The sequence below is a fragment of the Nannocystis pusilla genome, assembly GCF_026626665.1.
GTDB classification, from domain to species: Bacteria; Myxococcota_A; Polyangia; order Nannocystales; family Nannocystaceae; genus Nannocystis; species Nannocystis pusilla.
In genome coordinates this window covers 4,574,989-4,689,581 of record NZ_JAPNKE010000002.1, presented here as the reverse complement: position 1 = coordinate 4,689,581, position 114,593 = coordinate 4,574,989, and the positions used below count along the sequence as shown (strand labels likewise).

The window sequence follows — 114,593 nt, the reverse complement described above, 5'->3', positions numbered from 1 at the left end:
CGGGCACGGGCTCGGGCGAGGTGGAGCGGCGCGGGGCGACTGCTGCGGGTGGAGCGGCGGGCACGGGTTCGGGCGGCGGGGTGGAGTGGCGCGGGGCCGAGGTCGATGGTTCGGGCGCGCCCGTCGGCGGCGAGGCGGCCCAGCCTGCGAGCGGCGGCGAGTCGTTGTGGGTGCCCGTGGCGCAGGCCGACGGCGAGGCGGCCGAGCGGCGGCGCAAGATCGCCGCGCAGGCGCGGGCGCTGATGCGCGAGCCGCGGCTTTTGGCCTGTCTTTTGGGGCATGTCACGATCGGCGTCGGCCGGCGCACCGCGCTGACCGGCAGCCTGGTGGTGGCCGGCGACGGCGAGGTCGTGCGCGCGAGCGTGCGCGGCGGCGACCGGGCGGTGCCGGCGGGGGCCAGGGCCTGCGTGGCGGCGGAGCTCGAGAAGTCGCGGTTCGTGCCGGGGCCGCAGGCGCAGCTGGTGGTGCCGCTGCGGCTGGAGATCCATTGAGCGGCATCGGCCTGGCGTTGTGGATGGTCCTGGTGCCGGCGCCCGACTGCGTGCGCGCGGCCGGCGAGGCGCTGGCGCACGGCCAGGTCGAGGGGGCGGCGCGGCGCGGCGAGGCCTGCTTCCGCGCGGGCGGGCACCCGCAAGGGCTGCTGCTGGCCAGCCAGGCGTGGCTGCAGGCCGGGCGGATGGCGCACGCGCGCCTGGCGGCGCAGCGGTACCTGGCCTTGCGGACAGCTCAGGACAAGACCGCGCGCAACGTGGCCGAGCTGGTGAGCGCGTCGGCGGTGCGCGAGTCGGGGACGGTGCACCTGGCGGTCGACCCGACGGTGGCGCCCGACGAGCCGCTGACGGTGACCGCGACCCGCGAGGGCGAGGGCGAGGCGCTGACGTTGCGGGCGCGCTGGGACGAGCTGCGGGAGGGCGGCGCCGCCACCCTGGTGCTCGATCCGGGGCGCTGGGTCGTGACCATCGCCAGGCCCGGCTTCGTCGACGCCCGGCTCGAGGTGACCAGCGCGAAGGGACAGGTGACGACCCTGGCGGCCGACATGACGCGCACGCCGCGGACCGCCGGGGTGACTCTGGACGAGCGCCGACGGCGGCGCTCGTGGGCGATCGCGGCGCCGCTGATCGGCGGGGCGGGGATCGTCAGCGGGGCGGCGGTCACGGCGGTCAGCCTGCGCGGGTGCGGCAGTGTTCTCAAGGACATGTCCTGCGGGTCAGATGCGAGCGTGGCCGGCTGCCGGCGGCCGATGGCGATCTGGACCGAGCGGGGCGGCGGTGGGGCGGCGGCTCTGGGGCTCGGCGCGGGCGTGCTGGTGGCGGGGCTGACGGGGCTGGCGCGCGACGAGGGGGTGCGCCGGCGGCTGTGGACGGCGGAGGCGATCGCCGGCGGGGCGGTGGCCGGGGCGGGCGTGGCGACGCTGGCCTACGGCACGACCTACTTCGTGACGGTGAACGCGGCCGAGGCATGGGTCGGCGAGGCGGTCGAGCGCGGCGAGGTGCTGTACATGACCGGCTTCGGGCTGGTCGGCGCGGGCCTCGGGCTGGCGGCGACGGCCGCGGGTGGGCTGGTGGCCGACGCGCTGCAGCACCGCCGGGGCCGCCGCGCGGCGGCGTGGCAGTTCGTCGGCGGGGCGCTGCGCTTCTGAGGGCGAGATAGGTCCGAGAGGACATGCGCGAAAGGGCATGTTCTGGAGAACATGCCCGTTCGGACATCTATGCCGGCGTCCGCTCAGCGGCCGGCTTGGAGGCGCAGGCGGAGGCCGAGCTCGCCGTCGACGGTGAGGAGGTCGACGGCCTCGCCGGGGGCGAGGGCCGGCGGCGGGTGGACGGTGTTGTTGAGGATCCGGCCGCCGAGGCGGAAGTGGCCGATGTGGCCGGTGTGCTGGACCTCGACGCGGTCGTCGTCGCGGCGGACGAGGACGTAGGCGGTCTGACCGCCGAGCAGGGCCTCGCGGGTGTGCGGGAGGTGGATGTGGTCGGCGGGGCGCAGGCCGACGGTCAGCCGGGTGCCGGGCGCGACCGGCCAGCGCGAGCCGGGGCCGAGGCCGCGCTGGCGCAGGGCCGGGTGGGCGTCGTCGAGGACGAGCCACAGGTCCGGGGCCTGGAGGTCGGGCGTCGCGGCGTCCATGGGGCTAGGCGATCGGGCCGATGACCCAGGTCAGCAGGTCGAGGATGAAGAACACCAGCATGCCGGCGGCGAGGCTCGAGAGGACGGCCTGGCCGAGCGGGGTGCGCCTCCCGGCGGGGTCGAGGCGCTCCAGCAGCGGCAGGCTGACGAGGAAGTAGCAGGCGTAGAACAGCGAGCCGTACTTGAGCATCCGCGCCTTGTCGACGTAGCGGAAGTAGTCGCTGATGGCGTCGCTGGCCATGAACCAGGTCTCGGCGAACGAGACGGCGTAGGCCAGGCCGCACACGACGCAGGCGAGCGCGAGCCGGCGCACGAACCGGGTGGCCCGCGGCGACCTGTCCTCGGCGCCAGGTTCGGCGAGGCCGAGCAGGCCGCGGACGCGGCGGATGCAGACCAACATGACCACGTGGTAGGTCACGAAGTAGGCCTGCGTCAGCGGGTACATGAACAGCGGGATCTCGGCGCGCGAGCGGCCGACCAGCGCGGCGCCGCCGTTCCACTCGGTCGGGAAGGCGTAGCGCATGCCGAGCACGTCGAAGAAGTAGTGGGTCAGGAAGTACGTGCCGACGAAGACGAACAGGAAGATCCAGGCGTTGAACTTGAACCAGTAGCTGTCGTACCACGGGGTGCCGCGCAGGGCCGGGTGGCGGCCGTGCAGCAGCGCCGGCACCAGCACGGGCGGGAGGCCGACGAGCAGGCCGAAGCCGATGAAGGCGGGGTCGTCCCAGGCGAGCACGGCCCGACTGAGCAGGGCCCAGGCGACCAGGGCGATCCAGATCGGGCTGTAGAGCAGGATGAACCGCTCGGTCCAGGCCTTGCCCGGGTCGGCGGCGAACCACTTGGATGGCGCTTGGGACATGGTGTTCAGGTCAGGTGGGAAGGGGTGGCGAGACGGGTGACGGAGAGGACATGTCCGAAAGGCCTCGCCAGGTCGGAGGCGAACCGTTGGATGGCGCTTGGGACATGATGTTCAGGTCAGGTGGGAAGGGGTGAGCGAGAGCGCGGGGGCGGGCGGCGAGTCAGCGGTGCGCTCGCGGTCACGGCCGCGTCGCTCGGGCGAGGCGCGGCTGCGGGCAGCGATGTGTTTTAAAGGACATGTTCAATCGCGCAGCTTGCGGGCGAGCATGATGCCGTCGCGGACCGAGAGGAGGACGTGCTCGACGCGCGGGTCGGCGGCGACGTGGGTGTTGAAGGCGACGATGGCGCGGTCGCTGTCTTCCCTGGGGGCGACGACCTTGCCGCTCCACAGGGTGTTGTCGGCGACGACGAGGCCGCCGACGGGGACCAGCGGGAGCACGGCGTTCCAGTAGTTGACGTAGTTGTGCTTGTCGGCGTCGATGAAGACGAGGTCGAAGCGGCGGCCCGCGGCGGCCAGCTCGGCGATGGTGTCGAGCGCGGGCGCGAGGCGGAGGTCGATCTTGTGGCCGTGGCCCGACTCGGCGAAGTAGCGGCGGGCGACGGCGGTGGCGACGGGGTCGATGTCGCAGGTGACGAGCTTGCCGTCGTCGGGCAGGGCGCTGGCCATGGCGAGGCCGGAGTAGCCGCTGTAGGTGCCGATCTCGAGGACGTTGCGGGCGCGGCTGACGGCGACGAGGATCCGCAGGAGCGCGCCCTCGACGTGGCCGACCTGCATCTGCGGGGAGGCGAGGTCGGCCTGGGTCTCGGCGCGCAGGCGGGCGAACAGCGGCGACTCGGCGGTGGTGTGAGCGTCGACGTAGGCGGCGAGGTCGGGGCCGATCAGCGAGAGCATGGGCCGGAGGCTAGCACGTGCGCGACGTGCTCCGTGACGCGCTCGAGGCCGTCCGCGAACTCGGGCTCGGGCGTGATGAGGGACAGGGCGAGGTGGGCCGGGGGCATCTCGTAGAGCTCGCCGGGCTGGGTCAGGACACCGGCGTGCAACAGCTCGCGCGCCCAGCCGCGGCCGCCGTCGTCGAACAGGTGCGGCAGACGGACGAGCCCGGTCCAGCCGGCCTCGACGTCGAGGACGCCGAGCGAGGTGCCGACGCAGGCGCGGCGCAGACGGTCGAGGTTGGCGCGGACGCGGGCGCGGATCGCCGCCTGCAGGGCCGGGGCGGCGGCGAGGAGGCTACCGGCGGCCCGCTGCACCGGGGTGGCGGCGCTGAGGTAGGTGTCGGCGACGAGCTCGAGCCGGCGCATGGCCTCGCGCACGAGCGGGCCCGGGCCGCGCGCAACGGCCCAGGCGAGCTTGAGCTGCGGCAGGGCGGCGACCTTCGACAGGCCGGACAGGACGAAGGTGAGGGCCTGCCGCGGGCCTGCGATCGGGCTGACCTTCGGGACATGGCCGATGGGATAGTCGAAGAAGACCTCGTCGACGAGCACCGCGAGGCCGCGCGCGGCGGCGAGGACGTCGATCGCGGCGAGCTCCTCGGCGGCGAGGTAGTTGCCGGTCGGGTTGTTGGGGGCGACGAGGACGATGGCGCGGGTGCGCGGGCAGACCGCCGCTTCGAGGGCGGGGAGGTCGATCGACCAGGTGCCGTCGTAGAACAGCGGGTAAGGCCGCAGCTCGACGTGGGCGAGGTCGGCGATCATCGGCAGCAGGGGGTAGCCGGGCTGGGGGACGAGGACGACGTCGCCGGGGTCGCAGAGGAGCGCGAGGAGGTGGGCGTAGGCCTCGCTGGTGCCGGCCAGCAGGCAGATGTCGGCGAGGTCGAGGTCGAGGTCGGGGACGCGGGCGCGGTAGTAGTCGGCGACGGCGGCCCGCGCCGGGAGGATGCCGAGCGGGTCGGGATCGTAGGCCGCGCTGCCGGGATCTCCGAGGCTGGCCCAAAGGTCATGTGAGTGGCGGAGGCCGACGGCGGTGGGGTTGGAGATCGTGAGGTCGAGGACGCCGGGGCCGGCGACGAGCGGGGGCTCGTCGACAGGCGGCCAGGCGGTGCGGCGCGAGAACACGGGGCGCACGATGCCGCGGGCGCGAGGGCGAGGGCAAGCGGTCGCGGTGAGCATCACGACCCGTCGAGGACGCAGGTGACGGGACGAGGAGTCGCGCGGGACCGCTGCGCCGGCGACGGCGCGCGGCGATACGGAGGAGCGGCGCGAGGCGGGCGGTTCGTGGGAACGAGAGGGCGACGAGGCGCGGCCGTAAGAAGAAGCCGCGCGTGACCGCCTGATCAGGCGGACGGGCCGCGGTTTCGAGGGAACGAGAGGGCGACGAGGGCGCGACCGCAAAAGAAGCCGCGCGCGACCGCCTGATCAGGCGACCGCGCGCGGTGAGGAGGAAGAAAGGGTGATGCGGGCCGCGGGTCACTGGCAGGCGAGGTAGACGTCGACGACCTCGCCGCTGCGGATCTCGCCGGCCACGTTTTTGAACTCGAAGCGGGCGCGCTCGCGGCCGCAGTTGCCGCGGTCGTCGCACTCGGCGCGGACGGCGACGTCGAGGTGGATGGCGACGAGTTCGGCCTGGGTGACGGGGACGAGCTCGGACAGCTCGCCGCGGCGGTCGCGGTCGCCGTCGGACCAGAGCACGAGCTCGGCGAACACGGGGTCGGCGCGGTCGATCTTGCCGTCGCGGTTGAGGTCGTGCTCGGCCAGGGCCTCGAAGCCGTGGCTGGCCCGCCGACCGCTGCGCAGGACGGTGCCGCTGCCGAACAGCTCGCGGCCGCTGTCGATGGCACCGTCGCGGTCGCGGTCGAGCGCGAGCCAGGGGAGGGTCGGCCAGTCGGTGCTCAGGCACTGGCCGGCGCCGGAGATGTCGAACGAGGCGGCGGCGGCGGCCTCGAAGCGCAGCGGGGCGCCGTCGAAGTTGACGACGAGCGGGGTGTCGCACTGATCCTCGGCCCACGAGTAGAGGTACAGGTCGGTGCCGTCGAAGGCGCAGATCTGGCCGACGCAGCCCATGTCCCAGTTGTAGTTCGGGTCGCAGACGGGCTCCTCGGTGCTGCACTCGGTCCAGTGCTCCTCGCCCTGGTACAGGAAGCACATGCTGGTGCCGGCCTCGCCGCCCTCGGTCGTACACTCTTGGGTCTGCGGCCAGTCGAGCTCGGGGCAGATTTGCACGGCCTGGGGGCGCGGCTCCGGGGGCGGGGGCTGCGGCTCGTCGTCGCCCTCGCTGTCGGTCTCGTCCTCGCTGTCGACCGGCTCGTCAGGGCTCTGGCTGCTGGTGGCACCCTCGCCGTCGGTGGTGTCGGGCTCGGGCGGGCCGTCGGGGCCGTCGCCGGAACCGTCCGTGGTGGTGTCGTCCGCGATGTCGCCGGTGTTCGGGCCTTGCTTCTCGTCACAGCCGGGCGCGAGGACGAGGGCGGGGAGGAGAGCGAGGCTGAGGACGATCCGCGGGCTGAGCATGATGCCTGCCCCCAAAGCAGGAGGCGTGCCAAGCGTGCTGCAGGGCCGCCGGCGGCCGATCTGGGCCGGGCGCGCGGAACGGGCCGGAGACGCTGCGACATCACTGTCAGAGACCGGGCGGCGGTGTCGGGGCGCGCCGCCGGTGCGGGTGCACGACGGCGCTCGCGGACATGATTGAAGGGACGTGTCGCCTCGGGGCGCGCCGCGGCGCGCGGAGGACGAGGGCAAGGCGCGGGCGACAGGCGCACGCGGCTTCGGGGTTGAGCCGCGGGCCCGGGCCGGGCGGCGACCGGCAGGGATGCTCCCTGGGACATGCTCTCGAGGACATGGCCTCGAGAGCATGGCTCATCCGACATGTCCGAGGGGGCGGAACCATCGTCGCGGCCGGGCGGCAGCGACAGGGCGCGGCTCAGCCGTCGCGGCCGCGCGGGAGCGACAGGGCGCGGCTCAGTCGTCGCGGCCGCGCGGGAGCGACAGGCCGCGGCTCAGTCGTCGCGGCCGCGCGGGAGCGACAGGCCGCGGCTCTGGTGCTCGCGGACCGGCTTGTTCAAGTGAGGCCCTCGCCGGCGGCGCGGCCGGCCGCGTGGGCGCGGCCGCGGTTGACGGCGGAGGAGCCCATGCTGCGGATGTAGGGGTGACGGCCGCGGAGGAAGCGGTCGAGGTCGGCGTCGCCGAGCCACACGAGGCCCTGCTCCTCGTTGCGCTGGCGCTCGCCGCGGAGCTTGTCGCGGAAGCCGGTGAGGAGGCCCGCGCTGAACTCGCGGCGGCGGTTGGCGGGCAGGTCCATGTCCCGCTTGGCCTGCTCCCACAGGCGCTTGGTGGACGCGTGCAGGAAGTCGTGGACGTAGGCGGCCATCTCGAGGTTCTCCGAGGTGCCGAGGACCTCGAGCACGCGCTCGTGGCGGAGGCGGCGGGCGTTGTAGGTGGTGACCCAGATGCACTCGACGAAGAAGAACTCGCTGAGGATCGAGCTCACCAGCTTGGCCTCGAGGGCGATCGCGGCGGCGCTGTCGCCGAGGCGGCGGGCCTCGTAGTCGCGCGGCGGACCGTCCTGCGGCAGGTCGAGGTTGTAGCGCAGCAGCAAGGTGTTGGCGGCGGCCATGGCCGCCTCGGCCTCGTGGCGGTTGGCGCTGGTGGCCAGGGCGAGCAGCTTGCACGCGCTTCAGCACGCGCGCGGCCGGGTCGTCGCTGGCCCGCGGGCTGCCGGTGGCGTCGGGGCGGATCTCGAGCAAGGCGCAGGCGCGGGCGAACTGCGGGCCGTGCGGGCGCACGTCGCCGCCGAGGACCTCGTCGACGTACTGGTGCGCCATCTCGTGCTTGAGGGTGTCGAGCACGTCCTCCCAGCGGTGCGACAGCAGGTGCTCGTGGGCCAGGCCGAGCGTCCGCGTGTCGCGCTGCCAGTGCCCGAGGCGCGCGGTCGACAGATCGATCTGCAGCACCGGCGGCTTGAGGGCGCCGCCCAGGTGGCGCTTGTTGAACTCGTGCCAGCTGCGCAAGAGCTCGGTCAGCCAGGGCCGGTGGAGTGTCTCGTGCAAGGAGACCATGCGGCGGAGGATCGCGGAGGCGGACGCGGTCGACAACGAGAATCTGAGCGGTTAGGCTCGTCCGGTGCCGCTCCGCGCACCGCTGCGCTCTCGGGCCCGTGCGGGCGCGGCGGCGCCGATCCGCGGGGCTCGGCGGTGGAGGGCCCTCGCGGCGGCGCTGGCGGGCGCGAGCTGCTTGCCCGACGAGCGCCCCTATTGGGTGATCGATCACACCGACGCGCTGGCGATGCGCTTCGAGGTGATCGAGCGCGGGCCGTGGGGCGCGGACCCGCCGCCCGGGGGCGGGCCGGTGGCCGAGGCGATGCCCGGCGATCGCGTGCGCGCGACGCCGTTCGTGGCCGGGCCCGACGGGCCGGTCGACGTCGCGGCGCTGCAGCCGCGATGGTTCGTGTGCGGCGGGACCGGCTGCACCGGCGGGCAATTGGTCAATCTGGCCGAGGCGCCGCCGTGCGGGCCGATCGAGCTGCCGCAGGCGGAGACGTGCGCGCTGCCGCCGGGGCCGGCGGCGACGCTCGAGCTCGGGCCGCTGCGCGACGTGGTCGGCGCGGCGAGCCTCGGCGTGATCGTGATGATGGTGGCGGGCTCGCCCGAGGGGCCGAGCACGGGCGAGTGCATGCGCCGCGCGGAGGGGCTGGCGCAGGCGTCGTCGTCGCTGCGCGACTGCCTGTTCTTCGTGCGCACGCTGCGGATCGGGCCGACGTGGCGCGCGGTGGTGGCCGGGGCGGCGATGGGGGCGACGTCGCCGGTGCAGCCCGAGAATCTGCCGTGGCAGATCACGCAGATCGAGCCCGACGTGGCGCCGAAGATCGCCCACTTCGCGGCGTGGGTGCCGGCGCCCGGCGGCGGCGAGTACTTCCTCGAGGCCCAGTCCGGGGCGACCCTGTCCGCACGGACAGGCGACGCGCTGGCGCTGTCGCTGGTCGAGGCCGCGCCGCCGCAGACGTACTACGCGGTGTCGATCGACGAGACGACGCTGATGCCGTCGGTGTCGCCGATCGTCGAGGTCCGCGGGGCGGCGTGGTTCTCGACCACGACGGCGCCGTTCGAGCCGACCGCCGGGCCCGGCTTCGAGATCGAGTGGCGCGCGCCCGAGGAGCCGGGCACGCACCACGTGTACGTGGTCCTCGCCGACAACCGCAGCGCCACGACGGCCTGGCTGCGCGTCGAGGTCGCGGCGAGATGACGCGCCGGCGCTGCGGACAGGTGGCCCGACCTCGGCGCGACGATCGCCTGGCTGCGCGTCGCGGTCGCGGCGAGGGGATGCGCTGGTGCTTCGGACATGTCGCTGCGGCCATGTACTTCGGAGCATGTTTCAATGCGCAGGCTGCTCCGTCGCCGCGGCCGCCGCGGCCGCCGCCGCAGGTCAGCGAGCCGTGCGCGGGGCGCGACGACTGCGGCACGCTGCGGGCGCGGGTGCGGGCGGCGGGGCTGCGCACGGCGCTGGCGGAGGTGCGGGTGGTGATCGTCGGCGCCGACGGGCACACGACGGCGATCGAGACCGACGCCGCCGGGCGCCTGGCGGTCGACCTGCCGCCGGGGAAGGTGCGGGTGGTGATCGCGGCGCCGGGCTTCGAGCGGCTCGAGGAGACGGTGGAGATCCGCCGGCGGGCGACGACGGAGCGACAGCTGTTCCCGCGGCCGACCGAGTGGAACCCGTACCGCACGGTGGTCCGCAACACCACGGAGAAGCGGCCCGAGGCGGGGGCGCGGTCGCTGTCGCGCGAGGAGATCGCGACGATGCCGGGGAGCCAGGGCGACCCGCTGCGGGCGCTGCAGAACATGCCGGGGGTGGCGCGCACGCCGGGCGGGCTGGGGCTCCTGGTGCTGCGCGGGGCGAGCCCGCTGCAGTCGGGGGTGTTCGTCGGCGAGCACCCGGTGCCGCGGGCCTTCCACGCGCTGGCGCTGGCGAGCGTGGTGCCGGCCGACGTCATCGAGCGCCTCGACTTCGTGCCGGGCAACTTCGACAGCCGCTACGGCAACGCGTCGGGCGGGATGGTGGTGATCGAGCCGCGCCGCGGGCGACGCGACGGGGTCCACGGGCACCTCGGGGTCGACCTGCGGGCCGCGAGCGCGCTGGTCGAGGGGCCGCTCGGCAAGCGCGGGTCGTTCATCATCGGGGCCCAGCGCGGCTACGTGGACGCGGGCCTGCGTGCGTTCATGTCGGTGACCGATTCGAACGGGACGGTGCTGCCGACTTATTATGATTACCAGGCGATGGTCGACTTCCCGCTGAAGCGCGGGGCGTCGATCTCGGCCCGCGTGCTCGGGGCGGGCGACCGCATCCGCTTCCGCTTCCGCGACTACGAGAAGGAGGGCGGGTTCACCGACGCGATCGACTACCGCTCGAGCTTCCACCGCGTCGACTTCACGTACCGGCAGAAGGTGGGGGCGTGGTCGGCGATGGTGTCGCCGGCGCTGCGCTTCGACGTCGGTCGCCAGCTGATCGCGGTGGAGGAGCGCGAGCAATTCCGCCGCGACTACGTCGGATCGCTGCGGGCCGAGCTGCAGCGGTCGATGTCGAAGCGGTTCGACGTGATCGTCGGCGCCGACCTGATCGTCGACCACTACCGCGCCCGCGGCCAGGTGCCCGACGGGAGCAGCTGGCCGCCGCCGGAGCAGTCGGCCCGCGGCGAGCAGACGTGGCTCGGGCTGTACTCGTCGGGGCGGCTGCGCCTGGGGTCGCTGCTGCTGGTGCCGGGGTTCCGCGCGTCGGCGTTCGCGGTCGGGTCGGAGCGGGCGTTCGCGCTCGATCCGCGGCTCAACGGGCTGTGGGAGGTGAGCGACCGCTGGCGCCTGCGCTTCGGCGCGGGCCTGTACTCGCAGTCGCGGCTGTCGGAGTTCGGGGTCGACGCGCGCATCGTGCCGAGCTCGGGCCAGATCGGGACCAACCAGGTGGTGCTGCCGGCGTACTTCGCCAACTTCGAGCCGGCGTTCGCGGTGTTCCCGGGACAGAACTCGCTGCGCGTGATCCGGGCGCTGCAGCTGTCGGCCGGGGCGTCGCACGACCTGCCGGCCGACATGACGATCGACGCGACGGGGTTCTACCGCGACCAGGACAACGCGGTGCCGCCGCTGTCGCTCGGCGGGTTCCCGACGCGGATCTCGTACGGGCGCACGTACGGGCTCGAGCTGCTGCTGCGCAAGCCGCTGACGAAGCGGCTGTACGGCTGGATGGCGTACACGCTGATGCACAGCGAGCTGCTGTTCGCGCAGCAGCACGGCGACCCCGGCGGGCGGCGGCCGGGTGACTTCGATCAGCGGCACAACTTGACGATCGTGGCGTCGGTGAAGCTCGGCCGCGGCTGGCAGATCGGCGGCCGCTTCCGCCTGGTGTCGGGGCAGCCGTACACGCCGGTGGTCGGATCGATCGAGTACGAGGGCGGGTACCTGCCGATCCGCGGGCTGCAGAACTCGGCCCGCTTCCCGCCCTTCCACCAGCTCGACCTCCGCGTCGACCGGCGTTGGATCTACAAGCGCGTCAGCTTCCTCGCGTACCTCGACGTGCTCAACGTCTACAATCACCAGAACGTCGAGATGTACGTGTACAGCTACGACTTCCGCGACACCGTCGGCGGGTTCGGCCTGCCGATCTTCCCGTCGCTGGGGCTGCGGCTCGATTATTGAGGCGCGTCAGTGGCGGGCGGCGAGCGCTCGCAGGCGCTGCCGCGCTTCGGCGTAGCGGGCGAGGTCGCCGGTGGTCGGCGCGTCGTCGTCGTCGGGGCCGCGGATCAGCGCGAACAGGGCCGGGTAGTCGCTGACCTGGCGCCGACGGGCGCGCCAGCGGTGCAGCAGCGACTCGCAGGCGTGGCAGCGGACGAGGTAGCTGGGATCGCTGACGGCCCGCAGGAGCGCGGCCTCGTCGGCCTCGCCGGCGAAGGCGCGCAGGGCGACGGCGGCGTCGACCCGCGGCGACCATGGCTGTCCTTTGGACCAGGTCTCGTCGAGGATGGCGACGAGGTGATCGGCGAGCCGCGGGTCGGGGGCGAGGGCGTGGAGGACGCGGACGAAGCGTACGCGGGTGGCCGGGGAAGCGGTGGGTCGCCGGCGTCGAGGCGGGCCCGCACGGCGGCGATCGTGGGCGCGTCGCCCATGGCGGCCAGCGCCTCGGAGGCGTGGTCGTCGCCGAGAGAGCGACCGAGCCGCAGCATGGCGAGGGCCCGCTCGCGCGCCTGTCCTTGAGCCCGGTGACCGCGTCGACGTCGAGGCCCTCGTGCCAGATGTGATAGCCGGAGCCGAAGGTCTCCTCTTTCCAGCGGCTCCAGGTCGCGGCGAGGTCGGTCATCAGGGGGCTCGTAAGGGGCAGCATAGAGGTCGGAGGTCAGGGAGGAAGCGGCCGGCGTAGATGTCGAGCTGGCCGGCCGAGACGAGCTGCACCGGGTCGTGCGCGAGCTCGGGGTCGAAGGCGCCGGCGATCGCAATCTCGCCCGCAGGCCCGACGCCGAGGCCGGGGCCGGCGGTCGCGACCTGACCGACGAGGTGACGACCCCACACGAAGTTGCCGGCGCTGGTGAGCTTGACGAGCAGGGCGCCGGGGGCGTCGCCGAGCGGGCCGCCGCCGAGGTCGATGGGCTCGTCGCCGAGCGGCAAGTAGGCGACGACGCGGCCGGTGCCGTCGACGGCGACGCCGGGCGGCTCGGCGCCGAGGTTGAAGCCGCTGCGGGCCCAGCGGAGGCCGCCCTTGCCGTCGAAGGCGGCGACGTAGCCGCCGAGCTCGCCCTGGCCCGGGGCGGGCAGCGAACCCTCGCCGAAGTCGAGGCCGCCGCCGTGGACGCCGGCGACGACGAAGCTGCCGTCGGGCGCGGCCGCGAGGGCACGCACGCGATCGTCGCCGGGTCCGCCGAGCTGGGTGCCCCACTGCGGGACGCCCTCGAGGTCGAGGCCGGCGATGAAGCCGTCGAGGCCCTGACCGAGCAGGTTGATGTCGGCGATCTGCAGGCCGCTCTCGAGCTCGCCGCCGACGAAGACGTCGCCGGTCGGCGCGACGGCGACCGCGTGCGCGGTCTGGTCGGCGGCCGAGTGCGGCAGCCAGCTCCACGCCGGCCCGGCGACCGGGTCGAGGCCGACCGCGAACAGGTCGCGCGCGAAGCTGATCGAGTGGTCGGCGCCGAGCACGAGTTCGCCCGCGTAGCCGCCGACGACCACGAGGTCGTCGCCCGGGGTGACCGCGAGGTCGAGGGCGGCGACGTCGTCGCCGCCGAACACGTGGAGGATCGAGGAGGCGCCGTCGGGGTCGAGGACGGCGACGAAGCCGGGCTGCTTGCCGAGGCCGTCGGCCTGGTGCGGATCGAAGAGCAGCTGGCCGCCGAAGTGACCGGCGACGGCGATCCGATCGTCGGTCAGGGCGACGACGGCGTCGAGCGCCTGCAGGCCGACGCCGGAGAGTTGACGGATCCACACCTGCTCGCCGCTCGGATCGAGGCGCAGGACGAAGGCGTCGCCCTCGAGCGGATCGGCGGTGGCGGTGATCACGTCCGGGGCGGTGCCGAGCTCGCCGGTGAAGTTGCCGACGACGACCACGCTGCCGTCGGACAGCACGGCGACGTCGGTGGCCTGCTGGATCGCGGCGTCGCCGCTGCGGCGCAACCATTCGAGCTTGCCCGAGCACTCGAGGCCGCCGAGGCACTCGTCGTCGACGTCGGGGCAATCGCTGGTGCAGGTATCATTGCCGTCGGTCAGCGCCGCGGTCGTCGAGCTCGTGCTGTCGGGGTCCGGCAGCCCCTCGGTCGGATCGGCGGGACCCTCGGTCGGATCGACGCTGCCGGTGCTCGCGGACCCTTGGGTGCTGACGCCGCCGCCGCTGGTCGGAACGCCGGTGCCGGCGGTTTCGTCCGCAGAACCACTCGCCGGCGCGTCGTCGTCGTCGTCCACCGCGGTCGACGGATCGCCCTCCGAGAGCGCGAACAGAGGGTTGGGCCTGGTGCACGAGACGGAGGCGGCGACCAGCAAGACGACGCGACGCGACATGCAAGCGAAGATACGAATGAACCACCGGCCGGCGAATGACGGCAGACCGCGGCGAGGCGACAGACGGGCGGCCAGGCCGGCTGCGAGGGGGCGCGCGGCGATCTCGGAGGTGTCCTTCGGGACATGCGAGTCCGGCGGGGCGTCCGCGCCGCGGGGGAAGCGCCCGCGAACGGCGGCGTTTCACGGCGCTGATTCTGCGATCCGGATCACACGATCGGCGAATGCGAGTCCAGCGGGCCCGCGCCTCGATGCGACTCGCGGGCCGGCGCGAGGCGACAGTGCATCCGCGAGCGGCGGGCGATGTCACGCGAGCGTGGTGCGGCCGCGATGCCTGTCCCAGAGGACAGGTGTATGCGTGAGGGCTGGCGACTCGCCGTCTTGAGAGATGCCTCGCAGTCGCGCGCCCGGCGGAGGCGAAGCGGCCGTCGTGAGCGCGGGAGGCCGAGTCACGCGAGCGGTGTGACGCCGATCGCGGCGCTACTCGCCGGCGCGCTCGCGCGGGGTGGTGGCGGCGAGCAGGAACGCGGCGACGAGGGTGACGTGGACCGCGAGGCCGAACGGGCGGTGGCCGAAGGTCTGGAAGTGCAGCCAGAAGGTGGCGCCGGTCAACACGACGCCGCCCCAGCGGGTCAGCCAGCGCGGGCCGAGCGGGCGGTCGGCGGCCTCGGCCTCGGCCTTGGCGTAGAGGTAATAGATGCAGGCGACCGCGGTGAAGCCGATGAACGACAGGCGCAGCGGGATGTCGGGCGCCTGCAGGAGCGCGCCGGCGTGGAGCACCAGCACCGCGTGGATGATCGAGAGCGGGACCTGGATCACCTGGGCGGCTCGCCCGCGGTCGTGCAGGACGCTGGCGATCGCCACGGCGAGGCCGAACAGGAACGGCGCGCCGAAGATGAACAGGCCGAACAACGCGGCGATCGGGTCGCGCGCGCCGATCGCCAGCAGCCAGTCGAGCACGCTGGCGTCGCCGACGATCGGGAGGGCGATGGCGGCGAACAGGGTGAGGCCGAGGGCGGCGCTGTGGCGCGGGAGGACGGGCGAGCCGGGTTCGACCATGCTCTCAGGATAGCAGGATCGGCGGGAGGCGGCGACCTGTCCCATGGAGCAGGTCACAAGAGACAGGCGAGAGCGTCGACCGACGGCGCCGCGGTCACGCGGCGAGAGCGTCGGCCGACGGCGCCGCGGGTCACGAGAGAGCGTCAGCCGACGGCGCCGCGCGAGCGCAGCAGCTCGACCAGCGCGTCGACGCAGGCGGCCTCGCCGAGCTCGTGCGTCGGCAGGACCAGGTCGGGGGCGACGGGGGCCTCGTAGGCGGCGCTGACCCCGGGGAAGGCCTTGATCTCGCCGGCGTCGGCGCGAGCGTACAGGCCGGTGCGGTCGCGCGCGCGGCGGACGTCGAGCGGGGCGGAGAGGTGGACCTCGAGCGCGCGGCCGGGGCCGATGACCTGCCGGGCCCGGGCGCGCACGGCCTCGTGCGGGGCCACGAAGGCGCAGATGCAGATAAGGCCCGACTCGTTGAACAGGCGGGCGACCTCGGCGGCGCGGCGCAGGTTCTCGCTGCGGTCGTCGGCGCCGTAGCCGAGGTCGCGCGCGAGGCCGCGGCGCATGGCCGGGCCGTAGAGGACGGTGACCGCGCGGCCGGCGGCGAACAGCCGCTGCTCGAGGGCGTAGGCCAGGGTGGCCTTGCCGGAGCCGGGCAGGCCGGTGAGCAGGAGGGTGACGGCGCGCTGGCCGAAGCGCTCCTCGCGGGCCTCGCGGGTGACGGCGCTGCGATGGTCGCGGCCGCCCTCGTCGACCCCGGGCGCGGCCCACGGATCGGCGCCGCCGCTGCGGTCGCCGCGGTCGCACAGCATGCCGGCGCCGACGGTGCCGTTGGTGGTGCGGTCGATGATGATGAAGCCGCCGGTGGCCTGGTTGACGGCGTACGGGTCGAAGTTGAGCGGCCGGTGCAGGGCCAATGCGCAGCGCCCGATCTCGTTCATCGCCAGGCCGTCGGCCGGGCGCCGCTCGAGGGTGGCGACGTCGACGCGGTGCAGCACGGCCTCGAGCTCGCCGGGGACGGTGCGCGTGTTGTGCTTGATCAGGTAGCTGCGCCCGCGCACCAGCGGCCGCTCGTCCATCCACACGACCATCGCCTCGACCTCGCTGGCCTGCTGCGGCTCGCCGCCGGGGCGGACGATGACGTCGCCGCGGCTGACGTCGACCTCGTCGGCGAGGACGACGGTGACGGCCATCGGCGCGTGGGCCTCCTCGAGGTCGCCGTCGAAGGTGACGAGCCGCTTGACGGTCGAGCGCGCCCGCGAGGGCAGGACGACGACCTCGTCGCCGACGCGCAGGACGCCGGAGGCGATCGAGCCGGCGAAGCCGCGGAAGTCGTGGCTCGGCCGCAGGACCAGCTGGACGGGCAGGCGCAGGTCGCTGAGGTTGCGGTCGCTGGCGATGTGGACGGTCTCGAGGTGGGCGAGCAGCGGCGGGCCCTGGTACCACGGCATGCGCCCGCCGGCCTCGACGACGTTGTCGCCGTCGCGCGCGGAGATCGGGATGAAGGTGATGTCGTGGATCTGCAGGCCGGCGGCGAAGTCGGTGTAGGCGCGCCGGATGTCCTCGAAGACAGCCTCGTCGAAGCCGACGAGGTCCATCTTGTTGATGGCGACCACGAGGTGCTTGATGCCGAGGAGGCTGCAGATGTAGCTGTGCCGCCGCGTCTGCGGCATGACGCCGTGGCGGGCGTCGATCAGGATGATGGCGAGCTGGCAGGTGCTGGCGCCGGTCGCCATGTTGCGGGTGTACTGCTCGTGCCCGGGGCAGTCGGCGATGATGAACTTGCGCCGGTCGGTGCTGAAGTAGCGGTAGGCGACGTCGATGGTGATGCCCTGCTCGCGCTCGGCTCGCAGGCCGTCGGTCAAGAGCGCCAGGTCGAGCTCGCCGCCGGTGGTCCCCTGGCGCACGCTGTCGCGCCGGATCGCCGCCAGCTGGTCCTCGTAGATCGCCCGCGTGTCGTGCATGAGCCGACCGATCAGGGTCGACTTGCCGTCGTCGACGCTGCCGCAGGTCAAGAGACGCAGGAGCTCCTTCTGCTGGTGGCGCTCGAGATAAGCGTGGATGTCGGTCATGGCGGCGGCGGGCACGAGCTTGCGCGGCAACCGGGCCCCGTGGCAACGGGCCGGGCCCGTCGCGCCGGCGGCGCTCGCAGGGCTCGACGGCACCGGCGTCGCTGGGTGCGCGTCGGTGCCGCGGGGCCGCTGCGGTTGAGTTCGCGCACGCGGCTGCGGCCGCGGACGTGGGGTCCGATCGCGGTGGTAGACCTGCCGGGGCGCCTGGGGCGGGCGTCGCCGTTCGGGGGAGGCGACGCCCCCGGATGACTTCATGGACATGTGCGAGAGGACATGTCTTGAAGAACATGAGCGATAGGGCATGTCTCGAGAGACATGGCGATCAGCGCGGGCAGGCCAGGGAGTGGGTGGCGACGCCCTCGCCGTAGATCTTGTGCTCGGGGAAGCGCTCGCGCAGCTGTTCTTCCAGTTTGCGGGCGACCCGCCAGGTGGCGCGCTCGTTCTGGCGCACGATCGTCATCGCGTTGCCGCCGCGGGTGCGGCGGAGGGCGTCCACGAGGCCGGCGCCGCCCTCGGCGAGCCAGTCCTGCAGCTCGGCGCCGGCGGCGAGCAGGGCGCCGCACGGGCGCCAGGCGCCGGCGAGCGGCTCGGTGCGGTAGCAGCAATGGTTGACGACGACGTCGCCGGCGAGCTCGCCGTCGATCTCGATCTCGAACACCGAGAAGTGATCGAGCAGGCGGGCCAGGACCTCCTGGCGGCGCAGGACCTCGGCGCCGGAGGTCGTCGCGGTCGCGGCGGCCTGCTCGGTGGCGGTGCGCAGCTGCTCGAGGGCGGCGCGCAGCTCGGTCTGGGCCTCGGTCGCGCGCGCCAGCTCGGCGCGGGCCGCCTCGGCCTCGGCGGTGGCGGTGGCGTGGGCCTGGCGCGTTCGTGCCAGCTCGGCGGGGTCGACCTGCTGCGCGCGCAGCTGCTGCAGCTCGCGCTCCATGGCGGCGGCGGTGTGCGCCGAGGCGTCGAGCTGGCCCTCCTGGATGGTGGCGAACACGAACAGCACGACCATGAAGACGTCGAGGAGCGGCAGCAGATCGAGCGCGTGACGGCGGCGGCGCTTCACGGGGCGGTCCCCTCGGGCTTGTGTTCGAGGCCCTCGAGCAGGGCCTCGCGGACGTGCTGCGAGGCGCGCCCCAGCAAGCTCTCGCAGGCGCCGGCGACGAGCGACAGGGCGATCGCGCCGACGAGGCCCCAGAAGGTGGTGCCGAGGGCCATGGGCAGGCGGGCGCGGAAGCCCTCGAGGTCGGTCGGGTCGGCGCTGACGAGGGCGAACACGGTGCCGAGGATCCCGAGGTGGACCGACAGCTGGGCGAAGCGCTCGACCCAGCCGATGCGCTCGCCGAGGCGGATCAGGGTGCGCGCGGCCGGCTCGACCTGCTGGCCGCTGAGCAGGCGCGCGAGCTCCTCGAACGACAGATCGACCACGGGCGCCGACTCGAGGCGGCGGCGGATCGGGTGGTTTTCGGCCAGCTGGGCGCCGATCTTGCGCAAGACGACGAGGCCGCCGGCGAGCACGTCGCGCTGGCGGGCCGCGCCGCGCAGCCAGCCGAGCGAGAGGGCGATCATCGCCAGGGTCGCGGCGAGGACGACGATGCTGAAGGGGTCGAACAGCGCCTGCCAGAACACGCGCTACTCCGATACGACCTGGGCCTTGGCGCCGCGGCCCTGCACGCAGGCGCGGAGGGCGTCGACGGCCCGCTGGGCCCCGGCGGTGGCCTCGATCTCGACGGTGGTGCCGGCGGCCTGCTCGGCGCACACGGCGTCGCAGGGCCGCAGCGGGCTGCCCTCGCCGACGCGGCACTGCTCGCCCTGGACGACCACGCGGACCCGGCCCTCGGCCTTCGCGGCCGGCTTCGCCGGCTCCGCGGCGGCGGGCACGGCCTGGCCCGCGTTCGGGGACAAGCCGAGGCCGGAGAAGCAGTCGTTGAGGTAGCCGGCGACGAGGGCGACGAGCACCCCGAGAAAGGCGACGAAACCGGCGCGGGAGGGACGGGGACGGTCGCTCACGTCTGCGACGATGACCGACTGCGCCGCGTCGCGCAACCGCGGCGGGCTCGGGCCTCGGCGTCAGCGGGCCGAGCGGTGGGTGGTGGAAGGGCCCGCAGGGCGGCTCGCTGTCATTGTCGTCACGGTCGAGCGAGCCATCGGCTCGCGCGTGCGGCCCGGGGGACCCATCGCGGGCGATCCCCCGTGCGAGCGCATGCGCAGGCCCGCGGTGCTTGCGATCGCCGCCGCGATCTCCGCTACAGTGCGCCCATGTTGCGTGACTGCATTCGTGTTTCGTGCGGCCTGCTCGCGCTGGCGGCCTGCGGCGACAGCGGTGGCCGCGGCGTCGGCGGGTCGGCGTCGGCGACGGTGACGATCACGGGCTTGCCGCCGGTCGGGACGTCGACCTCGACCGGTGATTCGGGGACCGGCACGACCGCGCCGACGACGAGCGGCACGACCACCACGGCGACCACCACCAGCGACACCGGGTCCGCCGATTCGGTCACCTCGATCGGCCTCTGCACGCCCGGCGAGCTGCAGTGCGACGGGCCGAGCGCGGTGCAGGTGTGCGCCGACGACGGGCAATCGTGGCTGCCGCCGACGCCGTGCGCGGCCGACCAGGTGTGCGACTTCGGGGTGTGCAAGTCGCTGTGCAACAAGGCGCAGACCGACGCGTCGTCGGTCGGCTGCGAGTACTTCGCGGTCGACAACAACAACGACCCGGCCGAGGCCTATGATTCGCAGCCGTACGCGGTGGTGGTGTCGAACGTCGACCCGGCCAAGACCGCGAACGTGCAGGTGCAGACGCACGACGGGGCGGCGTGGACGACGATCCAGCAGGCGCAGATCGGCCCCAACACCCTGTTTCAATTCGACCTGCCGGACCGGCACATCGACTACACCGGGGTCAACCCGCGCGGCGCCTACAAGGTCGTCAGCGACGTGCCGATCATCGCCTATCAATTCCAGCCGATCAACGGCGAGACCTCGTACACCAGCGACGCCTCGCTGCTGCTGCCGGTCAACGTCTACGACCAATATTATTACGTGGTCGGCTGGGGCGAGAGCAGCTACGGCAACGCCCAGCTCGACATCGTCGCGGCGAAGGACGCGACCACGGTGACGATCACCCCGGCGGCGCCGACCGACGGCGGCGGGCCGCTGCCGGCGCTGCCGCCCGGTCAGCCGTACACCCTGCCGCCGATGAACGAGGGCGACGTGATCCAGATCGAGTCGTCGGTCAACATGCTGTCGGGCACGTACATCTCCTCGGACAAGCCGATCGGGGTGTTCTCCAATCACTGGTGCGCCAACGTCCCGAGCGCCGACACCTGCTGCTGCGACCACCTCGAGGAGCAGGTCTACGGGCTGCAGACGTGGGGCGACACCTACGTGGCGAGCCGCTTCCCGGTGCGCAACGTCGGCACGCCGGAGCCCTCGTACTGGCACCTGTTCGCGGCCGAGGACGGCACGCAGGTCCACGTCGACCGCCACCCCGAGGTCACCGGGATCCCCGCCGACGACTTCACCATGACGAAGGGGCAGCTCGTCACCATGGCCGTCGGCGGCACCGAGGCCAACCCCGGCGACTTCGTGGTCACCGCCGACAAGCCGATCTATTTGATGCAGTACATGTCGTCGTCGTTCAACACCAACGTCCCGGCGCTGCAGGCCGGCGACCCGGCGATGGCGCAGGCGGTGCCGCTGGCGCAGTACCGCTCGAGCTACGTGATCCTGATCCCCAGCAACTGGCTGTTCGACCGCATCGTCCTGACCAAAAGACAGGTGCGAACATCACCCTCGACGGCGCGCCGGTGGCCCAGAACACGTTTACCAAGGTCGGCGCGTCGGAGTGGGAGGTCGCGCGGGTGCCGGCCGACGACGGCGTCCACGTGCTGACCGGGGACCAGCCGTTCGGGGTGATCGTGATCGGCTACGACGAATACGACTCGTACGCGTACCCGGGCGGGCTCGACCAGAAGCAGATCAACCCGCAGGGGTAGGGCTCAGGGGACATGTCTGCCGAGACATGTCCCGACAGGCATGCTCTCGCGGACATGCCCGTGAGGGCAGCTTTAGAAGTAGCCCTCTTTCTTCTTCTGCTCCATGCTGCCGGCCTCGTCGTAGTCGATGAGGCGGCCCTGGCGCTCGGAGTGGGTGGCGACCAGCATCTCCTCGATGATCTCGGGGACGGTGGCGGCCGGGCTCTCGATCGCGCCGGTGAGGGGGTAGCAGCCGAGGGTGCGGAAGCGGACCTTGCGGAGCTGCGGGACCTCGCCGGGGAGCAGGCGCATGCGGTCGTCGTCGACGGCGATGAGGGCCCCGTTGCGCTCGATGCAGGGGCGGTCGGTGGCGAAGTAGAGCGGGGTCAGCGGGATCTGCTCGAGGTGGATGTACAGCCACACGTCGAGCTCGGTCCAGTTCGACAGCGGGAACACGCGGATGCTCTCGCCCGGGTTGACCTTGCCGTTATAGGTGTTCCACAGCTCGGGCCGCTGGTTCTTCGGGTCCCACTGCATCTGCTTGTTGCGGAACGAGTAGACCCGCTCCTTGGCGCGGGCCTTCTCCTCGTCGCGGCGGGCCCCGCCGAAGGCCGCGTCGTAGCCGCCCTGGCGCAGCGCCTGGACCAGCGCCTGCGTCTGCATGGCGGCGCTGTACTTGGGCGTCGGCGTGTCGAACGGATTGATGCCGTCGGCCAGCGCCGCCTCGTTGGTGTAGACGATGAGGTGCATGCCGTGGGTGGCGGCGAACCAATCGCGGTACTCGAGCAGCTCGCGGAAGTCCCACGTGGTGTTGATGTGCAGCAGCGGGAACGGCAGCGGCGCCGGGTGGAACGCCTTGCGCGCCACGTGCAGCATGCAGGCCGAGTCCTTGCCGCCGCTGAACAGGAGGACCGGGCGCTCGAACTCGGCGGCGACCTCCCGAATGATGTGGATGCTCTCGGCCTCGAGCTGGCGCAGGTGGGTCAGCGTTTGCGACATGGCTTTTCGGTCAGGGCTGAAGGACCAGGTGCGCGGTCGCCTCGGCGCAGCCCCACGAGAGGGTGACGCCGGCGCCGCCGTGGCCGTAGTTGTGGACGACGAGGCCGCCCGGGCGCGCCTCGGCCTCGAGACGGACGGCCGGGCGCGCGGGGCGGAGGCCGACGACCACCGACAGGACCTCGGCGTCGGCCAGCGCCGGCTCGAGGCGGGCGCAGCGGGCGATGATGCCGGGCGTGCGGGCGGGGTCGGGCGTGGTGTCCTCCTCGCGCTCGTCGGCGGTCCCGCCGAGGACGACGTCGTGGCTGCGCGGGACGATGTAAGTGATCCCGCCGCCGCTGTACTCGTCGATCCACACGCGAGAAATGCCGGGGTTACGCACCCTCACGACCTGACCTCGCACGGCGTAGAGCGAGGGATCGGGGACGAGCTCGCGGGCGCCGAGGCCGGTGCAGTCGACCACGCGCGGGCAGTCGCGCACGGCCTCGTCGAGGCTCGAATAGGCGTGGACGGTCAGCTCGCCGCCGGCCGCCTCGACCTGGCGCATGAGCCAGGGCAGGTAGATGCCGGTCTCGATCACGAACGAGGTGAATCGATGGCCCGCGCCGTAGCCGAGCGGGAGGTCGGCCGTGGGCACGAAGCGGAAGTCGGGCAGCTCGCTGGCCCAGGCGGGCGGCGGGGCGAACTGCGGGAACACCTCGACGGTCTCGCGGCGCAGCACGCCGGACTCGGGGGCGGTGCGCGTCAGCTCGGCGAAGCGCGCGTAGCTGGTGCGCGCCCACGGAGCCACCATGTCCTCGGGATAGGCGCGATACGGGTACCAGAAGGCGGCGGCGACGGCCGAGGTGGTGCCGGCGACGTAGGCCCGGGCGGCCACGCGGACGCGCTTGCCGGCCCGCAGCAGGCAGAGGGCCGTGGTCAGGCCCGCGACGCCGCCGCCGAGCACGAGGACCTCGGCGGGGGTGGATAACGCGCTCGGGCGGGCAGCCATGCGGGCGGTGAATGTAGCCGACGCGCGCGACTGCGGGCAGTGGCGGACGGGGTGCGTCAGGCCGCGACGCGCAGGCGCATGCGCAGCGTCACGCCTCGCGCGAGGTTCGTGGGGTCTCCCGGCCGCTGCCCGGGCGTCTGCGGGCGCAGATTCTCTGCTGCCGTCCGTCGAAATTAGCGCTTGAAGGCCGGGGGAGGGATTGCCTAGGGTGGAACTTGGACAAACCCCATGATCCTGCCGTTCGCTGTCCCTCGATCGCAGTCCGTGGCATTCGCCATCGGGGTGTGCCTGTTGAGTTCGAGCGCGGTCGCCGCTCCGTTCGTGCAGCCATCGGCTGCGCCGGAAGCGCCAGAGCCGCAGGCGTGGCGGGCGGCGCCGATGATTCCACCGGCGCAGGAGGGCTTCGACCTGACCGCGCGGGTGCGCGCCAGCGAGGCCGGGCACGCCCAGGCCAACGTGTTCTTCCTGAACTACGACGGCGTGACCCTGAACCAGGGCGGGCAGGACAATTCGGCCACCAACACGACGGTGTTCAACGAGTTCGCCACCACGTACCAGCCCTACGGCGCCGGCAACAAGCGCGCGGCGTCGCTGCAGGCGGTCAAGTCGGACTGGGCCAAGTACGACGTGTCGGTCACCGACGTGCGCCCGAACGGCGGGCTCTACACGATGTGCGTCAATTCGCCGACGAACGTGTTCGGCGGCGGCGTGCTCGGGGTGGCGCCGCTCGATTGCAACGACAACATGGCGGCCAACATCGTGCTGGCGTTCCACAGCGCGAACGATCAGTTCTCGGCGGCGACCCAGGCGACGACGATGAGCCAGGAGATCGCCCACGCGTACGGGCTCGAGCACGTCAACGAGCCGAACGACATCATGAACCCGTACAACGCGGGCGGCGATCCGAGCTTCCTCGACAATTGCCTGACCCTCGACGGCGGCGGCAACCCCATCCAGTGCGGCGCGCAGCACAGCCAGTTCTGCGGCAACAACCAACAGAACTCGCACCAGGAGCTGCTGTGGCTGTTCGGCAGCGCGACGCCGGACCCGACGCCGCCGACCGTGGCGATCACGAACCCGAAGAACGGCGACCAATTCGTCGCGCCGGCGACGATCACGATCGTCGCCGAGGCGAGCGACAACGTCGGGGTCGCCGAGGTCAATCTCTACATCGACGGCATGAATCAAGGCGCGCCCGACGTGACGCCGCCCTATCAATGGGCCGACGCGACCTTCCCCGAGGGCACCTATTGCGTGGCGGCCCAGGCGATCGACGACGAGCCCAATTCGGCGATGTCGCCCGAGGTCTGTTTCACCGTGGTGCAGCAGAACGAGGGCACCACGACCGGGCCGTCGACCACCAGCGGGAGCCCGATCCGACCACCGGGGAGCTTCCGACCACCGGCGGCGAGACGGGCAACCTCGAGACCGGTGAGCCGGTGCCCGAGCCCGAGGGCAGCGACAGCGGTGACGACGGCGGCCTGCCGCCGTCCGACACCGCCGCGCTGCCGCCCGGGTTCGGCCAGGACGGCGGCGACGAGGGCTGCGGCTGCGCCCAGCCTGCCCGGCCAGGGGCCGCGGGGCTGGTCGTCCTGGTGGCGCTCGGGCTGGTCCGCCGGCGCCGGCGGGGCTGAGGAGACGGGCGAGCGACGAGGGGCCTGCTGCGCGCGGCGCGGCGGGCCCTTTTCGTTGCGGTCGGGCGTGAAAACGCGCTGAGTGCGCCTGGAACGTTGTCAACGCGCGTAGGGCGCGTTGACTGTGCGTGAAATGCCGGTGCGCGGCGGGCGGTGCGCAAGACTTGCGCAGTCTCACGTGGCGCGGCCAATTCCCTCCAAGACGGTTCGGGGACCCGCCGAGGGCCGGCGGAATGTCCGCACCACGCGAATCGTCGTTGTGCCGGCGAAAATAAGGCTTGAAGGCGGTGGCATGGATTGCCTATTGGAAATGTCGTACCGGAGTGAGGCACATGACATTGACCACCGACCGCCGTGCGCGCATTGTCGTCCTGTCGCTTGCGACCTGTCTCTTGAGCAATGCTGCGGGTGCGGCGCCGTATGTGCAATCCCCCGCGGCGGAGGCCTCGCCGGATCCGGAGCCGACGGGCGTGCGCGCCGCCCCGCTGGCGCCGCCGGCGACGCAGGACATCACGCGGATCAAGGCGAACGTGCCGCCGAGCGCCGCCGGCCAGGCGCAGACGAACGTGTTCTACCTGAACTACGACGGGGTGACGCTGAAGCACACCGGCAAGGACGACGCCAAGAAGGACGAGACGGCGTTCGCGGAGTTCGAGGAGACGTTCAAGCCGTACGGCGAGGGCAGCAAGCGCGCCGCCTCGCTGCAGGCGGTCAAGGCCGACTGGGCCAAGTACAAGGTGGTGATCACCGACGAGCGGCCGCAGGAGGGTGAATACACGATGTGCGTCAATTCGCCGACCAATGTGATCGGCGCCGGCGTGCTCGGGGTGGCGATGCTCGACTGCGAGGACGCGAAGGTCGCGTCGAACATCGTCCTGGCGTTCCACAGCGCCAAGGACAAGTACTCGGCGTCGACCCAGGCGACGACGATGAGCCAGGAGATCGCCCACGCGTACGGGCTCGAGCACGTCAACGAGCCCGACGACATCATGAACCCCTACAACGCCGGCGGCGACCCGAGCTTCCGCGACGAGTGCCTCAAGCTCGACACCAACGTGCCGGTCCACTGCGGCGACCAGCACAAGATGTTCTGCGACAAGGGCCAGAACTCGCACGCGAAGCTGATGTGGCTGTTCGGCAGCAACGAGCCCGATCCGGAGCCGCCGACGGTGGCGATCACGAGCCCGCAGGACGGCCAGGAGTTCTCCGCGCCGGCGCAGGTGACGGTCACGGTGGAGGCCAGCGACAACGTCGGCGTGGCCCAGGTCGACCTCTACGTCGACGGCGTCAACCAGGACGCGCCGGTGACGGTGCCGCCGTACGAGTGGAAGGACGCGACGTTCCCGGAGGGCTCGTACTGCCTGACCGCGGAGGCGCGCGACGACGAGCCCAATGTGGTGATGTCCGACCCGGTGTGCTTCACCGTGGTGGCCCAGAGCGAGCCGGGCGAGGGCGAGACCGGCGAGGCTCCGAATGGCAGCACCGGCGGGCCGATGCCCGGGCCGGGCGAGACCGGCGGATCGACCGGCGAGGGCGACCCGCAGGGCGGCGAGTCCTCCGGCGCGCCGGGGACGTCCGGCGATTCGGACGGCGAGGGCGACAGCGACTCCGGTGATTCGACGGGCGACGAGGGCTCGACCGACAGCGGCACCGGCGGAGGTCCCGTCACTCCGCCGGGCCCGCTGTACCCGCCCGGGTGGGGCCAGCAGGACAGCGACGACGGCTGCGGCTGCGCGCAGCAGCCGGGCCCCGGCGCGGCCGGGCTGGTGATGCTGCTGGGGATGTGCGCGCTCGGGCGCCGGCGCCGGCGCTGAGCTGTCTGAAGGGACAGGCGAGAATTTCAGCCGTCCTGAAGGGTCTGTCCGGCGAGCGGGCTGCATCGACGGACCGACCCTTCAGGACGGTATCTTCGAGCCATCGGTCTCGAGGGACAGGTGACAGGTTTTGCCGCCCTGAAGGGTAGGCCCGGCGAGCGGGCTGCATCGACGAGCCCACCCTTCAGGACGGTCGTCTTGCGATCGGGCTTTGCTGCCCCGAAGATCAGGTCCGCCGCGCGCACGGCGGACCTGGGCTTCGGGGCGGCCGTTTGCCGTCCGGGCAGGCAGACCGATCTCGAGAGCCGGTCGCCGGAACCGGCCATGGGCGGGCATGTCGCGACAAGGAGGTCGGTGGCCGCGCTGCCGCCGGACGCGGGTGGAGAGGGCGTCCGGCGGGGGAGAGCGGCCCCTGAGAGGCAGTTCGTCGGCGGCGTTGCCCCTGGAGCGGGGGTGGTGCATCGTGTCGCGACATGCCCGGCAAGAGCAGTCCGCGGCCGAGCCGGCCGTTGCGCGAGTTCCACGGCATCTACACCGTCTCGCCGCAGATGTTCGCGCTGTTCGAGCAGCTGTCGCGGGTCGCGCGCTCGGACGCGAGCGTGCTCATCCGCGGCGAGACGGGCACGGGCAAGGAGCTGGTGGCGCGCGCGCTCCATCAGCGAGCGCGCGCGGCAAGGGGCCGTTCCAGGCCGTCAACTGCGCGACGCTGACGGGCGAGTTGCTGGCGTCGGAGCTGTTCGGGCACGTCCGCGGCGCGTTCACGGGGGCGATCCGCGACCGCCCGGGGCTGTTCCGCCAGGCCCACCGCGGTTCGATCTTCCTCGACGAGATCGCCGAGATGCCGCTCGAGATCCAGGCCCGCCTGCTGCGGGTGCTGCAGGAGCGCAACTTCGTGCCGGTCGGCGGGACGCAGACGGTCGAGGTCGATGTCCGGCTGATCTCGGCGACCCACCGCTCGCTGCGCGAGGAGTCGCGCCAGCACCGGTTCCGCGAGGACCTGATGTACCGGGTCCGCGTGGTGCCGCTGTTCCTGCCGCCGCTGGCCGAGCGCGTCGGCGACGTCGAGGCGCTGGCCTGGCACTTCATCGACCGGTTCGCGGCCCAGGGAGGGCGGCGGATCGAGCGGATCGATCGGCCGGTGATGGAGGCGTTGCTGGCCTACCCGTGGCCAGGTAACGTCCGCGAGCTGCGCAACGCGATCGAGTACGCGTGTGCGATCGGCGAGGGCCCGAACTACGAGCTCGCCGACCTGACGCCGGAGCTGCGCGGGGAGCCGCCGCCGCGGGTGCTGCCGCAGGGATACCCGCCCGTCGCGCCCGCCGGCGAGGCCGAGGCGGTCGAACGGGCCCGCCTGCTCGAGGCGCTGCGGCGCACCGGCGGCCGCAAGGGCGAGGCCGCCCGCTTGCTCGGGGTCGATCGCTCGACGCTGTGGCGCAAGCTGCGAGAGCACCGATTGTCCTGAGCCCGCGATCGAGTCAGCCTCGGCGAGCGTGCAGGGCCATGCCGGCGAACATCGCGGCGACGAACAGCCCCACCAGCGGGTCGCCGCCGGCCAGGGCGGTGAGGGCCGGGCCAGGGCACAGACCCACGAGCCCCCAGCCGAGGCCGAACAGCGCGGCCCCGACGAGCAACTTGCGGTCGATGTCGCTGCGCGTCGGCAGCCAGAAGCGCCAGGCGAACACGGGGCGCTCGCGCCGGAGCACCCGCGGAAAGCCGAGCAAGGTGACCGCCGTGGCGCCGCCCATGGTGAGCAGCAAGGCGGGGTCGCGGAACTCGAGGAAGCCGAGGACGCGCGCCGGCTGGGTCATGCCGGCGAGGCCGAGGCCGAGCGCGAAGAGGAGACCGACGAGGGCGGCGACGACGAGGTTCACGAGGCACCTCCGAGCAGCAGCGGGCGCAGGACCTGGGCCGCGAGCGCGCCGGTCGTCATGAACACGAGCACCGCGGCGAGTGAGCGCGGCGAGCGGCGACCGAGCCCGCACACGCCGTGGCCGCTGGTGCAGCCGTTGCCCGCGCGCGCGCCGTAGCCGACGAGGAGGCCGGCCGCGACGACGAGGGCCACGGCGCCGGCAAGCCGTGCGGCAGGGCCGAAGGAGCGAAGCGCAGCAGGAGGAGGCCGCCGAGGAGGAGGCCGCCGAGGAAGGCGAGTCGCCAGCCGCGATCGCCGGCGGGCGCGTTCACGAGGCCGCCGACGATGCCGCTGACGCCGGCGATCCGGCCGCTCAACCCGAGCAAGAGCAGGGCGCTCACACCGATGAGGACGCCGCCCAGCAGCGGCGAAAGGAGAGGCGAGACGAGCATGGCCGGGACTTAGCACGCGGCGTGCCAGCGAGAAGCCGAGCGCAGGAGCAGAGGGTGGGCGTCGAGGTTGCAACGTGGTCGCGACGGTCGCTCCGGGGATCGAAGCGAGGTTCGCGGCCGCGATCGCTGAGGAGCGAGCGGGCGCTGCCTCGACCCGCCGGAGCGAGCGGAGGAGCGGAGCGCAGGGTGCTCGTGCGACGAGGCCCGACGCCCACGGGGGATCGTCGGGCGCGAGCGCGGTGACTTCAGGGTCAGGCGCGCCCGCGCAGCATGCCGTGCCAGTACATCTGCGGCAGCGCGTACTTCTTGAGCAGGTACATGCTGCGCCGCTCCTTGGCCTGGTCGAAGGGGAAGGTCTCGGCCGGGTTGCCGTCGTAGTCGAACTCGGCGAGCACGAGGCGGCCGTAGCCGGTGACCAGCGGGCACGAGGTGTAGCCGTCGTAGGCGGCTTCGCCCGGGCGGCCCGCCATCGCGGCCAGCAGGTTGGCGACCAGCACCGGCGCCTGCTTGCGGATCGCCGCGCCCGTCTTCGAGGTCGGCAGGTTGCTGGCGTCACCGAGCGCGAACACGTCAGAGAAGCGGCGGTGCTGCAGCGAGTGCTTGTCGACGTCGACCCACCCGTTGGCGTCGGCGAGGGGCTCGCGCGCACGAAGTCGGGCGGACCCATCGGCGGGGTGACGTGCAACAGGTCGTACTTGAGGACGACCTCCTCGGCGGCCTGACCGGGGACCGCGCGGGTGAACACCGCCTCGCGGCTGGCCGGGCGCACGGCGATCAGGTTGTGGTGGAAGCGGGTGACGACGTCGCGCTCGCGGACCAGGCGCTCGAGGGTGTCGGCGTATTTCTTGACGGCGAAGATCTTGGCGCCCGCGCTGGCGAACACGACCTCGATCGCGTCACGCACGCCGGTGCGGCGGAAGTGGTGCTCGGCGAGCCACATGATCTTCTGCGGGGCGCCGCCGCACTTCACCGGGGTGTTCGGCATGGTGAAGATCGCCCGGCCCTGGCGCAGCCCGCGGATGAAGTCCCAGGTGCGATCGACGAACTCGAAGCTGTAGTTGCTGCACACGCCGTCGCGGCCGAGCGCGGCGGTCAGCCCGTCGATCTTGTGCCAGTCGAGCTGGATCCCGGGCGCCACCACCAGCCAGTCGTAGCTGATGCGGCGGCCGTCGCGGGTGACGAGGCGCCGCTGCTCCGGCTGAAACTCGACGACGGCGTCGCGGATCCACGTGGCCCCGCGCGGGATGAGGCCGGCCTCGGGCCGCACGGTGGACTCCCGGGTCGCAGCTCCGCCGCCGACGAGGGTCCACAGCGGCTGGTAGTAGTGCCGATCCGAGGGCTCGACGATGGCGATGTCGGGCTGGGCGAGCGCGCGAGCCAGGCGAGACGCGACGGTGATGCCGCCGGTGCCGCCGCCGACGATGACGATCTTGTGGTGGTTCGACATGACGCCGGCAGAGGTTGCAGGTCCCGTACCAGGCCTCGGCTCGGTCCAGAAGCGAAGACGCGAGGCAGGCGAGAGAAAGGGTTGCGCGAGGGTGCAGCGTTTGCGCGGGTGCGGCTGTAGCGGTGTGGCAACATGTCGCGACATGGCATGTTTTCGTCGTTCAGGTGAAGCCATATGGAGGAATTCAGGAGAATTGTGTGTCGCGACGATCGGTGAATGGTCACGATTCGTGACCTCGCAGGCGTCACGGGGTCGATCGTGACGGTGTGAGAGAGGTGGCGCGTGTGCGCGGCCTTCGTGCGCCTGCTGCCACACGCCGGGCGGTCGTGACGCGAGCGAGAGCGGCGGCCGTGTCCTCGACGTCCTTGCACCTTCGCTGCGCCGCGGAGGTCGAGCGCGCCGCGTGCGGAGAGGTCCTCGGCGTTCATGCACGCTCGCTGCGTTCGCGCGCCGAGACGGGGTGGACGTGTCCGCACGGGTTCGAGGGTGGCCTGGCGCGTGCAGAGGCGGGGCGGTGGACCGACTGCGACGCCTCGTGCCCCTCCTCGTTTGGCTGCCTCGCTATCGCCGGAGCGACCTCCCCGGCGACCTCACCGCGGGGTTGACGACGGCGGTGATGTTGATCCCGCAGGCGATGGCCTACGCGATGCTGGCCGGGCTGCCGCCGATCGTCGGGCTCTACGCGGCGATCGCCCCGCTCGTCGTGTACGCGGTGTTCGGCGGCTCGGCGAAGCTGGCCGTAGGTCCGGTGGCGATGGACTCGCTGCTGGTGGCGGCGGCGCTGAGCGGCGTGACGCTGGCGGCCGGAGAGTCGCAGGTCACGGTCGCGGCCGCGCTGGCGGTGATGGTCGGGGCGGTGCAGCTGACGATGGGCGCGCTGAGGCTCGGCTTCGTCGTCAACTTCCTGTCGCAGCCGGTGCTCGCGGCGTTCACGTCGGCGGCGGCGGTCGTCATCGCGGCCAGCCAGCTCGGCGCGCTGTTCGGGGTCAAGCTGCCGGCGAGCACCGGCATCCACGCGATCGCGGCCGACCTGTGGGCGGCGCGCGCCGGGCTGCACGCGCCGACGTTGCTGGTCGGACTGGCGGCGATGGCCCTGCTGCTCGCGCTGCGGCGCTTCCGGGGTCGAGCGCTGGTGGTGGTGGCGCTGGCGCTCGCGGGCTCGTGGGGGCTCGACCTGCCGGCGCACGGGGTCGCGGTCCTCGGCCCGGTGCCGGCGGGTCTGCCGACGCCGGCGCTGCCGGTCGCGTCGTGGGCCACGATCGTGGCGCTGGCGCCGGCGGCGGTGACGATCGCGCTGCTGTCGTTCGTGGAGGCGCTGTCCTCGAGCCTGGCGGTGGCGGACGCCGACGACCGCCCCGCGCCCGACCGCGAGCTGGCGGCGCTCGGCCTCAGCAACATCGCCACCGGGTTCATGCGCGGCTACCCGATCGCCGGCGGGCTGTCGCGCACGGCCGTCAACGCGCAGGCCGGGGCGCGCACGGGCCTGGCCGGCCTGTTCACGGCGGGGCTGGTGGCGCTGGCGCTGGTGGTGCTGGCGCCGCTGCTGCGCGACCTGCCGCGGGCGGCGCTGGCGGCGATCATCCTCGTGTCGGTGGCGGGGCTCGTCGATCTCGAGCTGCCCCGCGCGCTGTGGCGGCTGCGGCGGCGCGAGTCGATGACGTACGGGGTGACTCTGGCGGCGACGCTGATGCTGGGGATCACGCTCGGGCTGGCGCTGGGGGTGCTGCTGTCGCTGGCGCTGTTCGTGCTGCGGACGACGCGGCCGCACACGGCGGAGCTCGGGCGGCTGCCGGGCACGGAGGTGTATCGCAACCGGGCCCGCTTCGCCGACGCGCTGCCGGTGCCCGGGCTGCTGCTGTTGCGCCTCGACGCCCAGCTTTACTTCGCCAACGCGGCCTTCCTGCGCGAGGCGGTGCTGCGTCGGCTCGAGTCGACGACGGCCCCGATCCGCGCGGTGATCCTCGACTGCAGCGGGATCCACGACGTCGACGTGTCGGCGCTGGCGACCCTGCGCGAGCTCCGGCGCACGTTGACGGCGCGAGGCGTGGAGCTCCACTTCGCGGCGGTGACCGGCCCGGTGCGCGACGTGTTCGCGCGCTCGCGCTTCGCCGCGGAGGTCGGCGCGCAGCGCTTCAGCTTCACGGTGCACGAGGCCGTCCGCCGCGCGCTGGGCGAGCCGGTGGCGCTCGACCCACGCGCGCTGCAGGCGATGGTGTGACGGCCGCTCGCGCGGCGGAGGTCCGCGGCGCATGCAGGTAGCGACGGGTCGGTCGAGCCTCGGTGAACGCGAGGCGCGATCGGTCCGTGACGATCGCTATCACGACGGTCGCAAGACTCAGCCGAGGCCGTCGATCGGCGAGCGGAGGCGCAGCGGGATTCAAGAAGGAGGTCTTGTCGGGCGACGAGGGGTCGGGCAAGTGCCCCGCGCGGATGTTGACCTGCAGGCTGGGGTAGAGCAGCTTGGGCGCGTCGAGCTTGGCGTCGCGGGCGCGGCGGAAGGCGACGAAGTCCTCCTCGCTGCGGTCGGCGGGCAGCTGGACGTTGTGCCGACGCTCTTCGCCGATGGTCGACTCGAACGCCAGCGGGCGGCCGTTCGGCTGGTAGTCGTGGCCGACGAACACGCGGGTCTCGTCGGGGAGGGCGTAGAGGCGGGCGGTGACCGAGTGGTACATCGCCTCGGCGCTGCCGCGCGGGAAGTCGCAGCGGCCGGTGCCGTAGTCGGGCATGAACAGGGCGTCGCCGGTGAACACGGCGTCGCCGATGTGATAGCTGACGCACGCGGGCGTGTGCCCCGGGGTGGCGATCACGCCGACCACGAGGCTGCCGGCCGCGAACCTCTCGCCGTCGGTGAGCAGGCGATCGAACTGCCGCCCGTCGACGGCGAACTCGTCGCCGAGCTCGAAGATCTGGCGAAACACGCTCTGGACCTCCCGGATCCGCTCGCCGATCGCCACGAACGCGCCGGGGAAGCGCGCCCGCAGCACCTGCGAGCCGGTCAAGTGATCGGCGTGCGCGTGGGTCTCGAGGATCGCCCGCAGCGTGAGGCCCTCGCGCCGCAGGTACGCGCTGACCTGATCGACCGACTCGGTGGAGACGATGGCGCCGCCCGCCTCGTAGTCGAGGACGGGATCGATGACGAGAGCGTCGCGGGTGTCCGGGTCGACGACGACGTAGGTGAGGGTGAAGGTCCGGGGATCGAAGAAGGGCTCGACGTGCATGAGGACTCCTGCCGGGCCCGCGGGACGCGCCGCGCAATCGGTGCGTCGGTCGCCGATCGTTGCGCGGCCGAACGCCGCGGTCGCAATGTCGGCTGGGCTTCGCGGGCCATGCCCAACAACGCTGCATCGTCCATGCCAGCCGGCCGGACCGCGGCAGGGCGCGGAGCGGCGACCCGCTCGCGCCGGCAAAGCAGGACCCCCGGCGCGCAGGGCTCGGCGTGCGTGAATGTCTTGAAGGACAGGTCCTTCAAGACATTATAGATAGACAGGCTCGGAGGGCGACGCGGTCAGGGCGACGCCTGCGCCGGCGCTGCGGGCGGCGGGACGGCCCACTGGGGCTCTCCGCCGACCACGAAGGCGGCCCGCTCGCTGCCGTCGACGGCGAAGAAGCGGATCCGGTCGCTCTCGACCGTCACCGCGCCGACGCCCTCTCGCTGCATGCGGAGCTCGTGGCCGACGATGTGCACGGCGGCTCGCGCGTCGCCGACCCGGATCTCCCGCGCCATCAACAGGCCGAGCTGCTCCTGCGTGCTGCTCTGGCTGTACTCGCCGCTGCCGCAAGTGACGAGCGCGAGCAGCAGGGCGACCAGGCCGAGCGTCGTCAGGCGCAGGCGGTGGACCGTGGCTTCGAGGGCGAGGAGGCGGGCTTCGAGCGCGGCAGTGGGCGGGTTCATGGCAGCGCCCAGACATAGCGGGCGCCGCGGTCGCCGGGCAAGGCGTGACCCCGGCTCGTTCGCGCGCGGCGGACGGCGCCGCGCATCGACAAAATGTCCCGAGGGACAGATCAGTCGCCGAGGGCGACGGGCAGGGTGCTGACCACGCCGTGGGCGCCGGGGCCGAGGCCGAGGGCGCGCAGCTCGGCGGCCACGGGGCGCAGCTCGTCGACCAGGCCGACGGTGAGCTGGACCTGGGCGGCGACCGACTCGCTGTTGTCGTTGCCGCCGCCGAGCAGGGAGCCGAGCAGGCCCTTGTCTTCCGGATAGACCTTGAGCTCGATGTCGGCGTCGGCGTCGAGGCCGGCGGCCTCGCGGGCCAGGCGGAGGGCGACCGGCCAGCCGCCGAGCTCGTCGACGAGGCCGAGCTCCTTGGCGTCGGCGCCGGTCCAGATCCGGCCCTTGGCGACCTCGCGGACCTTCTCGATCGGCAGGCCGCGACCCTCGGCGACCTTGGTGGTGAAGTCGACGTAGACGCGGTCGAGCCAGGCCTGGAAGCGCTGCCAGCCCTGGGCGCTGTAGTCGTGGGTGTCGCTGAAGAAGTCGCTGTTGGCCGAGCTGCCGATCGCGTCGTAGGTGACGCCGAGGCGCTCGAACAGCTGACGCGTGAGCATCTTGCCGCCGAGCACGCCGATCGAGCCGGTGATGGTGCCGGGCTGGGCGACGATCTTGGTCGCGTGCATGGCGACGAAGTAGCCGCCCGAGCCGGCGACGTTGCCCATGCTGACGATGACCGGCTTGCCGGCCTGCTTGGCCCGGACCGTCTCGCGCCAGATCGCGTCGGAGGCGACGTACGAGCCGCCGGGGCTGTCGACGCGGAACACGATCGCCTTGACCTCGGGGTCGTCGATGGCGGCGCGCAGGGCCGCGCCGACGGTGTCGGAGCCCATGGTGGCTTCGCGGAACAGCGGGTCGAAGCTGCTCTCGCCGCGCTGGACCGGGCCGAGGCCGTAGACGACGGCGATCCGGGCGCCGCGGGTCCACGGGCTGCCGGCGCGGTCGAGGTAGCGGTCGTGCCACAGCAGCTCGGCGCCGTCGCCGGCGCGCGCCTTGACGGCGGCCATGACCTCGTCGCGGTAGCCGAGCTTGTCGACCAGGCCCTCCTTCAGGGCCTCGGGGCCGAGGAACGGGCCGCGGTCGATCAGCGCGCGCACGGCCTCGGGCGCCAGCTGGCGGCGCTCGGCGATGCCGCTGACGAGCTGATCGAACATGCTCCCCAGGACAGCCTGGCTGGCCTCCTTGTGCGCCGGGGTGAAGGCGCGCTCGGTGTACTGGTTGAGCGCGTTCTTGTACTCGTAGCGGTGGTCCATGCGGACCGCGACGTCGAGCTTGTCGAGCGCGCCGCGGTAGAACGTGGGCTGCATCATCAGGCCGTTGAGGCCGACGTCCCCGGACGGCTGCAGCCAGATCTCGTCGAACGCGGTGGCGAGGTAGTAGCCCTGGTTGCCGGGCCCGAACTCGCCGAAGGTCTCGGAGAAGGCGACCGCGAACTTGCCGCTGGCGCGGAAGCCGGCGATCGCGTCGCGCAGCTCCTGGGTGCGGGCGAGGCCGGAGCCGGCGCCGCCGATGTGCGCGACCAGGCCGGCCACGCGGTCGTCGGTGCGGGCCCGCTCGAGCGCGGCGACGAGGTCGTCGACGGTCGGGCCGCCGCCGCCGAGCGCGCGCGCGATCGGGTCGGCCGCCGCGTGCTCGGCGAAGGGCCGCTCGAAGTCGATCTCCAGCACCGTCTTGACCGGGACGCCGGGCCCGCCGCAGGCGCAGCGGACCGACACGGTGAAGAGCGCCAGCAGGGCGACGGCGGTGGACAGGACGCCGATGACGGCGAAGAACCGGAGGCTGCGGGACGGTCGAGTCATGCCGATGTCGCTACGAAGTGCCGGACGCTGCGGCCCGCGCGGTGAAAACAGCGCCGGGGGCGCCGAGCTCATCAGGTGGCCGCGGCGGCCCCGGACGGCGATTCGTCGTCGTTGTCGTCCTTGGCCGTCATGCGTGAGACCGCAGCGCCCTCGCGCAGGGTTTCACCGAGCTGCTTGGCCCAGCCGTCGAGGTCGCCCATGGTGCTCTCGAGCTGGGTCTTGCTGAGCGTGATCGACTCCATGATCTCGCGCAGCATCTCCTTGGCCCGCCGCAGCCGGCTCTTGACCGTGCCGCTCGGGATCTCCAGCACCGTGGCGACCTCGGTGGCCGACATGTTCTCCCAGTAGTGCAGCTCGAGCGCGATCTGCAGGTCGATCGGCAGCCGGCGCAGCGCCTCGTGCAGCAGCTTCTGCTCGTTGTGCTTGGCGACGACGGTGCTCGGCGACGGGTCGAGGTCGAAGAAGGACTTCGACTCGATGTCCAGCTCGTTGTTGAGCTTGCGCCGGCGCCGGTAGTGGGCCAGCAGCTCGAGCCGGGCGACGCCGAACAGGTACGTGCGGAAGGTCGAGGCGCCGCGGAAGCGGTCGCGGGTCTCGACGCACGCGAGCAGGGTCCGCTGCATGACCTCGTCGGTGTCGTCGCCGACCTTGTTGCGCAAGAACCGATGGATGCTCTCGAAGTGGCGGTCGAACAGCTTGCTGCCGGCCTGCAGGTCGCCGCCCCGCCAGGCGTCGAGGAGCTCGAAGTCGTCGGACATCCCTGCGACGGTAGCACGGGGAGGCCGGAGCTTCGGCGGAGCGGGCGCGTAGAGCCGGATCACGCGCGGCCCACGGGGAAGAAGCCGGCGCAGGCGTGCGTGTCCGCAGGTCGCCGGGGCCGCGAGGCGAGCGGAGACGTGAGGTCTGCGGCATCGGCAAGTCCGCGGTCTGCAGCGTCGGAGGGCCGGACCGGCCGCGCAGGGCGTTCGCGTCGAGCGATCGCGGGCTTCGGTGCGGATGCAACGGCCGCGGCTCGCCGCCCTGCGAGCGCCGCGGCGGCTCACGCGGGCAGCGCCGGGGCGAGCAGGGCGGCGAAGCAGTCGGGGTGCTCGACGCCGAGCGCTCGCAGGGCGCCGCGCGGGACCTCGCCGCTGCGACCGGCCAGTCGGGCCAGGCGCAGCTCGGCGGCGGCCTGGTGCGCGGCCATGCCGGCGGCCGCGAACGCGTCGGCGGCGGTGTGCAGCAGGGTCTGCGCGCCGCCCGAGTCGCCGGCGAGGTGGCGCAGGCCGGCGCGCAGGAGGGCGGCGTGGCCGACGGCGCCGTCGCGCTGCAGGCTGTCGGCGGCGCGCTCGATCGCCCGCCGCAGGCCCTCGCGGGTCGACGTGGCCGGGCCGGCGGCGAGAGCGGCGAGGGCGACACGGCCGGTCAACTCGGTGGCCTGGACGCGCAGCGGCAGCAGGTGCGCCAGGCCGCTGCGGGCCAGCGCCGGCCCGGCCGCCTCGACCTGGGCCCAGGCGCCCGCGGGGTCGCCGGCGGCCAGCAAGGCGTGGGCCTCGGCGCCGAGGATCTGGAGGTGCTGCATGTGGAAGGCGCGCGGGTCGGCGGCCGGCCAGGCGGCGGCGCTCTCGACCGCCAGGGCCTGCGCGCCGACCGGGTCGCCGTCGACCGCGGCCAGCCAGGCCGCCAGGGAGGCGCAGGCGACGTGCGCGGCCCGGTCGTCGGCGAAGCGCGCGGCGGTCAGCAGGGCCGGGACCTCCTCCAGCAGCACGTCGTAGCGGCCGAGGTGGAGGAGCGCGCGGAATTGGCACAGGCGGGCCAGGGTCGACAGGCCGGGCAGCTCGGGCGCGTGCAGGGTGCCGGCGCGCAGCAGCGGCCCGGCGAGCGCCAGCGCGCGCGTCGGCGAGCCGCCGGCTGTCTCGGCCAGCAGGTCGACCAGGTCGCACAGGTCGGCGATGCCGGCGGCGCCGCTGGAGCGGGCGAGGGCGCGCGCGGAGGCGAGGAGCGGGTCGATCTGGGCGCGCGACCGCGCCCTCCGGGCCCGAGCAGGCAGGCCTCGAGCGCGAAGGCGCGCGCGACCCGGCGCGTCTCGCCGGTCCGCAGGGCCAGCAGGAGGTGGCGCGCCTGGGCGTCGGCGGCGGCGCCGGGGTCGACGACGAGGGTCGAGAGCGCGGCGGCGAAGCAGAGGTCGACCCGCGCCAGCTCCATGGGGCCTATGTCGGCCTCGGCGCGGGCGGTGAAGTCGAGGCCGCGGACCATCTTCTGGCCGCGCCGCCACAGCGCGCCGAGCTTGTCGCGCATCGAGGCGTCGCCCGAGGACAGGCCGGCGGCGACGAGGGCGGCGGCGAGAATCTCGTGGCCGCGGGCGAGGTGGCCGGCGGTGATGAACTGGGCCGCGGCGGCGCCGACGAGGGCGAGGTCGCCGGCCGGGTCGCCGCCGCTGCGGGCCGAGAGGTAGGCCTCGGCGGCCTCGCGGCTGTGGCCGGCGCGCGCGAGGGTGTCGCCGAGCTCGCGCGCGAGCCCCGGGGCGGCGCCGGGCGGGGCGAGGTCGCGGGCGACGCGGAGGAAGGCGGCGGCGCGCAGGAAGTCGTCGGCCTCGCGGTAAAAGGTGGCGGCGCGGCGGGCCAGGGCGAGCGCGCGGGCGGTGTCGCCGGCGGCGCGCAGGTGCTCGATGAGGGCGAACGGGTCGGTCTGCGGCTCGCGCTCGAGCGCGGCGGCGAGGCGGCCGTGGAGCTCGCGCAGCGCCGGGCCGTCGAGGCGGATCAGCACCGCCTCGCGGGTGCGCTCGTGCTGCACGTCGAGCACGAGCTCGCCCTGCTCGCCGAGCAGGTCGGAGCCGGCGGCGGTGAAGCTGCGGACCAGGCCCGCGGCCTGGAGCTGATGGAGGTCGGCGAGCCCGGCGTTGCCGGCGTTGCCGGTGAAGCCGGCGACCGCGAACGCGACCGCCTGGGCCAGCGGGCGCCCGGCCACCGCGAGCACCTCGAGCAGGCGCCGCTGGGTCGAGGTGAGGCGGGAGATCCGGATCTCGATCAGCTCGTCGAGGGTGACCTCGGGCGCGCTGCCGGCCCCGTGGGCGACGAAGCGCGCCAGCTCGTGGAGCAGCTGCGGGCTGCCCCCGGCCTCGGCGGCGACGCGGCGCAGCCGCTGCGGCGGGGTGTCGGGCCCGAGCAGGATCTCGGCCAGCGCGTCGGTCTCGTCGGCCGACAGCGGCAGCAGCTCGAGCACCTGCACCGAAGACCCTGCCTGTTCGACCATGTCCTTGAGGACATCCAGAGCGCGCAGCGCCGGGCTGTCGCTGTCCTCGCTGCGGTAGCTGGCGATCAGCAGGGCGCGCGGGGCCTGCGGCGGGCGCAGCAGCTCGGCCAGCGCGCGCACGCTGTCGGCGTCGCCCCACTGCAGGTCGTCGATCCACAGCACCAGCGGGCGGCGGGCGCCGAGGCCGAGCAGCAGCCGCCGCAGGGCGCGGAAGGCCGGGGCGTCGGGGCGGAGGGCGGCCCGGAGATCGCGCCGCGTGGGGATGGCCGAAGGGACAGGTGTGACGGCGGCCACGGCCGGGGCCTGGTGGAGCACCGGGAACAGGGCGACCAGCGAATCGACCTCGGGCGGCAGGACGGCGGCGACCTCGGCCTCGTCGCGCTGGCGCAGCTGGCGGGCCAGGGCGTCGACCAGGCTGTCGAGCGCCTTGTACGGGACGGTGTCGCGCTCGTAACAGCGCGCGCGCAGCAGGGCGGCGCGGTGGCGCAGGCCGTCGGTGACGTGGCGGATCAGCGCGCTCTTGCCGAGGCCCGCGCGGCCGTGGACGAGGACGACGGCCGGGCCGGACTCGACCGGTCCGGCGATCGCGGGCGCGGCGCCGGCCGGCTCGGCGACCGCGGGCGCGGCTTCGGCCGGCGCGGGGATCGCGGTCCGCTCGAAGCCGTCGAAGGCCAGCCGGAGCGCGCGCACCTGGGCCGCCCGGCCGACGAAGCTGCGCGCGCCGACGTGGGTGGCCGCCGGCGACAGGTAGGCGGCCGCCTGGACCCGCTGCAGGTGGCTGCGGTCGCTGTGGAACAGGGCCAGCAGCTCGGGGGCGCCGGGCCTGACCTTCGGGTCAGGTTGGAGCAGGCGCAGGCAGACGACGTCGAGTTCGTCGGGGATGCCGGCGACCAGGGTGCGCGGGGGCGGCGGGGGGCCCTGCTGCTTGCGCTCCATCATGCGCGCCAGGTTCTCCCCGGAGTAGGGGACGCGGCCGGTGAGCGCCATGTAGAGGGTGGCGCCGACGCTGTACCAGTCGCTCGCGGGCGTGCGCGCGCCGCCGACGGCCTGCTCGGGGGCCATGTACGCCGGCGTGCCGACCACGAGGCTGCCGGCGGTCGACTCGAGGGTGCCGACCGTCTCTTCACCGACGAAGCCGAAGTCCATGAGGACGACGCGCCCCTCGGGGGTGACCATGACGTTGGTCGGCTTGATGTCGCGGTGGAGCTTGTGGCTCTGGTGGAGCGCGAACACCCCGTCGACGAGCTGGGCGAACACCGCTCGCAGGCGGGCGAAGTCGGTGACGGGAGTGGCGGTCGGCGCCTCGGGGGCGGTCTCCACGCCCCACAGATACGTGAGCAGCGGGGAGCCCCGGATGAGCTCCATCGTGAAGAAGTACTGCTCGTGGTCGCGATACATCTTGTGCAGCTCGACCAGGTTCGGGTGCGACAGCCGCGACAGCGCCCGGAACTCGCGCTTGAAGAGCGCCAGTGCGCGCGCGCTCGGGGCCCGCAGCGTCTTGAGCGCCACGTTCTCGCCGCGACGGGGGTCGAAGGCCTCATACACGATGCCCATCGCCCCGGAGCCGAGCACCTTGATGATCTCGAAGTTGCCGAGGAGCACCGGCTGGTGCGGCTGCTTGAACACCGCGGCGCGCATCAAGGCGCGCAGTCTGTCCGCCTCGAGGTCGGCCACGCCTGCACCGGGCACCTTAGCACGGGACCGCAAACGCCGGGGCGGGGAGTTGCCGAGGTCTCCAGCGAGGCCGCGTCGAGGGGTTTCCCGCCTGTGCGCGCGATAGGTCTGTGATACGGCTGGTCGAACAGATTTCTTGGAAAGGCAGGCGACGATGAAAAGCCGCGACAAGGCGACGAGGCCGTGGCGGGGATTACTTCTGGTGAGTGCGTGCGCGGCCGTCCCGGCCGCGTGCGGCGATGACGGCACGCGTGGCACCGCGAGCGCGGGCCCGACCTCGGCGCCGACCGGGATCGCGTCGACGATGGCGTCGGACTCGGAGTCGGACGGGACCGCGACCGACGCGCCCACCACCACCGAGGGCACCGACGGCGGGACCGCGACCACCGGCACGCCGACGACCACCGAAGCGCCCGTCGGGTGCAACACCCTGACGGTCGATCCACCCGAGGCGACGATCGTCATCGACAACGGCGTCCACGCGCCGGTGCAGCTGAACGCGCTGTGCGACGGCCAGCCGGTGACCGCGACCTGGTCGGCCGACGCCAGCTACATCGCGTCGATCGACGAGAAGGGCCTCGTCGAGGCCGGCGGCCAGTACGGCGGCCAGCTCGTCGTCGAGGCGCTGCACGGCAACAAGACCGCCGAGGCGACGGTCAGCGTGTTCCTCAAGCTCGACCTCGTGCCGCCCGAGATCACCGAGGCCGACAAGTCGATCCTCGACGGCGCGACGCAGCCCGACACCGCGATCCTGTCGTACCCGTACGACGGCACGGTGTTCCCCAAGGGCCTGCAGCCGGCCGAGCTGATGTGGCACGGCTCGACCCCGGGCGACAAGTACCTGGTCCGCTACAGCGGCCAGTTCGTCGACGCCAAGTTCTACACGCTGGCCGAGCCGCCCTCGCGGCACACGATCAGCAAGGCGCAGTGGGTCCAGATCTCGGAGTCGAGCTCGGGCCTGCCGCTGTACCTCGACGTGCACCGCATGCCGGCCGGGCAGCAGGCCGCGTACGTGCTCGCCGACGACACGTGGACGATCGCGTCGCAGCCGCTGATCGGCTCGGTGTACTACTGGGCCAACAGCCTCGGCCGCGTGCTCCGCATCAACCCCGGCGCCGACGCCCCCGAGGACTTCCTGCTGGCCGGCGGCCAGGACGGCTGCAGCACCTGTCACTCGGCCTCGGCCGACGGCACGCGCCTCATCATCGGCGGCGACATCACGCCGTCGACGTGGGACCTCGTCAACAACACGCCGGTGTTCTCCACCACCAGCGTCGGGGTGCCGGTGCGCAACTGGGCGATGTCGGCGATCTCGCCCGACGGCACGGTGGTGATCGAGAACGGCGAGATGAACCTCCGGGCCCGCCGGGCGGCCAGCCGGGCATGTGGGACGCGACCACCGGCGCCAAGCTGATGGGCACCGGCATCGACGACCTCGTCCTCAACATGCCGGCGTTCTCGTCGGACGGGCGCAAGATCGCCTACGTCGATCACGCCAACCTGTCGCTGATGGCGCTCGACTACGACGCCGTCACGCGCACGGCGGCCAACCCGGTCAAGCTGGTCGACCCCGGCGCCGACCCGACGCTGAACGGCATCATCTTCCCGAGCGTGACGCCCGACGGGCGCTACGTCATCTACCACCGCGGCGCCTACCCGGCGATGCTCGACACCCGCAACGGGACGTCGGACATGTTCCTCGCCAGCATCGAGCAGCCGGGCGTCGAGGTCCGGCTGCGCGCCGGCAACGGCGACGACCACCCGTTCTACGCCGGCGACCGCGACCGCCACTGGAACTACGAGCCGACGTTCGCGCCGCGCAGCTCCGGCGGCTACAACTGGGCCGTGTTCACGTCGCGCCGCACCTTCGGCAACAAGCTCGAGGGCGGCAAGGACGCGGTCAAGCAGCTGTGGGTGGTCGCCATCGACGAGAACCCGCAGCCCGGCGTCGACCCGAGCCACCCCGCGTTCTGGCTGCACGGCCAGGACGTGAACACGCTGAACATGCGCGGCTTCTGGGTCCACAAGAACGACGACCCGGGCGGCTGAGTTCGCGCCCCTCGGGCTCGTGCCCGCCGGGCCGGCGGCGTATGCTGCCGGCCATGGACGAGCGGGCGCTGTCCGACCTGTGTGACGGCCTCGAGGCGCTGCTCCGGCGCCTCCACCCCGACGGCCCGCGCCTCGACCTCACGTCGGCGCGGGCCGAGTTCGTGGCGGCGCTGGCGAGCGTCGACGACGAGCACAGCCACGACCTGGAGCCCACCTCGCAGGGCAGCCTGACCCGCGCCGACGCGCTGCGGATCCGCAGCGCCAAGTTCGTCGCCTCGCTGCTGCCGCCGGGCATGTTCGCCGACCCGGGCGTGCGCCGCGAGATCGGCCGCACGGTGCGAACCCTCGCCGAGGCCGCGCTCGGGCCGCTGGCCGCGAGCCGCTATCTCGATCGGGCTTGAAGGACATGTTCGAAGAGCATGTTTTTCGAACATGTGCAAAGAGGCAGCGCCTCGAGAGCATGACCTGCGGGACATGTCACGGGCGATCGCCGTCCAATCACGCGAGCGGGCGGCGTGCAGGCGCGTCGCGTGCGGGAGGGGGCGGCGGGCCATGCCGGGCCGCGCCGTCGCTCGTGCCCGCCGGGGTGTCTCGCCCTGCAGGTCGCCGGAGGGGTCCGCCGGGATGTCCCGGCCGCAGGTCGCCGGAGGGTCCGCCGGCCTGCGGGTGGCCGGGCGGGTCCGCCGGGATCTCCGTCTGCAGGTCGCCGGACGGGCCCGCCGGGGGCTCAGAACGCGCCGGTGGCGATCTTCAGCGAGCAGGGGACGGCGGGATCGCCATTGGCGCCGCCGACGAATTTGCCCGAGTGGCCGATGCCGCTGGTGGTCACGCCGCCGCCGCTCACGTCGTAGATGACGGTCTGCGACGGGTCGTCGCCGGGGTAGGGCACGTCGGCCTTGGGGCTCTGGGCGGTGTCGCCGGCGACGACGCAGCCGCCGGTGATCGACGAGGCGGTGAACTCGCCGCCCTCGCCCTTCACGATCGTCACGCCGGCGTACATGCTGACGCCGAAGACCTGACTGACGTGGACCTCGTCGCTGTGGCTTGTGTGCGGCGAGAAGCTGACCACGCCGTTGCCGTTCTGGCCGAAGATGTACTCGGCGGTCACGCGGTGGTTGCCCGGGGTGTCGAGGCTCGACTCGAAGCGCAGGGCGGTGCCGCCGTCGGTCCAGATCCGGCCGATGTAGGAATCGGCGAGCGCGGCGATCTGGTTGGGACCCCAGCCGGCCGCGGAGGCCTCGTTCGAGTGGTTGCGGTAGACGCCGAAGCGCGGGGTGGTCGCCTCGGTGAGGCCGCGGAACAGCACGACCGGACCGCCGGTGCCGCCGCCGGGCTCGCCCGGGGTCTTGTCGACGTGCTCGGGGTGGTCCAGGGTGTGGACCGACTCGAGCAGCCAGCGCTCGGCGTTCTCGACCCACACGAAGCGGGTCGAGAGGTCCTTGTCGAGCTCGCTCTGGCGGTCGACCACGAACTTGCCCTTGCGCCGGCCCTCGCCGCGGCAAGCGTCGCCGACCGTCAAGGTGACGTTGCGCAGCGGCTTGTCGGCGGCGCCGCGCCAGTCGACGAGGGAGCCGTTGCTGGTCTGGGCGTCGACGAGGGTGACGCCGGCGTCGATCTCGAGCCGCACGCCGTCGACGAAGGTGATAGGTCCGGTCAGGCGGATCCGGTTGACGCCCGCGTCGGGCAGATCCTGCGGGTCGTAGGCGATCCGCACCACGCCCTGCTCGGCCGTGGGCCCGAACCCGAGCGGGTAGGCCGGCGGGCTGTAGATCGGCTGCTTCGCGGCGTCGGCGAGCATCGCCGAGATCCGCGCCTGCGGGGTCTTCTGCGGGTAGCCGGGCGCGGTGTAGAGGATCGTGCCGGGCTTCGGCGGGGCGGCGCAGCCGCGCGGGTCCTCGTCCTCCTCGGGGTCCACGCCGCCGGTGTCGTCGGCCGTGTCGGCGCCCGTGGTGCTCGTGCCGGTGTCCGGGCCGTCGCCGGGGTCGGCTCCGGTGGTCGAGGACGTGACAGAGGCGGAGGTGGTGACGGCCCCGGGCTCGCTCTCGCCGGTCGTCGTGTCGGGCTCGCCGGTCGGGTCCGCGCCGGTGACCGTCGCGCTCGAGCCGTCCGTGAGGCTCGCGTCCCCCGCGTCCTGCTGGCAGCCGCCGAGGCCGCAAACGCCCATCCACAACACCGTCTGCATTGCTACGCGCATCGTCCACCTCCGGGTCGGCCGGCAGCATAGGCGCAGGCCGCAGCGGGGCCGGCATACTTTGTTCGCCGGGGTGATACGCTCGAAGTATCACCCATGGACCTGCGCCAGCTCCGGTATTTCCTCGCGGTCGTCGACGAGCAGGGCTTTCGCGCCGCGTCGCGGGCGCTGCACGTGTCGCAGCCGCCGCTGACGCGGGCGGTCCACGAGCTCGAGGAGGAGCTCGGCGTGACGCTGCTGGCCCGCGGCCACGAGGGGGCCGAACCGACGCCGGCCGGCAAGCGGCTGGTCCGTCACGCGCGCAAGATCCTGGCGGCGCTCGAGCAGGCGCGCGTCGACGTCCGCGCGATGGGCCGGCCGCGCGACGTGCTGCGGGTCGGTCACGTGCTGCCGGAGTACCTGTCGCATCCGCGGGCGGCGCGGGTGCTGGCGTCGCTGCGGCGCCGCGTCTCGCTCGAGGTGACGCCGGTGCTGCCGCGCAAGGCGGGTCAGGCGATCCGCAGCGGCGCCCTCGACCTCGCGCTGGTGTTCCTGCCGTTCGAGCACGACGAGGGCCCGCTGATCGCGTTGCCGGTGCTGACCGACGAGCTGGTCGCCGCGGTCCCGGCCGGGCACGCGCTGGCGCAGGAGACCCGCGTGTCGCTGGCGGCGCTGGCGGCGGAGCGGCTGGTGCTGTTCCCGCGGCGGGCGATGCCCGAGCGCCACGACGAGATCCTCGGGCACTTCGCGCGCGGGCGGCTGATGCCGCGGATCGAGACGGTCGGCCCGAGCCTGCGCGAGGCGCTGAGCCAGGTCGCCGCGGGCCGCGGGATCTCGCTGGTCCCGCGCCGCGCCAGCGAGGCCCACGCGGACCTCGCGGTGGCCCTGCGCCCGGTGCGGCAGCTCAGCGCGGCCTGGACGCTGGCGGCGGTGGTCCGCCCCGATCCGCCGCCGCAGGTGCTGGCGGTGATCCGGGCGCTGCGACGGACCGACCCGCGCGCGGCGTGACGGCTGCGCGCGTGAGGCCGAGCGGTGCTCCGCGCGGGCCGGAGGCGGGCGGGGGCCCGCGCGGGCTCAGGCGTGGGCGGCGACTCGAAGGGCTCAGGCGGTGTCCGCCTGGTTCAGGGGGGCCGCGGGTCGCACGAGCTCAGGCGCGGGCGTTGTCCGCCTGTTTCGAGGAACATGTTCGGGAGAACATGCCCGTCCGGCCATGTTCTGTGGGACATGCCCGAATGCACCTGCCGGCCGCGCCGCCGTCACTCGGACGCGGCGACGCGGGCGGCCGCGCGGGCGCGGGCCTCGGCGGCCAGGCGGGTCTTGACGCCGGCCCACGAGCAGATCGGGCACACCTTGGGGTCGTGGCCGCGGGCGGGGCAGTACTCGCGGCCGAAGTAGATGATCTGCAGGTGGAGCTTGGCCCACGCGTCGGCCGGCCACAGCGCCTTGAGGTCGGCCTCGGTCCTCTCGACGGTGGTGCCGTCGGACAGGCCCCAGCGGGCGGCCAGGCGGTGGATGTGGGTGTCGACCGGGAAGGCCGGCACGCCGAACGCCTGGATCATGACGACGCTGGCGGTCTTGTGGCCGACGCCCGGCAAGGCCTCGAGCGCGGCCATGTCCTTCGGGACATGTCCTCCGTGGCGCTCGAGCAGCAGCTGCGACAGCCGGCGGATGTTCTTGGCCTTGGCCGGCGCGAGGCCGCAGGTGCGGATGAGTCCGAGGATCTCGGCCTCGCTCAGGCCCGCCATCGCCTCGGGCGTCGGCGCGCGGCGGAACAGCTCCGGGGTGACGAGGTTGACCCGCGCGTCGGTGGTCTGCGCCGACAGGACGACCGCGACCAACAAGGTGAAAGGATCGCCGTGCAGCAGCGGGACCGCGGGCTGCGGGTAGAGGCGGTCGAGGACGGCCTGGATCTTGAGGGCCTTTTCGCTGCGCTTCATGAGGACGCTGTCCGACCAGCGTACTCGAAGAGGGGCGAAATCGAACATGATCGCGAAAAGCCGCGGCGAGACGGCCCCACCCGGGCCCGCAGCTCCGGCCGGTCCGGCGAATTCTCGCCGTGGACGGGCCGTTTTCGTACAATCGAGGCCATGCTCTCGACCCCCCGCCTCGCCCTCGTCCTCGCCGCCGTGAGCCTGGGTTGCAGCCCGACCACGTCGGGCAGCACGACCCCGCCCCCGACAACACCGCCGGCGGCGGCACCGGCCCGACGATCGGCGGCCCGCCCCCGCCCGACGGGGGGACCACCCCGGGCGACGCGCAGAGCGGCGGCGCGGCTGGCGGCACCACGGACCCGGCGAGCGGCCAGAACGGCGCGGGCACCGGCGTGGCCGCGGGTTCGCCGAACGACACGCGCTTCCTGGCCCCCGAGATCTCGCACTCGAAGGGGGTGGCCGGCGGGGTGGTGGTGCTGTTCCCCCGCATCATCCCCAGCGCGATCGCGGCCGAGAACCAGGCCTACGGCCAGCAGATCCAGCAGAAGATGAAGCAGCTGGTCGAGAAGGCGCTGCCCGGGCGGCCGGTCGACGTGCGCCCGTCGCCCGAGCGCGTGTGCCCCAAGGCCGGCTGCGACGCGATGTCGATCGGGGTGCTGTTCACGCGCCAGAACAACTCGTGCGTGGCGGTCGCGCTGGTCAACGCGCCCGGCGTGTCGACCACCAAGCTGGTGCCGTGGGGCGGCGAGGTCACGCTCAAGGCCGACCCGATCCAGTTCCGCGACCCGCCCGAGAACTTCGTGACGATCAAGGACTACGCCAACTGCGACCAACTCGTGACCGAGATGGGCAAGGCGGACAGCTTCGTCGAGGCGGCCCTGCGCGCGGCCGCAGGTCCGGCCACCGGCTCGCCCAGCGCCGCGGCCCCGGCCGCGCCGGCCGCCGGCGCAGTCACTGCCAAGCCCAGCGGGAAGTGAACCGTGCGGATCCTTCACACCATGCTTCGCGTCGGCGACCTCGAGAAGTCGCTGGCGTTCTACACCGAGGTCCTCGGCATGCGCCTGCTGCGGCGCCGCGACTACCCCGACGGCCGCTTCACCCTGGCGTTCGTCGGCTACGGCGAGGAGTCCGAGGCCGCGGTGCTCGAGCTGACGCACAACTGGGACACGCCGAAGTACGAGCTCGGCACCGGCTACGGCCACGTCGCGCTCGAGGTCGAGGACGCGAAGGCCGCCTGTGACGCGATCCGCGCCCGCGGCGGCAAGGTCGTCCGCGAGGCCGGGCCGATGAAGCACGGCACCACGGTGATCGCCTTCGTCGAAGACCCCGACGGCTACAAGATCGAGCTGATCGAGCGCAAGGACCGGGTGGACTGAAAGGGCATGTCCGCTCGGACATGTCTTGAAGGTCCTGGCTCTTGCGACGTGTCCCCGGGCGCAGGTCGGTCCTGACGCGGACCGTGCGCGAGGCCGGCCCGGTCCGCGCGCTGGCGCCAGGTCGGTCGCGCGTCTGCAGGTCGGCGAGCGCGGGCGGGGGCCGCGTGGTATGGTCCCGGCGATGGTCGCCCGCGCGAGGAGGGACCCCGCCGCCTTCAGGGCGCAGGCCGTGACGACGGCCGCGCGGCGGCGAGCGCTCGCGGGGCTGCTGGCGGCGACCTGGGCGCTGGCGCCCGCGCGCGCCGGGGCGGCCGAGCCGGTCCTGGTCGAGTTCCACTACACGCCGGTGCCCGACGTGCAGCTGGCGATCTGGCTCGAGGACAGGGACGGCGAGCACGCGCTCGACGTCCTCGTCACCCAGGCGACCGGCAAGTACGGGATCGGCAACCGGCCGGGGCGCTGGGACTTCCTGTCGAGCTGGCGGGCGCCCTACGGCCCGCGCCCGTCGGTGCTGCCGATCTGGGCCCACCGCACCGGCAAGACCTACCCGCGCATCATCTTCTTCGACAGCGAGCCGCTCGACCTCGAGTCGCTCGGCTGGCACGAGAACAGCAGCACCGCCGAGAACTACTTCTGCATCCCGCTGACGCCGGCGGAGCACGAGACGGTGGTGGTCGACACGATGACGTGCCCGTCGCCGAAGAATTTCAGCACCGACAAGGGCCGCTTCGACCCCGAGGGCGGCAAGAGCGTCTACCCGCCGCGCAACGACCTCATGGTGTTCGACGCGATGCTCGACTCGCCGGACGCGAAGCAGTACGCGGCGATCAACGAGCTCGACTCCGTCACCGCGGCCACGCCGGTCGGCGACCGCGAGGAGTTCACCGCGTTCCTCATCCCGGCCGAGGTGGCGGCCCGCGGCCCGCTGACCGCCCGCGTCGAGGTCAGCCGCGAGCGCGACCAGAACGCGGCCTACACGTTCGACCGCGAGGACGACCACTACGTCGACCCGCGCCTCAGCACCTACGGGGTCGAGTACCTGGGCCAGCCGTCGGTGCTGTACGAGGTGCGCTTCGACCCGAACGAGCGCGGCTTCACCGGCACCACCCGCTACAGCGGCTACGGCGACTGGGACGGGGCCACCGGGACGATCCACCCGCGCGACGCGACGATCAGCGAGGCGGACGGCAGCGGCGGCGACCGCCTGCGGACGATGACGAAGAACGGCGACACGTTCCGCTGGGGCGTGTTCTCGTACGGCGAGGACGGGCTCGACGGCGGCGACAGCGACGGCGAGGGCTGGCAGGGCAGCTGCCACTGCGCGAGCTGCCGCCGATCACCGACCTGCAGGCCGAGGTGGTCGACTTCGACCGCGTGCGCCTGACCTTCGTGGTGCCGCGGCAGGACGACCCCGAGTTCAGGCCGGCGCGGCTGAAGATCCGCCACGTCACCGGCGAGGACGTCACGTGGACGTCGGAGGTGTTCGACGGCGCCTACGAGGTGCCGCCGATCGACCCGACCACGCTCCCGCCGCTCGGACAGCCGACCACCGTCGAGGTCGCCCAGCTGTGGGGCGACTTCACCTACCAGTTCGCGGTGCTCTACGAGGACAGCTGCACCAACCACAGCCCGATCGCCACGGTCAGCGCGACGACCACCGCGCAGAAGTTCCAGACGGTCGACTCGTTCTGCTTCGTCGCCACCGCGGCGTTCGAGCCCCGTGGGCCGCCCAGGTCGCGGCCCTGCGGGCCTTCCGCGACGCCTGGCTGAAGCCCTCGGCCACCGGCGCCGATCTGGTCCGCTTCTACTACGCCCACAGCCCGCCGCTGGCGCGCGTGATCGCGGGCGAGCCGCTGCTCCGCGGGCTCGCTCGAGTGGTGCTGCAGCCGGTCGCCGACGCCGCCCGCCTGGCGACCGCGGCCGGCGGCGCCTGAGCGGGCGAGCGGGTCATGTCGCGGGCCGGTCGCGCCCGCGCCGGACGTGGCGCGGAGAGCTGGCCGAAGGGACAGCCGCGGAGAGGGCCGCCGCGAGGCGGGGCGGGAGGGGCCCCGGAGTCGGTCGGAGGCGCGAGCGGCGAGGCGGGCGATCCGTCACGGGCGAGAGGCGGGGCGAGAGGGGCCCCGGAGTCGGCCGGAGGCGCGAGCGGCGAGGCGGGGCGATCCGTCGCGGCCGCGAGGCGGGGCGGGAGGGGCCCCGGAGTCGGTCGGAGGCGCGGGCGGCGAGGCGGGGCGATTCGTCGCGGCTGCGAAGCGGGCGGTCGCAGTGGACATGCTCCAAGGAGCATGTCCGCTGGGCCATGTCTCGCGGGGCATGTCCCCGAGAGCATGTCCCTCGCGGGCTAGATCTCGTAGTCGCTGTTGTAGACGAACGCCAGCTTGCCCTTCTTGAAGCGGCGCTTCTCGAAGGCCTTGACGACGCAGTCGGCGAACGCCGCGTTGCCCTTGTGCGAGCGCACGTCGGCGTCGAGCTTGCCGGTGCCGGCCTCGACGTTGACGGCGACGCGCACGAGCTCCTTGGCGGCCTCGTGCTGGCTGGCGCAGCGGCGGACGTCGCTGGCGAGGGCGCCGAAGAACTCCTTGCGCTCCTCGTCGGTCGACGGGACGAGCTGCTGCGTCGGGCTCTTCTTGTGCGGCTTGTCGTCGTCGTCGGGCTTGTCGCGCTTCTTCTTGGGCTCGTCGTCCTTCTTGTCGTCGTCCTTCTTGTCGTCGTCCTTCTTCTCGGGCTCCGGGGCGCCGGGCTGTTCGCCCGTGCTGGCCTCGTGCGTGGGCGAGATGACGACGGGGGCGCCGGGCTCGTGCGTCTCGGTCGCCTCGGGCTCGCGGTTCAGGAGGTAGTAGACGAGGCCGCCGAGGCCGACGACGACGAGGAGGAGCAGCCCGGCCAGCGCGCGGTACGGGTTGGGGCGGGCGGTGAAGTTGCTGGGCTCGTCGTAGACCTCGGTCGGCAGGACCGGCGGCGGCGGAGCGGGCTCGGGGGGCAGGCGCGCGGCGACCGACCCCGTGGGGCTCTTGCGCGGCGGCGGCGTGATGTGGCCCGGCGTCGGATGGGCGTGGCGCGGGGTCGGGTGGCGCAGCCCGTCGGGCAGCGGCCGCGCGGTCGACTCGGTGGTGAGCACGTCGTCGGTGCTGCCCTGGACGCCGAACTCGTCGGGCTCCCAGCTCAGCGGCCCGACGTTCTGCGTGTAGCGCAGCGCCCGGTCGGCCTCGATGATCGCGTCGGCGAACTCGCGGATGGTCTGGAAGCGCTCGGCGGGATCCTTGCGCAGCGCCTGGAGGACGATCCTCTCGATCGACTCGGGGATGCCGGCGTCCGGGGCGCGATGGCGCGGCGCCTCGGGCTCGTCGACCATCTGCATGGCCACCGTGGCCATGAAGGTCTGGCCCTTGAACGGCACGCTGCCGGTCAGCAGCTCGTACATCACGACGCCGACCGAGTACACGTCGACGCGCGCGTCGGGCTTCTGATCGCGGGCGATCTCGGGGGCCATGTACTCGGGCGTGCCGAGCAACGTGCCGGCCTCGGTCGCCATCTTCTGGCGATCGGCGCGGCCGCTGGCGGTGCCGTCGACGATGACCTTGGCGATGCCGAAGTCGAGGATCTTGATGAAGTCCGGGTTGCCGCCGCGCTTGATGCGAAAGCAATTGTCCGGCTTCATGTCGCGGTGGACGATGCCGGCCTCGTGGGCGGCGTCGAGGGCGCGGCAGATCTGGAGGAGGATCCGGCGCACCCGCGTCCACGGCTGCCGGCCCTCGCGCGCGAGCATCGTCGCAAGGTCCTCGCCCTCGAGGTACTCCATCGTCAGGAACGCGAGGCCCTGCTTCGTGTAGCCGAAGTCGGTGATGTCGACGATGTGCTCGTGGTGCAGCATCGAGGCCGTGCGGGCCTCTTGCAGGAAGCGCGCGATGATCTCGGGGCTGTCGCCGTACTCGGGCGAGAGCACCTTGATCGCCAGCTTGCGACCGATCGTGATGTGCTCGGCCTGGTACACCGAGCCCATGCCGCCCTCGCCGATCCGCTTGAGCAGGCGATAGCGGTCGGCGAGCACGGTGCCGACCAGGTTGCTGTAGTCAGGCGGCGGAGCGGCCACCGACACCTCGGTCGTCGTCGGGGCTACGCTGTTCACGACGGGGCTCGGCTCGATCGGCGCGGCCTTTTCGGCCTCGGCGGGAGCCTCCTCGCCGGTCGCTGTCGAGTTGGGTGGCACGATCCGCATGAATGACGGGTCGTGTCAGCATACCCCAGGCGCGTGAAAGCGGGGCGATGCCGGCCCCCATCCCGCGATCGTCGTCTCGCCGCGCGCGCGTTCGCGCCGGGGAACACCGGGGGCCGACCTCGATTTCGCAAAACGCAGCCGGCCCGGCGCGCCTGAGGCGGACCGGGCCGGAGCTGCAGCCGTCGGACGAACCGGCCGCGAGGTGTGCAAAGGGATGCTCAGCCGGGCAGACCGCGCACGGCGGCCACGAGGTCGCCGACGGTGAGCGCCTCGGGCAGACCCTTCTCGCCGAGCAGGTTCCACAGCGGCTGCAGGGAGGCGTCGGCCGGCTGCTCGCGCAAAGCCTCGCCGAGCGCGCGGGTGGCCGCGCGCCGCTTGCCGAGCGCCAAGCCGCGGGCGAGGGCCTCGGCGATCGGGTTGCTCGGCCGCTTGCGCTCCGGCGGCTGGGCCGCGGCGCCGGCGATGATCCGCTGGCCCCCGACCACGCGACGGGCGGCCGCGTCGGGCGCGCGCGTGGGCCGGGTGATGATCTCGGGCTCGGCGGGGGCGGCGGGCTCGGCGACCTCGGGCGCGGCGCTCGCGGCGGGGACCTCGTCGCTCGCCGGCGCGGCCGCACCGGGGACCTCGTCCGCGCGCTCGCCGGGGCCCGAGGCCCGCACGCGCTCGATGACCGGCGCCGGGGCGTCGCGGCGCCAACGCCGGCGCTCCCACGCGTCGTCGCGCTCGCCGGGCCGCGGGGCAGGCTCGCCGGCGGCGACCCGCTGCTCCAGCGCCTGACCGCGCTGGAGGATCTCCTCGCCGTGGCCGCGCGGCAGCACGGTGACGACGGTGTCCTCCTTGATGATGGCGTAGAGCACGTCGCCGAAGCTCTCGAGCGGGATCAAGATCTGCGGCTCGGCGAGCATGACATCGAGCGTGCGCACGGCCTTGCCCGAGTCCTCGGCGTTGGTGATCGCGTGGTCGAGGCGGTCGCGCAGGGCCTCGTCGTCGTCCTCCCCCAGCGTGGGGACGAGCTCGCGCAGGCGCTGCACGGCGCGGTGGGTGATGCTGTAGCGACGATGACCGGGAAACGGGTTCCGCATGGTGCTCTGCCGCGCGGGTGTATCGCGGCGGCGACGAGTTTGCCACCGCGCATCCGGGGCCGCTGGTGAAAATTGCGACATACTTGCGTCGCGGCGCGGCACTCTGTCAGGCTCTGGGGGCCATGCCGGGACATCCGCGAGGCGAGACCTTCGGTCGCGGCCGTGCCCTCGGGGCCTCGCCGCGGCGGCGTCGCTGCTGGCGGTCCTCCTCGGCGGTTTGCCGGCCTGGGCCGCCCCGTTCGCGGGCACCGGGCACGCGCCGATCAGCGAGAAGGTCGACAGCCTCAAGGCTCGCAACCAGGCGCTCGAGCGGGCGCGGCGGGCGGCGCTCGAGGCGGCGCTCGAGCAGGTCGGGCCTCCCGACGCCGTCCAGCGCAAGAAGATCCTCGACGACGCCGCGGTGTGGACGCGGGCCTACCGGGTGCTGCAGCAGGGCGACGACGGGGCGACGGCGACGGCGGTGGTCTCGGTGGAGATCGACACCGGACGGCTGTCCAAGGTGCTGGCCCTGCCGGTCGCGCCGGCGGCGAAGGAGGGCCCGGCGCTGGTGGCCGTGCGCGGCGAGGGCTGTGCCGAGGGGGCCGCCGAGGCCGTGGCGCAGCGGTGGATCAAGGCGGGCCTGCTCCGCGACGGCCGCGGCGGGACGATCTCTGCCGCCTCGGCCCGCACCCTCGAGCTCCGCTGTCGCGAGCTCGGCACCGTCGCGTATCCCCGCGGCGTCGTGGTCGAGGCGGCCGTGGTCCTGCGCGGCGAGGGCCGCGACGGCGCCGCCTCGGCGACCGCCACCGGCTTCGCGCCCGACGCGGCGGCAGCAGCGGCCTCGGCCCTCGAGAGCGCCTCGAATCAGGTCTCGGGGGCCATGTCCGTGCAGACAGCCGGCGGCCTGCGCCTGCGCCTCAGCACCCCGTGGCCGGCCGCGCGAGTGCGGCGGCTCGAGCGCGTGATCGCCGAGTCGGTGATCGGGGCCCAGGCGGTCAAGGTGGCCGCGGTCGGCGGCGACGGCTCGGTGACGTTGAAGATCGACGGCCCGCTCAGCGCGGCCGAGCTCAGGAGCGACTCGCCGCGGTGCAGGTGCCCGGGGCGACGCTCGTGGCGTTGGAGGTGGAGGCGCCCGATGTCGTACACGCGCGGCTGCAATAGGTTGAGCAAGTGGGGGTGGATGGGACGGATCGGCGCGCTCGCGCTGACGCTGGCGCTGGCCGGCGGCTGCAAGCGCGGCGAACTCAGCGGCGCCGAGCAGTCGGCCCCGCTGGTGCTCGAGGTGGCCCCCGGCGACTTCGACGCCGAGGTGTTCGTCGACGGCAACTACGTCGGCCAGGTCAAGGTGCTGCAAGAGCCCGAGACCGGCCCGCTGCTGCTGGCGCCGGGGATCCACCGCATCGAGGTCCGCAAGCCCGGCCGCTTCCCGGTCCAGGTCACCGCGACGGTCAAGAAGGACCGCAACGGGCCGGTGGTGATCCGCGCCGAGCTGCTCGAAGACCCGAGCTGAGGCCGAGGTCTCGCTCGAGAAGTGCGCGGAAGGACATGTCGGATGCGACATGTCCTTCCGAGCATGCGCGTTGGAGCATGCTCGATCGGGCAGGGGCACGTCGACGAGCTCGCGGCCCAGCGCGAGAGCGCGGGGCAGGAGCGTGTCGGGCGTGCTGGCGAGAGAGCTGCGCGAGCGGGCGCGAGCGGGCATGCTCGAGCGGGCGTTGTCAGATGTCTTCGCCGGCGAGGGCGGTCGGACCTCGCGGCGGCAGCCGAGACGTGCGACGAGGCGGCGCTGGCCGGCGCGCGGGGCGGATGTCCTGAAAGACAGGCGGCTCAGCCGTCGCGGAAGCGGCGGAGGTCGCGGTCGGTGAAGGGGCCCCACTCGGGGGTCATCGCGCCGGTCTTCAGCGCGTCGGCGCGGTACCACGGCGACAGCGTCGCGTCGCCGGGGTTCTTGAGCACGTGGAACTGCTGGGCCGGCATGTAGCTCTGGCCGAGCAGGAAGTAGCGGGCGCCGCGATCGTCCTCGGCGACGTCGAGGACGAGGACGGCGTGGCCGGGGAAGCCGCCCTGGACCAGGACGTCGCCGGCGGTCAGCGCGGCGAGCTCACGGCGCGGCAGCTCGGCGGCGATCGAAGCGGTGCCGGCGTAGGTGAAGAGCGTGCGCATGTAGCCGCGCAGGGTCTCGCGGGTGGCGGGACGCGGGCTGCCGGGCACGCGCTCGGCCTTCTTGCCGACCAGCTTGAGGCGGGTCCCGCCGAGGTAGGAGGCGAAGTCCCACGGGGTGCCGTCGGTCAGCTTGAAGGCGATCGCGCGCCGCTGGTCGGCCGCCCACTGGTACTCGACGCGCAAGCGCATGACCGCGTCGGCGCACTGCTGGAGATCGCGGTCGCCGACGTCGAGGTCGACGACGCGGACGTGGGCGGCCTGGTTGGGCTTGGTGTCGCCGTTGTAGAGCAGCACGGAGGTGCCCTCGGGCAACAGCGGCAAGCCGCGCAGCCAGGCGCCGAAGCTGCCCGCCGGCAGCGGGGCCCGGCGCGCCCCCGCGGGCGGGGCGATCGCGGCGGCCAGCTGCTCGCGCCCGGGCGGGTCGCCGCCCGCCTCGGTCAACCAGGTGTACTGCGCCAGCGACGGGAGGTCGGGCTTCGCTGCGCTGTCCGCGGGGACAGGGGACGAAGCGGTAGGAGGCGCATCCGTAGACATGTCCTTGGCAGCATGTTCCTCGGGACCTGTCCTCGAGGACCTGTCCGGAGAGACATGCGAGCTGCCGGCCGGCGGTGGCGCGGCCGGCGGGGCGACGCCGGCGGAGTCGCAGGCGAGCAGCGAGACGAGGCCGAGGGCAGCGCTGCGGAGCATCGCCGCCAGTATGCGCCGGGCCGCGCGACCGCGGAAGCGTCGGCGCTTCTGCGCGAAGCGGCGCGGAGAGGGCTGCGGCGTACTTCCATGGATATGAAGGGAATGCTCGAAGGGCTCGCTCCGCGTCAGCCGCGGGCGCGGGCCTTGACGGCGGCGATCTCGTCGACCGCCACGTGGAGGATCACGCTCTCGCCGGCGCGGCGGGGCTCGGTGCGGTCGAAGCGATGGGTGGGCGGCTCCTTGTCGCGGCGGAGGCCGACCACGGGGGCGTCGAGGAGGGCGCGGATCTCGGTCGCGTTCTTGCCGACGAGCGGGCTGGTCGGGGTGATCTCGAGCTCGAGCGTGGCCATGAGCGTGTCGCCCATGCGGTAGGCGCCGTGGATCCGCTCGTCGAGGGCGGCGGCGGCGAACAGCGGCGCCGAGATCGCGGAGGTGGAGAAGATCGAGTCGACCGAGAACGCCTTGCCGAGCTTGCGCGCCATGTTCTGGTCGAAGAAGCGCATGACGAGGCGGATGTTGGGGTTGATCTGGCGGGCGTCGAGGCCGACCTCGAGGTTGACGAGGTCGTCGTCGGTGCAGGCGATCAGGCAGGCGGCGTGGTCGAGGCCGAGGTCGCGCAGCAGGCTCTCGCGGCGGGCGTCGCCGATCACCAGCGGTACGTTGCGGGCCCGCGCCTCCTCGACGAACGGGCCCTCGCCGCGGGCCTCGACGACGATGACCGGCCGTCCGCGGGCCAGCAGCTCCTCGAGCACGCGGTAGCCGACGTGGCCGAGGCCGATCAGGATGATGTGATCGCGGTAGGTCTGGGCCATGATGCGGATCCACGCGGTCTGGTGGTTGTTGAAGTCGAACAGCGACAGGCCCACCTTCAACAGGCCCTCGGCGACCACGAAGGCCCCGGCGATCGGGACCGTGAAGTACATCAGGCGCAGGACCCAGTCGTCGGGCAGGCCGCTGACGTGCTCGAAGAACAGCTGGGTGTAGACCTGATAGCAGGCGCCGACGAAGTCGAGGCCGGCGACCTCTTGCGCGCTCCCGCGCGCCTGCAGCGTGAGGCCGCCGGCGATCGTCAGCCCGGCCAGGATCGCCAGCCGGGGCGCCAGCAGACGCAGGGCGTACGCCAGGAAGCGCAGGCGGGCGACGAGCGGCGTGCGGACGCGGCGGACGGGCATGCGGGCCCCGGACGGTAGCGCGGGGCGGGCCGGGCAGGGAAGGGCTTCGCCCCCGGCGGCGCGGTCGCCCGGGCAGGCGCGAGATCGGGCCGATGGCGAAGAGGACATGTCCTTTCGAACAGAGAGCGATGCGCCGCCCCGACTGTGCGGTCGATCAATTCCGATCGGGCGTCGGCTGAGCGCGGATGCAGGTCGATGGCGAGGCGTCGACGGACACGCCATTTCGTCGGAGCGTCCCGGCTGGTGACGTCGCGCACTGCGGCGCTGTCAGATCGCAACCGTTCGCTGCGATCAATGGCCGCGGTCGCCGACCTCAGGGGATGCAGGATGCGGGCGCAGGGCTGTCCTTCGCGTGAGGTGATACCCGCGGTCGCCGGTCGCGGGCGAGACCGTGACTGCGGCCATTCGCGCTGGCAGACCGGTGCTCACATTCCGTCCGATCCGCTTCATGCCCCCGAGCGTAACGGTTGGATGTGCACAGGCGATCGCAGGCGGTCGATCGCTGTTTATTCGCAGCGCGCCTCCAGCCCGCCGTGAAACCTGGAGCAGAACGGTGTTCTCTCGCCTCTCGCGGTCGACAGGCGCGTCCGCGGGACGGCGCGACGAGGCCGGTTCGCTGCGGCGGTGGTCGTCGCAATCTGCCGTGAGGTCCTGTCCCGCGATCGAAGAGGCGCCGGCAAGTTGGCGTAATCGTACCGGTATTGAACTGGGGTCAGCGCGCGGGGGGCAGGGCGCTCGGTGAATCGTCAGGCGGCGTGTCCTGTGCTCCTCGTGTGCGGACGCCAATGCGGTCCGGCTCCATAAACACGGCGTAAAGACGGTGCAGGGGGCTGTTCACACGCAGATGGTGGAGAAGACGAGTGGGCGGAGACGCGAATGGGTTCGGATGCGCCGCTGACGAATTATGTCGTGACTCAGCCAGAGGTTTGCGGCATATCTGGCGCATGAGCATCCTCCACCGCCTCCGGTCCGATCTGCAGCGCAGCGTCGCGGAGCACCAGGCCATCCTTTTGGCCCAAGTGCTGCGGCAGCGCTTCACGGAGCTCACCCTCGGCGATCTGCGCGAGATCCTGACGAGCCCACTCGGACGCGGTCTCGACAACCTCAAGCTCGCCGAGCTCAGCCAGAACGCCGGGGCGGGCGATGCAGGCAAGCCGAGCGGCAAGGGGGAGGCGCGAGGGCGGACGGGCGTCCAGGGCAGACGCGTCTGCGCCGGTGCGGTCCGGACGCTCGCCGAGCGCCACCAGCAGCGACTACGTGTCTTCCATCGTCGAGATGCTGCAGGCCGCAGGGACCGGGCTGACATCCGGTGAACTGCGGGCCAAGCTCGGCGGCAGCCCGAGCACGATGTACCGCGCCGTCACCGAGCTGATCAAGGCCGGCAAGGTCCGCAGCGAGGGCAAGCCCGCGCGTTACTCGTGGATCCCGGGGGCGCAATACGACGTCGCCCGCGACGACGACGACGACGTTGTCAGTCTGCCACCCCCGAGCAAGCGCGGACGTCCGCTCGTGGTCTCGGCGCGCACGCTCGAGGGCCGCGCCAATTATGACGCGGCGGTCATGAATCTCCTGCAGCAGACGAGCGGGTGGATCGGCGCCTCGCAGCTGCGGGCCCACGTCGGCGGCTCCGACAATCAGGTCCGCATCGCCCTCCATCGCCTGGTGACCTCCGGGCAGGTCACGCGCCGCGGCGAGCGCAACTCCACTGAATACCGGGTAACCTCGCGGACCTGAGGGTCCATGCACCGCCCATCCATTGCCCTGGCCGTCGCCCTGATCTCGGCGTGCGGCTCCACCTCCGATTCGACCGACTCCAGCTCGACCACCGGCACCGCCGAGCCGACCGGCACGTCGACCACGACCTCGACCACCACCGAGGAGCCGTCGACGACGACGACGACGACCTCGGAGGGCACCGCCGAGCCGACCAGCACCACCACCTCCGGGGCCACTCCCTCCTGCGTGACGTCGGCGCAGGAATGCGGGGTCGACGTCGGCCAGCAGATGGCGTTCTGCCCCGACATGGAGGACGCCGTCGGCTCGCTGGTGGTCGACGTGCTCGGCCCGGGCCACATCCGCTTCACCGAGCTCGGCCACGACGCGGCCTGCAACCTGACGTTCTCTCCCAACGTCAAGCTGCTGGACAACCACAGCATCCTCGTCGTCTATGACATCGGCGGCAATCCGATGGATAGTTGCGTGTGCAAGTACACCATCTCCGCCGAGCTGTCGAACCTGACGAGCGGCACCTGGTCGATCCAGGTGGCCGGGTTCACGCAGCAGTTCGACGTGCCCTGAGACGCGCCGGGCCGCGCGAGCGCCCGGCGCAGGCACGTCGTCTCAGAGGTGCCGCTCGGGGGCCAGCGCGGGCTCGGCCATCGGCAAGATCCACCGCGCCGGCCAGATCGATCGCGGCTCCCTGGCGAGATCGATCTCCGGGTCGATCATCAATTGCGGCGGGCGACCGTTCAGCGACACGCTGGCGATCGCGCGGATCTGGATGTCCTCGTGGCCCTGCGCGCGCAGGTCGGCCGCGAGGTGATGCGCGAACTGCAGGATCATCTCGGGCCGGGCCGACATCTCGGTGCGCTGCCAGCTGGTGAGGTACTGGCGCGCGTCGACCTCCCATGTCCGCTCTTCGTGCGGGTCGGTGGCGAGGAAGCGGACCCGCGACTCCTTGTCGCGCAGCTTCATCCGCCACGAGAACTTGTGGCCCTCCTCGGTCCACGCGACGTCGCCGGGGTAGAGCCAGTGGCGCAGCGGGAACAGCAGCTGGAAGCCGCAGTACGTGGCCAGCAGGGCGAGGGTCACCCGTTGACCGCGGCGCAGGCCGGGGCGCAGCGAGAGGGTGACCGGCGGACGCGAGCGCACGGCGAGCCACGGGTCGAAGCGAGCGCGGGTCTTGAGGCCGAACACGCGGGAGAGGGAGTGGCCGAAGCGCCGCGGCCAGTCGGGCTCGAAGAACATCAGGGTGGCGGCGGCCATCACCCACGGGAAGATGCCGATCGTGAACACGTAGCCGTTGATGAGGTTGAACAGCAAGGCGGCGACGAACGCGTACGGCCGCGACTTGCGCCACAACAGGCCCGGGACGATCAGCAGGTCGAACAGCATGCCGCCCCAGCTGAAGAAATAGACGACCCACTCCTGCGTGAAGAGCGGCCCGATGACCGGCCGATGGGCCCGCGCGGCCAGCCACATGCGCATCGGCTCGCCCTGCAACCAATCGCCGTTGAGCTTGGCGATCCCGCCGAACACGTAGGGCACGGCGATCTGGAAGCGGACGAACCACAGGGCCCAGGCCGGCACCTTGGCCGCGCGCAGCCGCGGCCGCAGCCAGGCGTCGACCGAGAAGGCGCGGGCCGCCGGGACGAAGATCATGACGAAGGCGATCAGGGCGAGCAGATAGAAGTGATTGAGGTAGCGCGCCTGCTCGAGCAGGAACCAGTAGCTAAAGCCGAGGAAGAACACGGTGGCGGCGACGCGGTAGCAGAAGCCGATCATCACGCAGGCGGCGGCGAGGGCGAGCACGAGGAAATGCACGTACATGCCGTCGCCCGGCCAGGGCTGCACCCAATCGAACCCGTAATAGGTGAAGTGAAAGCCCGGCTGGATGTAGGTCGCGCCGATCTTGCCGTAATAGCGCCACAGGTCGACGAGCATCAGCAGGCCGAACGCGACCCGGAAACACACCAGGGAGGCGATGTCGACCGGCGCGAACAGGCGCTCCAGCAGCGGCACCCGGGTCCGCAGGCCGTGGCCGGACACGGCGGCCCCCGAGCCGCTCATCGCGGCTTGGACCTCTTCGCGGCGAGTGATGGATTGGGACGAGGAGTTGACGTCCATGACTCCATCGATAGCGCCGGGCGCGGCGCTCACCGCCGGCGCGCGGGGCCAGCGACCCTGGGGACCGTGCGCCCCGGCAGGGTCACGCCGGCCGGCGCGGGGCCCAGCGCGCCGCGCGACCCGACCGCGATCCAGCGCACAGTCCTGCGGGTCTCCCCGGGGCCTCCGGCCTCGTCCGCCGCGCGCTGCCGCCGCCCGTCGCGCCGGCCCGCACGCGGCGGTCGATTCAGGGCTGCCCGCGCGAGGTCGCGGCAATGGCCGGGCAGGCCCGAGTGCGGAGGAGCGCGCCATTGTCGGTAGCACGAATGCGATTCGGCGCGATGCAGGTGCGGTGATTCGCGGCGGGCCGGCGAATCACCGCACCGCGGCTCGGGCGATGCGTGCGCGATTTCGCGCATGAAGAACGCAGCATGTCCCGGTCGTCCGGGAGATCCCGGTGTACAACGATGAAGTCCATGTCGCTCTTCGCCTCGCTCCGCGCCCCGGCGTGCATCGCCATGCTGTACTTTGGGACAGGTATGAGCCAGGCCGCGGCGGGGCCGCCGGCGACCACGGGGGTGCCTCCGGTCGACACGCGGCCGCTGGGCAAGCCGGAGCCGCGCGAGCTGGCCCCGGCGCCGCTGCGGCCCGGGCCGGTGCAGCGCTGGACGGTCGAGCGGGTGGTCCGCGCGGTCGAGACGAACCACCCGCGGATGGCGGCGCTCAAGGCCCAGCGCGGGGTGCTCGACGCCCGCGTGCTGACGCAGCGCTCGTCGATCCCGAACCCGTACATCCTCTCGGACAACGGCACGGCCGAGTACACCTATCGCCTCGGGATCACGCAGACGTTCGAGCTCGGCAAGCGCCGGCGCCGGGTCGAGGTCGCCGGCGCGCAGGTCGGGGTCCACGAGGCGGACCTGCGGATCCTGGCGGCGACGCTGCGGGCCGAGGCCCGGCGCACGTACATGGAGGCGTTCTTCGCCCAGGAGCGCGAGGCCCAATTCATCGCGCTGATCCGCAGCGTCGACGAGCTGCTCGGCCAGGCCGAGGCGCTGCCCGGCGACATCCCCCGCGCCGACGTGCTCGAGGCCACCACGACCCGCCTGCACGCCCGCCAGGCGCTCGAGCAGGCCAAGTTCGAGCACCTCCAGGCCGACATCCGCCTCAACAGCCTGCTCGGCAACCCGCCGAGCGTCGAGCTCGAGCTGGTGTCGCCGGCGCGCGACCGACCGCCGAGCTGGCTCGACCTGCACAACGACGACTGGCGCAACGAATTCCTGGCCGCCTACGACCACCTGATCGTCGAGGCGCTGCGCCGGCGGCCCGAGCTGGCCCGGCTGAAGAGCACGCGCGAGGTGGTGAACAAGGAGGAGCGGCTGGCCCGCGCCAACCGAGCTCCCGACATGGTGGTGTCGGCGGGCCCCGACATGGTGCCGGGCGGCAAGCCGATGTGGGGCGCGTTCTTCATGCTGTCGCTCGAGGTGCCGATCCTGAACCGCCAGCAGGGCCCGCTGGCGGAGGTGCGGGCGACCCGCGAGCAGATCGATCAGGAGGGCGCGGCGCTGGCCCACGAGATCGCCCGCCAGCTGGCCGACGCGGTCGCGCTGGCGTCGTTCCAGCAGTCGCAGCTGCGCCTGTACGAGGGCGAGCTGCTGCCCGCCGCCGACGCCGTCTACGAGGACGCGCGCCAGGCCTTCATCGCCAATCAGGCGCCGTTCCTGGTCGCGGTGCGCGCCCAGGAGGCCCGCGTGTTGGTCTACCTGGCCTACTTCCGCGCCCTCTCGGCCTACCACGTGGCCCTCGCCGGGGTCGAGCAGGCGCTCGGCTTCCCGGCGATCTGAGATGACCCTCGAGGCATGTGTTAAGGAGCATGCTCGGATGGACATGTTCTAAAGGGCATGCCATGACGGACATGCTCTTTCGGACATCATGGAAAGAGCGCGTCGTCGAGGCGCTCGGCGACGGCGAGTGACCCGGGCGGCCGGGGCGAGGGCGACCGCGAACTCGGCCACGGGCTCGCGCAGGGCGACCCCGGCGTGCGGCCGCGCGCCACGTGCTCGTCAGGATGGCGTCGACCCGCCGCGAGCGGGCTGCCCCGGTCGCTGTTCTCGAGGTCCCGCACGGCAGGCACCGAGGCCCGAGCAGCTCCGGCAGGGCATGGTCCACGCACCATCGGCGGCCGAAACCTGGCACCATCGCGGCGATGGGAGCGAGCCGGCCGAACGCGACGAGCGCTGCGAACAGTTGGACGGTCACCGTCGCCCTGGTGGTCGCCGGGGTGCCGCCGCCGGCCCGCGCGGACCCGCCGGCGGAAGACGGCCCGGTGGTCGCGGTCGCCCCGGTCGAGGTCGTGGTCGACTTCGATCGCCCGCCGCCGGAGCTCGCGGCCCCGCCGGTGGCGGCGCTGGGCCACGCGCAGGAGCTGGCGGCGAGCGGGCGGTTCGCCGAGGCGGCGCAGCTCTTCGAGGCGCAGTGGCAGGCGACCGGCGACCCGCGGTTCCTCTACCACGCGGCGCTCGCCCGCTCGCGGGCCGAGCAGCACGCGCTCGCGCTGCGCCTGCTCGACGAGTGCATGCGGCGGATGAGCGCCGGCGGTCGGCCGCCCGAGCCGGTGCATCGCCACCTGGAGGCCGCTCGCGCGCGCGAGCTGCAGGCGACGGTCCCCGTGGACCTGCAGCTGTTCGAGGGGTCGCAGCCGGTCCCGGACGCGACGCTGGCGGCGGCGCGGCTCGCCCTGCGCAAGCTGGGTCCGGCCGGCGAACCTGTCCCCGGGAACAGCTTCGAGACGGTCGGACGGCCCACGAACGGCCTCCACCTCGACCCCGGGCGCTGGCAGGTCGACCTCGACGTGCCCGGCTTCGCGCCGGCGCGGCTGGTCGCCGAGGCGGCGCCGTCGTGGTCGTTGCAGCTGCACCGACGCAAGGTCGTCGTCGACCTGCGGTTCGCGCCCGAGCGGGCGCTCCGCGGCGGTCAGCTCCGGCTGCAGGCGCTCGACCACGCCTCGCCGTTCGCGCTGGAGCGCCCGCTCGCGGGCCCGACGACGACGGTCACGTTGACGCCGGGGGTGTGGCGGCTGCAGGTGCGGGCGCGCCGGCACGGGGCCGACATGGACCTGGCCATTCGGCCAGGTCAGCCGCCGATCGACGTCGTCCTGGCCCGGCGCAAGCCGGTCGACGACCCGCAGCTGAAGCGCGCCCCCAAGCTGATGTTCGGGCTGTTCGGCGGGTTCGTCGCCACGTACTTCACCGGCGTCGGCCTCCTCGTCGCCGCGGCCAACCGCGAGAAGCGGGCGGAGCGGCGCGACGCGGCGGCCCACGAGGAGGCCGGTGTGGAGCCGGGCGCGACGGAGATCGATCCGGCGGCGGCGGCGGCGATCGAGGCGAGTTACCCGGCGGCCCGGTGGCACCGCGACCTCGAGTTCGCCGGTGACCTTCACACGGCCGGTGCGGTGATCGCGGGCGCGAGCCTCGGCTCGATCGCCACGCTCCTGCCGCTGGCGTTCCGGGCCCGGCGGCGGGCCCTGGTGCTCGAGCTCGGGCTCGGCGGGGTGCTGCTGGCCGGCGGCGGCGGCTGGCTGGGCTTCGCCCTCGGCGAGCGCGAGCGGCTGCTCGACCACCCGGAGCTGCGAGTGACGGCGGCCCGCCTCGAGCGGACCGACGGCCAGCGGATCGCGGCGGCCTTGTTCGCCGGCTTGGGCGCGGGCCTGGTGCTGTTCTCCGGGATCGCGCTCCTCCACGACGCCGCCGACCGCCGCAAGCGCGCGCGCGTTAGCGACCGCGCCGTGGGCCGCCCCCGGCCTGTCCGGCTGGTCGCTCGCGGGCCGGTTCTGAGGTCGCGCGGTCGCCGGAGCGACGCCGGACTGTTGTCCGCGGCAGGTCGGCAGGCCATCCCGCCCGAGTCGCGGCCGTCCACGGCTTGCATGTGCAGCGAGCGCCCGTCGTCGGATGTCCCAAGAGACATGTCGATGCGCTGCGGCCGTCGCGGCTCCGTGAGCTGGCTCGCGCCTGCACCCGCGGAGCGCGGCCGGCGAGCAGGCGGCTGCGCAGTGGCGAGCCGCCAGTTTCCTCTGGCATCCTCCGCGCCGCATGGTCACCTACTTCGATGGCAAGTTCGTCGACGACGCCGATGCGGTCGTCAGCGTGCGCACGCGCGCGCTGGATTACGGTCTCGGCTGTTTCGGGGGATCCGCGGCTACCTGGCCGCCGACGGGCGGCAGATCAACCTGTTCCGCGTCAGTGACCACATCACCCGGCTGATGCACTCGGCGCGGGTGCTGCACATGCGCCTGCCGGGCGACCACGCCGAGACCTGCGGCCTCGTCGGCGAGCTGCTGCGGCGCAACGAGGTCCACCACGACGTCTACGTGCGCCCGCTGGTGCTGAACGGCTCGACCAAGCTCGCGCCGGTGATGCGCGAGGAGGACAGCGTGCTGGCGATCTACTGCCTGCCGCTGCAGCGCTACATGGAGAAGGACGCGATCGACGTGTGCGTGTCGTCGTGGCGGCGCGCCACCGACAACGCGATCCCGGCGCGGACCAAGGCGACCGGCCTGTACCTCAACAGCGCGCTGGCCCGCCGCGAGGCCCACGACAACGGCTACGACGAGGCGATCTTCCTGACCGAGTACGGCAAGGTCTCGGAGGGCAGCGCCGAGCACGTCTTCATCATCCGCGACGACGTGCTCTACACCCCGCCGAGCACCGAGGACAACCTCGACGGCATCACCCGCCGCTCGCTCATCGCTCTGGCCACCGAGGACCTCGGCCTCAAGGTGGTCGAGCGGGTCATCGGCCGCACCGAGCTGTACGTCGCCGACGAGCTGTTCCTGTGCGGCACGGGGGCGCAGATCCAGGCGGTCCGCTCGGTCGACAAGCGCACGATCGGCAACGGCGGCATCGGCCCCGTCACCGCCCGCCTCACCGAGCACTTCAACAACGTGGTCCGCGGCCGCGTCGAGGCGCGCCGCGACTGGCTGACCCCCGTCTGGGAGTGAGCCGGCGATGCGCGACCACCCGCTCGTCCGCGCCCGCTGGGCCATCCTCGCGCTCGCCGTCGGCGTGGCGGCGCTCATCCTGCCCGGCCTCGGCCGCATCCGCGAGGACAACGACGTGCTCGCGTTCCTGCCGCCCGACCACCCCGACGTGGTCGCGTTCCGCGAGGTGGCCAAGCGCTTCGGCGTGCTCGAGGTCGGCCTCGTCGGCCTGAGCAAGCCCGACGGCGACCTGCTGGCCGTGGACCGGGTCGACGAGGTGCGCGAGCTGGGCCGCGAGATCGCGCGCAAGGACGGCGTCCGCATGGTGCTGTCGTTCGCCGATCTGCCCGACCCGCGCGTCACCGACGACGGGCTCGAGATCGCCGAGCTGGTACCCGAGGCGCTGCGCGACGAGGCGAAGATCCGCGAGAAGGTGCTCGGCTCGACCGACGCCGTCGGCACCATGGTCTCGCGCGACGGCCGGGCCGCGGCGTTGATGGTGTTCCTGATGCACCACGAGGACCGCGCCGCGGCGGCCGACGCCCGATCGGCGACGATCCGCGAGATCCGCGAGACCCTGGGCAGCGGCTGGAAGGGCGAGAGTCACCTCGGCGGCGCGCCGTTCATCGAAGACGTGGCGGCCACCGCCAGCCGCGCCGACCTCGACAAGCTGTCGCCGATCGTCATCGGCGTGCTCGTGCTGGTCTCGGCGGTGCTGCTCGGCAGCGTCGTCGCGGCGGGGATCAACCTCGTGCTCACCGGCCTGGGCGTCGGCCTGGTGCTCGGCGCTCACGGGGTGCTCGGCGAGGCGTTGACGATCGTCAGCAGCTCGATGCCGGTGCTGATGGTCGCGCTCGGCGGGGCCTTCGGCGTGCACATGCTGGCCGGCTACCAGCGCCAGAGCGGCACCAGCCGCGAGCGCGCGAGCGCGACCCTGCGCGAGCTGTGGTTGCCGGTCTTGCTCAGCGGCCTGACCACCGCGGTGTCGTTCTTCGCGCTGACGATGATGCCGCAGCTGCCGATGCAGCGGTTCGGCGTGACGGCCGGCGTCGGCGTGCTGGTGCTGCTGGCGCTGGCGCTGCTCGTGCTGCCGGCGATCCTCTCGGTCCTCCCGGACAGGTTGATGCCGCCGCGGACCGAGCGGGCGATGCCGCTGCGGCTGCGGCCGAACCTGTGGCTGCTGCTGCTGCTGGCGCTGGTCGGCGCCGGCGTGGCGTCGACGCTGCGGGCCGACGCCGACCCGACCGAGGTGTTCTCGGAGGACAGCGAGCCGATGCGCTCGAACCGGTTCTTCAACGAGCACTTCGGCGGCTCCACGTACCTGCAGGTCGCGGTCGAGGCGGCGCAGCGCGGCGACACCGATCGCAAGGCGCTGGCCGAGCCGACGGCGCTGCGAGAGATCCGCGACCTCGCCGAGCAGGTGCGGGCGATCGACGGCGTGGTCGACGTGCGCTCGATCGTCGAGCCGCACGCGCTGCTCAACGAGGCGCTCGGCGGGCGCCGCGGCGTGCCCGAGACCCCGGGGCGCGCGTCCCGGGTGTTCGCGCTGCTGCAGGGCCACCCCGCGGTCGCGCAGCTGGTCACCGAGGACACCGCGGGGGCCTTGATCCACATCAAGCTGGCGCCGATGTCGGGCGACCAGCAGGTCGTCGTCGCCGACGCGGTGCGGGCGCTGCTCGATCGCCACGCGACCGGCGGCTTCGTCATCGCGCCGACCAGCGACGCGAAGGTGCGCGCGGTCCAGGTGCAGGAGGTCGGGCAGCGGCTGTCGCGGATCCTCGGCCGGCCCGTCGACGCCGACAAGCTGCTGCAGGCCTCGCCGGCCAGCGCGCCGTCGCCGGCGCTGATCGCCGCGCTCAAGGAGGTCCGTGACCGCGCGCTCGACTCCGAGGACAGCCCGGTCGAGGGCGTGCCGCGCGAGGAGATCGACGCGATCGATCCGGTCAGCCTCGTCACGCCCCGCGGCGCCGAGCTCGAGGCGCTGCTGCGCGCCAAGCTGCCGACGCTGGCGGCCAAGGATCCGGAGGGCATCGGCTTCGTCGCCAAGCACCTCGGGCCGTGGGCGGACGACGCGCTGGTGCGCTTCCAGGTCGAGGCCCGCTGCGGCGCGCTCGACCTGCCGCTGCAGGCCCCGGCCGACGCGGCCGGTCCGACCTGCGCCTCGGTGAAGGGCGCGCTGTCGGAGCTCGACGACGACGAGTGGCGCGTGGCCGACGGCGAGGGTCGCGGCCTGTCCTTCAAGACACGTCTCACGGGCCAGCCGGTGATCGGTGCCGCGTTCGCGGAGAGCGTCACGCGCAGCCTGTTCACCTCGACCGGCGTGTCGCTCATGGGCCTCGCACTGACCCTGCTGCTGGCGCGACAGATGCTCGCGCTGGTGCCGGCGGTGTGGTGCCTGTGCGTGACGATGGGGATCTTCGGCCTGCTCGGCATGCCGATCAGCGTCGGCACCAGCATGATCTCGTGCATCGCCGTCGGCGCCGGCGTCGACTTTGCGATCCACCTCAACTTCCGCGCGCGCAACTACACCACCCCGGACGCCGGCGCGCGGGCCGTCGACGACATCGGCGTGGTCACGCTGATCTCGGCCTTGCAGCTCGCGGCGGCGTTCCTCGTGCTGCTCGCCTCCGAGATGGCGCCGCTGCGGGACCTCGGGCTCGGCCTGGCCATCGCGCTGGTCGGCGCGGCCCTCGGCGCCTGCTGGTTCGCGCCGTGGCTGGCGCGCCCAGGGGTGCGCAAGTAAGTGCGCAGCACGGTCGCAAGGGGCGCGGAGTGACTTCTGTGATCCGGATCACCGGACCGATGCGGGGAGCCGTGCTCGCGGGCGGCGCTCTCCGTCCTTATCGCCCACAACTGGGTGTCATGGCGGGGCATGGACAGAATAGTCGCCGTGATCGGTCGTCCAACGCGCCGCGTGCGGCCGCCCGGCGTGGCGGCGCGCGTCACCTGTCCCCCTGATACACTCCGGAGCTCGAAGCCATGAAGTCAGTCACCTTCCTCCTCGCCTCGGCCCTCGTGTTGCCCGCGACCATCATGGTCGCCCCGCAGGCAGTGAGCGCCGCCGAAGACGCGTTCAGCAAGGGTGCTGCGATTCTCAAGGTCGCCGACGAGCGGGCCGCGAAGTTCCCCGATCAGACCTATACGGCGTCGATGGAGATCTTCAAGAGCGGCAACCTCCGCCAGACGATGGTCTTCAAGATGTCGATGAAGGGGCTGGAGAAGCAGTTCATCCACTTCACCGCCCCTGGTGACGTCGCGGGCATGAAGATCCTCATGGAGGACCGCGACACGATTTACATGTACAGCCCCGAGTTCCAGAAGGTGCGCCGCGTCGCGGCCCACATGCAGAACCAGGGCTTCCTCGGCAGCGAGTTCACGCCCGAGGACATGGTGCTCGCCAAGCTCTCGCCGTCGTTCGACGCCGAGCTGATCGGCAAGACCGGCGACGAGACCAAGCTGGTCCTCAAGCCCAAGGCCGGCCAGAACACGTCCTTCAGCAAGCTCGAGATCTTCATCGACTCGAAGGTCGGCGGCGTCACCCGGATCCACTACTTCGACGCCGGCGGCAAGCACACCCGCACGCAGGTGCGCGAGGCCTGGACGCCGTTCGAGGGCACCCAGATCCCCACCAAGATCCGCATGAAGAACCTCAAGACGGGCGACGAGACCGTCATCAACCTGTCCGAGATCGACGTGAAGACCCCCGTCTCCGACGATCTGTTCTCCCGCCGCACGTTGATGCGCGGGTGAGCCTCGAGTGGTGTCGACCGCTGGCGTAACCATCCTCGGTTTGCAGTGGGCGCTCTGGGCCTTGGCCCAGGCGCCTGCTGATCGCGACTACCAGGGGCCCGAAGGGGTCCCGAACAAGCCCGGCGCGGCCAAGCCCGGCAAGCCGAACACCGACGTCTCGGTCGACGACGTGTTCGGCACCGGCGCGGCCAAACCGGCCGACAAGCCGCCCGAGGCGAGCAAGCCCGCCGAGGCGGCCAAGCCGGCCGCGAAGCCGAACGCGGGCGGTTCCGACCTGTCGATGGACGACGTGTTCGGCGCCGGCGCCGACACCGGCTCGTCCGAGGCGCCGAAGAAGGGCAGCGAGCCGGCGGGCACGACCACTGCGCGCGACCTCGAGCTCGACGACGTGTTCGGCGGCGGCAGCAGTCAGCCGTCGGGCGCGTCCGCCGGGCCGACGACGACGGTCACGACCACCACGCCGGGGCCCAGCGACAAGCCGGCCGACGCGGGCGCGGGCAAGCAGAAGCTGCAGAGCCCGAGCGAGCAGATCCTGAACAAGTCGGGCGGCAAGCTGCACACGCGCTTCCGCATCATCAGCAGCCTCCACTACGACGTCGACCGCGCCGAGCCGCGCAAGATCAGCCGCAACGAGAACCGCGTCGAGTTCTACTTCGCGTACACGCCCAACAAGCACGTGCAGGTGGTCGGCGAGGTCGATCCCGTGCTGATGGGCACCAACCAGTCGCGCGAGCTCGACGACCTGGCCTCGCAGGTCTACATCCAGCGGTTCCACCTCGAGAGCCGCGCGGCCTACGTCGCCCTCACCGACATCGCCCCGGGCCTCGACATCAAGGTCGGGCGCCAGATCGTCGTGTGGGGCACCGCCGACAAGTTCAACCCGACCAACAACATCAACGCGGACGACCTCGAGGATCGGCCGCTGTTCACCGAGCCGATCGCCAACCAGATGGCGGTCATCGACTACTCGCCGCTGCGCGACCGCGACAAGCTGTACTTCCAGGGCGTGTACATCCCGCTGTTCTTCCCGGCGCTGCTGCCCCCGTCGGCGGCCGCCGGCCTGAAGGACCCGTACGCCGAGACGCCGTTCGCCAACGACCGCGAGCTGGCGAAGATCACGTACCTGCAGGAAGACTACCTGCCGAAGAACCCCAAGCTGGTGCCGCGGGTGTTCGGGCACGTCGAGATGCCCGAGAACAAGTTCACGAACGGCCAGTTCGCGTTCAAGATGGGCTCGCGCCTCGGCGAGGTCGACATCAGCGCGTCGTACTACTACGGCCGCCACGACATCCCGCTGCCGGTCCAGGCCACGACCACGCAGGTCCACGCGCTCAACGACCCGACCGACCCGCCCGACGGCTACTGGTTCCGCTCGGACGTGCGCCTCATCTACCCGAAGATGCAGGTCATCGGCCTCGACTTCGCCACCCAGGTGCCGTTCCTCGGCAACATGGGCCTGTGGGGCGAGGCGGCCCTCATCATCCCCGAGGCCAAGCAGTTCCACATCGACCTGCCGCCGCTGCCCGGCGGCGGCGTCGACGTCACGCCGAACGACGACATGGCCAACCCGGAGGCCTTCATCGCCGGCCCGGCGATCAAGAAGCAGCCGTTCCTCAAGGCCACCGCCGGCTTCGACTACACCTTCGGCAAGCACGTGTACGTGCAGGCGCAGTACCTGCGCGGCATGATCAACGAGTTCGGCGCCGGCCACATCGGCAACTACATCCTCGGCGGCACCGACCTGATCTTCTTCGGCCGCAAGCTGGTGTTCCGCGCGTTCGGCATGGTCGACCTGCCGAACAACAACCCCAAGGGCAAGGGCCCCTCGGGGGTGATCGCGCCGGCCCTGCTGTTCGCGCCGCCGTGGGGCTACGTCAACTTCGAGCTCGGCAGCTTCGCCCTGCTCGGCGGCGACAAGACCTACTTCGGCCAGCGGGCCACCGGCTCGTCGATCGTCTACTTCAAGGTGATCGGCTCGTTCTAGTCCTGCGCCGAAGGACATGTCTGCCAGGACATGTCCGGGCGAGCAGGCCGGTCAGCCCCGCGGGGGGCCGTCGACGGGCAGGCGCACGCGGAAGGTCGAGCCGCGGCGCAGCTCGCTGCTGACGACGATCGAGCCGCCGAGCAGGTCGCACAGGCGCCGGCTGATCGCCAGGCCGAGGCCGGTGCCGCCGAAGCGGCGCGTGGCGGTGTCGTCGACCTGGGTGAAGGCGTCGAAGATCGTCTCGAGCTTGTCGGCCGGGATGCCGATGCCGGTGTCGGCGACGGTGATGTCGACGAAGGCCCGGCCGTGCTCGACGTGGTCGCAGGCCGAGAGGGTGATGTCGCCGCCGACCGTGAACTTGTTGGCGTTGCCGAGGATGTTGAGCAGGATCTGCTGCAGCCGCAGCGGGTCGGTGAGGACCTGCGGGCGGCCCAGCTCGACGCGCGCGTGCAGCACGTTGCCGGCCTCCTTGACCGAGGGCGCCAGGGTGGTCTGCAGCTCCTGCAGCAGGGTGCGCAGGTCGATCTGCTCGAGCCGCACGTCGACGCGGCCGGCCTCGATCCGCGCGAGGTCGAGGACGTCCTGGATGAGGTTGAGCAGGTGGCGCGAAGCGATCTGCAGGCGGTCGACGTCGACGGTGAGCGCGTCCTGGCCGGCGTCGACCAGGTCCTCGCGGATGATCTCGGCGTAGCCGATGATGGCGTTCAGCGGGGTGCGCAGCTCGTGGCTGATGTTGGCCAGGAAGGCGCTCTTGGCCCGGCTGGCGGCCAGCGCCTCGTCGCGCGCGCCCACCAGCGCCTTCATGGTGTGCGACAGCTCCTCGCCCATCATGTTGAGGCCGATCGCCATCGCGTTGATGAGCTCGTCGTTGTCGTCGTGGACCAGGGCGCGGCGGTCGTAGTCGAGGGCCGCGAACGCGGTGATGGTGTTGAACAGCTCCTCCATCTGCCGCTCGGTCCGCTCGCGATAGTCGCGCAGGGCGGCGAGCTCGGCGGCCACCACCGCCAGCGCCGTCTCGGCCGCGGCCCGCGGGTCGCTGGCGAACGCGGCGGCGTCGGGCGCCAGCGCGACCGCGGCGCGCAGGAGCGCGGCGATGCGGGGGTCCGAGGATCCGCGGGAGGATCGTGCCCGGGCCGATGGCCGGAGGAGTCGGTCACACCACCTGCTCTTTGAGCCAGACGAGCGCGTCGCTCTCGGAGTTGAACAGGCGCAGCGGGAAGGGCGGCCTGTGGACGTTGGTGTAGAAGTTGCCGAACATCCGCCCGACCTGCGAGTCGATCAGCATCGCCAGCGCCGACACCCGGTCGGCCGCCTCGGGCCGGACGTAGTAGAGGCGGGCGTCGCGGTCGAGGCCGCGCGAGTCCCGGGTGTCGAGCAGCATCGGCAGCTTGCGCCCCTCGGCCAGCTCGTCGACGGCGCGCGAGTTCACGTGGGCGTCGTCCAGCGTGTGCGTCGCCGTCGGCAGCACCACGCAGTGGACGATCCCGTCTTCGATCCAGATCCGTTCGGTGCGGGTGACGATCTCTCGCAGCTCCATGCGCTGGCCTCTTACGTCCGGTCGCTCGGGGCGCTCGGATCCTTGGTGATGAAGCTGCGCAGCCAGGCGATGGCCTCGTCGACGTCGGCGAACAAGCGGAACGGGAAGCGGGTCTTGTTGAGGCCGAGGAAGAAGTTGCCGATCACGCGGCTGACGTTCGAGCGGACCAACATCGCCGCCGCGAGGTTGACGCGCTGGGCCTCGGAGCCGGCGTAGTACTCGCGGCACTCGCGGGTGGCGAAGCTGGCGTGGGCCCGCATGTCGAGCAGCAGCGGCCGCGGTATACCCGCGGCCAGGGTGGCGACGGCCTCGACATTCTTGATCGCGTCATCGAGGTCGGCGACAAGGCCCGGCTTCACCTCGGCGATCACGTAGCCGTCGGGGTGAAGCCACAGCCGCTCGGTCCGGGTGTCGATCACGCCGCGGGCATCTCGGGGGATGAACGACTCGCTCATGCGCGCGGCCAGGATAGCGGACCGGCCGCGCGTTGGGTGCACGGAGAAGCGCGCGGCGGGCGGCGCCGCGCGCGGCGCCGAGTTCGCGCTCACCACAGGAAGATGCCCTGGCCGGGAGTCAGGGTGTTGGTGGGATCGAAGATCAACTTGCGGGCCAGGAACTGCGGCCAGCGGGCGCCGTAGTGGAGGACCCAGTCGGCGAAGTTGAGCTCGACGCTGCCGATCGAGTAGCGCTTGCCGCCGACTTCTCGCACGCCCTCGTACACCGCACGGTTCTTCGCTACCAGGTCCGCGGCCACCGCCGGATCGGCCGAGGGCGCCCAGCGGAGCAGCGAGAACAGCACGTTCACCGGCTCGCTCGCCAGCGGGATGAACGGCGCGGTCACCTTGCTCCGCGGGAACGGATAGATGAGCACCGGGCCGTAGCCGATGTCGATCGCAGGGGTCTCGGCGAGGGTCGACTCGATGAAGTCGGCGGCCTCGGACAGCGGCAGGAAGAAGTCCGTCAGCGGGTGAGGCAGGTACCACTCGCCGGTGATCTTGGTGAAGGCGACGATCGGCGCCAGGCGGTCGAAGAACTCGTAGAGCGTCTGGGTGTCGGCGGCTTCGGTGCCGGGGATGAAGTTGAGCCCGGCGAGCATCGCGGCGTCGTCGGGCGGCGAGCCGGCGTCGAAGTACTTGACGCACTCGATCGTGATCACGTAGCTGTCGTCGGGCTGCGGGAAGCCGAGGCCCTCCACGTAGTCGAACCGACCCTCGTTCATCAACGCGACCTGGTCGGCGAGCAGGGTGGCGACGTCGGCGTAGACGGCCGTGTAGTGGCGCGCCAGCGGCTTGACCGCGATCAGCTTGACGCGCGCCTTGACGATGATGCCGAACTGGCCGAGGCCGCCGCGCACGCTGTTGAACAGGGTCGCCTTGGTGGTCGGCGAGCACACCTCGAGGTCGCCGTCGCCGGTGACGACCCACAGCTCGAGCACGTTGTCGGCCTGCAGGCCGTGCTGCGGGGTCTGACCGCCGATGCCGCCGACCGAGAGCGTGCCGCCGATGCTGAGGTCGATGTGATCGGTGAGCACCGGCGGGCTCTTGCCGAGCGGCAGGGTCTGCTGCAGCAGTTCGAACCACCGCACGCCGGCGTCGACCACCGCGTCGCCGGCGTTGATGGCGTGGATCTCCGCCAGCGCCGACATGTCGATCACGAGCCCGCACTTGGCCTGCGACTGACCCTGGGTGCTATGGCTGTTGCCGACCATGCTCATCGGCCCGACCTTGATGCAGTGCTTGCGACAGAACTTGACGGCCTTGCGAATGTCGTCGATCGAGGCCGGCACGAGCACCGCGAGCGGCGTCTTGCTGACGATGTGACCCCAGTCGTCGGCCGCGGCGGCGCGGTCGGCCGGGCCGGTCAACAGCTCACCCTCGAGGCCGGGGATCTCGAACGCGTCGGCGGCCGCGTCGGAGCACGTCAGCCACGCCTGCGCCGACGGGCTGAAGGCGAGGACGGGGACGGCGGCGGCGCCGCTGCGCAAGAAGGCTCGTCGGGTGCTATGGATCGTCATTGCCAAAATCTCCTGGATGCTTCTGAAGTCCCACGCGCGGCGCATACGTCGCCGCGGCGGAAACGACGGTAACAGAGCCGCGAGCGCGCTGTCCGCGGCGCTTCGTGTGTGCCACTGTCTCATTCGGCCCCACGGTGAGCACGGCGCTGACAGCTTGTCCGATGGGACATGGTACAAAGGACATGTCTCAAAGTTTACGGTCAACTGTCCGCCCGGGGGGCGGCCGGCCTCCGCGGACTCGGCGGTCGCGGACGCGCTTGCACATGCATGGGCGCTCGTGCGCGCGCCGGGCGATTGCTCGCCACCCGCGGAGTCTGGTACCGCTGGAGGCGATGACCGACGACGCCCGCGTGCCCCCGTCGCCCGCCCCGGAGGCCGAGCGCCTCGCGGTCGGCGAGCTGTTCCAGCCGTTCTCCCCCGCGTACCAGGAGGACCCGGCCCGCAACTTCTACGCCGAGGCCCACGCGCGCGCGCCGGTCGCGTACAGCCAGCAGTTCTTCGCCTACCTGGTGACGAGCCACGCCGAGGTGATGCACGTGCTGCGCGAACCGGGGCTGTTCTCGTCGGCGCGCCTGCTCGAGCCGGTGGTGCCGTTCACGCCGGAGCTGCTGGCGCGGCTGCAGAAGGGCCTCTTCCCGCTGCCGCCGGGGCTGTTCAACAACGACCCGCCGTCGCACACGCGGGCGCGGCTTTTGTTCTCGAAGGCGTTCACGCCGGCGAGGGTGGCGGCGATGGAGCCGCAGATCCGCAAGTTCGCCGAGGAGTTCGCGGCCGAGCTCGCCAGCGGGCCGGACGAGCTCGAGCTGATGCGCGACTTCACGTTCAAGCTGCCGATGCGGGTGATCGCGGCGCTGGTCGGCGTGCCGTACGAGGACATGCCGCAGTTGAAGAAGTGGCAGGACGACTGGTTCAAGCTGTACGACCCGGCGCTCGACATGGAGGCGAAGCTGGTCGCGGCCGACGGCTTCGTCGCCTACACGCGCTACTACACCGAGCTCATCGCGCAGCGCCGCGCCAAGCCGACCGACGACCTGATCTCGGCGCTGCTCCGCGCGCGCGAGGGCGAGGACGCGTTGACCACCGAGGAGATGATCTCGCACCTGGTGGTGCTGCTGTTCGCCGGCTACGAGACGTCGGCCAGCCTGATGGGCTCGCTGCTGTTCGCGCTGCTGGAGCAGCCCGAGCTGTGGCAGCGCGTCGGCGAGGACGCTGCGCTGCTGCAGACGGCCGCCGAGGAGACGCTGCGCATGCACTGCTCGGTGCAGATGGAGCCGCGGCACGCGACCCGCGCGACGTCCGTCGGCGGCGTGGAGATCCCCGCCGGCGCGACGGTGATGCCGTTCTTCGGCGCGGCCAACTACGACCCCCGCGTGTTCCCGGACCCGCTGCGCTTCGACCTCACCCGCCCGAACCCGGCCCGCCACCTCGGCTTCGGCTGGGGCATCCACAGCTGCCTCGGCGCCAGCCTGGGCCGGCTCGAGGTCCGCGTCGGCATGCAGGCCCTGCGCGCGGCGCTGCCGAACCTCCGCCTCGCCGAGGGCGCCCGCCGCAGCTACCTGCCGAGCATGTTCTTCCGCACGCCGGCGGCGGTGCCCGCGGTGCGCGGGTGAATGTTCGGACATGCTCGCAAGGGCATGTCCTTGGGCGCATGGTCGAAGGGGCATGTCTCGAAGAGCATGTCCTGAAGGGCGGACTCACCGCGCACGGCGGGTCGCCTTCGGTCGCCTGGGACCGTAAGCTGCCTCGACCGAGCCGCGCGCGAGCGCGGCGGACCGCCGTCGGGGCGTGAGCGGCGCTGGCGTGAGCCGCGGGGCGGGCGGCGCGGCGACGCTGCGCCCGCCACAGATGGGCGCGGCGCCTGCTGACCGCGGAGGAAGTCGAGGAGGCGCCGACAAACGTCACGGCGTTGCCGCGGCGATCGCCGCTCGTACCCTGGGCGCGTGCAGCTCCCGATGGACATCTCGACGGCCCTGTTCTCGCCGGATACGGCGACCAATCCGCACCCGCTGTTCGCTCGCCTGCGCGAGGCAGCCCCGGTGCATCGCCTCGAGCGCTACGAATGGTGGGCGGTGACCCGCTACGCCGAGGTGGCCAAGATCCTGCGACGCCCGGAGGTGTTCTCGTCGAACACGGGGCTCGACCGGCTGCGCCCGCCGCACATCGACGAGCGCACCTGGCGAGAGCTCGACCGCATGCGCGGGCCCAGCATGTTCAACTCGGACCCGCCCGAGCACACGCGGCTGCGCAAGCTGGTCAGCGCCGCGTTCACGCCGCGGGCGATGACGCAGCTCGAAGGACGGGTGCAGCAGATCGCGGGCCGCCTGATCGAGGCGATCTTGCGGCGCGAGACGTTCGACGTGGTCGAGGACCTGGCGATCCCGCTGCCGGTGACGGTGATCGCGGAGATGCTCGGGGTCGACCCGGCGCGCGGGGCCGACTTCAAGCGCTGGAGCGACGATCTGATCACGCTGAGCCGCCTGGCGCGCGAGCGACGAGGCTCGGCGAACGAGTCGGTGCGGCTGGTGGCGAGCCGGCGCGAGTTTTATGGGCACATGCAGGCGATGATCGCTGCGCGGCGCGAGTCGCCCCGCGACGACCTGATCAGCCAGCTGGTCCGCGCCGAGAGCGAGGAGGGAGCGCTCACCGCCGAGGAGGTGCTGGGGATGGTGCTGCTGCTGCTGGTCGCAGGCAACGAGACGACGACCAACCTGATCGCCACGGGGACGCACCTGCTGCTCGAGCACCCGGAGGCGCTGGCAGAGCTGCGCGCCGACCCGGGGCTGGTGCCGAACTTCATCGAGGAGGTGCTGCGCTACGACGGGCCGGCGACGATGCTGTTCCGCCGCACGACGGCGGAGGTCGAGGTGGCCGGGACGCAGATCCCCGCGGGAGAGGTGGTGGTGCTGCTGCTGAGCGCGGCCAACCGCGATCCGGCGCAGTTCCCCGAGCCCGATCGCTTCGACATCCACCGCGACACCCGCGGCCACCTCGGCTTCGGTCAAGGCATCCACTTCTGCGTGGGGGCGCCGCTGTCCCGCCTGGAAGGTAGGATCGTGTTCACCGAGATGATCCGCCGCCTGCCCGCGTTCGCCCGCGCGGATGCCCAACCGGCGTGGAACGACAACTCGAGCCTCCGCGGGCTCAGATCGCTGCCGCTCCGCTTCGCACGGCGCGCTGCGTGAGGCGAGAGCGCTCCATCGTGGGCGGGCGGCTCAAGGGTCGTCGGTCCCTACCTCTAAATCGGCTTCCTTCTCGACGACGCGGAGGATCCGGCGCAGGCTGCTGTCGTTGGCGGCCGCGAGGCGAAAGTAAAGGCGGACGGTGTCCGAGCCTCGCGGAGTCGCACGGCAGATCATGGCGGCGTCCGGGCGATCGAAGAGCTTGCAGAAGGGGCCGGTGGAAATGGGTTGTTCAAAACCGTGATTGCTCAGAGCCCGCTCGATCCGTGCACTTATGCCCGTACCAGCGGCTCTGAGCGAACCCTTGCACTGGCACGGGAAGGTCGGGAGCCTGAAGTTGAACATCGCTTTCCAGGCGAGCAACTCACGGAACGTCTCGGAGACGAGCTGGACGAGCTCGCCTTCGATCTCTCTGTCGAACACGAGCGAGTCATGCCTGGCCGGCCGCTCGAGATCGTACCAGGTATGCATCGGGACCTCGGGGTCGGTCTGACGCCGATGAGGAGGTATCGTGGATCCGGCTGTTCGATCTCTTCGCGGTACGTCTCGATCACCCGGCCTGCCGTGAAGTCGATGCTGGCGAAGCTCAGGGCGCCCCATGCGGCGCAGGAACCAGCGGTAGAAATCCGGCAGCGGGCGCCCGGCGATGGCCTCAATTTCGGCGATTTCTTCCCGAGTGGCACCATCCCAGCCATCCTCGATGTTGGGCACGAGCCGGGTCAAGAGCCGCTCGATCTGTTGCTCGGGGTGGCTCATGGGCATGGAGGCGTTGTGTGGGAAAGCGTCCTATGTTAGCGGTGCCAGGCCTCGACCTCGACCTCCAGCTCCTTGCCGATGACGCCGAGGATCCGGCGCAGCGTGCCAATGTCGTTGCCCGCGAGGTCGAAGAAGAGGACCTGCTCCGGAGTGGTGCGAGGCGCGACGCTGCAGGTCATGGCCGCGTCGGCTCGATCGAAGATCCCGCAGAACGAGCCGGTGGGGACCGGTTGGTCGAATCCGAGGCTCTCGACCGCGCGATCCAGTAACGCACGCACGTCATCGCCGTCCGATTTGAAGCTTCCCTCGCAGCGGACCGGGAGGACTTCGACCTTGAAGTTGCGCATCGCTTTCCACGCGAGCATCTCGCGGAAGGTCTCGAACTCGAGCTGCGTGAGCGGATCGCCGATGCTGCGGCTCAGCACGAGGGCGTCGCCGCGGAGCGGACTGTCGAGATCGTACCAGGTATGCATGGGGACGACGGGGTCGTTCTCGTAGCCTATCAGGAGGTATCTCGGGCTCGGTTCCTCGATCTCCTCCTGGTAGCAGGCCTTGATGCGAGCGGGGGAGAAGTCGACGCTGGCGAAGTTCAAGGCCCCCATGTACCGTCCCATGCGCGCCAGGAACCAGTAGTAGAAGGGCGGCAGAGGGCGCCCTGCGAGCGCTTCGAGCTCGGCGACCTCGTCCGGCGTGGCGCCTTCCCAACCGGCGTCGATGCTCGGCACGAGCCGCGCGAGGAACTCCTCCAGTTCGCGTTCTAAGGGGTGCATCTGCATACCTGGGGGCCTGGAGACTTGTGTTGACATTCCGGTGCTCTGTCATCCGGGCAGAGCAACATGGTCAAAATGATCTGACAGGTCCCACAGGGCGGGACGGCTTGCGTTCCTCCGAACCAGCCCATTTTGAGGTTCCCTTTCGGTCGGATCCGAAAATGGACGAATACTCGCGCATCCGGGCCGGTCGGGGCGGACCATCGCTCGGTAAGTCCAATGGGCCGCGCACCGTGTGAAAGGGCCAGAACAACCGCTTTCTGCGCAGCGCAAGACCCGGGCGGGTAGAAGGGCTCGCCCGCGTCCTTGTCCTTCTGCTGCTCGGTGCGTTCGGGGCCCTTCGCTTCCTTCCGCGCTTTCCAAGCGCTGAATTTTTTCCCCGCCTTCTTCCACTCGATTCCGAATTGGTTGCGTCTATTCTCTGGAATCAGCGCCTCGAAGTCTGCCAGGCGATCGGGCACGGGGGCATGCCACCCGCCCGGTATCTCGGCGTGCAGGGCAGGCATCTGGCCTCCCGAGTTGGCGGCATAGACCTGGCTGTCCTTGCAGCGAACGACGCCGAGCATCGTGCCGCGAATCTTGTGTTTCTTCGTTCGCGCAGTCGTCGCCGCGGTCTGAAAGGTGCTCGCGTCGCCCTTGGTGTCGGCGGTCTCTTCGAGCCGCGCCTTGTCGCCGTGGGTCTTGTGGCACAGTGCGCACAGCTCGTCGCCCACGAGCGCGACGAGGCCCGGTGGTTGCACGAGGCCGAGCAGCGTCGCGGCGTTCGGGGGGCTGCCGCTCGGGCCGCAGTTGTTGAGCATCGGGTCGCTGAGCAGGTGGACGTTCTTGCCCTCGACCTTGACGTCCATGGAACCGGGGCCGACGAAGCGGGCGGGGCCCTCGACGTTGGCGGAGACGATGCCGCCCCCGGTGGCCTTGCTGGCGATGTCGCCGATGGAGGTGAAGGTAGCGCCCTTGATGGCGACCTTGCAGCCGTCGAAGGTCACGTTCTTCGAGAAGTCTTTTGGCGAGTTGCTCGACTTGGCGATGTTGGGCAGCGGCGTGGGGACGAACGGGGCCGGCGGGCCGGGCATCTTGCACACGTTGGGCACGGTGGCCGCGGCGATGCCGTTGCTGCCGGTGGTGACGGGGGTCTTCGGCGGGTTGACGGAGATGCTGGACATCGTGGAGACCTCGCGGCGCCTCAGATCGGTCGCTGCAGGAGCAGGGCGCCGCGGAGGCCGGCGTCGGAGCCGGCGGTGATCATGGCGCACAGGCCGGGGGCGTAATTGCGGCGGAATGACTGCACCCCGAGGATGACGCCGAGCGGGACGAAGGCGGCGCCGACGTCGCCCCAGCGATCGGCGGGGGCCTCGTATTGCAGCGACTTCCACACCGCGGCGGTGCGCATGGCGACGAATCCCCACTCCTCGCTGCGGTAGCGCTCGCCGTTGATGTCGTTGTAGTGAGCGTCGACCTGCTCGTCGGGCAGGCGCAGGACGCTGGCGGCGCCGGCGACGGCGTCGCTCATGCCCGCGCCGAAGGTGCCGGTCTCGCTGGTGCGGAGGTGCGCCTCGCGGGCCGTGTGGACGCCGCGCACGACGGCGAGGGCGGGGAGGCGCAGGCGTCGGCGCAGGTCGGGGTGGGCCAGGACGATGCAGCCGGCCGCCTCGCCGGGGATGAAGCCGCTGCGCACGCCGGGCTGGGCGCAGCGGCGCTGATCCTCCAGCCACAGGAGGGTGTCGGCGTGCAGCCAGCTGTCGACGCCGGCGACCCAGCACAGCGCGTCGGGGTCGTCGGCGACGAGGCGGGCGGCCTGCTCGACGGCCTGGACGGCGCCGGCGTGGCCGTGGCCGGCGATCCGGACTTCTGCCTGGAGGCCCGCGCGGCGCATGCAGGCGAGGGCGAGGCCGAGGAGCTCGCCGGCCTCGCGCTTGCCGAAGCCGGGGCGGGCCTCGGGCAGGGCGAGCAAGAGGTGGTGGGGGCCGTGGTGGGGAGGGGCCGCGGCGAGCGTGCGGGCGGCCTCGGCGAGCGCGCTGGCGAGGAGTGGTTCGAGCCGGGCGTTGCCCTCGAGCAGGGGGTCGATGCGCGCGTCGGCGGCGGCGATCAGCGGGGCGCCGTCGGGTGTAGCGAATGGATATTCGCTGCAGCGGGCGATGCCGGCCCGCACCGCGGCGGCGCTGCTGACGGCGTCGTGCCCGACGGGGGTGCGGGCGCCGATGGCGACGATCTCGAGGCGGGGGTTCACGCGGCACCTCCGTGGCGAAGATGACGAATGGGAGGCGACGGGCGCGTCACGAGGCCGAGTCGCGTGCGCGTGCGGAGGTCGGGAGCGCGGGCGCCGATGGGATGGCTGACGGGAAATGCCGAGCGCGTCACGCGGTCGGATCGCGTGCGCGTGCGGAGATTGCCGATGGGGTTCACGCCGCACCTCGTTGCTCGCGGATCTCCGTGACGTCGAGGTAGTCGGCGTCGAGGGCCGTCACGCGCAGGCAGCTCTGCCACACGAGCGACAGGCGTCGCTCCTCCGGCTCGAGGATCAGCGCGGTCAATTGCGAGGGCTGCTCCTGTCGGCGTGCGCCGAAGCGGGTGGTGAAGGCGAGGGCGAGGCGCGGGACTTCGACGCGGAGGAGGCCCTCGGGGGTCATGTTGAGCAGCTCGACGCGCTCGCCGAGGACGGGTCCGTGGGCGCGCTGGTCGGCGGGGGCGCTCATGGCGAACTCAGGGTCGTAGTCGGCGGGCAGGAGCGGACGCCGGGTCTGCTCCCAGCGGGCGTCGTAGGTGCCGGCGAGCTCGCGCCGCGGCGACCAGGACGGGTCGATGGGGCCGAAGCCTGCGGGGCCGCGGGCTTCGGGGTCGCCGTCGGGATATTCGACCTGGTGCGCGGGCTGGCCGGCGCGCGTCAGCGACCGGCGCACGAAGCCGCGGCCGATCGGGTTGCGAGCGTCCATCCGCTGGCGGGCGGGATCGGGATCGGCGGTGTCGAAGCCGCCGAACGCGTATTCGTAGCGAATGGGGTGTGTGGTGAATCGCTCCGGGGCGGACAGGCCGACGCCGAGCGAATCGTAGGTGCGCTCACCGTGGACCCGCAAATGCTTGACCAGCGCGCCGACGCGCAGGCTGACGGGGACGGTGGCCGCCGGCCGGCCGCCGGGGGCGTGGGCGTGGGCGACCGCCAGGACGTCGACGCCGGGCTTGGGCGCCAGGAGGTCGGAGTCGAGGCGCAGGCTCGACGCGCCCGGGTCGCCGAAGTACTCGGGGGCGAGCACGGGCGGAGGCTGCACGTCGGACAGGACGGCGCGGCCCTGCGGGCTTATATCGAAGCTGGCCTTGACGGCGACGATCCACCAATGCACGCCGTCCTTGTCGCGCGCCCAGTTGCGGGCCGCGGCGTAGCTGGTGCGATTGTCCAGAGCCCACATGCCAGCGCAGGGTAGCACGGCCGGGCGGCGATTCGCGGGCGAGTTCGCCCGAGGCCAGCGTAACGCTGCTCTGGGCTGGTTCGCGGGCGTACGGGCGCTGCTGCGCGGCGGCGGATCGGGGGATCGGGCGCGCACGCCGGGGGCGCCGGGGGACTGTCGATATGTAAGGTGCGCGTCATGGTCGCGCGACCGCGGTCATGCGCGGGGAAGTGAGCGCTATGGCGATTGACGATGATTGTAGCGACTCGGCGCGTCGGATTCATCGCAGTGACTCGCGCGGCATTCCTGGTCGGCCGCTCCTCGCGAGGAAGCGGGCAGGACCGCGAGGCTTGGCGAATGCCCTTTGGGACATGCTCAACCGGCCAGGGCGCGGGTGAGGAGGCCGAGCGATGGTGCGAATGTCCTTTGGGACATGCTCAACCGGCCGAGGCGCAGGTGAGGAGGGCGCGCGATGGTACGAATGTCCTTCGGGACATGCTCAACCGGCCGCGGCGCGGGCGAGGAGGCCGGGCGATGGTGCGGATGTCCTTCGGGACATGTCCGCGCCGCGGGCTCGGGCCCCCGCGCTCAGCCGCGCGGCGGGGAGGCGAGCTGGCGCAGGCGGGCGATTCGCCGCTCGACGCGGCCGTAGACGGTGCGCTCGGGGTAGCGGAAGGCGGCGGCGTCGTCTTCGGGCTCGGTGGGGGTACCGGCGGGTTCGCCGAGGATGAGCTCGACGCCCTCCTCGACGGTGCTGATCGGCCAGATGAAGAAGCGGCCCTGGGCGATCGCCTCGAGCACGTCCTCGCCGAGCACGAGGTTGCGGACGTTGCTCTCGGGGATGACGACGCCCTGGGTGCCGGTCAGGGCGTGGGCGCGGCAGACCTCGAAGAAGCCCTCGATCTTCTCGTTGACGCCGCCGACCGGGAGGACGCGGCCGCGCTGGTCGACGCTGCCGGTGACGCCGATGTCCTGGCGCGCGGGCAGGCCCGACAGGCTCGAGAGGATGGCGAACAGCTCGGCGGTGGAGGCCGAGTCGCCCTCGATCGGGGTGTAGGTCTGCTCGAACACCACCGAGGCGCCGAAGCTGAGCGGGAAGTCGCGGGCGAAGCGGTCGTGAAGGTAGCCGCTCAGGATCAGCACGCCCTTGCTGTGGATCGGGCCCGACATCTCGACCTCGCGCTCGATGTTGAGCGGGCCGTGGCTGCCGGCGTAGGTGACCGCGGTGACGCGGCTGGGGCGGCCGACCGACTGGAAGCCGTCGCTGACGACGGCGAGGCCGTTGATCTGGCCGACGCTGTGACCCGAGACCTCGACGCGGATGAGGCCGTAGCGGTGGAGGTCGAGCAGGCGGTCGCGCATCTGCCCCTGGCGGTCCTGCATTAAGCGGAACGCGGCGCGCAGGTGCTCCTCGGTCAGCTCGTCGGCGTCCTTGGCCAGCGAGGTGGCCTCGGTGATGAGGTCGCTGAGCAGGCCGAGGTTGGTGGTGAGGCGGTGCTGGTCCTCGGCCAGGCGGGCGCCGTACTGCATCAGGAAGGCGACGGCGCTGCGCGAGCAGCGGGACAGGCCGCGGTTCGAGGCCAGCCAGGCGGCCACGCCCGGGTACACGCGCAGACCTTCCTCGAAGGACATGTCGTCCTCGAAGTCGGCCCTGATCTTGAACAGGCGGCTGAACTCGGGGTCGAGCTCCTGCAGCTGATGGATCAGGTCGGGGTCGGCGACCAGCACGACCTTGACGTCGAGCTCGACCGGCTGGATCCGCAGGCTCGGGCCCTCGTCCTCCTCGTGCGGCTGGATCGCGCGCGCGAGCAGGCAGGCCTTGAGGTGCTCGTAGACGGCCTCGCGCTTGACCAGCGCCTCGGCGTCGATGATGAGAAAGCCGCCGTTGGCGCGGTGCAGGTCGCCCGCGAGGATCGTGCCGGGCTCGGGGTAGCGGCTGTCGTTCGAGCCGGCGACGACGCGGCCGAACAGGCCCGAGAGGGTGACGTTCTGCGCGTGGATGATCGGCGCGACGTCGTCGGGGCGGCTGGTGACGAGCAGCGTCGGCACGACCAGACCGGGCGGCAGCGGCACGCTCGTCAGCGGCAGGTGGTGGCCCTCCTCGAGGTGGTAGACCTGCTGCAGGTGCTCGTGCAGCCGCTGGCTGTACTTGCGCACCTGATCGGTCGGCAAGGCGCGCTCGGGCACGGCGGCGAAGCTGGCGGCGATGTTGTTGCGCAGGGCGGCGCGCTGGCGCTGCAGCAGGGTCTGCTGGATCTCCGCCTCGAGCAGCGCGAGCTGGCGCTGGGTCTCCTCGACGTGCGGGCGCACGGCCTCGATCGCGTCGAGCACCTGGCGGTTGAGCCGGGCCTCGGCCTCGCTGTCCTCGGGGTCGCTCGCGGGGTCGCTCGCGGCGGCCTTGTCGGCGCCGGGGGTCTCGTCCTCGTCCTCGTCCTCGAGCGGGACGAAGTCGAAGCCGTCGTCGCCGGCGACCAGGCCGAGGCCGTGCTCGGCGGCGATCTTGCTCAGCTGGTCGTGGATCTTGCGCTCGGCCGCGCTCTGCTCGCGGTGGATCTCGACCTGCAGCCGGTGGCGGACGCGGCCCTCGAACACCTCGTGGACGGCGGCCTCGAGGCGGGCGTGCAGCTCCTCCATCGCGCGGACGAAGGCCGGACCTGCTCCTGCGGGCAGGAACGCAGGGACAGGTTCCAAAGGCCAGCGAGGGTTGACGAGCAGGACGAGGTCGCGCGGGGCGGGGCGGCGGCGGGCCTCCTCGCGGGCGAGGGCGACCGCGGTGAAGGTGCGGCCGGTGCCGCGGCGGCCGACGACGGCGACGTTGAAGCCGGGGGCGCGCTCGGCCAGGCCGCGGCGGAGGGCCATGGCGGCGCGGTTCTGCGGGGCGATCCGCAGGTCGAGCACGAGCTCGGACGGGCCCTCGGGCAGCGCGTCCTCGCGGACGGTGACGGTGCACTGCTCGGGGCCGAGCGGAGAGACCTGGCGGGTCACGACCGGGTCGGCCGCGGCGGCAGGCGGGCTCAGCCGGACGGTGGCGGACGTCGACGCACCCGCGTCCGTCGCGCCACGAGGGGCGCGACCGGAGCGGGGGCGGGGCGACTTGGGGCTCGGGCGGGAGCGCGACGGCATCTCAGCTCGCCGGCGCCGGCTCGGGTGCCTTGTCGGCGACGGGGAGGTCGCCGCCGATCGCGGTGATCGTGCGGGCGATGTTCTGCCGCTGGTCGGCGTCGGTCTCGGGGTGCTCGCTGAGCTCGCGGAGGATCTGCAGCATCAGCGTGCGGGTCTCGGCCGGACCGTTGTTGATGATCTGCTCGAACTGCGCGGTGCAATCGTCCTCGTCGCCGCGGGTGCGGAGGATCCGGATCACGCAGGTGTAGGCCCACTCCGGCGCGCGGTGGTAGAGCGAGGGCAGGCCGCCCAGGAGCACGGCGAGGTACTGGTCGAACTTCTCGAGGACGTAGAGGATGTTCCAGTAGACCCCGTGCGGGTCGTTGTCCTCGAGCAGGTCGAGCAGGCGCGGCAGCACGGCCGGGTCCTCGATCTGCTCGAGCAGCTCGACCAGCGGCGGCAGCTCCTCGCGGATCTCGACCTCGGTGCCGAACTGGGCGAGGTGGTGGATCCGCTGCAGCAGGCCGCCCAGGTTCTCGAGGCTGGGCGGCGGCGGCTCGTCGTCGAACTCGTCGTCCTCCTCGGCGATCTCCAGGACGCTCTTCTTGCGCTCGGCCGGCGGGACGGCGGGCTGAAGCGTGAGCGGGGACAGCGGCGCAGCGGGCGCGGCGGGGGTGGCGCGGGTCAGCGCGGCCTCGTCGAGCTCGTTGCCGTCGCCGGCGCCCTCGTCCTCGATGTCGGCGCCTTCATCCTCGCCGTCGCCCTCGGCCTCGACCTCGTCGATCTCCTCGTCGACCTCGACCTCGGCTTCGACCTCGTCCTCGTCCTCGAACTCGGGCTCACGGGCCTTGGCCGGCTTGCGCGCGGGCTTGGCGACCTCGGCCGGCTTGGCCTTGGCGGCCTTGGCCGGCACCTTGGCCTTGGCCTCGACCTTGGCGGGCTTGGCCTTGGCGGCCTTCTTCGGCTCCTCGACCGCCTTGGCGGGCTTGGCGGGCTTGGCCGGGGCTGCCTTGGCGGCGACCTTGGCGGGCTTGGCCGCCTTGGCCGGCTTCTCGGCGGGCTTCGCGGCGGCGACCTTCTTGGCCGCGGCGGGAGCCTTCTTGGGCGCTACCTTGGCGCTGGCCTTCTTGGCGCTGGTGCTCTTGGCGGCCGTGGCCTTGCTGGTGGCCTTTTTGGCGGGTTTGGATCGCGTCGACGCTGCCACGGGGCTTTTCTACGCGATCGTACGCGGGGATGGCAAGCCCTCGAGCGAGAGGGGTAGACTCCGGGCCGTCATGGCGTCGCGAACAGTGGTGGATTCCGTGGTGTGCGTGGAAGCTCCGCCGGCGGGTGCCGCGGCGGCCGAGGACCGCGCCAGCGCCCTGCGGGCCCGCTTTCCCGGGGCCATCGTCGAGCGCTATCTCGACCGCGCGCCCGAGGTGGGTCGGCGCGTCAGGATTGCCGCAGGCGCGGCCGTGATCGGCGACGTGCTGCTCGCCGACGACGTGAGCGTCTGGTACGGCTGCGTCCTGCGCGGCGACGTGAACCGCGTCGAGATCCGCGAGCGCAGCAATGTGCAGGACGGCACGGTGGTCCACCTCGGCGACAACGATCCGACCTTCGTGGCCGAAGAGGTCGTGATCGGCCACCGAGCGGTCGTCCACGGCTGCCGGATCGGCGGCGGCACGCTGGTCGGGATCCAGGCCACCATCCTCGACGGCGCGGTGATCGGCGAGGGCTCGATCGTCGGCGCCGGCGCGCTGGTCACCGCGGGCACCGTGGTGCCGCCGCACTCGCTCGTGCTCGGGGCCCCCGGCAAGGTGATCCGCACGCTGACGGCCGCCGACGAGGCGATGCACCGTGGCCTGGCGCACAAGTACGTGCGCCTGGCCCATAATTATCGCGTCGGTTGAGGCCGAGCGCCGGGCGCGCGGCCGGCGAGCCGATCTGAGGTCGCCCGCCCGCGAACTCGCGTGCGCCGGTCGCAAGGCGCGAGGTCGATCCTCGCGGCGTCAACCCGTGGTCGTCGAGCTGCTCGAGGTCGAGCCCGTCGTGCCGGTGGTGGTGGTGTCGCCGGTCGTGGTGGTGGTGTCGCCGGTCGTGGTGGTGGTGTCGCCGGTCGTGGTGGTGGTGTCGCCGGTCGTGGTGGTGGTGTCGCCCGTCGTGACCCCGAGGTCCGGCGGCTCGCAGATGCCGTCGGCGGTGCGGCAGCGCAGGTCGCCGCAGCAGGACTGATGATCGAAGCACCAGCGGCCGAGGTCGAGCGCGCCGATGCACGCGCTCTCGTCGGCGCACTCGGCCGGGCCGCGCTCCCCGCCGAGCTCGCCGGTGGTCCGGCCGTAGTCGGCGACGCAGATCGCGTCGGTCTCGCAGTCGCCGCTCTGCATGCAGCCGGTGGTGCTCGAGCTGCCGGTGCCGGGCGTCGTGGCCTGGCCTCCGGTGTCGCCGTCGGTCACCGCCGGCAGCGACGGCGGGCGACAGGCGGCGAGGACGAGGACGACGGCGAGGCGGCGCACGCCGGCGACGATAGCAGGCCCGGGCGCGCGGCTCGAACGCCGCGCGAAGCGCCCCCAGGGCGGCGGCCCGGCGGTCACGGCTCGAACACGCAGCGGACGCGGAACGGCTTGCGGTCGCGCGGGATGGTGGTCTCCTGGCCCGACTTCGGGTCGACGATCCAGGCCTGCGCGGCGTCCTCGGCGAAGGCGGTGCGGGTCCAGTGGAAGCCCTCCGCCTGCTCGAGGTCGGCGATCTCGCCGAAGCGCTTGACCTCGTCGCGGTCGGGCAGGCGCCAGTGCTTGAAGCCGCCGAGCTCGAGGTCGCGGCAGTGCGTCTCGCCGGCGGGCTGCAGCTTGTCGGGGCAGGCGTGCTGGGCGTCGCAGCGCTGGACGTAGATCGGCTTCTTGCGGTCGGGCAGCAGGGCGGCGCCCGCGGGCGGGGCCGGCGGGTTCATCTTGGGCTCGGCGAACGGCTCGGCCTTGGCGGGCGGCTCGGCCGCCTTGGCGGGTGGCTCGGCGGCCGGGGCGGGGGCGGTCTTGGCCGCTTCGGAGCCGCAGGCGGCCAGGAGGGCGAGGACGAGGAGCGATCGCGCGATCACGAGGGCAGGGTAAACAGGTCGGGGCGGATTCAACAAGGCGACGACAGCGCGAAAGCGCGCGACGTGGGGGCGGCTCGCGGGCGGCGCCAGGAGAGGTGAGCGGTCGGAGAGACGACGTGGTGGTCTTGCGGGCGCGGGGCGGCGGGGCAGGTCGCCAGGTGAGGTATGGTCGCGGGGATGGCCGGCACATGGATCGCGCTGCTCTGGGCCCTGACGGGCGAACCCGCGAGCGGCGAGGCGGCGGCGGGCGAGGTCGTGCGCGCGAGCGAGGGGTCGACGGACGAGGCGAGCGGCGATTACTCGCGGGCGCCGGGGGTGGAGGTGCCGCCGGCGATCGAGGCGCGGCTGGCCGAGCTGGCGGCGGCGTTCCGGCGGGCGACCGGCAAGCCGCTGGTGATCACCGACGGCACGCGGCGGCCCGAGGTGCAGGCGGAGCTGATGCTCCGCAACCTCGAGCGCGGCGACGACGTGGTCCGCAACTACGCCAACAAGTCGGCGGCCAGGGCGGTCGCGGAGGCGTACGCGAAGGCGCGCGAGGCCGGACGCACGGCGGCGCTGGCGGCCCTGACGGCGGTGATCCGCACCCAGGTGGCGGCCGGTGATTACGTGTCGAAGCACCTGCGCGAGGGGGCGGTCGACGTCCGCTGCCTCGACCTCGACAAGCGCGAGCGGGCGGTCCTCAAGAAGCTGGCGAAGGCCCGCGGGATCGCGGTGGTCGACGAGAGCCGCACGAGCACGCCGCACTATCATCTCAATTTCGTGCGGTGAGCGGCTGGCCTCGAGGGCATGTGCCTGGGGGCATGTGCATCGGGGCATGTGCTTTGGGGCATGTCCTCGAGCGCTGTGTGTCGCGGGGGTCGAAGCTCGGCGGAGAGCGGGCCGGCGCGGGGCGCCGAGGTCGCGAGCGGCGACGGCTTCGAGCGCGACGCCTCGACGGGCGAGGTCGGGGGCGGGCTGCGCGGGATTCCGCAGATGAAGAAGGGCTGAAAATTGTCGGCGGGCTGCGTGCGACCTGGGCGGAAAGGGCTCGTCCTTCTTCTGCGAGATGAATCCCGCATCGCGCACTCTTTCGACTTCTCTGTTCGCCCTCGCCCTGGCCGCTTGCGGCGACAGCGGCAGCGACCCCCTCACCGCCACGGCCGGCGTCACCGCGACCGACCCCGGGCCGACCAGCGAGACCTCGCCGCAGACCACGACGGGCGCCGACACCACGACGGGCGACGACACCACCACGGGGACGCCCGAAGACCCGACGACCAGCAGCAGCACCACCGACGCGGTCGATCCGTGCGACGCCTGCGGCGAGAACGCGAGCTGCCGCGGCGACACGTGCGTCTGCGACGAGGGCTTCGAGGGCGACGGGCAGACCTGCTCCGACGTCGACGAGTGCGCGGGCAAGAACGACTGCGCCGTGGACGCGACGTGCTCCAACACGCCGGGCGGCTACGACTGCGCCTGCAACGAGGGCTACAAGGGCAACGGCTTTGTCTGCTCGGACGTCGACGAGTGCAACGAAGACCTCGACATGTGCAGCCCGAACGCGTCCTGCACCAATCAGGACGGCGGCTACAAGTGTACCTGCGAGGACGGCTTCACCGGCGACGGCTTCACGTGCAACGGCAGCAAGCAGTTCGGCGAGAGCTGCGAGGCCGGAGAGGAGTGCGCGAGCGGGCTGTGCCTGGTCGGCGGGTTCGACATGTGCACGGTGCCGTGCTCGCAGAACGTCGCCAACGACTGCGGCGCGCAGGAGTGACCGGCCTGTGCGTGCAGGTGGGGGTCGACCAGTACGCGTGCGCGGGCGACATGACGTTCGGCGCGGACAAGGACGACGAGGTGCTGCAGGCCGGTGACAAGGTGTCGCGCACGTTCCAGACGAAGACCGACGCCGACCTGTTCCTGGTCAACATCGCCATCGCCGGCGACTACGCGGTGATCGCCACGCCCGACCCGGACGACGACATCCAGCTCGACTTCTACCAGGCCGACGCGTCGGAGTTCGGCACGGTGAACATGTTCGGCGTCGGTCAGGCGGAGAGCGCGATCATCACCACCCAGCCGGGGGTGTTCTTCATCGTCGCCCGCAACATCGGCGCCAGCAACGGCAACTACACGATCGAGGTCGTCAAGCAGTGACGGCGGCGGCGTGGCCGGCGAGCGCACCAGGAGCGTGACGGCGACGGTCGATGCAGCGGCGGTGGCTCGACGAGCGAGGTCGTCGAGCGGCGACCGGCGCGGCCGGCGAGTCGACCAGGAGCGCGACGGGGACGGTCCACGCAGCGACGGCGGCGCCACGATCGAGGTCGTCGTGCCGGGGTCGGGGCAGCGACGGCCACGCGCTCGAAAAGGTCGAACCATGACCGGAGCGGCGAGGCCGGCGAGTCGACCAGGAGCGTGACGGCGGATGCTCGGCGCGGCGACGGCGGCTACACGACCGAGGTGATCGAGCCGTGACCGGCGCGGCGAGGTCGGCGAGCGCACCAGGAAGGAGTCAGCGGTCAGGGAGGACACGAGCGGGGCGGTCGCCGTGCTCCCGGAGCGGCGGAGTTGTGGCAGGATGCCGACTGCGCCGTGTCCACGCCTCCGTCCAGTCCGCCTGCCGACGCGCGCTCGCTCGCGGCCGCGCTCGCGCGCGCGGTGAGCCGCGGGGCGGCGGCCTGGCCCGGCCTCGAGGTGGCGCCGGCGACGTTCCAGGCGCACCTCGAGGCGCGGGTGCCGGGCGAGGGCGATCGGATGGCGGCGCTCGAGGCGATGGCGATCGAGGACCTCTATCTCGCCTGCGCGTGCGTCCACGGCGACCGTCGGGCGATCGCTGCGTTCACCGAGCGGTTCGTGCGGGTCAGCGTGGCGGCGGCGGTCCGCTCGCGCCGCGACGGGCCGGCGGCCGACGACATGGTCCAGCTGGTGCTCGAGAAGCTGCTGGCGCCGCGCGGGGAGCTGCCGCCGCGGCTGGCCGAGTTCAGCGGGCAGGGCGGGCTGCGGGCGTGGGTCCGCGTGACGGTGGTGCGCGCGGGCATCGACCTCGAGCGCGCGCAGGCGCGGCGGATCGTCGCCGACACGGGGGAGCCGGCCGAGAACCTCGAGGAGCTGGCGACGACGACCGACCCCGAGCTCGATTACCTCAAGCGGCACTACCGCGAGGCGTTCCGCGAGGCGTTCGCGGCGGCGCTGGCCGAGCTCGACCCGCGCTCGCGCAACACGCTGCGCCAGCACCTGGTGGAGCGCCTGAGCATCGACCAGATCGGGGCGCTGCAGGGGGTGCATCGGGCGACCGCGGCGCGGTGGATCGCCCGCAGCCGCGAGGAGCTGCTGACAGGCACGCGCGAGCAGCTGCGCGGCCGGCTCCACCTGAGCGAGGGCGAGTACGCGAGCATCATGCGGCTCATCGACAGCATGCTCGAGGTGAGCGTGCAGCGGCTGCTGTCGGGGTGAGGGCGGGTGGCTTGAAGGACATGTCTCGATAGACATGTCATCCCGAGGACGCGAGGTCGGGCGCTCGCCGCGTCGGCGGTGTCATCAATCGCGGTCTAATGGACATGTTTCAAAGGGCATGTCCTTACGATAATGTCCGCGAGGACATCCGAGGGCCGCCCGGTCAGGGCGCCGTCGCGGCGGTCCGGGTGAGCGTGAGGGCCTCGGGGTGGGCCGCGAACCAGCTGTCGACCGAGTCGCGCAGCTGCGGGCTCGGGTCCTTCATCGTGCGCAGCTGCTCGCGGGTGGCGGCCATCATCCGGGCCGCCCGGGCCCGCTCGGCGGGGCGCGCCCACAGGGTCCGCGCCAGGGACATCTGCGCCTCCAGCGGGCCGAACGGGTCGGCGCCGCGGGTGAGGATGGCGAGGGCGCGCTCGAAGCTGGCGATCGCGTCGTCGGTCCGGCCCAGGCGCTGCTGACAGTCGCCGAGGCGCTTCTGGGCCCGGCCGACGAGCTCGTGCTCGGGGCCGAAGTGCTTGGTGCGGATCGCCAGGGCCCGGGTGTACGAGGCCAGCGCGGTGTCGAGGTCGCCGGCGTGCATCTGCTCGCCGCCGAGAGCGATGAGCGTGGTGGCGAGGGCCGGGTGCTCGGACCCGAGGCCGCGCTCCTGGATGCGAACGCCGCGCTCGAGCAGGGCGCGGGCCTGGTCGTGGGCGTCGAGGGCGCGCAGGGTGATGGCGAGGTTGCTGAGGGTGAGGCCGATGTCGGGGTGCTCCGGCCCGAGCGTGCGCTCCTGGATCGCCAGCGCCTGGCGCAGCAGATCGTGGGCCTCGCCGTGCTCGCCGAGCTCGCCCTGGACCGTGGCGATGTTCTGCAGCGCGGTGAGGGTGCGCGGGTGGCCGCGCCCGAAGGTCCGCTCGCGCGTGGCGAGGACCTGGCGGAACAGGGCGACGGCCTCGCTGCGCCGGCCGAGGCGACTGAGAGTCGCGCCGATGTTGTTGCGCACGACGGCGACGTCGGGGTGATCGGGGCCGAACACGCGCTCCAGGGCCTCGGCGGCGCGGTGGAGCGAGGCGAGGGCTTCATCGTGACGACCCTGGCGCTGCAGGCCGACGCCGATGTCGCTGTGGGCCCGCGCGACGTCGGCCTCGTAGGCGGGGCCCAGCGCTTCGAAGCCGGCCAGCGCGGCGCGGTAGCTGGCGAGCGCCGGGTCGTACTGGCCGCGCGCGCTGTGGAGCTGACCGACGCGGACGGCGAGCTGCGCGGCGCGGGCGGCGTCGGCCAGGCGATGCACCGCCGCGTCGGCGCGCCGGGCCGCCTCCTCGGCCGCCGGGTACTCGGCCCGCGCGCGGCGGACGTGGACGAGCTCGATCCACCCGTCGGCGGCGGCCTCGACGTCGCCGCCCGCCTCGGCGGCCCAGACGGCGTCGGCGAGGGTCTGCTCGGCGGCCGCGAGGTCCTCCGCGAGCTCGGCCTGGGCCCGGCCGACCTCGACCCCCGCCTCGGCGACGGGCCAGCCGAGCTCGAGCTCGCGGGCCCGGGAGAGGGCGGCCTCGGCCTGGCTGCGGGCCTGCGACAGCTTGCCGGCGCGGCGGAGGGCGCGAGCCCTGGCGATCTCGGCCTGCAGCGCGGCTGCTTCGGGGCGCCCGGGATCGGGGCGGCCGCGGGCCTGGAGGGCCTCGATGTCGCCGCAGGTCTGCAGGCCGCCGAGCGCGTGGGCCATGGCCGGGGCGGCGAGGACGACGTCGGCGTCGGCGGTGACGAGGACGCCGGTGAGGGCGCCGAGCTCGTCGAGGCGGCGCTCGAGACAGGCGACGCGCAGGTCCATGACGGCCTCGGATTGCTCGCCGCGGGCCCGCGTGGCCAGGCAGTTCTCGGTGTAGGCGGCGGCCCAGGCGGCGGCGTGGCCGTCGAGGAGCGGGGCGACCGAGGCCCAGGCGGCGGCGGCGTAGGGGGCCCGGGTGGCGGCGAAGGCGGCCTGGGCGGTCTGGCGGGTCGGCGCGTCCCAGACGCCGCGCAGCTTGTCCTGCGCCCCGCTGCACAGCTGCGACCACGGCTCGGGGGCGCGCTGCCGGGCGACCACGTAGCCGCCGGCGGCCGTGGCCACGAGCGCGAGCAGGCCGGCGGCGAGCAGGCGTCGACGCGCGCGGCGGCGAGGCGTGGCCCGCAGCGCGGCGAGCAGGGCCCGCATGTCGGGGTGACGCGCGGCCGGCTGGACCTCGAGGCCGCGGGCGAGGATCGCCGCCAGCCAGGCCGGCAGGACGCGATCGGGCGGCGCGGGGCGCAGGTCGCCGCGGCGCACGTGATCGGCCAGCTCGGTCAGCGTGCGCCCGGGGAACGGCCGGACCCCGCAGACCGCCTCGTAGAGGGCGACGCAAGCTGAACTGATCGCTGCGCGCGTCGGCGGGGCGGCCGTCGAGCTGCTCGGGGGCCATGTAGGCCGGGGTGCCGAGCAGCGCGCCGGTGACGGCGAGGACGTCGGGATCGTCGGCCGCGACGGCGCTGGCGTTGTCGGCCGAGAAGACGCGCGCCATGCCGAAGTCGGCGACGCGGACGCGGCCGTCGGCGCCGACCAGGACGTTGTCGGGCTTGAAGTCGCGGTGGACGATGCCGGCCGCGTGCGCGGCGGCGAGGCCCTCGCCGGCGGCGAGGAAGACGTCGACGATCTCGCGCCACCCGCGGGGCCGCTGCGCGAGCCACTGGCGGAGGGTGCAGCCGTCGACGAGCTCGGTGGCGATGAACACCCGCTGGGCCAGGGCGCCGACGTCGTAGATGGTGACGACGTTGGGATGCGAGAGCTGGGCCAGCGCCCGCGCCTCCCGCAGCAGCCGCGGCTGGATCGCGCGCCAGCCGGCGTCGGCCTCGGGGCGGACGCGCAGCAGCTTGAGCGCGACGCGGCGATCGAGCTCGGGGTCGAAGGCGGAGTAGACGGTGCCCATGTTGCCCATGCCGATGCAGTCGAGCACGACGTAGCGCCCGAGGCAGTCGCCGCGCAGCAGGGGCGGGGCGTCGGCGCCGTCGTCGACGTCGCCGCTGCCGCGGCTCAGGTAGGCCTGGGCGTAGCGGGTGACGAGCTCGAAGCAGGCGCGACAGCCGTCGATGTGGCGCTCGACCGCGGCCCGGGAGAGGTCCGTGCCTGCGCCGTCGACGAACTGGGCCAGCGCGGTCTCGTCGAGGCACGGCCCGGGGTCCGTCGTCGCACCCGGGTCGGGATGTGGCGCGATCGCTGGCAAGGCGGGGCGGATGATAGTTCAGGCGGCGCGAGGCGGTCGAGGGCGGTGGGGCGCAGGGCCAGTACGTCCGCCCGGGGCTCGGCCCGACGACGGGCGCCGGTCCGAGACCTCGGGTCAGGCCCGCTCGAGTCCCCCCGGCGTCACCCCGGGGTGAGCGACGGTGGGGCGGCAGGCGGTGGTCGGGACATGTCTCTTGGGTCATGTAGAACCGGGCGACGGCGTACGTATGCGCACCGGAGCACGAGGGGCGCCGGAGGGCGGCACCACGGGTGCGATCGGACATGTCCTTTCGGGCATGTGAAGCCGGCGACGACGGCGGAGGTGCACGTCGGCGAGCGCGAGCACGGAGCGGGCGACCGCGATCGCGCCCGACGACGGCGAGCAAATGCTCCCCGAGCCGCGCGCAGGGCGGGCCAGCCTCGACCCTTGCGCGGAGGATATGGGAGCGGGTAGAGTCGTCGCGGCCGAAAAAGGTGGACCGGTTCGGTGAGCCCCGGTCAGCCCGCGCTCCTGCGGGTCGATGTTCCCCCGCGAGGGTGAGTTCCCACGGCCGTTTCGGGCGCTTCGCGCCCGGAAGGCTCACCATGCGCTTGAATCATCTCGACCTCCAGGTCACCGACGTCGCCCGCAGCGTCGATTCTCGAACAGATCTTCGGCCTCGAGCTGCAGTCGAACCGGCGCTCGCCGGTGATCGCCATCCTCGGCGACGGCGCCGGCTTCGTCCTCGTGCTGCAGCGGCGCGAGGCGGTGGCTTACCCCGAGGGGTTCCACGTCGGCTTCCTCGTCGACGACGTCGCGCTCGTCCACGCGGTGCACGCCCGCGCGACCGCGGCAGGCCTGCCGATCTCGCCCGTCGAGACCGACAACCGCAGCACTCGCACGTACTGCCGGGCCCCCGAGGGCTACCTGGTCGAGGTCGGCTGCCCGCGGGTCACCGCGTCGCGCGGCTGAGGCGCTGCCTCCACGGGCCGCTGACTTCGCTCGGCGGGCGCCGTAGCTCGGATCGAAGGACATGCTCTAAAGAACATGTCCTTTCTTGAGGTCTTGTCGGCGGGCGCCGCAGCTCGGCCCGAAGGACATGTTTCAAAGAACATGTCCTTGCTTGCAGGTCTTTACCCGGCGGCCTGCTCGGGGCGGGCGTAGGCGCGGGCGACCAGGCTTGCGAGGGCGGCGGCGTCGTGCTCGCCGGGGACGCGGCCGAGGGTGCGCTCCATGTCGCGGACGATCGGCGGGAGGGAGCGGCGGCGCTTGCCGCCGACCTCGGCCTCGGAGGCGAGCCGGTCGGCGGGGGGCGCTGCGGCCAGCTCGGGAGGTCGACGGCGCGGGCGAGCTCGTCGCGCTGGTCGGGACCGACCTCGGCGAGGGCGCGCAGGGCCAGCTCGCCGAGGATCTCGCCGGCCTGGGCCAGCTTGTCGCGCATGTACGCGTAGGTCTCGTCGGGGCTCATGTCGCGCGTGAGGTCGAGGTAGAGGCTGGCGAGCAGCGACGGGATCACCGGCAGGACGACGTTGACGGGGCGCGGGGTGTTGTCGATCCGGCGGGCCCACTCGCTCAGCAGCTTCTGGGCGCGGAACTGCAGCGCCGCGAACTCGCGGCCGAGCAGCTCGAAGCGCTCGTGCTGGTCGGCGGGCAGCTTGAAGACGCCGCGGAAGAAGTACTGGCAGACGAACGACCAGTAGACGAAGTCGTCCCAGTAGACCTTGGCCGGCAACACGCGCGGGCTGCCGTAGACCGGGGCGGCCTTGCGGTACAGCTCGCAGGTGGTGTCGAAGAACTGCAGGTAGAGGCGGTCGAAGCGCTCGGCGACCTCGGCGACGTCGCCGCCGCGCAGGCGGGCCTTGAGGATCTCGAGGGTGAACGAGGCGGCGAGGGCGATGAAGTCGGAGCCCGGCGAGTAGAAGGGGTCGTGGAAGGCGCCGGCGTCGCCGATCAGGGACCAGCGCTGCGGCGAGAACATGCGCGCGGTCGCGTGGCTGTAGTGCTTGAGGGTCAGGAAGTCGACCATCGGCAGGTCCTTGATCTGGGCGAAGCAGCGCGGCTCGTGCTTCTCGACCCAGGCGAGCGCGCTCGCGGGTGCGGACGGTGTCGAACGGGTGCAGCTCGTCGTGGACGACGATGCCGATCGAGGTGTGGTCCTGACCGTCGTCGCCGGGGGCCAGCGGGATGTACCAGAGCCAGTAGCCAGGGCCCATGAAGTGGACGGTCGAGTACCAGCGGATGTGCTCCGGGTCGCGCTGGTGCCACGCGGTCGCTTCGGCGGGGACGAGGTCGGCGACGTCGACGCGGCCGGGCACGCGCCACCAGGCGGCGTGGGCGAGGTGGCCGCTCGGGCGGGTGAGGCCGAGCTTGCCGCGGAGCAGGCCGCGGCGGCCGGTGGCGTCGACGAACCACCCGGCCCGCACGGTCCGCGGGTCGCCGCCGCCGTGGGCCTCGAAGCGGACGAGGTGGTCGCCGTCGCCCTCGTCGAGCTCGACGTCCTTGACGACGTAGCCCTCGATCGAGGTGACGCCTGCCTCTTCGTTCATGTCCCGAAGGTCCTGTTCGAGGCGGCCGCGGTCGAGCTGGAAGGAGGGCACCTTGGCCCGCTCGGGCGGACCGATCTCGGTGCGGTCCTCGAGCGCGTGGGTGTGGCCGCCGCCGGGAAAGAAGCGCAGGCCGTTCTTGAGGTAGTGCTTGGCGCGCAGGTACGCGTCGAGGCCGAGGACGACGCTGAAGAAGTGCGAGGACAGCTCGACCGAGGACTCGCCGACCTTGTGCGCGGCCACGGGCAGCGGCCGCCGCTGGCGCTCGATGACGCAGACGCTGGCCTCGGGGAGCTCGCGCCGGAGCAGGCGCGCGAGGGCTTGGCCGGCGAGCCCGCCTCCGCCGATCACGACGTCGAAGCGCGGGGGGAGCGACGAATCAGAGTGTTCCTGGGACATGTGCGCGAGAGCGGGGAGGAGGATAGCGGAGGGCGTGGCCCATGGTGCGTGCGTTCTCGCGCCGGTGAGCGGCGGCGAGACGTCGGCGATCGCCGGGCGAGGCGCGGCGATGGTGTTCCGCCCGGCTCGCTGGTCGAGATACCCTCGCGCGGAGATGCTTCGCCGCGTCGCGTGGGTGTCGGCGCCGATCGGCGCTCCAGCGGCCGCCGCGGCCGGTGTGGACGCCGGCGGCGAGGCCGCGACCGCGAAGCGCGCGCGCGGGTCGACCACGAGCCGGTCCGCCACGAGATCGGTGCGGTCGAGGGCGGGCGCGGTCGTGAGGATGGGCGCCCGGACGGTCGCCGCTGGCCGAGCCGAGGCCCGCGACGCCGAGGCGCGCTCGATCGAGGGCGCGGCGGCCAGGGCGCCGCGCGCCGGCGGGCGCCGGGCGCATCCAGGGGCATGTCGGGAGAGACATGTCTTTTGGAGAATGCTCGATCAAACATGTTTTTAAGAACATGTCCCAAGGGGCTGCGAGGAGGGCGGGCGTGACCGGCACGGCGGCGGCGCTCGCGGAGCGGCTCCTCGACGATCCGGACGACGCCGAAGCGTGGGCGGACGGCTTCGCCGTCGGGGTGACGTTTCATGTCGGCGGTCGTCGCGACGCCCGCGGGCTGCACGAGCTGATGGCCGATCGGCGGGCGCATCTGTTGAGCCGGCTCGAGCTCGTGTTCGCCGAGGAGGCGCCGGCGTGCGGGCTGGCGGCGCTGGAACAGGCCGATCTGGGGCGCCTGCGGACGTTGCGGGCCGCGTTCTCGCCGGTCGAGGGCGCCGCGCTGGCGTTGCTCGATCTGCTGAATGCCTCGATCGACGGGGCGCCGTTTCGCGGGCAGTGCCGGTCGCAGGTGCTGGTGCGCAGCGCGAGCGAGCGCGGGTGGATCGCAGGGTTCTTGCGCGAGCAGGCGCCGGCGCCCGAGCCGGTGTTCGCGCGGCTGAACAAGTCGGCGCTGTGCCCCGAGCCCGAGGCGCCGCTGCCCGGCATGAGCTTTCCGTCCTCGCCGGACTTCGAGGCGGCGTTCCCCGCGGACTGGGACGCGCCGCGGCACGAGGAGGTGATCGCGGTGTATGCCCGCGCCCGCCTGTGGGCGTTGCGGCGGATCTTCGCCGCGCCGATCACGATGCTGGGCAAGGAGCTGTTCCTCGACCCGACGCGGTTCGTGGTCGAGGATGGCCGGATCCACGTGCTCTCGCGCGAGCGGCTGGGGCCGGTCCACTTCGCCGGCGCGGTGTTCTTCCAGCCCGAGGACTTCGTCGGGGTCGACGGCACGATCGACGCGCTGCAGCCGTTGGTGCCGCCGATCGCGTTCCGCGAGGAGGGCGAGCTGCTGCACCTGTGCTGCGATCTGTTCCGCAACGCGTGGATGGTGAGCCACCGCAGCGAGGCGGTGCCGGTGCCGCGGATCCGGACCGAGGACGACGTCGCGCCGGATCATCCGGAGTGGTTGCTCGCGGCGTCGCTCGACCGCGACGGGCTGATCGCCGAGACCGCCGACGAGCTGCCGCGGGGCAAGCGTTCGCGCCAGCGGTGATCCGAGCCTCGCTGCCGGTCGGGATCTCGCGCCAGAGGTGACGCGAGCGCCGCTGCCGGTCAGAACTTGGCGCCGAGAGTGAGGCGGGCGTCGAACATCGCCGCGACGCCGCCGCGGCCGATGTCGAGGGTCACGCGCGGCTCGAAGTCGAGGAGGAAGTGGTCGCCGAGCATGCCCTGGATGCCGGCGCCGATCGGGGCGGAGAAGGCGGCCCCGGTGCTGTCGAGGCTGCTGTTCGACTTGTCGCTGGCGACGTGGATCACCGCGAAGCCGGCGCCGAGCAGGACGTAGCCGAACAGCTTGTCGCTGCCGCTGCCGAGCCGGACCTCGCCGAGCGCGCGAAAGACGTGGGTGCGGAGGCGCTCCGTCTGCGGGTTCAAGTTCGGGGTCAGCCCGTCGACTCTCTGCTGATTGAAGAGGTGCTCGAAGGTGAAGCCGTAGGCGCCGATGAAGGCCGAGTTCTGCGCGGGGATGATGCCGCCGATGCTGGCGCCCCAGCGGTAGAACACGGTGCCCGGCGAGCGGAACGGGACGGCGACGATGCCCGGCGAGACCAGCAAGTAAACGCCGCGATCGTGGAAGCTGCCGTCCTCGGCCGCGGCGCGCTCGGCCCGGCGCTCGGCCCGGGCGAGCTGGGAGCGGCGCGACGGCGCGTCGTCGAGGGAGGGGTCGCTGCGGCGGGTGACCTCGTCGATGCGCACCGCGGTGATGTCGGCCTTCGCCAGGTCGGAGATCGCCCCGTTGGGCTCCTTGAAGGCGACGGTGCCGGCGTCGTGGCCGAGCACGCGACCCCGCATCTCGCGGCCGCCGATGGTGAGGATGACCGGGCGGTCGACGTAAGCCGACCAGTCTGTCTCGGCCGGGGCAGGCGGCTCGGCCGGGGCGGGCTCGGCGGGCGGCGGGACGGCGTTCGACGGGGCGGTGGCGTCGGCGGCGAACGGGTCGGCCGCGTCGCCGGCCGGGGCGGCCGTGGCGGGGAATGCGACGAGGGATACGACCAGGCACGCCGCGACGGCGGCTGCCAGGGGACGGATATGCATGCGGCGGAGTCTATCCGTTTTCGCCGAGACACGGCGTCGCGGTCGCGGGTGGGCGAAGCTCCCACGGCGACCGTGGCCTCCAGCGAATTGATTGCATGTTTTAAGAGACATGTTCACATGGGCATGTCCTTCTAGACATGTCGCAACGGGCCCGCAGGGGGGCGTTCAGGTGCGCCAGCACTCGACGCGGTCGATGGTCTTGTGGCTCTTGTTGTCGACCGCGCTCCAGTAGACGATGCAGCGCTTGCCGGCGATGAAGGCGCTCTGCAGCAGGCCGAGGAGCTCGGGGTAGAGCGGGTTGTTGCGCCACAGGCAGGCCCAGGCCGACTTGCCGGGGATCGACGGCTTCATCTGCACGCACGGGCCCCGGCCCTGGACGGCGCTGTCGAGGTGGATCAGGTCGATGCGGCCGTGGTTGTTGCCGGTCAGGTACTCGTCGTCCTCGTCGTCGGCGCGGGCGGGGTTCGGCGCGCCGAGGACCGCGAGGAGGAGGGCGGTGCGGACGAAGTAATGCATGCGGGCGTTTCTGGGCGACGGGTGGCCCGGCTCCACCGGCGATCGGGCCGGCGGCTGCGGGCGATCGCGCGCGAGGCGGGCGGTCCTGCGGGGGTGCATCGGCGTTCGCGGGGCCTGTGATCGCGGCGACAGGGGCCCGGCGCGGGGCGAGCACGGCCGGTGCGAGGTCCGAGGCGGGTCGCGCGTCGCCGGCGGCGACTCCAGGTAGGATCGCGGCGATGTTCGTCTCGCGTCGCGCCGCCTCGCTCCTGCTGTCGCTGTCGTTCGCCTGCCAGGGCCAGGTCGGGGAGCCGACCGACACCGCGGTGTCGCAGTCCTCGTCGACGACGACCACGAGCGGGACCGCCTCGACGACGACGACCACGACCACGACCACCGCCGGCGAGGGTTCGACGGTTGACGACGGCTGTGACGCCCACGCGATCGGCGATTGGGGCGAGTGTGCGCCCGGCAACCTGGCCGGCTGCGGCTGGCAGGCGAGCGGCACCGACGGCGAGCTGCTGTGCCTCGCGCCCACCAGCGGCGGCTTCAATGTGTGCGGGATCCGCAACTGCGTCGACGTGTGCGACTGCTTTGCCCCGCCGGCCACCGGCACCGCGGTGCCGGTGTGCGCGGCGATCCTCGGCAGCGGCGCCAACGGCTGCGCGCTGTACTGCGCGGGCGGGCAGGTCTGTCCCGACGGGATGGAGTGCCAGTCGGGCTATTGCTACTGGGAGGGCTGACCCGCCGGCGATCCTGCGGGCCTATCGGACATGTCCTGGTAGACATGTCCGATGGGTGCTGCACGAGCGGGCGCGGCGGGTCCCGGGCCGAGCGCGGAGGCGGGTCGCCGGACCGATCGGACATGTCTTCGGAGACATGCCTGAACGATCAGGTGGCGGTCGGACGGGCCTGGGCGGCGCGGCGGGTGACGACGTCCTGCAGGGCGTGGCGCATGTCGCGGAGGATCCGCATGCCGCGGAGGTCGAGGTCGAGGTCGACGAAGGCGCGGGCGAGGTCGGGGCGCACGCCGCAGAGGACGCACTCGGCGCCGAGCAGGGCGACCGCGCGGGCCATGATGCCGATGGCGGCGGCGGTCTGCTCGTCGCAGTCGTCGAGGCCGGTGAGGTCGAGGATGACGTGGCGCGCCCGCGTGCGCGCGAGCTCGCCGAGCAGGCGCTCGGTCATCTGGGCGCTGCGCTCCTCGCCGAGGATGCCGATGATCGGCAGGGCGAGGACGTCGCTCCAGACCTCGAGGACAGGTGTGGACAATCGCTCGACGCTGCGGCGCAGGCGGGTGATGAGGGCCCGGTTCTCGCGGTCGAGCTGCTCCAGCGCGGCCTTGGCGTGGGCCAGGCCGTCCTCGACGCGGCGGCGGTCGGCGGCGTCGAGGGCGCGGGCGACGGTGTCGGCCAGCGAGGCGGCGAAGAGCTGCTCGTCGCGCGTGAACTGCCGCGCGGGGCCGACCTGCTCGTTGCAGAGGACGCCGACGAGGCGGCCGCGGCGGCGGATCGGGGCGTCGAGCAGGGCGCCGACGCCGAGCGGGCCGAGGTAGTCGCGCGCGAGCTCGCGGGTGGCCGGGTGGTCGTGGACGTCGGCGACGACGAGGGTGCGCGCGTCGGCGAGGGCGCGGAAGTAGGACGGGAACAGGCCGGCGTCGAGCTGCTGCACCGGGTCGGTGTGGTGCTCGTGCGACCCGCGGAGGTAGAGGTCGAGGCACTCCATGGCGGCCTGGTCGGCGGTGTAGATCCACACCGACGAGCGCCCCAGCTGCAGGCCCTCGGCGGCGGCTTCCGTCAGCACCGCCAGCGCACGATCGAGGTCGCCGGCGTCGATCGCGTCGCTCTGGGCCACGCGCAAAAGCAGCTGCTCATGCCGCTGCAGCGCGGCCTCCCGCTCGGGCGCGAGGTCCTGTCGCTTCTCGTCCACCATCGCCTCTACCCTGTATCACACCGGGGCTTAGCGGCGAATTCTGCAGGCGATCCGCCGACATGAGCGAACGCGCTCATTCGGTGTACCAGGGATACAGGGTGACGTCGCCTACGTCGTAGGTGCCGGCGCCGTTCAGGACGACGGGGACCGCGTCGAAGCGGACAGTCGACCCGCCCGGCGTACCGGGGCCCTTGGTTTCGTCGACCGCGACCTCGATCGCGCCGTAGGCAATTCCCTTGGCGCTGAAGCCGCCGGCCGCGTCGCTGCGCACCAGCTTGTCGCCGACCCATACGGGGACGTTCCGGACCCGCTTGCGCGACACGCCGTCGGGGACGAGCCGACCGCGGACGGTGTACGCCTCGCGGGCGGACGGTTGTTCGCCACGCCCGAGCAGCCAGGTAGTCCCGGTGTGACCGACGGCGAGCAGCAGCGGTCCCCGCGGACCGCCGCCGGCGAGCAGGCTGAGATCGAACCCGCCGGCCAGCGAGATCTCGACCTGCGGCGCGCCGGTGGCCGCGTCCAGGCCGACGAGGATGTCCCACGCGCGCCTGACGTAGACAGCGTCGTGGTCGGCCAGCAGCACGTCGGGTTCGAGGCCGTCGCGCCGCCACAGCTCGCGACCGCTGACCGCGTCGCGCGCCCGCAGCTCGACCTTGCCGCGGCGGTCGGGGACGTCGAAGGCGAACAGGCGGCTGTCCTCGAGGACAGCCGGCGCGGCGCCGCCGTCGTTCGGGTCGACGCCCCACACGCAGCGCGCGGCGCCGCCGGCGATCCGCCCGAGCTCGGCGCCGGTGGCCGGGTCGAGCCGGCGGTGACCGTCGGGCCCGGGCGCCTCGACGATCAGGGCGCCGTCGCCGGTGACGACGCCGCAGCCCTCGCCGACGGCGACGCCGGACCAGAGGATCGCGCCGGTGGTCGGGTCGAAGGCGAGCAGGCCGCGGTCGCCGCGGACGTAGCCGCGCTCGCCGTCGGTCCACGTGCGACTGGCGCGGGTGAACGGCTCCTGCTCGCCGCCGCGGAGGCGCCACAGCTCGCGGCCGTCGGCGAGGCCGAAGCCGACGATCGCGTCGACCTGCTGGCCGTAGATCTCGGCGACGAAGGTGCGCGGGGCGACGAACTGCTCGTAGGTCGAGCCGTAGTTGGCGAACGGGATCTGCCAGCGGATCCTGGAGGTGCCGCGCTCGACGGCGACGAACCGCAGGGTGCTGGACCAGCCGCCGCGCATGAGCAGGAGGTCGGTGCCGAGGCTGCGGACGGGGATGAAGTCGCGCAGGCCCTCGGGCAGGGCGGCGCTCGAGGGCGCCGCCGAGGCCGAGGTCGTCGGGCTTGCCGTCGTCGACGCCGGCGAGCCAGTCGTCGCCGACCGGCCACCAGCGGGCGGCGCCTTGCCGGGTCTCGTGGCGGCGCACGATGGCGAGGTTGGCCAGCGGGCGCTCGGGGGCGTGCCGCGGCGCGGGTGCGGCGAGCACCGGCAGCTCGACCTTGGCGGGCACGTAAGGGGTCCAGACGTCGAGGTCGACCGGGTCGACTGCCGTGAAGGGGGCGACGACGCAGCGCACGCCGGAGGTCGCCTCGGGGCCGTAGGGCGGGTCCTGGACGAAGTCGAGGCGGGGCTCCTCGCGCCAGCTGCCGCCGCGCAGGCGCGGGAACTCGCCGCGGAGGGTCCACTCGGTGACGTCGCCGGCGAGGTCCTGCACGCCCTCGGGGCTGGCGCCGGCGGGGTGCTGTCCCACGGGACAGGTGCTGCCGCTCTGGATGCACGCGCGGGTGCGGTCGAGCGGGAGGTTGCCCCACGGCCAGGTGCCGCCGCCGTCGCGCGCGCGGGCGGCGTACATCCACTCCTCGTCGTTCGGCACGCGCTTGCCGAGCCAGCTGCAATAGGCGCGGGCCTGCTCGAAGTCGACGCAATTGACGGGGTGGTCGCCGCGGTCGGCCCGGGTCAGGTTGCACTCGGCGATGTTGCCGACGACCGTGGGGGTGCAGGCGCCGGCGCGGACGCAGGCGCCGTAGGCGGCGGTGGTGACCTCGGTGAGGTCGATGCAGAAGCGGCCGACCTGCCCGGGGCCGGGTCTGCCGTCTTCGACGAGGACCATGCCCTCGGCGCACGGGCTCTGCGGCTCGCGCGCGTGCTCGTGCGGGGTGCAGGCGAGGAGCGCGACCAGGCCGAGCCAGCGACGGGTCATGCGAGGACGCTATCACGGGGCGCGCGCAGGGGCGCGGCCCGAAGGTCACGCGGGCAGCGGGAATGCGCGGGGTCGGTGGGGCGTCGGCGGCCGGGCGCTGTGGGATACTCGCGGCGCAACCGGTCATGCCGACGCTGATTTCACGCGACGAGGCGCTGCGACGCATCGAGGCCGAGGGCGGGGCGCCCGAGTGTCTGATGTGCGCGATCGTCCGCCGCGAGGTGGGGGCGGTCCATGCGATCGCCGAGGACGCGACGATGCTGGTGATGCTGCCCCGCTACGTGCGCCGCTGGGGCCACGTGATGGTGGTCCCGAAGCCGCACGTGACGTCGTTCGCGGAGGTGGAGCCCGCCCTGTGGGCCCGCGCCAACGCGATGGCGCACCAGGCGGCGCGGATGGTCGAGCGGGTGATGCGGCCGCGTCGCTGCTACGTGGCGTCGACGGGCAGCAGCGCGGGCGAGATGACGCAGACGTCGCGCCACCTGCACGTCCACGTGATCCCGCTGTACGAGGCCGACGACCGGCCGAGCGACGTGTTCTCGTGGAGCGAGGGGATCTACGTCGGCGAGCCGGAGGAGTGGGCGGCCCTGCAGGCCCGCTACCGCGAGGTCTGGGACGCGAGCTGAGCGAAGGCAGGGGACCCGCGAGGCCTGGCCTTCGGGGCAGGTCGCTTCGGCGGGCGCGAGGCGGAGGCGCGAGCCGAGCGAAGGAGCGAGGCTCGCGGGAACCTGACCTTGGGGGCAGGTCGGGTCGGGGGACGCGAGGTCGGAGGCGCGGGCCGAGCGAAGGAGCGAGGCTCGCGGGGACCTGACCTTGGAGGGCAGGTTGGGTCGGTGGACGTGAGGAGGTGCGAGCCGAGCGGGGCTCGCGGGACCTAACCTTGGGGGCAGGTTAGGTCGGTGGACGCGAGGTCGGAGGGGCGAGCCGAGCGAAAGAGCGCGGCTCGCGGTTACCTGACCTTGGGGGCAGGTTGCGTCGGTGGACGCGAGGTCGGAGAGCGAAGGAGCGAGGCTCGCGGGACCTGACCTTCGGGGAAGGTGAGGTCGGGCGGGTGAGAGCGCCTGCTACGGGGCCGCGAGCGGAGCCTCGGGGAAGGACGCTTCCGGGCGGTGGACCAGCGGCTCGCCGGCGGGATCGTAGCCGCGGAGGGCGGCGATGACCGCGGCGAGGTTGGCGGGCGTGGGCCGATAGCGCTCGTTGTCGAAGGCGAGGCGGGCGTGCCAGCGGTCGAGCGGGGTCGGCTCGCGCGGGGCGGTGGGCCACACGGCGGTGGCCGGGGCGCGCAGGGCAGCGGGGGGCAAGTGGGCGAGGTCGCCGCGGCGGAGCGACTCGAGCAGGGCGAGCTCGGCGTCGAGGCGGGCTCGGATGTCCGGGGTAGCGACGGACCACGCGGCGACCTGCGATTCGTTGCAGACGACGTACTCGCGGAAGGCGATCGGGTCGTCGGGGCCGTCGCGGACGTGATAGACGGCGCCGATCCGTCCGGGCTCGGCGAGGGCGACGGCGAGGTCGACTGGCTCTCCGGACATGTCCTCGAGGACAAACGGCTCGGCGGCGTGCGGGCGGAAGCCGACCACGAGGGCGTCCTCGGCGAGGTCGATGCGGACGAGGGCGTCGCCGTAGCGGCGCTCGCCGAGGCCGAGGACGGTGGCGAAGGGGCTGGTCCAGGCGTAGCGGCGGCGGCGATGGCCGGGGTGGTCGCGGAGGATCGCGGCCAGCGGGTGGACGTCGAGGAGGCGGTCGAGCGCGCGGAGGTAAGGCGAGCGCTCACCGACGTCGCCGTCGGCGACGAGCAGGCGCCGCGAGCGGCGGAGGGCGTCGACCTGCGCCGCGGTGGTCCAGGTGTAGAGGACGCGGCGGGCGAAGTCGTCGTGGTGGACCGCCGCGTCGTTGCGCGCGGCGGGCCGGGGCGGGAGGTCGGGAACTGGCGCGGAACGTTGATTCGCGGGCTCCGGCGCCGGCGGAGCGTCGAGGGGGCGCTCGCCGGCGTCGCGCGCCGGGCCGCATGCGAGGACCACGAGGCACCAGGCGGCGCGGGTCGGCGAGCGGCGAGGAGGTCGGCGCACGCGGAGAGCATAGCCCCGTTCGAGGGGCGGCGAATAGCGGGCGCGGGCCGGGGTGGAATGGGTATTCGCGAACGCAGGGGATTCTGGGGATTCGTGGTGACGCGGGGTGCGATGATTGGGCGCAGACGTCGGGGTGGACGCGGCGGTGGTAGCGAGCGCGCGCCCGCGCTCGATTGGTGGCACCGCGGCGGCGAGGTGCAACGCGTTTCAGCGGCGCGATCGCGGACGCCCGAGAGTGCCGACAGTCGCTGCGGCGGGCGCGGCGCCGGTACGAATGTTCGCCCGGGCGCGAGCGGGCGGCGGTATAAACATACCGTTCATGGCCAACGCGAAGATCAACATCGGCTTCGATATCGAATGGGATCTCGACCGCGGTTTGAATCTGTGGGCCGGGGTGCCGACGCTGAGCATGTGGGTGCCGTCGTCGGTGGCCGGGCTGATGTCGGGCCTGTGCGCGATGGTGGGGGTCGAGCGCTTCAACCTGTGCCTGCAGCTCGGCGGGCAACAGAGCGTGGAGGGCGACTGGGAGGTGATCGCCGGCGCGCCTTCGTTCGAAGAGGGCCTGGTGCGGATGCAAGACATCGCCTGGCCGGCCGGGTGGGGCCGCTGGCTGCTGGTCTCGCTCGACCGGGTCAGGCAGGAGGCCCGCTATCGCGTGATCAACGGCTGGGAGGCGCTGTACCAGCGGGCCCTGAACGTGAAGTGGGGCAGCGCGATGATCGCGGGCAAGCTGGCCGGCATCACGGCGAAGCTGTTCGGGGTGCCGTGCTGGGCCGAACAGACCAGCTTCGCCGCCGACGGGGCCGAATACGACGAGTTCTTGGTGACGCCGACGACGGTGACGCTCGAGGAGCGGATGCAGCAATTGCTGGCGGCGGGGCAGGCGACCTCCGCGGACCTGGCGGTGGCGCTGCAGCAGCTGAAGACGGAGATCGAGGAGCGGGCGCGCTCGGAGCAGCAAGTGCGCGAGAAGCTGCTGCTGATCCAGCAGCAAGAGCGAGCGCTGCGGACGCTGTCGGCGCCGATCCTGCGGATCTGGAGCGGGATCCTGGCGGTGCCGGTGATGGGCGCGCTCGACGAGACGTCGGTGGCGACGCTGATGGAGCGGCTGCTGCACGCGATCGAGGGCTCGGGGACGCAGCACGTGATCCTCGATCTGACCGCGGTCGAGCTGGTCGATACCAACACGGCCGACCACCTGCTCCGCATCGTCCGCGCGGTCGGCCTGCTCGGGGCGCGGGTGATCGTCACGGGGATCCGGCCGGCAGTGTCGCAGACGCTGGTGTCGCTCGGGGTCGATCTGGGCAAGATCCAGACGCAGCGCGACATGGAAGAGGGGCTGCGCGTGTGCCTCGGCGGCGAGGTCGGGCGCCGGAACTGAAGGGGTCGCCCCGCTCCGTACCTCCGGATCTGCCGCCCGCGTCGCCGGATGGAGCGCCGCCCGACCCGAGGCGTCCCCGAGGGCATCGTCTCCTCGACTCGTTCGGCTCCGAGCCTGGTCTGTGGGCCTATCCGCTGCCGTATGACGAGCCGCGCTCGGCGTCACGCAGCGGCCCGCGCCTGCGCGGTTGCGATGGCAAGGATGGCGCTGGCCGCGGGGATGGACTCGAGGTGAACGGGCGCGCTGGCGGGTGGCGACTGTCTCGTGATGATGGCAGTCGTGGAGCGCTCCGCCAGCCCCGGCGAGTTGTCGATGACGTGGCGAATCGGTGATGCGATTGGCGATGATGCCAGTCTTGCGGCCCGGCGATGTCTCGGCAATGATGGCAGACACCCGCCTCGGCGGCGGTCGCTGGCCGCGACGATGAGGTCGGCAATGATAGCAGTCGCGTGGCGGTGGCGGCGATGGTCCGGGTAATGACGCCAGTCGCGTGACGGCGCGGCCATGGTCCTGGCCATGATGCCGGTCGGTCTCGCGTCACGCGGGCGGGCGGGTGCGGACGAGCAGGACGAGCAGGCCCCAGGCGAGCAGGCCGGCGGCGGCGCCGAGCCAGCCGGCGCCGGCGGGGAACAGCAGGGTGTCGGCGACGACGGCCCCGAGCAGGCCGCCGACGCACTGGGCGCAGGTGTGGGCCATGAGGTCGATGGCGGCGAGGCGGCCGAGCATCGCGTTGGGCGTGAGCTGCAGCCGGGTGGTCGAGGTGACCCAGGTGGCGCCCATGCCGAGGCCCCACAGCACCGAGGCGACGACGAGGACGGCGGGGACGTCGAAGGCGGCGAACAGGGCGACGCCGGCGAGGGTGACCGCGGTGCCGAGGTGGATGCCGGAGACGGTGCCGCGCAGGCGGGCGACGCGGGCCCACAGCAACGGGCCGACGCCGGTGCCGATGCCGCGCACGCCGTGCATGACGCCGAGGGTGACCGCGACGGCTGCGGCCTGCTCGCGCCCGGCGACGGCGTGCAGCAGGACCCACGCGCCGCCGTTGGCGAGGGCGACGGGGATCTTGGCGAGGGCGACGTGCAGCAGGGCCGGGTCGCGCCAGGTGCGGCGCCAGGCGGCGAGGAAGTCGGGCGGGACGACCATCGAGGCGGAGGCGTCGCCGGCGGTCCGCTCGCCCGGGCGCAGGCGCGGGAGGGTGGCGAACAGCAGGGCCGCGAGCACGAAGGTGGCGGCGTCGATCGCCAGGGCCCCGTGCGGACCGACGAAGGCGGTGACGAACCCGCCGGCGGCGACGCCGAGGGCGAAGATGGTGCTCCAGGTGGCGCCGAGGAGGGCGTTGGCGGCCCCGAGCTGGTGCGCCGGGACGAGCTGCGGCAGGGCGGCGCTGGCGGCCGGATCGGTGAAGGCCGACAGGGCCATGCGCACGAACACGAGGGCGGCGAGGGCGGCGGTGCCGGCGTCGCCGCTGCCGACCACCGCGATCATGACGAGGACGACGAGGGCCCGCAGGAGGCTGCCGACGACGAGGATGGTGCCGCGATCACGGCGATCGGCGATCCGACCGGCGAACGGCGCGAGCACGGCCCGCGGCAAGGTGTGGGCGACGAGGACGGCGGCGACGCCGTAGAGACCTGTACTTTCGGACAGGGCGAGGGTGCCGACGGCGACGTAGGTGAACCAGTCGCCGAACAAGGAGATCGCCTGGGCGATCCACAGGCGCCGGAAGTTCCGGTTGGCGAGCAGGCCCGGCGTGGACACACCGCGATGATAGGCGAGCGAGCGGCCGCGCGGGGCGCCCCGACGCGCGGGCCGGCGTGCGCTGAGGCGCGTGCGCGCGTGAAACCCGGCGGGCGATTGCGGTGCATGCAGGGGCGCGCCCGAGCGGGGCTGCGGTGGAGGCGGCGCTGCGCTACATTCGCTTGCGTGTCGGAGCTCGAGGCCCTGCCCGCGGAGGAGCGCCAGGAGTGGTTGCTCGAGGGGCTCGGGGCGCTGCTGCGGCAGGCGGACTGGCAGCACTTCGTGTGCACGCCGATCGTGCTGCCGCGGCCGGAGTTCTTCCCCGACCGCTTCACGCGCAGCGCGGCAGGGGTGCTGCGGCTGGTGCGGCGGCTGTTCCGCTACGCGGACCTCGAGCTCGGCGCGGAGATCGAGCTGTACGAGGGGCGACCGCCGGCGCCCGAGGGGCCGGTGGCGCTGGGGGCGACGCATCACCACGAGGGCGCGGCCGGGCTGTTCCTTGGCATCGAGGCCGGGGTCGCCCGCTTCGGCGCCGACCTGGCGCTGCTCGACGATCCGGGCGGGATCACGGCGACGTTGGCCCACGAGGTGGCGCACGCGTACCGCTCGCACCACGCGCTGTGCGTCGAGGACCACGACCTCGAGGAGGAGCTGACCGACATGACCGCGGTGTTCCTCGGCTTCGGGGTGCTGAGCGCCAACGCGGCGCTGCGCCACACTTCGGAGCCGATCTACGACGGGACGTTGCGCTCGCGCTGGTCGGTGCAGCGGCTCGGGTACCTGTCGCCGCAGGAGCTGTGCTTCTTGCTGGCGGCGCAGGTCCACGCGCGCGGGGCCGGCCGCGAGGCGGTGCTGGCCTGCCTCGGCACCAATCAAGCCAGCTACTTCCGGGCGGCGCTGCGCCGGCTCGAACGCGAGCGGCCGGCGCTGGCGAGCGACCTGGGGCTGCCGCCGCGCGAGCTGGCCGCCGCCGGACAGCGTGGCGACGCTGACGCGGGCGCTGGACGACACGCACGACGAGCTCGAGCGCGACGAGCCGATCGCGCCGGCCCTGCCGGAGAAGGTGTCGAACGCGGGCCGCCCGGTGTTCCGCGTGTGGCGACGCAGCCGCGCCGACCAGGCCGCGCTGGCGCTGCCGGTCGGGATCGCCGGGCTCGTCGGGTGCGTGGCGGCGGCGATGATCCACGAGGCGGGGATCGCCGCGGTGCTGGTGGCGTCGGTGCTCGCGGTCCGCCTGGCCGGTCGCCGGCGCCGGCCGTGCTGCTCCGAGCCCGAGTGTCAGGCGCTGCTGAGCCGCGCCGCGGGGACGTGCCCGGGCTGCGGCGGGACGATCGCGGGGGACATCGGGCGCCCCGAGGAGCGACTGGCCGCGGCCGAGGCGCTGCGGCTGCGGGCGGGGGGATGAGCGGGGGCGATGCCATGTCCCGAAGGACATGTCTCTTCAAAGATGTTTAAAGGGACATGCGACGAAGGACATGTCCCTTGAAGCATGGGATGACTGTCCAGGGCGCGCGAGCTGGCAGGTCGGCCGCGAGGATCGCCCTCGCGTGGCGACGGCGGGCGCGTCGCTCGGCGCCAGGTGAACTCGCGGCCGCGCGATAGGGCTCGGCTCGCGCACCACCGCAGAAACACTCGCTCGCATCATGGGGAGTCGTCGGCCTTCGTCGCGCCGTGGCTGTTCACCGAGGCACGAGGAAGTCGGGCGCCAGGACGGCTCGTCCTTCGCGTCTCGACCCTGCCTCAGGAACATCCTGGAGCGCCGCGTCGGTTGGATGAGCGGGCGGATGTCGCAAGCGCCAGAGATCCTCGGAAGGCCGACCTCCGTTCGCTGCTGCCGGGTTGCGCGCGGGCGCGACGGCGGCAATGCTCGGCGCATGAACGAGGAGCTGCGCGCCGACCTCATAAGATGGATCGCCGAGGACGACGAGACGCGCGAGCGACTGGCGCGCGACGGCAGCCTGTTCGCCGGCTACCACCCGGAGATGGAGGCGGTGCACCGGCGCAACGCGGCCCGGCTGCGCGAGGTGCTGGCGCGGGTCGGCTGGCCGGGGCGAGCGCGGGTGGGTGAGGACGGGGCGAGCGCGGCCTGGCGGATCGTGCAACACGCGATCGGCGAGCCGGAGCTGCTGCGCGGCTGCCTGCCGCTTTTGCAGCGGGCCGCCGCGGAGGGCGACGCCGATCCGGCGGAGGTGGCGAAGCTGGAGGACCGGATCCGCGTGTCCGAGGGCCGGCCGCAGCGCTACGGCACGCAGTACGATTGGAGCGAGGACGGCACTGCCATGGTGCCGATGGTCGGGGTCGAGGCGCCGGAGTCGCTGGCGGAGCGGCGCGCGGCCGTCGGCCTGCCGCCGATGGTGTGGCGCCATCCGCCGCCGCCCGGCGTGCAGCCGCCGGCGGACCACGCGGCGCGGCGGGCCGAGATGGAGGCGTGGGCGCGTCGCGTCGGCTGGCGCTGAGGACATGTCCTGAGGGACATTGTACCGAGAGCCGGCACGTTCGCCGTGAGACGACGTGGCGGCGCTCTCCGTCGCATCCGCCACGCGAAGGCTCGGCTCGCGCGGGCGGTCGTGGTCCGGCGAGTTCGCGGCCC

General features: G+C 72.7%; 92 protein-coding genes and 7 pseudogenes (1 of these 99 running past the window's edge). 44 read left to right on the top strand and 55 right to left on the bottom strand.

From position 1 onward, the window contains the following. Together OV079_RS20615 and OV079_RS20610 are read left to right on the top strand one after the other, a co-directional pair. A protein-coding gene (locus tag OV079_RS20615) for a hypothetical protein (RefSeq protein WP_267770555.1) crosses the window boundary here: on the top strand, positions 1-491 show its 3' portion. 157 nt of this gene lie to the left of the window's left edge; the window shows 491 of its 648 coding nt (coding positions 158-648); its start codon lies beyond the left edge, outside the window; the stop codon is at positions 489-491. After that, on the top strand, positions 488-1,639 hold the full coding sequence (locus tag OV079_RS20610; RefSeq protein ID WP_267770554.1) for a hypothetical protein: 1,152 nt from the start codon (positions 488-490) through the stop codon (positions 1,637-1,639). The genes OV079_RS20615 and OV079_RS20610 overlap by 4 nt, the downstream gene beginning before the upstream one ends. A gap of 83 nt (positions 1,640-1,722) precedes the next feature. On the opposite strand, the gene OV079_RS20605 is transcribed toward OV079_RS20610, so the two are convergent. The 7 genes and pseudogenes from OV079_RS20605 to OV079_RS58265 all read right to left on the bottom strand — a co-directional run. Next, positions 1,723-2,121 carry a hypothetical protein gene (locus OV079_RS20605; protein ID WP_267770553.1) on the bottom strand — a complete coding sequence of 133 codons (399 nt, stop codon included), beginning with the start codon at positions 2,119-2,121 and terminating at the stop codon, positions 1,723-1,725. 4 nt (positions 2,122-2,125) lie between these two features. Next, positions 2,126-2,980: a hypothetical protein gene (locus OV079_RS20600; protein ID WP_267770552.1), complete on the bottom strand. Its 855-nt coding sequence runs from the start codon at positions 2,978-2,980 to the stop codon at positions 2,126-2,128. Between the two features lie 240 nt (positions 2,981-3,220). Further along, positions 3,221-3,871: an O-methyltransferase gene (locus tag OV079_RS20595; protein ID WP_267770551.1), complete on the bottom strand. Its 651-nt coding sequence runs from the start codon at positions 3,869-3,871 to the stop codon at positions 3,221-3,223. Beyond that, the gene (locus OV079_RS20590) at positions 3,859-5,031 is read right to left on the bottom strand and encodes a pyridoxal phosphate-dependent aminotransferase (protein WP_267770550.1); all 1,173 of its coding nucleotides are present in this window, start codon (positions 5,029-5,031) and stop codon (positions 3,859-3,861) included. Before OV079_RS20590 ends, OV079_RS20595 begins: the two co-directional genes overlap by 13 nt. Positions 5,032-5,382: 351 nt before the next feature. Continuing rightward, entirely contained in the window at positions 5,383-6,420 is a 1,038-nt protein-coding gene (locus OV079_RS20585; protein ID WP_267770549.1) for an ICP22 family protein, read from the bottom strand. Positions 6,421-6,967: 547 nt separating this feature from the next. After that, entirely contained in the window at positions 6,968-7,561 is a 594-nt protein-coding gene (locus tag OV079_RS20580) for a DUF7168 domain-containing protein (protein ID WP_267778605.1), read from the bottom strand. A 103-nt stretch (positions 7,562-7,664) separates the two neighbouring features. Then, a pseudogene (locus OV079_RS58265) lies at positions 7,665-7,964 on the bottom strand (SprT-like domain-containing protein); the annotation flags it as partial. Between the two features lie 64 nt (positions 7,965-8,028). On the opposite strand from OV079_RS58265, the gene OV079_RS20575 reads away from it, so the two are divergent. Both OV079_RS20575 and OV079_RS20570 read left to right on the top strand, forming a co-directional pair. Beyond that, the gene (locus OV079_RS20575; RefSeq protein ID WP_267770547.1) at positions 8,029-9,147 is read left to right on the top strand and encodes a hypothetical protein; all 1,119 of its coding nucleotides are present in this window, start codon (positions 8,029-8,031) and stop codon (positions 9,145-9,147) included. 110 nt (positions 9,148-9,257) lie between these two features. Further along, positions 9,258-11,588, top strand: coding sequence for a TonB-dependent receptor (locus OV079_RS20570; RefSeq protein WP_267770546.1), 2,331 nt, complete (start codon positions 9,258-9,260; stop codon positions 11,586-11,588). 657 nt (positions 11,589-12,245) lie between these two features. Here the strand turns inward: OV079_RS20570 and OV079_RS20565 are convergent. The 6 genes from OV079_RS20565 to OV079_RS20540 all read right to left on the bottom strand — a co-directional run bounded on the left by OV079_RS20565 (position 12,246) and on the right by OV079_RS20540 (position 19,036). Beyond that, positions 12,246-13,928: a hypothetical protein gene (locus OV079_RS20565; protein WP_267770545.1), complete on the bottom strand. Its 1,683-nt coding sequence runs from the start codon at positions 13,926-13,928 to the stop codon at positions 12,246-12,248. Between the two features lie 477 nt (positions 13,929-14,405). Continuing rightward, complete coding sequence (locus OV079_RS20560) at positions 14,406-14,984, bottom strand: hypothetical protein (protein WP_267770544.1); 579 nt, start codon at positions 14,982-14,984, stop codon at positions 14,406-14,408. A gap of 143 nt (positions 14,985-15,127) precedes the next feature. Beyond that, complete coding sequence (gene cysN / locus OV079_RS20555) at positions 15,128-17,041, bottom strand: sulfate adenylyltransferase subunit CysN (RefSeq protein WP_276603585.1); 1,914 nt, start codon at positions 17,039-17,041, stop codon at positions 15,128-15,130. Positions 17,042-17,363: 322 nt separating this feature from the next. Next, positions 17,364-18,092 carry a hypothetical protein gene (locus tag OV079_RS20550; RefSeq protein WP_267770542.1) on the bottom strand — a complete coding sequence of 243 codons (729 nt, stop codon included), beginning with the start codon at positions 18,090-18,092 and terminating at the stop codon, positions 17,364-17,366. After that, on the bottom strand, positions 18,089-18,655 hold the full coding sequence (locus OV079_RS20545; protein ID WP_267770540.1) for a hypothetical protein: 567 nt from the start codon (positions 18,653-18,655) through the stop codon (positions 18,089-18,091). Before OV079_RS20545 ends, OV079_RS20550 begins: the two co-directional genes overlap by 4 nt. A gap of 3 nt (positions 18,656-18,658) precedes the next feature. After that, complete coding sequence (locus tag OV079_RS20540; RefSeq protein WP_267770539.1) at positions 18,659-19,036, bottom strand: hypothetical protein; 378 nt, start codon at positions 19,034-19,036, stop codon at positions 18,659-18,661. 249 nt (positions 19,037-19,285) lie between these two features. On the opposite strand from OV079_RS20540, the gene OV079_RS20535 reads away from it, so the two are divergent. Next, complete coding sequence (locus OV079_RS20535) at positions 19,286-20,917, top strand: IgGFc-binding protein (RefSeq protein WP_267770538.1); 1,632 nt, start codon at positions 19,286-19,288, stop codon at positions 20,915-20,917. Beyond that, the gene (locus tag OV079_RS20530) at positions 20,887-21,021 is read left to right on the top strand and encodes a hypothetical protein (protein WP_267770536.1); all 135 of its coding nucleotides are present in this window, start codon (positions 20,887-20,889) and stop codon (positions 21,019-21,021) included. The genes OV079_RS20535 and OV079_RS20530 overlap by 31 nt, the downstream gene beginning before the upstream one ends. Before the next feature lie 72 nt (positions 21,022-21,093). On the opposite strand, the gene cysD is transcribed toward OV079_RS20530, so the two are convergent. Then, positions 21,094-21,999 (bottom strand): sulfate adenylyltransferase subunit CysD, encoded by a 906-nt coding sequence (gene cysD, locus OV079_RS20525; RefSeq protein WP_267770535.1) that lies wholly within the window; start codon positions 21,997-21,999, stop codon positions 21,094-21,096. A 10-nt stretch (positions 22,000-22,009) separates the two neighbouring features. Further along, positions 22,010-22,987: an FAD-dependent oxidoreductase gene (locus OV079_RS20520; RefSeq protein WP_267770534.1), complete on the bottom strand. Its 978-nt coding sequence runs from the start codon at positions 22,985-22,987 to the stop codon at positions 22,010-22,012. Between the two features lie 378 nt (positions 22,988-23,365). Between OV079_RS20520 and OV079_RS20515 the strand changes: the two genes are divergently transcribed. The 4 genes and pseudogenes from OV079_RS20515 to OV079_RS58255 all read left to right on the top strand — a co-directional run bounded on the left by OV079_RS20515 (position 23,366) and on the right by OV079_RS58255 (position 27,897). Beyond that, complete coding sequence (locus OV079_RS20515; RefSeq protein ID WP_267770533.1) at positions 23,366-24,703, top strand: Ig-like domain-containing protein; 1,338 nt, start codon at positions 23,366-23,368, stop codon at positions 24,701-24,703. A gap of 340 nt (positions 24,704-25,043) precedes the next feature. Beyond that, positions 25,044-26,435 carry an Ig-like domain-containing protein gene (locus tag OV079_RS56095; protein WP_267770532.1) on the top strand — a complete coding sequence of 464 codons (1,392 nt, stop codon included), beginning with the start codon at positions 25,044-25,046 and terminating at the stop codon, positions 26,433-26,435. Positions 26,436-26,908: 473 nt separating this feature from the next. Beyond that, positions 26,909-27,402 (top strand): annotated as a pseudogene (locus OV079_RS58260) (sigma 54-interacting transcriptional regulator); the annotation flags it as partial. A gap of 33 nt (positions 27,403-27,435) precedes the next feature. Then, the gene (locus OV079_RS58255) at positions 27,436-27,897 is read left to right on the top strand and encodes an AAA-type ATPase lid domain-containing protein (protein ID WP_420829529.1); all 462 of its coding nucleotides are present in this window, start codon (positions 27,436-27,438) and stop codon (positions 27,895-27,897) included. 13 nt (positions 27,898-27,910) lie between these two features. Here OV079_RS58255 and OV079_RS20495 read toward each other — a convergent pair whose 3' ends face one another. The 3 genes and pseudogenes from OV079_RS20495 to OV079_RS58250 all read right to left on the bottom strand — a co-directional run bounded on the left by OV079_RS20495 (position 27,911) and on the right by OV079_RS58250 (position 30,183). Next, positions 27,911-28,306 (bottom strand): DUF6691 family protein, encoded by a 396-nt coding sequence (locus OV079_RS20495; RefSeq protein WP_267778603.1) that lies wholly within the window; start codon positions 28,304-28,306, stop codon positions 27,911-27,913. After that, positions 28,303-28,497: a YeeE/YedE family protein gene (locus tag OV079_RS54225; RefSeq protein ID WP_276602757.1), complete on the bottom strand. Its 195-nt coding sequence runs from the start codon at positions 28,495-28,497 to the stop codon at positions 28,303-28,305. Before OV079_RS54225 ends, OV079_RS20495 begins: the two co-directional genes overlap by 4 nt. 490 nt (positions 28,498-28,987) lie before the next feature. Continuing rightward, positions 28,988-30,183: pseudogene (locus OV079_RS58250) on the bottom strand (NAD(P)/FAD-dependent oxidoreductase). A gap of 535 nt (positions 30,184-30,718) precedes the next feature. Between OV079_RS58250 and OV079_RS20475 the strand changes: the two are divergent. Further along, positions 30,719-32,401 carry a SulP family inorganic anion transporter gene (locus tag OV079_RS20475; RefSeq protein WP_267770527.1) on the top strand — a complete coding sequence of 561 codons (1,683 nt, stop codon included), beginning with the start codon at positions 30,719-30,721 and terminating at the stop codon, positions 32,399-32,401. On the opposite strand, the gene OV079_RS20470 is transcribed toward OV079_RS20475, so the two are convergent. The 6 genes from OV079_RS20470 to OV079_RS20445 all read right to left on the bottom strand — a co-directional run bounded on the left by OV079_RS20470 (position 32,322) and on the right by OV079_RS20445 (position 40,875). After that, positions 32,322-33,401, bottom strand: a complete 1,080-nt coding sequence (locus OV079_RS20470; protein WP_267770526.1) for an MBL fold metallo-hydrolase — start codon at positions 33,399-33,401, stop codon at positions 32,322-32,324. The genes OV079_RS20475 and OV079_RS20470 overlap by 80 nt on opposite strands. 287 nt (positions 33,402-33,688) lie before the next feature. Continuing rightward, complete coding sequence (locus OV079_RS20465) at positions 33,689-34,075, bottom strand: hypothetical protein (protein ID WP_267770524.1); 387 nt, start codon at positions 34,073-34,075, stop codon at positions 33,689-33,691. 110 nt (positions 34,076-34,185) lie between these two features. Continuing rightward, the gene (gene sppA / locus OV079_RS20460) at positions 34,186-35,970 is read right to left on the bottom strand and encodes a signal peptide peptidase SppA (RefSeq protein WP_267770523.1); all 1,785 of its coding nucleotides are present in this window, start codon (positions 35,968-35,970) and stop codon (positions 34,186-34,188) included. 71 nt (positions 35,971-36,041) lie between these two features. Further along, a complete protein-coding gene (locus tag OV079_RS20455; RefSeq protein WP_267770522.1) occupies positions 36,042-36,728 on the bottom strand; it encodes an RNA polymerase sigma factor in 687 nt (228 codons plus the stop codon). Positions 36,729-37,009: 281 nt separating this feature from the next. Further along, positions 37,010-37,717, bottom strand: coding sequence for a hypothetical protein (locus tag OV079_RS20450; protein ID WP_267770521.1), 708 nt, complete (start codon positions 37,715-37,717; stop codon positions 37,010-37,012). After that, positions 37,687-40,875 carry a serine/threonine-protein kinase gene (locus OV079_RS20445; RefSeq protein ID WP_267770520.1) on the bottom strand — a complete coding sequence of 1,063 codons (3,189 nt, stop codon included), beginning with the start codon at positions 40,873-40,875 and terminating at the stop codon, positions 37,687-37,689. Before OV079_RS20445 ends, OV079_RS20450 begins: the two co-directional genes overlap by 31 nt. A gap of 304 nt (positions 40,876-41,179) precedes the next feature. Between OV079_RS20445 and OV079_RS20440 the strand changes: the two genes are divergently transcribed. From OV079_RS20440 to OV079_RS20430, 3 genes are read left to right on the top strand one after another with little or no spacing between them, the layout of a single operon-like run. Continuing rightward, the gene (locus tag OV079_RS20440) at positions 41,180-42,289 is read left to right on the top strand and encodes a hypothetical protein (RefSeq protein WP_267770519.1); all 1,110 of its coding nucleotides are present in this window, start codon (positions 41,180-41,182) and stop codon (positions 42,287-42,289) included. After that, positions 42,259-42,924 (top strand): TolB family protein, encoded by a 666-nt coding sequence (locus OV079_RS20435; RefSeq protein ID WP_267770518.1) that lies wholly within the window; start codon positions 42,259-42,261, stop codon positions 42,922-42,924. Before OV079_RS20440 ends, OV079_RS20435 begins: the two co-directional genes overlap by 31 nt. Positions 42,925-42,977: 53 nt before the next feature. Further along, on the top strand, positions 42,978-43,325 hold the full coding sequence (locus OV079_RS20430) for a hypothetical protein (RefSeq protein WP_267770517.1): 348 nt from the start codon (positions 42,978-42,980) through the stop codon (positions 43,323-43,325). Positions 43,326-43,651: 326 nt separating this feature from the next. Here the strand turns inward: OV079_RS20430 and OV079_RS20425 are convergent, their stop codons facing one another. Next, positions 43,652-45,106 carry a hypothetical protein gene (locus OV079_RS20425; RefSeq protein ID WP_267770516.1) on the bottom strand — a complete coding sequence of 485 codons (1,455 nt, stop codon included), beginning with the start codon at positions 45,104-45,106 and terminating at the stop codon, positions 43,652-43,654. A gap of 105 nt (positions 45,107-45,211) precedes the next feature. Between OV079_RS20425 and OV079_RS20420 the strand changes: the two genes are divergently transcribed. Continuing rightward, the gene (locus tag OV079_RS20420) at positions 45,212-46,102 is read left to right on the top strand and encodes a LysR family transcriptional regulator (protein ID WP_267770515.1); all 891 of its coding nucleotides are present in this window, start codon (positions 45,212-45,214) and stop codon (positions 46,100-46,102) included. Between the two features lie 248 nt (positions 46,103-46,350). On the opposite strand, the gene nth is transcribed toward OV079_RS20420, so the two are convergent. Beyond that, positions 46,351-47,031 (bottom strand): endonuclease III, encoded by a 681-nt coding sequence (gene nth / locus OV079_RS20415; RefSeq protein WP_267770514.1) that lies wholly within the window; start codon positions 47,029-47,031, stop codon positions 46,351-46,353. A gap of 200 nt (positions 47,032-47,231) precedes the next feature. On the opposite strand from nth, the gene OV079_RS20410 reads away from it, so the two are divergent. The 5 genes and pseudogenes from OV079_RS20410 to OV079_RS58245 form a co-directional block, all read left to right on the top strand. Continuing rightward, positions 47,232-48,002: a hypothetical protein gene (locus OV079_RS20410; protein WP_267770513.1), complete on the top strand. Its 771-nt coding sequence runs from the start codon at positions 47,232-47,234 to the stop codon at positions 48,000-48,002. A 3-nt stretch (positions 48,003-48,005) separates the two neighbouring features. Then, the gene (gene gloA / locus OV079_RS20405; RefSeq protein WP_267770512.1) at positions 48,006-48,401 is read left to right on the top strand and encodes a lactoylglutathione lyase; all 396 of its coding nucleotides are present in this window, start codon (positions 48,006-48,008) and stop codon (positions 48,399-48,401) included. A 181-nt stretch (positions 48,402-48,582) separates the two neighbouring features. Further along, positions 48,583-49,785: a hypothetical protein gene (locus tag OV079_RS20400; protein ID WP_267770511.1), complete on the top strand. Its 1,203-nt coding sequence runs from the start codon at positions 48,583-48,585 to the stop codon at positions 49,783-49,785. Continuing rightward, positions 49,758-50,171, top strand: coding sequence for a hypothetical protein (locus tag OV079_RS20395; protein WP_267770510.1), 414 nt, complete (start codon positions 49,758-49,760; stop codon positions 50,169-50,171). Before OV079_RS20400 ends, OV079_RS20395 begins: the two co-directional genes overlap by 28 nt. After that, positions 50,144-50,233 (top strand): annotated as a pseudogene (locus OV079_RS58245) (hypothetical protein); the annotation flags it as partial. The gene OV079_RS20395 and the pseudogene OV079_RS58245, both read left to right, overlap by 28 nt. A gap of 506 nt (positions 50,234-50,739) precedes the next feature. On the opposite strand, the gene OV079_RS20390 reads toward OV079_RS58245, so the two are convergent. Together OV079_RS20390 and OV079_RS20385 are read right to left on the bottom strand one after the other, a co-directional pair. After that, complete coding sequence (locus OV079_RS20390) at positions 50,740-52,524, bottom strand: serine/threonine-protein kinase (protein WP_267770509.1); 1,785 nt, start codon at positions 52,522-52,524, stop codon at positions 50,740-50,742. A gap of 308 nt (positions 52,525-52,832) precedes the next feature. Then, positions 52,833-53,696 (bottom strand): hypothetical protein, encoded by an 864-nt coding sequence (locus OV079_RS20385; RefSeq protein WP_267770508.1) that lies wholly within the window; start codon positions 53,694-53,696, stop codon positions 52,833-52,835. 217 nt (positions 53,697-53,913) lie between these two features. On the opposite strand from OV079_RS20385, the gene OV079_RS20380 reads away from it, so the two are divergent. Then, positions 53,914-55,185: a hypothetical protein gene (locus OV079_RS20380; protein ID WP_267770507.1), complete on the top strand. Its 1,272-nt coding sequence runs from the start codon at positions 53,914-53,916 to the stop codon at positions 55,183-55,185. Between the two features lie 317 nt (positions 55,186-55,502). Here the strand turns inward: OV079_RS20380 and OV079_RS20375 are convergent, their stop codons facing one another. Together OV079_RS20375 and OV079_RS20370 are read right to left on the bottom strand one after the other, a co-directional pair. Continuing rightward, positions 55,503-56,525, bottom strand: coding sequence for a DUF4846 domain-containing protein (locus OV079_RS20375; RefSeq protein WP_267770506.1), 1,023 nt, complete (start codon positions 56,523-56,525; stop codon positions 55,503-55,505). A gap of 125 nt (positions 56,526-56,650) precedes the next feature. After that, on the bottom strand, positions 56,651-57,697 hold the full coding sequence (locus tag OV079_RS20370; protein ID WP_267770505.1) for a potassium channel family protein: 1,047 nt from the start codon (positions 57,695-57,697) through the stop codon (positions 56,651-56,653). A 944-nt stretch (positions 57,698-58,641) separates the two neighbouring features. Here OV079_RS20370 and OV079_RS20365 point away from each other — a divergent pair. The 3 genes from OV079_RS20365 to OV079_RS20355 are packed head-to-tail and all read left to right on the top strand — an operon-like array spanning position 58,642 to position 59,995. Further along, the gene (locus OV079_RS20365) at positions 58,642-59,010 is read left to right on the top strand and encodes a hypothetical protein (RefSeq protein ID WP_267770504.1); all 369 of its coding nucleotides are present in this window, start codon (positions 58,642-58,644) and stop codon (positions 59,008-59,010) included. Continuing rightward, positions 58,955-59,431 carry a hypothetical protein gene (locus OV079_RS20360; RefSeq protein ID WP_267770503.1) on the top strand — a complete coding sequence of 159 codons (477 nt, stop codon included), beginning with the start codon at positions 58,955-58,957 and terminating at the stop codon, positions 59,429-59,431. The genes OV079_RS20365 and OV079_RS20360 overlap by 56 nt, the downstream gene beginning before the upstream one ends. A 6-nt stretch (positions 59,432-59,437) precedes the next feature. After that, positions 59,438-59,995 (top strand): hypothetical protein, encoded by a 558-nt coding sequence (locus OV079_RS20355; RefSeq protein WP_267770502.1) that lies wholly within the window; start codon positions 59,438-59,440, stop codon positions 59,993-59,995. Positions 59,996-60,037: 42 nt separating this feature from the next. Here OV079_RS20355 and OV079_RS20350 read toward each other — a convergent pair whose 3' ends face one another. Then, positions 60,038-61,543, bottom strand: coding sequence for an HTTM domain-containing protein (locus OV079_RS20350; protein ID WP_267770500.1), 1,506 nt, complete (start codon positions 61,541-61,543; stop codon positions 60,038-60,040). Between the two features lie 455 nt (positions 61,544-61,998). On the opposite strand from OV079_RS20350, the gene OV079_RS20345 reads away from it, so the two are divergent. The 5 genes from OV079_RS20345 to OV079_RS20325 all read left to right on the top strand — a co-directional run bounded on the left by OV079_RS20345 (position 61,999) and on the right by OV079_RS20325 (position 72,228). Then, the gene (locus tag OV079_RS20345) at positions 61,999-63,363 is read left to right on the top strand and encodes a TolC family protein (RefSeq protein WP_267770499.1); all 1,365 of its coding nucleotides are present in this window, start codon (positions 61,999-62,001) and stop codon (positions 63,361-63,363) included. A gap of 362 nt (positions 63,364-63,725) precedes the next feature. After that, complete coding sequence (locus OV079_RS20340; RefSeq protein WP_267770498.1) at positions 63,726-66,515, top strand: branched-chain amino acid transaminase; 2,790 nt, start codon at positions 63,726-63,728, stop codon at positions 66,513-66,515. Between the two features lie 7 nt (positions 66,516-66,522). Beyond that, positions 66,523-69,237 carry an MMPL family transporter gene (locus tag OV079_RS20335; protein WP_267770497.1) on the top strand — a complete coding sequence of 905 codons (2,715 nt, stop codon included), beginning with the start codon at positions 66,523-66,525 and terminating at the stop codon, positions 69,235-69,237. A gap of 236 nt (positions 69,238-69,473) precedes the next feature. After that, positions 69,474-70,244 (top strand): outer membrane lipoprotein-sorting protein, encoded by a 771-nt coding sequence (locus tag OV079_RS20330; RefSeq protein WP_267770496.1) that lies wholly within the window; start codon positions 69,474-69,476, stop codon positions 70,242-70,244. Between the two features lie 40 nt (positions 70,245-70,284). Then, entirely contained in the window at positions 70,285-72,228 is a 1,944-nt protein-coding gene (locus tag OV079_RS20325) for a hypothetical protein (RefSeq protein WP_267770495.1), read from the top strand. A gap of 51 nt (positions 72,229-72,279) precedes the next feature. Here the strand turns inward: OV079_RS20325 and OV079_RS20320 are convergent, their stop codons facing one another. The 4 genes from OV079_RS20320 to OV079_RS20305 all read right to left on the bottom strand — a co-directional run bounded on the left by OV079_RS20320 (position 72,280) and on the right by OV079_RS20305 (position 75,779). Then, positions 72,280-73,227: a sensor histidine kinase gene (locus tag OV079_RS20320; RefSeq protein ID WP_267770494.1), complete on the bottom strand. Its 948-nt coding sequence runs from the start codon at positions 73,225-73,227 to the stop codon at positions 72,280-72,282. A gap of 154 nt (positions 73,228-73,381) precedes the next feature. Continuing rightward, complete coding sequence (locus OV079_RS20315) at positions 73,382-73,765, bottom strand: DUF7793 family protein (RefSeq protein WP_267770493.1); 384 nt, start codon at positions 73,763-73,765, stop codon at positions 73,382-73,384. Positions 73,766-73,776: 11 nt separating this feature from the next. Continuing rightward, entirely contained in the window at positions 73,777-74,220 is a 444-nt protein-coding gene (locus tag OV079_RS20310) for a DUF7793 family protein (RefSeq protein WP_267770492.1), read from the bottom strand. An 89-nt stretch (positions 74,221-74,309) separates the two neighbouring features. Further along, positions 74,310-75,779 carry an FAD-binding protein gene (locus tag OV079_RS20305; protein WP_267770491.1) on the bottom strand — a complete coding sequence of 490 codons (1,470 nt, stop codon included), beginning with the start codon at positions 75,777-75,779 and terminating at the stop codon, positions 74,310-74,312. Between the two features lie 332 nt (positions 75,780-76,111). On the opposite strand from OV079_RS20305, the gene OV079_RS20300 reads away from it, so the two are divergent. Beyond that, positions 76,112-77,389, top strand: a complete 1,278-nt coding sequence (locus OV079_RS20300; RefSeq protein ID WP_267770490.1) for a cytochrome P450 — start codon at positions 76,112-76,114, stop codon at positions 77,387-77,389. A 330-nt stretch (positions 77,390-77,719) separates the two neighbouring features. After that, positions 77,720-78,961, top strand: a complete 1,242-nt coding sequence (locus OV079_RS56090; RefSeq protein WP_267770489.1) for a cytochrome P450 — start codon at positions 77,720-77,722, stop codon at positions 78,959-78,961. 30 nt (positions 78,962-78,991) lie between these two features. Here the strand turns inward: OV079_RS56090 and OV079_RS20290 are convergent, their stop codons facing one another. The 7 genes from OV079_RS20290 to OV079_RS20260 all read right to left on the bottom strand — a co-directional run bounded on the left by OV079_RS20290 (position 78,992) and on the right by OV079_RS20260 (position 88,170). Next, positions 78,992-79,714 carry an SMI1/KNR4 family protein gene (locus OV079_RS20290; RefSeq protein ID WP_267770488.1) on the bottom strand — a complete coding sequence of 241 codons (723 nt, stop codon included), beginning with the start codon at positions 79,712-79,714 and terminating at the stop codon, positions 78,992-78,994. A gap of 35 nt (positions 79,715-79,749) precedes the next feature. Further along, positions 79,750-80,490, bottom strand: coding sequence for an SMI1/KNR4 family protein (locus tag OV079_RS20285; protein WP_267770487.1), 741 nt, complete (start codon positions 80,488-80,490; stop codon positions 79,750-79,752). Beyond that, positions 80,472-81,647 (bottom strand): DUF4150 domain-containing protein, encoded by a 1,176-nt coding sequence (locus tag OV079_RS20280; protein ID WP_267770486.1) that lies wholly within the window; start codon positions 81,645-81,647, stop codon positions 80,472-80,474. The genes OV079_RS20285 and OV079_RS20280 overlap by 19 nt, the downstream gene beginning before the upstream one ends. Positions 81,648-81,667: 20 nt before the next feature. Then, a complete protein-coding gene (locus tag OV079_RS20275; protein ID WP_267770484.1) occupies positions 81,668-82,711 on the bottom strand; it encodes a hypothetical protein in 1,044 nt (347 codons plus the stop codon). Positions 82,712-82,883: 172 nt separating this feature from the next. Continuing rightward, positions 82,884-83,885 (bottom strand): DUF2169 family type VI secretion system accessory protein, encoded by a 1,002-nt coding sequence (locus OV079_RS20270; RefSeq protein WP_267770483.1) that lies wholly within the window; start codon positions 83,883-83,885, stop codon positions 82,884-82,886. Positions 83,886-84,452: 567 nt separating this feature from the next. Further along, positions 84,453-86,849, bottom strand: a complete 2,397-nt coding sequence (locus OV079_RS20265; protein WP_267770482.1) for a Lon protease family protein — start codon at positions 86,847-86,849, stop codon at positions 84,453-84,455. Positions 86,850-86,988: 139 nt separating this feature from the next. Further along, positions 86,989-88,170 carry a hypothetical protein gene (locus tag OV079_RS20260; RefSeq protein ID WP_267770481.1) on the bottom strand — a complete coding sequence of 394 codons (1,182 nt, stop codon included), beginning with the start codon at positions 88,168-88,170 and terminating at the stop codon, positions 86,989-86,991. Here OV079_RS20260 and OV079_RS20255 point away from each other — a divergent pair. After that, positions 88,118-88,858, top strand: coding sequence for a gamma carbonic anhydrase family protein (locus OV079_RS20255; protein WP_267770480.1), 741 nt, complete (start codon positions 88,118-88,120; stop codon positions 88,856-88,858). The two genes, OV079_RS20260 and OV079_RS20255, sit on opposite strands and share 53 nt — an antisense overlap. 99 nt (positions 88,859-88,957) lie before the next feature. On the opposite strand, the gene OV079_RS20250 is transcribed toward OV079_RS20255, so the two are convergent. Further along, positions 88,958-89,461, bottom strand: coding sequence for a hypothetical protein (locus OV079_RS20250; protein ID WP_267770479.1), 504 nt, complete (start codon positions 89,459-89,461; stop codon positions 88,958-88,960). Between the two features lie 74 nt (positions 89,462-89,535). Beyond that, positions 89,536-90,039 (bottom strand): Lcl C-terminal domain-containing protein, encoded by a 504-nt coding sequence (locus OV079_RS20245; RefSeq protein ID WP_267770478.1) that lies wholly within the window; start codon positions 90,037-90,039, stop codon positions 89,536-89,538. A gap of 177 nt (positions 90,040-90,216) precedes the next feature. Here OV079_RS20245 and OV079_RS20240 point away from each other — a divergent pair, with 177 nt between their 5' ends. The 5 genes from OV079_RS20240 (at position 90,217) to OV079_RS20220 (ending at position 93,468) form a co-directional block, all read left to right on the top strand. Further along, complete coding sequence (locus OV079_RS20240; RefSeq protein ID WP_267770477.1) at positions 90,217-90,807, top strand: hypothetical protein; 591 nt, start codon at positions 90,217-90,219, stop codon at positions 90,805-90,807. Positions 90,808-90,867: 60 nt separating this feature from the next. Next, entirely contained in the window at positions 90,868-91,026 is a 159-nt protein-coding gene (locus tag OV079_RS20235; RefSeq protein WP_267770476.1) for a hypothetical protein, read from the top strand. Between the two features lie 58 nt (positions 91,027-91,084). After that, entirely contained in the window at positions 91,085-91,792 is a 708-nt protein-coding gene (locus OV079_RS20230) for a calcium-binding EGF-like domain-containing protein (protein WP_267770475.1), read from the top strand. After that, positions 91,750-92,172, top strand: coding sequence for a hypothetical protein (locus OV079_RS20225; protein ID WP_267778885.1), 423 nt, complete (start codon positions 91,750-91,752; stop codon positions 92,170-92,172). Before OV079_RS20230 ends, OV079_RS20225 begins: the two co-directional genes overlap by 43 nt. 435 nt (positions 92,173-92,607) lie before the next feature. Beyond that, on the top strand, positions 92,608-93,468 hold the full coding sequence (locus OV079_RS20220) for a sigma-70 family RNA polymerase sigma factor (RefSeq protein ID WP_267770474.1): 861 nt from the start codon (positions 92,608-92,610) through the stop codon (positions 93,466-93,468). Between the two features lie 163 nt (positions 93,469-93,631). On the opposite strand, the gene OV079_RS20215 is transcribed toward OV079_RS20220, so the two are convergent. Further along, a complete protein-coding gene (locus tag OV079_RS20215) occupies positions 93,632-95,749 on the bottom strand; it encodes a tetratricopeptide repeat protein (RefSeq protein ID WP_267770473.1) in 2,118 nt (705 codons plus the stop codon). Positions 95,750-95,834: 85 nt separating this feature from the next. After that, a pseudogene (locus tag OV079_RS58240) lies at positions 95,835-96,680 on the bottom strand (serine/threonine-protein kinase); the annotation flags it as partial. 687 nt (positions 96,681-97,367) lie between these two features. Here OV079_RS58240 and OV079_RS20210 point away from each other — a divergent pair. After that, on the top strand, positions 97,368-97,631 hold the full coding sequence (locus tag OV079_RS20210) for a VOC family protein (RefSeq protein ID WP_267770472.1): 264 nt from the start codon (positions 97,368-97,370) through the stop codon (positions 97,629-97,631). On the opposite strand, the gene OV079_RS20205 is transcribed toward OV079_RS20210, so the two are convergent. Beyond that, the gene (locus OV079_RS20205) at positions 97,612-98,685 is read right to left on the bottom strand and encodes a hypothetical protein (RefSeq protein WP_267770471.1); all 1,074 of its coding nucleotides are present in this window, start codon (positions 98,683-98,685) and stop codon (positions 97,612-97,614) included. The genes OV079_RS20210 and OV079_RS20205 overlap by 20 nt on opposite strands. Before the next feature lie 163 nt (positions 98,686-98,848). After that, a pseudogene (locus tag OV079_RS58235) lies at positions 98,849-99,601 on the bottom strand (NAD(P)/FAD-dependent oxidoreductase); the annotation flags it as partial. Positions 99,602-100,056: 455 nt separating this feature from the next. Here OV079_RS58235 and OV079_RS20200 point away from each other — a divergent pair. After that, positions 100,057-101,169, top strand: a complete 1,113-nt coding sequence (locus tag OV079_RS20200; protein ID WP_267770470.1) for a hypothetical protein — start codon at positions 100,057-100,059, stop codon at positions 101,167-101,169. A 59-nt stretch (positions 101,170-101,228) separates the two neighbouring features. Here OV079_RS20200 and OV079_RS20195 read toward each other — a convergent pair whose 3' ends face one another. Both OV079_RS20195 and OV079_RS20190 read right to left on the bottom strand, forming a co-directional pair. Continuing rightward, positions 101,229-102,209 (bottom strand): hypothetical protein, encoded by a 981-nt coding sequence (locus OV079_RS20195; protein WP_267770469.1) that lies wholly within the window; start codon positions 102,207-102,209, stop codon positions 101,229-101,231. Positions 102,210-102,374: 165 nt separating this feature from the next. Further along, the gene (locus OV079_RS20190) at positions 102,375-102,725 is read right to left on the bottom strand and encodes a hypothetical protein (RefSeq protein WP_267770468.1); all 351 of its coding nucleotides are present in this window, start codon (positions 102,723-102,725) and stop codon (positions 102,375-102,377) included. A 218-nt stretch (positions 102,726-102,943) separates the two neighbouring features. Here OV079_RS20190 and OV079_RS20185 point away from each other — a divergent pair, with 218 nt between their 5' ends. After that, the gene (locus tag OV079_RS20185; RefSeq protein WP_267770467.1) at positions 102,944-103,447 is read left to right on the top strand and encodes a hypothetical protein; all 504 of its coding nucleotides are present in this window, start codon (positions 102,944-102,946) and stop codon (positions 103,445-103,447) included. 148 nt (positions 103,448-103,595) lie between these two features. Here OV079_RS20185 and OV079_RS20180 read toward each other — a convergent pair whose 3' ends face one another. The 3 genes and pseudogenes from OV079_RS20180 to OV079_RS58230 form a co-directional block, all read right to left on the bottom strand. Then, a complete protein-coding gene (locus OV079_RS20180) occupies positions 103,596-104,636 on the bottom strand; it encodes a GAF domain-containing protein (protein ID WP_267770466.1) in 1,041 nt (346 codons plus the stop codon). 73 nt (positions 104,637-104,709) lie between these two features. Next, positions 104,710-105,861: an outer membrane protein assembly factor BamB family protein gene (locus OV079_RS20175; protein WP_267770465.1), complete on the bottom strand. Its 1,152-nt coding sequence runs from the start codon at positions 105,859-105,861 to the stop codon at positions 104,710-104,712. A 493-nt stretch (positions 105,862-106,354) separates the two neighbouring features. After that, positions 106,355-106,729, bottom strand: a pseudogene (locus OV079_RS58230) (formylglycine-generating enzyme family protein); the annotation flags it as partial. A gap of 215 nt (positions 106,730-106,944) precedes the next feature. Between OV079_RS58230 and OV079_RS20165 the strand changes: the two are divergent. Continuing rightward, complete coding sequence (locus tag OV079_RS20165) at positions 106,945-107,445, top strand: HIT family protein (protein WP_267770463.1); 501 nt, start codon at positions 106,945-106,947, stop codon at positions 107,443-107,445. A gap of 438 nt (positions 107,446-107,883) precedes the next feature. Here OV079_RS20165 and OV079_RS20160 read toward each other — a convergent pair whose 3' ends face one another. After that, positions 107,884-108,885, bottom strand: a complete 1,002-nt coding sequence (locus tag OV079_RS20160) for a hypothetical protein (protein WP_267770462.1) — start codon at positions 108,883-108,885, stop codon at positions 107,884-107,886. A 319-nt stretch (positions 108,886-109,204) separates the two neighbouring features. On the opposite strand from OV079_RS20160, the gene OV079_RS20155 reads away from it, so the two are divergent. After that, entirely contained in the window at positions 109,205-110,266 is a 1,062-nt protein-coding gene (locus tag OV079_RS20155) for an STAS domain-containing protein (RefSeq protein WP_267770460.1), read from the top strand. A 537-nt stretch (positions 110,267-110,803) separates the two neighbouring features. Here OV079_RS20155 and OV079_RS20150 read toward each other — a convergent pair. Continuing rightward, positions 110,804-112,024, bottom strand: a complete 1,221-nt coding sequence (locus OV079_RS20150) for an MFS transporter (RefSeq protein WP_267770459.1) — start codon at positions 112,022-112,024, stop codon at positions 110,804-110,806. Positions 112,025-112,189: 165 nt separating this feature from the next. On the opposite strand from OV079_RS20150, the gene OV079_RS56085 reads away from it, so the two are divergent. Together OV079_RS56085 and OV079_RS20140 are read left to right on the top strand one after the other, a co-directional pair. Continuing rightward, entirely contained in the window at positions 112,190-113,458 is a 1,269-nt protein-coding gene (locus OV079_RS56085; RefSeq protein WP_267770458.1) for a hypothetical protein, read from the top strand. Between the two features lie 419 nt (positions 113,459-113,877). Further along, complete coding sequence (locus tag OV079_RS20140; protein WP_267770457.1) at positions 113,878-114,459, top strand: DUF6624 domain-containing protein; 582 nt, start codon at positions 113,878-113,880, stop codon at positions 114,457-114,459. The last annotated feature ends 134 nt before the right edge of the window (positions 114,460-114,593 follow it).

What these genes read in the sequence shown, in the direction of transcription:
- OV079_RS20280 (WP_267770486.1), bottom strand. Translation starts at nt 81,647, where the DNA reads ATGTCCAGCATCTCCGTCAACCCGCCGAAGACCCCCGTCACCACCGGC.
- OV079_RS20565 (WP_267770545.1), bottom strand. Translation starts at nt 13,928, where the DNA reads ATGTCGCGTCGCGTCGTCTTGCTGGTCGCCGCCTCCGTCTCGTGCACC.
- OV079_RS20200 (WP_267770470.1), top strand. Translation starts at nt 100,057, where the DNA reads ATGTCTTTTGGAGAATGCTCGATCAAACATGTTTTTAAGAACATGTCC.
- OV079_RS20180 (WP_267770466.1), bottom strand. Translation starts at nt 104,636, where the DNA reads ATGGTGGACGAGAAGCGACAGGACCTCGCGCCCGAGCGGGAGGCCGCG.
- OV079_RS20520 (WP_267770534.1), bottom strand. Translation starts at nt 22,987, where the DNA reads ATGGCTGCCCGCCCGAGCGCGTTATCCACCCCCGCCGAGGTCCTCGTG.
- OV079_RS20235 (WP_267770476.1), top strand. Translation starts at nt 90,868, where the DNA reads ATGTCCTCGAGCGCTGTGTGTCGCGGGGGTCGAAGCTCGGCGGAGAGC.
- OV079_RS20315 (WP_267770493.1), bottom strand. Translation starts at nt 73,765, where the DNA reads ATGGAGCTGCGAGAGATCGTCACCCGCACCGAACGGATCTGGATCGAA.
- OV079_RS20455 (WP_267770522.1), bottom strand. Translation starts at nt 36,728, where the DNA reads ATGTCCGACGACTTCGAGCTCCTCGACGCCTGGCGGGGCGGCGACCTG.
- sppA (WP_267770523.1), bottom strand. Translation starts at nt 35,970, where the DNA reads ATGACTCGACCGTCCCGCAGCCTCCGGTTCTTCGCCGTCATCGGCGTC.
- OV079_RS20515 (WP_267770533.1), top strand. Translation starts at nt 23,366, where the DNA reads ATGATTCCACCGGCGCAGGAGGGCTTCGACCTGACCGCGCGGGTGCGC.
- OV079_RS20600 (WP_267770552.1), bottom strand. Translation starts at nt 2,980, where the DNA reads ATGTCCCAAGCGCCATCCAAGTGGTTCGCCGCCGACCCGGGCAAGGCC.
- OV079_RS20535 (WP_267770538.1), top strand. Translation starts at nt 19,286, where the DNA reads ATGTTGCGTGACTGCATTCGTGTTTCGTGCGGCCTGCTCGCGCTGGCG.
- OV079_RS20355 (WP_267770502.1), top strand. Translation starts at nt 59,438, where the DNA reads ATGCACCGCCCATCCATTGCCCTGGCCGTCGCCCTGATCTCGGCGTGC.
- OV079_RS20425 (WP_267770516.1), bottom strand. Translation starts at nt 45,106, where the DNA reads ATGCAGACGGTGTTGTGGATGGGCGTTTGCGGCCTCGGCGGCTGCCAG.
- OV079_RS20465 (WP_267770524.1), bottom strand. Translation starts at nt 34,075, where the DNA reads ATGAACCCGCCCACTGCCGCGCTCGAAGCCCGCCTCCTCGCCCTCGAA.
- OV079_RS20345 (WP_267770499.1), top strand. Translation starts at nt 61,999, where the DNA reads ATGTCGCTCTTCGCCTCGCTCCGCGCCCCGGCGTGCATCGCCATGCTG.
- OV079_RS20300 (WP_267770490.1), top strand. Translation starts at nt 76,112, where the DNA reads ATGACCGACGACGCCCGCGTGCCCCCGTCGCCCGCCCCGGAGGCCGAG.
- OV079_RS20440 (WP_267770519.1), top strand. Translation starts at nt 41,180, where the DNA reads ATGGCGTCGGACTCGGAGTCGGACGGGACCGCGACCGACGCGCCCACC.
- OV079_RS20270 (WP_267770483.1), bottom strand. Translation starts at nt 83,885, where the DNA reads ATGTGGGCTCTGGACAATCGCACCAGCTACGCCGCGGCCCGCAACTGG.
- OV079_RS20385 (WP_267770508.1), bottom strand. Translation starts at nt 53,696, where the DNA reads ATGCGGAACCCGTTTCCCGGTCATCGTCGCTACAGCATCACCCACCGC.
- OV079_RS20335 (WP_267770497.1), top strand. Translation starts at nt 66,523, where the DNA reads ATGCGCGACCACCCGCTCGTCCGCGCCCGCTGGGCCATCCTCGCGCTC.
- OV079_RS20205 (WP_267770471.1), bottom strand. Translation starts at nt 98,685, where the DNA reads ATGGTCGACTTCCTGACCCTCAAGCACTACAGCCACGCGACCGCGCGC.
- OV079_RS20330 (WP_267770496.1), top strand. Translation starts at nt 69,474, where the DNA reads ATGAAGTCAGTCACCTTCCTCCTCGCCTCGGCCCTCGTGTTGCCCGCG.
- OV079_RS20585 (WP_267770549.1), bottom strand. Translation starts at nt 6,420, where the DNA reads ATGCTCAGCCCGCGGATCGTCCTCAGCCTCGCTCTCCTCCCCGCCCTC.
- OV079_RS20470 (WP_267770526.1), bottom strand. Translation starts at nt 33,401, where the DNA reads ATGCACGTCGAGCCCTTCTTCGATCCCCGGACCTTCACCCTCACCTAC.
- OV079_RS20185 (WP_267770467.1), top strand. Translation starts at nt 102,944, where the DNA reads ATGTTCGTCTCGCGTCGCGCCGCCTCGCTCCTGCTGTCGCTGTCGTTC.
- OV079_RS20560 (WP_267770544.1), bottom strand. Translation starts at nt 14,984, where the DNA reads ATGGTCGAACCCGGCTCGCCCGTCCTCCCGCGCCACAGCGCCGCCCTC.
- OV079_RS20305 (WP_267770491.1), bottom strand. Translation starts at nt 75,779, where the DNA reads ATGACGATCCATAGCACCCGACGAGCCTTCTTGCGCAGCGGCGCCGCC.
- OV079_RS20175 (WP_267770465.1), bottom strand. Translation starts at nt 105,861, where the DNA reads ATGCGCGGCGGCTGGTCCAGCACCCTGCGGTTCGTCGCCGTCGAGCGC.
- OV079_RS20420 (WP_267770515.1), top strand. Translation starts at nt 45,212, where the DNA reads ATGGACCTGCGCCAGCTCCGGTATTTCCTCGCGGTCGTCGACGAGCAG.
- cysN (WP_276603585.1), bottom strand. Translation starts at nt 17,041, where the DNA reads ATGACCGACATCCACGCTTATCTCGAGCGCCACCAGCAGAAGGAGCTC.
- OV079_RS20605 (WP_267770553.1), bottom strand. Translation starts at nt 2,121, where the DNA reads ATGGACGCCGCGACGCCCGACCTCCAGGCCCCGGACCTGTGGCTCGTC.
- OV079_RS20365 (WP_267770504.1), top strand. Translation starts at nt 58,642, where the DNA reads ATGAGCATCCTCCACCGCCTCCGGTCCGATCTGCAGCGCAGCGTCGCG.
- OV079_RS20155 (WP_267770460.1), top strand. Translation starts at nt 109,205, where the DNA reads ATGGCCAACGCGAAGATCAACATCGGCTTCGATATCGAATGGGATCTC.
- OV079_RS20595 (WP_267770551.1), bottom strand. Translation starts at nt 3,871, where the DNA reads ATGCTCTCGCTGATCGGCCCCGACCTCGCCGCCTACGTCGACGCTCAC.
- OV079_RS20140 (WP_267770457.1), top strand. Translation starts at nt 113,878, where the DNA reads ATGAACGAGGAGCTGCGCGCCGACCTCATAAGATGGATCGCCGAGGAC.
- OV079_RS20375 (WP_267770506.1), bottom strand. Translation starts at nt 56,525, where the DNA reads ATGCTCCGCAGCGCTGCCCTCGGCCTCGTCTCGCTGCTCGCCTGCGAC.
- OV079_RS20340 (WP_267770498.1), top strand. Translation starts at nt 63,726, where the DNA reads ATGGGAGCGAGCCGGCCGAACGCGACGAGCGCTGCGAACAGTTGGACG.
- OV079_RS20190 (WP_267770468.1), bottom strand. Translation starts at nt 102,725, where the DNA reads ATGCATTACTTCGTCCGCACCGCCCTCCTCCTCGCGGTCCTCGGCGCG.
- OV079_RS20230 (WP_267770475.1), top strand. Translation starts at nt 91,085, where the DNA reads ATGAATCCCGCATCGCGCACTCTTTCGACTTCTCTGTTCGCCCTCGCC.
- OV079_RS20400 (WP_267770511.1), top strand. Translation starts at nt 48,583, where the DNA reads ATGGTCGCCCGCGCGAGGAGGGACCCCGCCGCCTTCAGGGCGCAGGCC.
- cysD (WP_267770535.1), bottom strand. Translation starts at nt 21,999, where the DNA reads ATGTCGCAAACGCTGACCCACCTGCGCCAGCTCGAGGCCGAGAGCATC.
- OV079_RS20285 (WP_267770487.1), bottom strand. Translation starts at nt 80,490, where the DNA reads ATGCAGATGCACCCCTTAGAACGCGAACTGGAGGAGTTCCTCGCGCGG.
- OV079_RS20310 (WP_267770492.1), bottom strand. Translation starts at nt 74,220, where the DNA reads ATGAGCGAGTCGTTCATCCCCCGAGATGCCCGCGGCGTGATCGACACC.
- OV079_RS20350 (WP_267770500.1), bottom strand. Translation starts at nt 61,543, where the DNA reads ATGGACGTCAACTCCTCGTCCCAATCCATCACTCGCCGCGAAGAGGTC.
- OV079_RS20570 (WP_267770546.1), top strand. Translation starts at nt 9,258, where the DNA reads ATGTACTTCGGAGCATGTTTCAATGCGCAGGCTGCTCCGTCGCCGCGG.
- OV079_RS58255 (WP_420829529.1), top strand. Translation starts at nt 27,436, where the DNA reads ATGTACCGGGTCCGCGTGGTGCCGCTGTTCCTGCCGCCGCTGGCCGAG.
- OV079_RS20240 (WP_267770477.1), top strand. Translation starts at nt 90,217, where the DNA reads ATGGCCGGCACATGGATCGCGCTGCTCTGGGCCCTGACGGGCGAACCC.
- nth (WP_267770514.1), bottom strand. Translation starts at nt 47,031, where the DNA reads ATGAAGCGCAGCGAAAAGGCCCTCAAGATCCAGGCCGTCCTCGACCGC.
- OV079_RS20195 (WP_267770469.1), bottom strand. Translation starts at nt 102,209, where the DNA reads ATGCATATCCGTCCCCTGGCAGCCGCCGTCGCGGCGTGCCTGGTCGTA.
- OV079_RS20370 (WP_267770505.1), bottom strand. Translation starts at nt 57,697, where the DNA reads ATGCCCGTCCGCCGCGTCCGCACGCCGCTCGTCGCCCGCCTGCGCTTC.
- OV079_RS20290 (WP_267770488.1), bottom strand. Translation starts at nt 79,714, where the DNA reads ATGAGCCACCCCGAGCAACAGATCGAGCGGCTCTTGACCCGGCTCGTG.
- OV079_RS20165 (WP_267770463.1), top strand. Translation starts at nt 106,945, where the DNA reads ATGCCGACGCTGATTTCACGCGACGAGGCGCTGCGACGCATCGAGGCC.
- OV079_RS20435 (WP_267770518.1), top strand. Translation starts at nt 42,259, where the DNA reads ATGTGGGACGCGACCACCGGCGCCAAGCTGATGGGCACCGGCATCGAC.
- OV079_RS20430 (WP_267770517.1), top strand. Translation starts at nt 42,978, where the DNA reads ATGGACGAGCGGGCGCTGTCCGACCTGTGTGACGGCCTCGAGGCGCTG.